The organism is Deinococcus multiflagellatus, assembly GCF_020166415.1.
Lineage (GTDB): Bacteria > Deinococcota > Deinococci > Deinococcales > Deinococcaceae > Deinococcus > Deinococcus multiflagellatus.
This window is the reverse complement of the sequence record NZ_JAIQXV010000020.1, coordinates 1-93,194: the sequence shown is the minus strand read 5'-3', so window position 1 is coordinate 93,194 and position 93,194 is coordinate 1. Positions and strand designations below refer to the sequence as shown.

The window sequence follows — 93,194 nt, the reverse complement described above, 5'->3', positions numbered from 1 at the left end:
ACAAAGGCTCGCACTTCACGTTTCGGTGGAAGCAAGCACGATTGACGGCCTTGTTCTGCAATTTTCCTCGCTTCGTCGATTTAGGCGACGACGTCGTCTTTGAAATTCGAAAAATGTCTAAAGGCAAAGAGGTTCACGGCTGGGGCAAGTGTCACACGTACGAGGAGTTCGTGAGGCTGGCCGAGGCCAAGCTAAGCGTGGAAGAAGCAATCCAGGTCAAACCCGTTCAGCGAGAGCAGCCAAGGCCACCACTCCCTCCCCAATCTGAACCTCGCCCTGCACCATCTTCTCCTGTCTCCGTGCCAGCTCCGCCCCGTTCTCCGATGCCGACTGTCACGCGTCCATCAGCACCCCCCACCTCAAAGCCTGCTGCACCTTCCATTGAGCCCTCTCCACCCAGTCGTCAGGTGGACTGGCTCATCGTTGCTGTCTGGGTGATATGGCTGCTGGTGCCTGTGCTGCTGCTGGTGCTGCTCTTTCAGAGGGGCGTGCTCCACCTCCCTTGAGTGCTGCGCGTGAGCAAGAGCAGGGCAGCGCGAAGCACGACGAGCGAGATGACGCACGCCCCTCAATCAAAGAGGGAATCCGGTATTGATGGAACCGCTGAGGACTGTGGCACCTGCACCACCACAAACTCCAGATTGCGGGCCTCCAGCTCCAGGCGAGCAGGGGCCGTGATCTCTGGCGCCGCCAGAATGCCACGCACCTCCACGGTCTGCCGCGTGCGCAGCAGCATGTCCTCCACCGACCGCACGTACCGGGCCAGCTGCGAGACCGCGTCCTGCGTGGCTTTCCCACGCTTGAGTTCCACCACGACGTACCGGCCCTGGGCATCCTGCGCATACAGGTCAATGCCCCCAGACGAGACGGGCAGCTCCCGGCTCAGGACCCGCAGGCCTGGCTCAATCAGCTCCGGCTGACGCGCGAGCAATTCCTGCAGCTGCTTCTCCGAACCTGAAAGCATGAACCCACCGCGCTCGCTGATCTCCAGCGCCTGCGCCACCTGGGGCTCCAGCCAGATCACGCGCACCAACTCCTGTGGGCTGCGCCGCGCGGCCGCCAGTACGCACCGATCATCCTCCACAAATGCAGTGATCTCGTCCGTCTTCGGCTGCCAGTTCATGGGCTTCACGCCTTTCGGGGCGTGCACCTGCACGCTGCCGTCCGGCTTGATGAGCAGCAGGTAGGCGCCGACGTCGGCCGTGCTGGCAGCGCGGCCGTGGTAGACGACTTCCGCGAGGCCGGCGACTTGCACGAGGCAATCGCGCGTGCGCAGGTGCCGATTCAGGAAAACGGTAAGGTCGGCAGGAGTGGGGGTCAGGAGTTGGTCGCGCAGCATGGTGGGGTGGGACTGCTCGGTGCGGACACACCGGGAAGCGAGAGGGCTTATTTCAGGGCGTTAATCAGCGCCGCGATGCTACCGAGGAACCCACTGGTTGCCGTGATGATCACGGCAATTTCTGTGGGTGTCAGTGGCTTACGGGGCTTCTTTTTGGTATTCTTGCGGTAGTTGGCCACGAGATTACCTCCAAGTTGGATTTCAGCGCCCGGAGTTCCCGCTCCGGGCGCTGATTTTTGCGCCTACGAACGGTCGTCCCTCTGTTCCCGGTTTGTCATGCACCGCGTCCCTAAGGACAAGGAAAGTATAGCTGTTTCAGGCTGGTGTGTCAATAGTTTAGAGGCGCTAAGTTGACCAAATAGCGGCGAAAGTCTAGAATGAAACTATGCCCAGGACTGCCGAACACCTCAAGCCTCATCAGGTCGCCACGACCGAGGAGGCCCGCGCACTCGCCGCCCGGCGCAAGGGTGGTCCACGCGGTGCCGGGCGCCGACCCCGCGTGATGGGCCAGCCCGAGGACTGGGCGCGCATCGACGCTCACATGGCAGGCAAAAGCACGCAGCAACAAAGCCGTGAGCTGATGCGCCTGCTGCTGGCCGGGCTCGATGCCGTGCAGGAACACCGCTGATGAACCGCGACGCAACCGCCGACCGTCTTCACGCCCTGGTGCAACGTGCAGGCCAGTGTTATCCCAACGCCTGGCGCGACCTGTACACCTGGCGGGCCGCCCACGAGGTCCCGGAATGGCTCTACGTGCCACTGGACGCTGGGGTGGCCGCCGTGCGCCACGGTTGGGACCAGCAGGGCAAAGCGGAAACACCCACCTCCCGCCCCCAGCTGCTGGCCGACGCTGGTGTACTGACCCTGCTGGGGGCCTGGCGCCTAGGGCGGGGCGTGTACGAATTCGCCCCCGAACTACTGGCTGCCCTCTGGGGCACGCCCCTGCGCGGCCAGATTCCCGGCGAGGTCCTGCGCCAGCTGCCCGAGTTCGCGCCCTACCTGGTTCTGCCTCCAGGTACCACGTACATGGGCCGGCCTCTGGTTGGGGTGGTGACTGCCCTTGACCGGCGCCCCGACGGCGAGGTGTCCCTGCGGCTGCTGTTGGACGTCCCGTTGCCCCCGACCTTTGCGGCCCTGGGACTGACCTTCAGCCTTGGCCTGAGTGGCACCTTGGACGAGGCCTTGGAGGGCGTCAGGGTGCGCGCCCTGAAGAATCTGGAGAGTGGAGCTGACTTCGGCGGCGCTGAGGTGGACGCGGCGCGCACCCTGATTCAGGGCGCCCTGCACGACGAGCAGGCCCTGTGGTCGGGCGTGCTGAGCCTGCTGCTATACCTGTGCAGCCGGGCGGCGGAGTACGACGGGACTGCCCGGCCCGCGCGCGCCACGGCCCAGCAGCAACGCCGGGCCCAGCACGGTACCGCGAAGGGCGTGCAGCGTTGGGTCCTCGGCCGGGCGACGGCCCAGGCCATGCGGCGGGCCCGGGACGGTGCCCAGGCGTCCAACAGCGAGGGCGCGCGGCGCGAAATGCCCACGCACTGGCGCAACCCGCGCTGGACCGTCGTCTGGACTGGCAAGGGCAAACAGACCCCAGAGGTCCGGTGGGAGCCGGGGCTCGTGGTGCGTGCTGATCGGTTGGAGGAGGAACGCCCCGCTGTGGTGATCAGGCTGACCGATCCATCTGGATCTGGGTCATAATCCCGCTAAGTATTGCAAAAGCGGCGAATAGGGTTTACGCTGAAGCCAGGTGAGGGGGACTCACACCAATCCACTGCCCCCCACCTGGAGCTGCCATGACCACCCCAGACCGCATCACCACCTTCCACCCCCCCGTCGTGACCCGCCCCAGCCGACAGGCCGACGGCCGCCCGCTCGAACTGGGCGTGCAGGAGTACCGTTACCAAGGGCAGAACGCCCACCTCGTGGGCGGACTGGCCTACTACATCCGCTTGGGCGGCGAGCTGCTGACCAGCCCGGGGTACAACACGCTGGCCAGCCTGCTGCGTCGCGGTGATCAATTCGCGTGGTGGCATAACCTGCCGGACGAATTCAGCGCCTACCTCGAACTGGACCAGACCCGGGTACCGCTTACCGCCGAGCAGCAGCGCCGCCTCGAAGCCGAGATGGCCCGCGTGGCCGACCTACCCCTGGGCCAGGCCGTAGCCGCCCTGCGTGCCCAGCAGCAGGCAGCAGACGCGCAGCGCACGGCAGAGGCCCACGCCCGACTGGCCGTGCACCGCGAGCGCCTGCAGGCCCGGGGCGTGCCCTGGCTGATGGGCAACGAACTCGGCGACTCGGACAGCGTGTACAGCCTGGGCTACGCGTACGAGATGACGCCTCAGGAACAGGCAGCAGACCAGGCGTGGCTGGGCCGCCGGGTGGACCCGTGGTACGCGGAAGCCCGGCATCCCCTGCCGCTGCTCCTGCTGCCCCACCTCGATGCGGAAGTGGCCGCGCTGGCCCCGCAGGCGGGACCGATCACCCAGGAGGCCTGGGACGCCCTGAAGGCGTTGTCGGCGAGCCGGGTGGCAGCCCGGGCGGCGCGGGAAGCGGCGGAAGAGGCGCTGGAGACCGCCCAGCGGGAGGCAGTGTTCGAGAGGGCCCGCAAGACGGGCGAGCGCCAGATGCTGTCGTCTTGGCTGGGCGAGGATGACAGCATTCCGGACAGTAGCCTCAGCGAATTTATCCTCTGGGCACTGCCTGACGGCACCACCACGACCCAGCGCCGCCCTTGCCACTAAAACCACTGCCCCCCGCCCTGGAGGGGGCGGGGGACTCACCTCTGGAGGATAGCATGCCCAATCCCAACCCCAATACCGACCCCATCAAGCCCCATCAGGTCCGCACGACTGAGGAGGCCCGCGCCCTGGCGGCCCATCGCGAAGGGCTGCCGGAAGCGTCTAAAAAGGCGACTGTAGTGCTGTTCACCCGCCAACTGGCCGCGCTGGAGAAGCAGGGTGTGAAGGTCTCACCCCTGCTGCGCACCCTGATCGATCAGTACCTGGATGGCAAGGCGGACAAGACGGCCTGGATCGAGGCTGTACAGGCGGGGATCAATGCCCGGCGTGTTCAGAAGGGCGAGCGCTGGGACGCGGCACTGACCAACCCGGAGCGCCCGGCGCGGCGCATCAAGGTGGTGCTGCGCGATGGCTCGGCGGTGTATTTCCGCAATTACCTGTACGAGGTGGGTAGCCCCAGCCCGGAGAGCCCGGATCTGATCATCAATGGGGAGAACGAGGCGGGGGCGCCTATGCGGGTGCAGGCGCCGGCCCGTGAGCTTATGACCATCGTGTTTGAGTAGCCTGGAGGCCGAAGCAAAAGCCAAAGGCGTGACCGTTCGCGAATGGGCCCTGCTCAAGTTGATGGCATAAGCAGAGGACGTCGCTGGCTCCAGACGCCCCCGCCAAAGCGGGGGTTTAGCATGCCCCCAATGGCGGTGGCCACGCTTCAGCTTGCCCCACCCGTGCACCAGGGGCTAGCTTGACGCCGAATGACCGCTGAGCGCGACACCACCATGCATGCCCCGGCGCTGCACTGGCACCACCCCAGACGCGGCCTCATAGAGGCGGGCGTGCAGGAGATTCGCTACCTCAGTCCGCGCATGGCGGAGCATATCGGCGCGTTGGCGTTCTATGTTCGCACAAATGGGAGATTGCTCACTGATCGCGGCCATGGCACATGCATCACCTTAGTGCGCCGAGGAGAACGGCTGGATACATGGGCTAATCTGCCCGCCCAGTTTGCAGGCTACCTGCAACTGGGTCACCATCGCCTTGCGGTCACCCCTGAGCAAGTGCAGGCCTTGGAGGCGGAAATGGCCCGGGTAAGTGCCCTGGAGCTTGGACAGGCCATTGCAGCCCGAGACGCCGCCCAGCATGTTGTGGACCTTGGTCTGCCGCGCCCCCCTTATGACCCACAGCGGCACCGCCCGGACACCAACAATGCCCAGCGCAGCCGTCGGTTCACCCCGGTGGCTGAGCATGTGCGTGTAGCGGCTGCGCTGGAGTGGGCCCGCTTGAATGGTTCACAGGCAGACTCTTCCCTCCAGCCTGAGACAGACGGCAACTGAGCCTCAGGCCTGCAGCCCTCTGGAACGAGCAGCCTGAGGCTTGAGGCGCCTGTACACGAGCACGAGATTGCCCGGTAAGGGGCGGCCAACCTCCGCCAGCTCCTTCAACCGGGTCTTCGTCATGCCGTACAGCACCCGGCGGTCGTCCGGGTCCAGATAGCCTTCATTCAAGCTGGCCCGCAGGGCGTCCACCGTCTCGTCCATGTGCTCGGCAGCGTACCGGCGCAGCACGGCGTGCAGCACCTGCCGCTCCATCGGCGCCAGGGGCAGCAGGGGGGTTGTCCGGACATCATCCCGGGGCCAGTCCCACCACACCTCGTCCATCAGGCGAGCAGCCCCGCAGGCCGGGGCAGGAGCACCGTCGTCCACGTTCCGTCATCGACCGATACGCCCACGTGATCCCCCACCTCCACGCCGACGGGCAGGAGCCCCAGGGGCCACACCTCGATGCTGGTGTCCGGCAGGCGCACGCTGGCCAGCCCACCAGAGATCTCCAGCACCTCGATCACCTCCAGCTCGCCGCTCATCGCATTACCCGGCAAGGGCGCCGGCGTGCGGATACACATGGGTGATCACGAGAACCTCGTCGGTCTCAAACGTGTCCAGGGTGTCCAGCAGATCGTCATAGGCATCGGCGCGCCAGATCTCCAGCGGCACCTCAAGGTCAACCTCAATGCACTGGTGCGTCTTGATCTGGTTGCCTTGATGGGTCTCGGTCCACACCACGCGCAGGGACCGTGCCTTCACGGGCCGCCCAGCCTCCTCCCACCGCCGGAACTGGTCCTGGACCTGGTGTTTGACCGTCTCAAGTGTGGACCGTGGTTGCACAGGCGCAGGCTACACTCCCCTCATGCCTCGCGTCCTGCCCAGCCGCACGGTTGCCGCCCTCCTGGCCCTAGTGCTGGCCATCGGCACCATTGGCGTAGCGCAGGACCCCTGCGCAGAGTGCCGGGTGCCGCTGTTTGAGCCCTGCCCGCCCTGCTGAACCCTCAGGCGAGGTGACGCGCTGCCATGCGTCAGGTGTGGCGGCATCGCCCGCTCGCACCTGTCATGGTGGAGTCAGGATGGGGAAACATCAGGACGCGAACGACCTCCAGGTGCAATGGCTGCTCGAGGCGCTGGCCACGCCCGAGGGACAGCAAGGGCCCGGGGAGCAGACGTTGCCCACGCCGGCGCTGGAGCCTGTACCGGATGACATGAGCCCCGCCAACGACTTCCAGACGCACTGAACGCACATGCGCCAGCAACGGCAGGACGTTGGTCCTACACTTCCAGGTATGACCCGCGTCCTCCCCCTGCGTTCCCTGATCGGCGTCCTCATGGTGGTTCTGGCCTTCGGCGCTCCGGGCGTCGCCCAGGACCCGTGCTGGAAGTGTGGCCTCATCGTCCTGCAGGGCGCCTGCCTGGGCTGCTGAGCAGTACCCTGCGGGGCGTGACGTTCCAGCCCGGCCGCCCCCTCCCCTCCGATCCGCAGACCACCTCGGAGCGCACCCTGTATCACGCCCCGAGAGGATCGGGCGCCCTGGCCACCATGACCCGCGAGGGCGGCACGTGGCAGTGGCGCCAGCTACACGGGGACGTGCCGGACGGCTACGGCACCGGCGGCTGGAACGATCTGCAGACGTGGTTGAAGAAGTGAGGATCAGAGGTCATCTGGGCGGGAAATGAGCATGCCATTCCGGGTGACTTGAGTGTGGTTGCTGACGAAGCTGGCCTCGTGGCGCTCTAACACCGTGGTCAGTTCGTAAACGTCACCCCGCCACTTGATCCTGGCGTGCACAGGCGAGCTTAAACCGACTGGAAAGGCGTCACCAGCGAAGCCTGCGCTGTTGCCATCGAGAAAGCAGCCCGCCGCCCCAGGATCAATGACGCGAGCCCCCTGCCAAACCTCCGGGTCCCCCTGGCTTTCCCGGTACAGCGGTTCGAGTTCGTCGGACTGAACCTTGAGTTCCAGAACATCAATTCTGTACGGGCTGAGATTCCGCAGGAACACCCGGTGGGCATCGGGAAAGGTGAAGTCGATTCTCAACGAATTGGCGTGCGCTTCCGCTCGGCGGGCACGTTCGTCACGGTCTTTTTCCAGTTTCACCATCGCGGTGTCAGCGTCTGCTGATCTTCGCGTCTGTTGCCAGGATAAGAATCCGGCGACGGCGGCTGCAGCCGCGATGGCGGCCCCCACCCAAGCGGCACTGTCAGCCATGGGAGATTTCCTCATCAGCGACGTCAGCCGCGACGTGGTAAGCCAGGGGGTACTTCTCCGCCCGCCACGTCTCCAGATCCCGCTGCCAGGTCAAGGGCTGGCCCGCCGTCTCCCCGGCCGCCACCCGAGCCGCGCGCGCGTCCGGATAGGGCCCGAGCTGGCGCACGACCTCGCCGGTCTCCACGTGGGTCACGGTGATCATCGTCATGGGGAGAGGGTAGCGTGCGGTGCCAGCGCGTTCGGGTCCGGCACTTCAATCTGTTGAACCCGAGGTGAAGCAGTGGTGAATCGCATGGGCGTTTGCCCTAAGGTTGAGCAATGCGCAGACCGGTGCGACCCTCTCACCTGATCGTTGTGATCCTTCTTGTCCTGGCGGCGCTCATCGCCAGCTACTGGTTGTTCCAGGCGACAGATCCCGCCACGGCATCGGCAAGGGCTGGCATGCTGCAAGGCTTAGTGGCCGCTATCCTCCTCGTGGTCACATGGCTCAGCATCGGTAAAGCGGATGAGCAAATCGCGTTGACAACCGAAATTCTTGGACTTGAATCCCGCCATAACCTTGCCGTTGATTTGGATGAATTTCAAGACAAAATCCATCTTGTCAATCTCAGCAAATTGCCTCTTTATGTAAGAGAAGTGCGCTATGAAGTGCTGGCTCTGCGTCTCAAAAGCATGAGCATTGGCGAGCGCGTGGTTTTGGGTCCAGCCGAAAAAGATGATTTTGTTCTGCAAGGAATCTACGAACCTTTCGACCCTGAAGATCCTCAAGTCCCCTATGAAGTCTCGATCGAGGAATATCAGCAGCAGCTTGATAGTCAGTGGGAGCGCCGATATATTCGAGTGACTTATCAGTATTCAGCGACGGGCGATCAAGTTCACACGAAGCTCTTTGCTGTTGTGCCTGAGGCGCTCTACTTCCGTTCTGAAGAGCCTCGAACGTGGCGTAAGGTTTTGGTACCTCTCAAAGACTACGAAACTCCTCTGGAAGGACATGACACGCCGCCCTGGCGCGACCTCCACAAGCAGTTGCAGCCTAAGGGCTGAGATACCCAGCAGGTCTTTAGGGGCGCGTTTTCCTTCGCCTGCACGGCAGAATTCCGGGTCATGCCCCATGTTAGGGCCTGGGCGCGCCCCAGGCGGCCTCCATCCCAATTGCGCAACTCTGCGCATTTGGGGTTGCACCCGCACCGGCACGGGTTCCACCATGCGGCCATGACGAAAAGCGCCAAGACCACCAAGCCCGCCACCTCTGCCACCGCGTCCGATAAGCTCGGCAAGACCCAACTGGTTGACCGGGTGGCTGACCTCACCGGCCTCACCCGGAAGCAGAGCGAGGAAGCGGTCAGTGCCACCCTCGACGTCATCACGGGCGCGCTGCAGCAGGGCCGTAGCGTGGGCCTGCCCGGCTTCGGCACCTTCAGCGTGAAGGCCACCGCCGCCCGCACCGGCGTGAAGCCGGGCACCAGCGAGAAGATCCAGATCCCCGCCGGCAAGAAGGTCAGCTACAAGATGGCCACCGACCTGAAAGGCAAGCTCTAACCCGCACCCCAGCAAAAGGCCGCGTCCTGGTGCCCAGGCGCGGCTTTCTTCATTCGCGTCAAATCTGCTCGCCGGCTGACCCGGCGTCCGGTACGCTGCTCGGCAGGAGATGCCATGACCACTGCCCCCCAGGAACGCCGCCCGCAAGCCCAGACGGCCCCTGCCTCCCCCACCCAGGCCACCCCGGCGAAGCCCGCTGCCCCTGCAGCGCCGGCCTCCCCCCTGGCCGTGCCCGCCGCCCAGGCCCTGAACACCATTCGCAGCGCCCCCAGGATCGGCCTGGGCATCCAACAGCTGGACGAGGGCCTGCGCAACCAGCTGGGCCTGAACCCCGCGATGGACCTGCAGGCGGTCGTGGTGGTCCTGACCACCAAAGTCGGCTACGGCCCCCTGGACAAGGCCTACCGCCTGGTGACCAAGCGCACCCTGATGCAGGACTTCAGGGCGCAGCTCACCGCCCTGGACGCGTCCCGCGCCGGCATGAGAATGAACGCAGCCCAGCAGGCCGGCATGATCGACGCGCTCATTGACGGGCACGACCGCAGTGCGTGGCTGGTCGGCAATCAACTGGTCGACAATCTGGCAAAAACCGACAACCTGATCCCTAACCTTCTGCAAGGCACCACGCGGCAATTGGGGAAGCCGGTCATCAGCATTCCAGGTCCGGTGGGCAAGCTTCTGAATGCGGTGCGTGGTGCTGTGCCGTTCGGCAACATGGAAGTGGACCGGTACGACGTCATCACCGATCCCAAGCTGATTGAAGCTTTGATGGACGAGTTGCGCGCGGCCAAGGCCAGCGGGCAGTTGCCGCAGGTGCTGGCGGCCTACCAGCAGCAGACGGGGCGGTCCCTCTACACCACGCTGGGCGAGATGATCCGCGACGCCAATGTGCGCCAGAAGTTGCTGGCCCTGCTGCCGCCGCCTATCAACGAGAAACAGCTGACGTATGACGCCTTTCTGGAAAACGTGGCCATCGGCATGGCGTACGAGAACGCGTCGGGGGACGCCCTGGAAGGCAAGGCGCCCGATGGCGAGGCGGATCATCAGGATCTGCGCCGGGGCGGCCAGTTTGCTGCGCTCCTGGCCTACTTCGGGTATCAGGCCCAGGACGTGGTGGTGGGCAAATGGGGCCTCGAGATGCGCATTCTCACGCCCATTCCCGGCAAGGCGAAGTACAAAGACGTCATTGTGACCTGGCGCGGTACGGAAGGCGTGGCGTTCAATCTGGACAGCAACAAGCCGGGTACGGTCGACACCAAAATCGGTGACTTCGCGCCGGGCAGCATCGGGTACTACCAGATCATGCAGAACAAAGAGGTCATCGATCACCAGCTGAACAAGGCCCGCGCCCACGGCCCGCTGTTGATGGTGGGTCACTCCCTGGGCGGCGGGCTGGCGCAGCTGGCGGCCACAATGTATGCCCCGCTCACCCGCACAGTGGTGACGTTTCAGGGTGCCAACATTGATCAAAAGGACATCGACCGGCTGCTCAAGTACAACCAGCTGAACCCGGCGCTGGCGATCACGGCCCGGCATTACCGGGCGGATGGGGACGTCGTGCCGACCTCAGGGGACGCGGCCATTCCGGGGCAGATCCACTACTTCGACCCGCAGTGGAAACCGCAGGGCTCGAACAAACCCTATGCCAGTAGCATGATGGACCACGTCGCCAACGGGCACAACATTCCCCTGCTCAACACGTACCTGCAGGGTTTGAACACGAAAAACCCGGCGCTCGGGGTGCTCAAGGCAGCGGGGATTCAGGACGAGAATACGGTCAAGACCCTCAAGGACGGCGGAACGCGCCCTGCCGAGAAGCGCATGGACGCGCGGGTGGTGTATGGCGGCAGCTACAGCACCGCGAATGATCCACGCCTGGTGACGGAGGGCGGGCGGGATAACCTCCTGCTGCTGCAGAAGGCAGCCACGCTGGTGAAGAAGACGCCACTGAGCTTCCATGACGTGCTGACCCAGGAGCTGCCCGCCAATACCTTGCTGGAGCACCTCACCACCCTGGCCAAGGGCAGCGCGTCGTATCAGGCATTCGTGACGGCCGCGCTAAAGATGATGGGCTTGCAGGACAAGACCTATGCACCGATCACCCTGAAGGTTACCGAGAAGGACCGCAACATGGCCAAGGACATGGCCATGAAGCTGCCGACCTCCGTGCAAGTTCCTGTTCAAGAACTGCAAATCCAGGTATCCCCTGAAGACTTGGTCAACCGCAAGTTCACGCGCCTCAAAGCCATTTGGACGAGCGTAAGAGGATGAAAGTGCTCCTGGCCGCTCTCATGGTGGTGGGCCTGCTCTCCGGCTGCACGCCAAGAGCAAAGGATGCAACGATGACAGAAGCACAAATCATGTCGGATATTGAGAGCGTGTTAGGGCAGTTTGACACCGTTTTGGTCGAAAATCGCTGCGCATCAGAGTATGCCCAGCTGCATCTGAACGGTGGATGCTACCTCTCGCGTGTGCCCAGCGAAGACACCGCGAAGGCCGTCGCCCAGGCCCTGGTCAAGGCCGGCTTTGAGCCGCAGCGCAGCCTGCGGTTGGACTTCGGTGCCTGGTCGACGGTGCTGAAAAAGAATCAGACCGCTCTTGCGTTCTCGGTGGAGCCGCTGACCAGGGATTCGGGTGAAAAGTACGCCGCCGATCGAAAAGCAGGGTACCAGTCAAAAGTGACCGTCTCGCTCTCCGACGCCGGGGGCAAGTAAAGTCACATCCTGCTGCGCCTGGACGTCATATAGGAGCGAGCGGCCCAACTATCAGGCCGCTCGCTCCACCGTGAACAGTTACGTCGCTCCACCTAGCCTCAGCGCCGCCCTACTCACTGGCCGACGTCCAGGCGCAGCACCACCCGCACCAGCTGGCCCTGCACGCGGGGATTTGTCCACAGCGCCTCCACCATTGCCAGGTCCTGGCCCCTGAACAGGCGGCCGTGCACCGACCAGAGACGGCGCACCTGCGCCAGCCCCCAGGTCAGCAGTGCCGCGCGCACCGCGTTGCGCTCGTGAAAGGCCTCGTTCCAGCCCAGCCGCTCCTCCAGCTGCGCGAAGCCCTCCGCCCAGGCCGCCTCGGAGATCTCCCCTGCCTCGAACTGGGCGTTCAGGGGCTCGCCCTGCCGATTCACCTCCCGGCCCAGGGCGCGCAGGCGGCACTCCGCGTCCACGAACGCGGCCTGCACGGGGGAGCGGCTCACGCCGCCACCTCCGCCTGCAGGGCGGCGAGCGCCACATACTCGGCCAGCGCGTCCCGCACCGCGCGCAGCTCCTCGGGCCAGAGCGCCGCGAGGCTGGCCACCTCCACCCCCACGGCCTTTGAAGCGAAGGCGTAGTGGTCGCGGATGCCGGCGCGGCCCATTGCGCGGTGAAGCTCGCAGGCCAGGGCCTTACCGATCGTGGGGGCAGGGGGCGTAAACACCACGTCGTCCAAGTAGCTGATCTCGTGCGCGGTGTGGGCCTCGGTCAGCGCCGTGATCACGTTCCTCGGCTCGCCGCCTTCCACAAGGGCGGTCAGGCGCCCGTCCTGCCAGGTGGCGATGGTTTCGGTGCCGGTGATGGGGGCGGGGTAAAGGTAGGTGCCGTCGGCGGGTTTGCTAATCTGGGACATGCTTCTTCTCCTTGAGCGGTGAACTGAAGCGAAGTGGGCGCGGCGAATCTTGGCGGAGGACCCGCGCCTTCCTTCCTGTCCATATAATGACATTTTTTCCTGCGCAGATGATGTGAGCCAGTTGTGCGCAAAACTCTCTCAAGGTGCGGCTCTTTGCTTTGTTAACCTTGCATTTTTTCCGCCAGTCCGGTACGGTGGCCGCATGCCTGGCCCCCACCTGCCCGCCCCCTCGGACCGCGACGCCCTCACCGCCGCGCTGGCCCCCCTCGCGCAGGCCCGGGCCACCGAGCTGGGCCTGGACCGCGCCGCCCTGGCCGGACAGGTGTACGGCACCCCCAACCGCGCCGAGGTGGCCGACGTGGGCCGCATGCTCGGGGGTCGCCTGAGCCTCTTCGGCCCGCGAGGCCTGCAGCTGCTCGCCGCCCTGGGCCTGCGCGAACTGCGCCCCACCTGGGGTCCGGTGCGGGTGGACCAGCCCACCGCCAAACCCTGGCTGACCGCCGCCACCGTCGCTCGCGCGGCCCAGACGCTGGACGCCACCCCTACCGGTCGTCTGGCCCTGGTGGCCGCCCGGCGCGTGACAGAGCTGGGCCTGACCCGTGAAGCCCTGGCCCAGGCCGTCCTCTCCCCTACCCCGGCTGGCGGGGCGCAAGGTGGTCGAATCACGCGGTACTTCAACGGGACCACGACCCTGTTCAGTGATCAGGGCCTGCAGATCCTGCACGCCTTGGGCCTGACCGGCTTCGACGTGATCTGGGGCGCTCCGTCCCGGCCCAGCCGCGCAAAACGGGACTGACCGTCTCCCCTTTTCCCGAGTTTTCCGAGACAGAATGAAATGCCAAGCCCGGCCCAGACGGCATTCCGCCATCAGGCCGGGCTAGTCTGAATCAGGGTTCAGGCCACGGGAACCCGCGCCAGATCGAGCAAATGCGCCCGGACCCCCGCTGCCAGTGCGGTGGCCAGTTGGACCGTTTCCGGCGTCGCTTCCTCCAAAGCGAGGGTGCAGGAATCTGGGTCGCGGGCAGACCCCCGCCAGCGCCCTTTGCGGACCGGCCCGATCGCGAGTACACCTCCCACCCCGCCGGACGCCACGAAGCGCAGCAGGTGCCGCATCTCCCCCAGAATGCCGGGCTCGTGGCCCATGCCCGGAAACGCCCGGTTGTAACTGCCGCGCAGGGCGGCCTCCACCTCGTCCTGCGTGACCGGCACCTCCACCAGCACCGCGTGGGTGGCCGCCCGGTGGGTCACAGCCCCGATTAGGTAGGCCACCTCCCGCCCACCCTCGTGGGTCGTGGTGGTGCCGCGCAGGGGCTCCCCAGGGGCAGCGCAGAACGAACGGTCGACAGATGCGAGGACAGGAATCAACATGGGGGCCTCCAGGGGGGCAGGAACAGGGCGAGGTGGGCAGAGAGGCGGGGCGGGCGCCGCCGGGGCCTTGTCGGCCCGCGCAGCGCCCGCGTGAGCGGTCAGGCGGCCTGCACCCCCCGTGCCCAGCGCCGGATCTGCAGGCTCTCGTCGCGCGCCGCCTCGTACACGGGCTTCATCGTGGCGGCCTCGGGCCGCCCCTTGCGCCGGGCCGCCCCCTCGCGGCTGCGGATCGCCGTCACCACGTCGAACAGGCGGTCCCAGGCGGCGTTGGCCGCTGCCACGTCGCCGGTCAGCGCGGCCACGTCGAGCTGGGCCTGGCGGAAGAAGCGTTCTTCAACCTTCGCCCTCCAAGTGTCGCGGGCCTCTGTTGCCGCCTTGTAGGCCGCCTCGTGGCGAGTCGCGTCACCCTGGCGGGCCTCCACGGTCACCCCCTGGGCGCGCAGCGCGTCGGCCACCCGTGCCCACTCCTCGGCGGTCAGGCTGTGCGGCGCCGCGACCCCGCGCACCTTGGGCCCCTCCTGCGCCACAGGGGCAGGCTCATAGTCCTGGCGGTCGCGGCCGGCGTCGTCGCCCTGGTAGCCCTCCTCGGGGACGGCGGGCGCAGGCACGTAATCGTGCCGATCCTGGCCCAGGTCCTCGGGAACATAGTCCTGGCGTTCGGCGCCGCTGGCGGGCAGGGCCTCGGTCTGCAGCTCGGCCACCGGGGGCAGGGGCAGCGTCACCTCGGGCGTGGGCAGCGGCAGGGGCGCGGGCGCGTCCGTCTCGGGCTGGGGGGCCTCGTCGGCGGCGTCCAGGATCGCGCGTACTTCGGCTTCAAGCTTCAGGATGGCGCGGCGGCGGGCGGCGTGGGCGGCGTTGCCGCCCTTGCCCTCCTCCAGGCGCTCCTCCATGATCTCCAGCAGCGTGCGGGCCTCCTTGAAATTCCCGGCCTCGGCGGCGGTTTTGGCTTCGGTGGCGGCGGTCTTGGCTTCACCCAGGGCGGTCATCAGTGCTTCGTTCATGGGCTGAGTTTTGCTTGCGTTCGGCGGCCGGTGGTGTGTCGCCTGTGTGTGGGAAAATGCTGCTGTGGGCGAAGAAAAACAGCGTTTGGGGTCTTGAAGATGTGCAGGCGTGGAGGTTGACGGCCGAGCCCGTGACCATCCCCGCCCCTCCGTCAGCAGCTCTGGCCCGCCACAGCAATGCGCCGCCCCAGGAACAGGGCGGCGCGAAACAGGGGGCAGGGCTCAGGGCAGACGGGCGTGGCCCACGAACACGCGGCAGCCCTCCTCAGGGCAGGGCACCGACAGCTCCAGCAGGCGCCAGTCCCAGCCCGCCGGGGTGGCCTCCCAGGCGCCAGCGAGGGGCAGGGCCTCCAGACCCCGCAGATCCACCTCGGTCACGCCCAGGGCCCGCAGCTCAGCCAGCAGGTCTGGCAGGGTGCCGCGCAGGGGCTGGCGGCGGGCCACGTCCAGGGCCTCCTGGGCCACGTTGGCGTTGTCCAGCGCGACCTGTCGGGCACGGACCCCGCCGCGCGTCAGGGGCAGGGGCCGGGTCTGGGCCAGCAGCGACTGGGCGGCGGCCACGTTGTCGGCCAGCTGCTGGCGGTCGGCGGCGCTGGGCGTCCCGCCCTGCTGGAGCGCCCAGCTCAGGTCCCCCAGCAGGCGGTGGGTCTGCAGATAGGCCTGACCGATCCGGCGGCGCAGGGGCCGGTCGCGGCCGGGGCGGCCGGGCTGGGGCCGGGGGTTCGAGCGGCGGATGACGTCCTGGAGGGCCTTGTCGCGTGCGTTCATGGGCTGAGTTTGGCTTGCACTGGGGGCGGGGTGGTGTGTCGGTTGTGTGTGGCGTGCGTGCGTGCCAGACGACAAAAATCGCCGCGCAGGGGCGGCGGATGTGTGCGGGAAAGCCGGGGCGAAATAGTGGCGGCACACCGGGGGCCGGGCGGCGCGGCAGGGGGCCAGGCTCAGGCCTCCCAGTACACCCCCACCACGTGCAGGCCGGAGCTGTCCGTGAACAGATCGACGCGTGAGCACAGGCCGTGACGGGCCAGCACCGAGGCGCGGCGCAGCGAGTCCGCCACATCGGCCGACACGGTCGCGGACAGCTCGCTGTCGTCGGCCAGATAGACCAGCACGGTGCGCCGGCCGTCCCACTCGGTGAGCAGGGGGAGGGTCACGAACTCGTAGCTTTCGGCGATAGTGCCTGGATCGGGAAGGTTGCGCTCGAACATGCGGTGAGTGTTGCTTGGACGCAAAAGCCGGTGGTGTGTTCCTTGTGTGTGGCTGGCACAGCCAATACCGCCCCAGCCTGGGGCGGTAGAGGGGGCCGGCTTTAGGGTAGGCGGGCGTGGCCGAACACCACGGCGCGGCCCCTTTCCGGGCAGGCGTAGCTGATCTCCAGCAGGCGCCAGTCCCCGCGCACGGGCGCAGCCGTCCACTCGCCACGGTAGGGCATCGCCCCCGGGCCCTGGCCGCGCACGTCGACGGCGCCCAGCAGGGCGAACCCCTCAAAAAGATCGAACAGCGTGCCGGTCAGCGGCGTGCGGCGGCACACGCTCAGGACCTCGTGGGCCACGTCCCAGTTGTCGCGGGCCACCGACAGGGCACGCGCGCCGGTCTTGGTGCGGGGCAGGGCGCGGGCCTGGGCCAGCAGCAGCTCGGCTTGGTCCAGATTGGCCTGGGCGGTCAGGCGAGCGCGGGCTGAGCCGCCCCCCAGCTCCAGCAGCAGGTGTGTGCCCTGGTAGGCCTGCTGCAGCTGGCGCAGGAACAGCTTGGGGCGCAGCGGCACGCGGCCGGGCTGGGGAGGAAATTCGCGCAGGACGCTGGCCAGGATTTCATCGCGTTTGGTCATGGCTGGATGGTGGCTTGGCTCGGGCGCCGCCGTGGTGTGTTCATCGTGTGTGGCAGTAGGCTCCGGCATGGGGCGCGCCGTGAAGTACAGCGCGTGGACCTTCCGGGCCCGGCGCGAGACGTGCAGGGTCAGGTCATACCGGTTCAGGTGGGCGGTCTGGAAGCGGGCCGCGAGGCGCACGTTGGTCTCCAGAGCAGGCGGAACGACCACACGTTGGGCCTGGCCCCGGACGAGGATCTCCAGGGGCGCGTCGGACGTCCAGCCACGGGGCAGGCGCAGGCCCACGGGGCACAGGGCGACGGGGGCGAGGCCCTGCAGGGTGCGGGAGGGGGTGCGGGTCAGGGCGGGCGGCAGCTCGGCGAGTGACATGGCGGTGATGGTGGGGGCTGGCGCGCGGGCCTGTGGTGTGTCTCTGGTGTGGGCTTCAGCGCTGGGAAAGTCAAGAAAAGAACCGCCCCTTCCAGGCGGTTCTTACATGTAAGAACTGAGGTCAGGTCTGGTCTGGGCGCAGGACGGCTGGCATACGCTCAAGCCATTTCTCAACCGCCTGTCGATCTGCTGGTGCGAGCTGATCCATAAAGCGGCGGCTCGACAGCACCTTGGCAGCGTGGGTCGCCATGATGCGGGACTTAGGTTGCTGTTCCGCCTTTGCGCGTTCCACCATGCTCTGCAATTCACCTCGTGATGCGCCGGCCAGAGCAGCGGTAATCAGGGCTTCCTGTTGCGACTCAGGCGCGCTCGCAATGACAGATCCAACCGTCAACGGCAGACCGGCGCGTAGCGCTTCGACGAGTGGTGCTGGCCACCGCAACACCCTGAGCTTGTTCTTGGCGAACGACAGCCAGCTTTCTCCGAGGGAAGCGAACACGCTCTCCACGGTGGCGTGGTCAGGACCTCGTTCGCTTTTGAGAAGTTGCATCAGGCGCGTTCGGGCGCTTTCAGCGTCTGTGTTCAGAGCAAGAGCGACGAGCGCCAGCTTGCCGTCGACTTCGTCAATGACGTTCAGATTCTCGCGCTGAAGATTCTCAATCAGAGCGGCCGCGCGAGCTTGCCGGTCGTCCAGGGTCCGGATCAGGACCGGCACCTCGGTCAGGCCAGCCAGCTGGGCGGCTCGCCAGCGGCGCTCGCCCGCGACGATCTCATGGCCACCATCCACCGGCCGGACCAGTAGGGGCTGCAGCACGCCCTCTGCGCGGATGCTCTCGGCCAGCGCCGCGAGGCTGGCCTCGTCAAAGGCGCGCCGGGGCTGACCAGCGCCGGGCTGCAGCTGCGCCACCGGCAGGGTCGCCGTGGGCGTGCTGGTCGTGGCGTTCTGCCGCAGCGCCCCCAGGTCTGTGCCGATCAGGCTATCGATATCCCGGGTCCGCTCAGGGCGCTTGCGCGTCATGCGACGCTCCCGGCGTAAGGGAGGCCGGTCCGCTGGGCCAGTTCGGCAGTCAGGCGCTGCACATCGCGGTGCACGGGACTGCCCGGCGCGTACACGCCCACCGGTGCGCCCTGCATGGTGGAGTCCAGCCACACCGCTTCCCGCTGGGGCACAGGCTCAGCCAGGGGGGCCAGCTTGGCGCGCAGATCCGCGAGGACCTCGCGGTCGTGCAGGCGCCGCGCGTCATAGAACGTGGGCACGTATAGGGCGACATCCAGCTTGGGCAGCACCTTCTTGTAGCTGGCCAGGGCAACCTTCAGGCCGGGCAGGGCATCCAGGCCTTTTTGCCGGGTGGGCACGGGCACGATCATCCAATCGGCCGCGAGGGCACCCATGATCGTGAGCTGCGCGAGGCTGGGGGGGCTATCGATGATCACCGCGTCGTACTGGTCCGCGACGGCGGCCAGTGCCCGGCTGAGCCGTCCCTGCGCGCCAACCGCGCCCAGCATGTGGGGCTCCGCCAGGGCCAAATTCATGTTGCTGGGAATGACGTGCAGGCCGTAACGCTGCTGGGGCGTGGGGAGGGGCTCGTCATCCACCGCAACTGGGTAGACCGTATCAGCCGGCTGCACATCGGTGAGGCCCAGCCAACCGGTGAGGCTGGCCTGGGGGTCCAGGTCAATCAGGAGGACCCGCAGGCCGGACGCGGCCAGTTCGTGGCCCACATTGAGGCTGATCGACGTCTTCCCAGCGCCGCCGGCGTGGTTGAACACGGTGAACGTTTGCACGGTTGCACGATACCGCGCAAAAACGAAAACGCCCCAGCCGGAGCCGGGGCGGAGGGGGCAGGGGCGGTTACTTCCAGTGCACGATATACGCTTGCACCGCCAGCCCGAAATCATCAATCAGCGCGTCATAGCGCTCATCCAGCCGGTGCACCGGGGGGAGTTCGTCATCATCCAGGTTCTTCGGGTCATGGACGCCCTGCAGGTGGCGCAGCGCCTCCTGCACAAGGCTGGCCACCCGGGCGGCCAGGGCGCGCTCGTCTGGCTGGCCGACCCTCGCCATCCGCTCCAGGGCCAGCAGGAGCGCCGCGCCGTCCTGCACGAGACGATCGGTGCACGCCCACTCAGCAAAGCCGCCATTGCAGACCTTCGAATGCATGCTCTGCAGCAGGAGCATGTGCCGGTCCCGCTGAGACAGCGAGTCCAGGAAGACGGGGTGCTCGGCGTGGGACAGCGGCAGCTGGTCCAGGATGGGGGAGAGCAGCGCGTCGTACTGAGCTTCAATGGTGGGTTCAAGCAGGGTGATGGTCATGGGTGCATGGTTGCTTGCGTGCGGCGCGTGCTGGTGTGCCCATTCTGTGCAGGGCAACGCCAGGGCGGCCTGCTCCAGCCGGTCCATGCCCGCGTGACGCGCCGCCCTGGACTGGGCGTGCCGGGCCACCACGCCGAGATGCCGAATGTGGCAGAGCAACCGCCGCAGGCGGGCGTGATGGTCAGGCGGTACGAAGCAGCTCAGCAACTGCCCCCGTTCCAGCATGACCACGTCATGCTGCACAAGGCGCGCGTTGACATAGTCCTGCAGGGCAAACCAGCCCTCCCTCCAGGCGCGCAGGGGCGCCTCTTCAAATGAACCCTCGTATGGGCTGTCCTGCCAGTCCTGGCCAGCCATGGCTGCCGCCACGCCCTGGGCGCGAATGGTTTCAAGACACGCATCCCGGGTCACGCCTCACCCTCCTGTTCATCATCAAAGGGACGGGCCTGCAGGCCGACCTGACTGGCCCCACGCTGCACGGCCTGCGACATGCCTTCAAAAATGTCGTTCAGCAGATCCGTGTTGCTGTTGTCGACCAGCTCCTGAATGTCCAGACCCCGGCCAGCCAGCTCATCCCACACGGCAGTCACGATGTTGCTCACAACTCGAGCATCCAGCGGCGCGGGGACATCAGGGTAGGCCTGCTCCTCCTTTGGCGCAGCTGAGTGTTGGCTCGCTTTGAAGGCGGCGATGTCCTCGGCCTTAATCACGAGTGTCCGCCTCCCGCGTCGACCGCGCGGATGCCGTCAGCCAGGGTATTCACCGGACACAAATGCGCTTCAGGACAAGTGGAGTCTGGAACCTCAAGGTACGGCAACTCTGGCGCGTCTGGGGCGGGCTGCCAGCCTGGCCAGACGCCGAGTGTCGCAAGGGCCACCTGCCCATGCCCGGTGAGGTGGTGCGCGGCGCCGTCAGCGCGGATCTCGCCGCGCAAGATCAACTCGCGCAGGGCTTGCTCGGTTTGGTCAAACGGCACGGGGCCCGCCATCAGCAGCAGCTTGGCGAGGGGAGCGCCCTGACCCTCAGGGTGATTCAGCAGCCACAGCAGCTGATGGCCCAGGGTGCCAGTGCCGATGGGAGGAAGCGTTTGGGGGGTCATGCCTGACCCCACCGGGCTGCAAGTGATTCGCGGTCTCGTGTCACTGTGAATCCCCCAGAAAGAGCTCGTGCAGACCCGCCTCTGCGCAGGCCTCCCGGAACTGCGCGATGGCCTGTTCTACCGCGCGGTTGATGGTTAGGGCATACCGGGCGCCCACCCGTCGTGCGAGGCCGCCTGCGGCCAGCCGGTCCAGCGCTTCATCTGCGGCGTGCCACTCCAGCGCTGGCCCGGTCCTGGCCATGCGCGCGCAAACGCCCTGCACGCTGGACGGCTCGTCCCGAAGGGCCAGGATCAGGCGCAATTCGTTCAGTTGCATGGCACGGCATCCCAGGCACGCAGGTACGCAATCAACGCGGCGACACCCGGGTACCGGTTGAAGTGCTCGCCTCGGCGTTGTCCGGGCACAGCCAACTGCACTCGCCAGCGCCGCTCCAGGTACAACACCTCACCACTGACGATGCACCGCACAGGCTGCGGCTCCGTGAGGTACATGCGGAACGACCCGCCCCGTGCGTACACCCGCTCCGTGATGACCGTCAGCAGTTTCCCGCAGCAATGCTCCGAAAAGCCGCACCCCATGCGGGGCGCGATATCCACATAGTCGTCACCGGCACTAACCTCCCACCCGGGCTCCGTGCAATCCGCACTAAGCAGGATCTCGGTCCGCTTGACCTCCTCGCCGTCTCGGACATTGGCCAGAAGCTCCAAGAAGTGGTCGACGTGCTCCTCGGCGAGCTTGATGAGGTTGGTATTCACACTGGCGCCTCGGTGGGCTGAGGCGCCAGATAGGATGCCACCTCTTCGACCATGCTGGCATCCAGCGCCAGCAGCGCCTTCTCCGCCTCCCAGTGGGCCGCCGTGTGTTCCCGGTGGCCACGGATCATGGAAGCCACGAGCCGCAGGATGCGGCCCGCCTCCAGCCGGAGCGCCTCCTCTGTGCAGGGCAGACAGAACGCGGTCTCGCCGTCCTCGGTCCAGGTGGCGTGGTCGTGGCACACGGTGACGTCACAGACGCTGCAGGTGTTGAGTTCCGTGGGGCGCGCCTCATTGCACGCGGCGCAGTTCGGTGTGGATTCAGTGGTCATTGGGCCTCCAGGGCACGGATGAGCGCAAGGGCAAAGGCGTAGACGGGCAGGGAGGGGAGACCAGCGGCATACAGATCGTTCAGCGATACCGTCCACTGCAGGCGGTCCCAGTCACCGACCAGCGCCCGAGCGGCCCCACACTCCCAGTACCGGTCGCGGGCCTCACACTCCTGGCGCAACGCGCCCTCCAGCAGCCCGATCCGATCAGGGGACAGGGTGGACGCCTCGCCACTTCCCAGCGCGTACCAGTTCTTTGTCTGTCCCACTGGTCCGGTACGCCAGAACACACACACGGAAAACCCGTCCGGGCCTCGCTGTACCCGATCAGGCACGAGTTCGGACAGTCGGTCCAGGGCGGCCGGTAGGGATCTGTACGTCACCGTTGTATTTGTCGGATTCGTCATGCCGGCACGCTGCCTTTCGGGATAAAGCCCCTTGCATCAAGGAATTTCACGCTGAGGGTGGTCATCGGTACGGCACGGACTCCCTTCATCACGGCCTCCGCCTTCTGAGCAGCGGCCATGCCGTCGTAGGCCTTGATCAACAGCGCCAGGCCCATGACCACCTCAAAGGACTGACCGTTCCCCTTGCCAGTGGCCAGGTAATCGCAGCAGATCTGTGCGCAGGCCACCCGCTCCTGCGTGGCTGGGCAAGGGCCGGCCAGTTGCGCCAGGGGCGAGAGGAGTGGTTGATAAATGCGGGCCAGCGCCTGCAGGGTGGCCAGCTCCTCCGGCGTGAGTGCTTCCCAGAAACCGGGCAGACCGATCACGGGCCCTGTCATACCGCCACGCCCTTGGCGCGCAGCTGCGCCTCAACCTCTGGCACCGTGTCTGGGCCGAGTTTCATGAAGCCCTGGCGCCCCGTAAACGTGATGGGGTGGTCGAACCGCACCCCGTCGCGCACCACGAGCGCCTGGGCCCCGTCCTCGTACCAGTCGCTGTGGTGCCACTCCACAAAGTCAGAAACGGTCACCACGCCGATCAGGGCCCCCAGGGCACACTCGTGGCGGGGGTAGGACCGGCCCGTTTTCATACGGATAAAACGGAAGCCGCGCATGTCGTAATTGCTTTTGCTGGCGTGGATGACCAGGCGCTGGCCCGGCAGGCGCCGCGCGATGGCCTGCAGCGCGGGCGCGTTGTGCCAGTGGCGGTTCTCCAGCGGCTTCAGCCCGTCGACCAGCGCAGACGCCCAGGGCTCCCAGACGCTGATTGCCCACCACTCGGCCTGCGGCTTCACGCCGCCACCGCTTGGCGCAGCTGCGCGACCTGGGCCGCTGGCGTGGGATACGCCGCCCGCCACGCCTGCACCGCAACGTCGGGAATGCCGGCCTCCAGATGCAGGGTCTGATGGCTCACCGTGCCCGCGCCGTGGCCCTGGGCCAGCAGGTAGGCGCGCAGGCTGTGCGCCTCCAGGTGCGAGGCCAAGGTCACACGTTGCGGGGCTGGTGCCGGTGTGACCAGCACTGCCTGATCCCGCGCCTCCAGTTCCTGGTTGAGATGACCGACCAGGGCCTGTGCATTCTTCAGGTCGGCCTGCAGGCGGCGGCGTTCCTCGTTCCAGGCCCGCTCCCGGGCCACCGTGGCGTCGCGCTCGCGGCTCAGCGTGGCCCGCAGTTTCGCCTCCTCGGTGGCCGCCTGCGCCCCCCGCTGGTCCAGCAGGGCCTGCAGCTGGTCCGCGCGGCGCCGCTCTGCCGTGGCGTCGGCCTGGGCCCGCTCGGCGGCGCCGGACATGAGTTCACGCTCCTCGGCCAGCGTTTCTTCCATCAGGCCTTCGAGCCGCGTGGCCTCGGCCGCCACCTGCTCGTTGACCATCTGCAGCAGCATGGACATGGCGCGGTCCTCGGCGTCAATAATGCGGGAGCGGAGCAGGTGCACCTCTTTCTCCACGCGCTGGCGCGTGAGGTGCAGGCTGTCGCCCGCCTGGTGCAGGATGCCCACTTGCACCAGCAACTCGCAGTACAGGTCGATCCCCAGGAGCACCAGCACCCCGCCGGCCCGTTCGTACATGTCAGGCCGCAGCTCGCGCAGCAGTTCGCTCGCCAGCTGCGCCAGCACCCCCTTATCCCGCATGGAGAAGGTATCGAATTTCCGCTGCAGCGCGGCGTGCTTGTCGGCGTCCGGGGTCGGTGCACGCGGGGGTGGGGGAGGGACCGTCTGGGCCAGCACCTGGGACGCGGGCCGGCGCAGGAGAGTGCCGCCAGGGCGAGAGGCCAGAAACTCATTCAGGGTGTTCGATACGAAGGGGAGGGCACTGGATGTCATGGGGTCTCCTCAACAGGGGGCATAGGGGTGAGGCGGCCGTCCTCCAGGCGCCTCACGAGCTTCAGGGCCAGGCAGTGCGCGATGGTGACGTCACTGCGGGCCAGGGACAGGCCGAAACCGCGCAGGCGGCCTGCAAGCAGGGCGTCACTCATGGGGCGGCCGTGGACGTCGAGCAGGTACAGCAGCCGGTCGCGTTCTTCGGGTGCGGCGTCAGGGATGGTTAGCCCGTAGCCGCGTTCTCTGCGTTGCACCTTCCCTTCGCGCAGAAGGTCTTTCAGGGGGGATCTGACCAAATCAGGAGCGACGCCTAGGGCGATGCTGATCTCCGCAGGCTGCCAGCAGCGAGCCGGCTCAGCCTCTAACAGTGCGAGGATGCTGGCGCGGCGGCTCATGGCGGGCCGCCGAACAGATCGGGCATCTCGGCGGAGGCCCCGTCGCTGGGCGCCCACTCGCGCACCACGCCCGCGCCTTTCCCTGAGACGGCCACTGCGACCCGCTCTCCAGCAGGCAGGGTGAGGTGGTGCGTGACCCGGGCCAGCCCCAGCAGGGGCATGGTGCCTTCGGTGCCGACCGGAGGGAGGGGCGCGGTCACGAAGGCGCCCCTTCAGGCTGGGCCGGGCCGCGCAGGCCTTCGGTCTCTTCCCAGACCACGGTCACCGCGTGATCAAACGCTGCTGCCCGCGCCTCGTTGCCCAATCGGCGGGCCTGCTCGGCCAAGTGGTGCAGGCGCTGCTGGGCAATCAACATGCGCGTCAGGGCGACGAACTTCACGGCGGCCGCCGGGGACAGGGGCGGGGTGGGCGGCATCTGCGGTTCGCCCAGGACGTCCAGTGCCGCGCGGTGCCGTGCCGCCACGTTCCAGAGGCCTGAGATGACCCGTTCGGCGTCCATGCCGGGGCCGCTGAGCACCGCCTCGAACACTGGGTTGGCCACGCCGTCGCCGATCGGCCCCTGCGCATGGAACACCACCACAATGGTGTCCCCCCGCTGCTCCAGTGTTTCGAACCGCGTGAGGATGGGTGCCAGGGTGGCCTGCCATTCTTCCAATGGCTTGTGGAACCCGGCTGTCACAGCAGCCTCCGGACATATTCCAGCAACTCCTGTGCCTGCAGGCCCTGAAAGTGCTGGGCGATGCGTTCCTGCACCACGGCGCTCACGGCGCGGTTGCCAGAGCACAGCACCTCCTCGTCAAACCGCACGATGTCCAGGCCCTGCACGATGCCCCCCCAGTACTCATCCACCGGCACGCCAAACACCTGCTCAAACTGCCGGTCCAGGTGCGCCACCCGCGCGCACGACATCAGCCGGCCCTCTTGCGCAGCGCGTCTCGCAGGTGCTGCTGGCTCATGTGTACGTACACCTGCGTGGTTTTGATGTCCTTGTGCCCCAGCAGCTGTGCGGTTACGTACAGGTCGCCCGTGGCCCGGTACAGTTCCGTGCCTGCGGTGTGCCGCAACGCGTGCAGGCCCCGCCACTCCACCTGCATCAGCGTGCAGACCTCCTGCATCCGTTCGCGCAGCTTGTGGTAGGAGCGCCACAGCAGGGCCTCCCCGGCCGGCTTCACTGGCAGGGCCCGCAGCGCCGTGGCCAGCTCGTCGGTCAGGGGGACGATCCGGCTCTTGTTGCCTTTGCCATGCCGCACCACCAGCTGGGCCTGCACGAAATCGACGTCCTGGTATTCGAGCGCGCACATCTCTGCCGCGCGCAGGCCCGCGTGGGCCCCCAGCAGCACCACGGCGCGCACGCGGGGGTCTGGCACGTCCAGCAGCCGGCGCACGTCCGCTTCCGGGTAGGGGTGGCGAATCGCCGCGTCTTCCAGGTACGGCACGCGGGCGGTGTCCCAGGGGCAGGGGATTTCCAGCCCACACCACCGGGCCGCGCGGTACAGATGCTTGACCGCGACGACCCGTACGCGGACGGTGGCACTACGCTGCCCCTCGGCTTCGAGCGCGCGCATGAACAGGGCACCGAACTCATCGCCGGGTTGCACGAGGCTGAGGCCCTGGCGCTCGCTGACCTGCACGAGGATTTTCATGCTGCTGCGGTAACTGCGTTCGGTCTGCGGACTGATGCGGGTGCCCTTGGCGCCCTTGAGTTTCAGATAGGCGATCAGGAGGTCCTGCAGGGCCGCCACGTCGCGGTCGCGCAGGGCGCGCAGACAGGCCCGGCGGCGGGCTTCCGGGGTCAGCGTGCCCCAGGTGCGCACTTCGGCCAGGGCGTCCTGGCGGTAGAGCACGATGGCCGTCGTGCTGGCTGCCCGGTCAGAGGGGGTCATTGCCGGTCTTCTCCGTATCGAGGTCCTTGAACTTTGTGAGCAGGGCCCGGCCCTCATCGGACAGGACGTCCTGGGGCACGGCCCTCAACACCCGGAGCAGATCCTTGACGTCCCCTAGCAGGACGCGCGACTGGTCGAACAGGTACACCTGGTCGCGCCAGTACTGGGCCTGTGTGTGAAACGGCGGGCCTCCTGCGCCGGGCACCTCCAGCGTGATTCTCAAGGCTGAACTGGCGGCTCCGAAGCTGATGTTCTGAAGGTTCAGACCGACTGGCTCAGGGTCATGAATGCTGCGGGGTGGGAGACTCGGCGCCGACAGGGTGCGCAACTCGGGCAGCGCGCCACGGCGGGCGTCCTGCGCCGCGCCCGCCAGGGCCGTGAGGATGCCTTGCGCCGCGTGACGGTTCTTGCTGCTGCTCTTTTCCAGCTGGCTGGACGCGACAAGGGCGTCAGCCGCCAGGAGTTCCAGCGTGGTGTCGTCCAGCAGCGAGGGGCGGGGTTGATCGGTCATGGGTTCACGTCCTTGGCCCACACGAGGCCTTGCAGGGAGAGGGGCGGGACGGCGTTCAGGATCTGGAGTGCTTCACCGGGCAGCCAGGCCGCGTTCTTGCCCCGGGCCACGGTGTCGGCGTGCTCCTGCAGGCGCGACCGGGCGCGGTGCAGGGCGGTCTGGGTCGCCCAGTACCGGTCGGTCCAGTCGCGGCCTGGGCCGTCCAGCAGGGGAATGAGTTGCTCGGCGTGGGCACGCAGGGCGGTGGGGGTGACGGCCCCACCCACCTCCAGGCCCTGGGCCAGCACGATCAGGTTCTGCAACTGCTCGCGCAGGGTGAGGTGCGCGTCGATCAGGGCGCGGCCTTCGGGCAGCGCCGCCAGCGCGTCCCAGGGGTGAGGGGTGGCGGTCATGCGGCGGCCACCCCAGCCAGGGCAGCAATCCAGCGCCGCTCATACTCGTTCGCCCTGTCCCAGCCGCGTTTCCACTGGCGCATGCGGTTCTGATCGTCGCGACGGCACAGCTCCATTCGGGCGGTCCATCCAGCTTGAAACAGGGCGGCCGCCTTTGGCGTGGCGACGTGGGCGATGACCTCCCCGCCCGGCAGGGCCAGCGCGAGGCGTTCAGGCTGACCAGGGATGGGGGCGGGCCAGCGAAGCAGGTCAGGCATCCGTGACCCTCGGGCGGGACAGGTCCGTGATGAGGGGGCGGGCCTGGAACAGCACGGAGAGCGTCGTCACCACCCCCATGCCCACCCCCTGCACCTCGTCGGTGGATGGGGACCGGGACACTGGGCCGCTGACCGCCACCAACTGAAATCGGTTAGTGAATGCCACCCGCAGGCGCACCGGCACGTCGGTGTTCAGCCCGAAGGACAGGGCGAAGGCTTGACTGACTGCGGTGTTGGCCAAGGGTTTAAACGTCGAGGACTCGAACAGGGGGCGCAGCCGCTCGGGCAGCTCGACGTCGAACATCACCTCGCAGGTCTTCTCAACCGCTGGGGGAGGAGTGGGGACGCCTGCCATCACGCCCCCCTCAGCGAGCGGGGGAGGAACCCAGCGGCCGCGAGGCGGGGCGCTTCCTCCAGCAGGATGCTGCGCAGGTATCCGGGTGTGGTGTCGTCCCGGGTGCCCAGATCCGCGTCGTCCCAGATCTCCGCCACCGCCTCGTCGTTGCAGGCCTGCAGGTAGTCCGCGTCCAGCTGCCACGCCGGCAACCCCCCACGGCCCGTGGTGCGCACGTAATCGCGGCCGGAGAAGATCTCGCTCTCCGTGACCATCTCCATGCAGGCCGCGTGCAGCAGGGCCTGGTGCAGCTCGTCTGAGAGGCTGGCCAGCGCGGGCAGCAGTTGAGGCAGCACCATGGCTTCCTTGATCTCCGCGCTGACGGCGAGCACGTCGCCGCCCCGGAGCGTCAACAGGCCGTCCAGCTGGCGCACCACTTCCACAAACGCCAGGCGCAGCCCGTCACTGGTCGCCCGGATGTAGCCCTGCTCCAGCACGCTCAGGATCATCAGCCGCTCGGCCAGCACCCGGGACGCGGCCATCTCAGCCAGGACCCGTGCTTCGAAGATCTCCGCAGCTTCGTCGTCATCCGGGTATTCCGGCTCAGCGTCGACAGGGGCCGCAGGTATGGGCGTGGCCACGCGCTCGCCCGCTGGTGCAGGGGCCTGCCCGGCGACCGGCGCTGGTATGGACGAAGGGGCAGCGGCCACCGGCGTCTCGTGCACGGGCACGGGCTGCGGCGCGTCCAGCCGGAGGGCAATGTCTTTCTTGCTGTACTCGGCGCGCCGCAGGTTCGTGAAGCGGGTCAGTTCTCCCGTGCGGTTGTTGATCCAGTAAAACACCCCCGTGGCCCCCGCCACGCCCCGGTCGTAATTCCAGGTCAGCTGCTCGGCACGGGCATCGACATCGGCAAACGCGGCGCCGTCCCGCACGTCCTGTTCCGCCAGGGCCGTCGCGTGCTTGAGCTGGCAGCGCAGCGCCTCGTCAAAGTCCATGAAGTAGGCCGGGAAATCGCCGAACAGGTCCGCGTCCCGCACCTTGCCCGCATACCAGTCCAGCGGGAACTTTGCGTGCTTCACCAGGAACAGATGCCCCAGCGCCGCCTTCTTCACGTCGGCCACGCCGACCTGCCCGTGCTTCAGGTGGCTCTTGTACACGCTCTCCTGCACGGCGGGCGAGGCCAGGGCCAACACCTCAGCTGCAGCGATGGGCAGCCGGCGATCGTCGAACATCTGGCGGGCCGGCCCGGTGAGGTGCCGGGAAATGTCGATCATCCGCTGCACCGTGCGCGGGGTCTTCCCGAACAGCTGGGCGATCTGCTCCACGGTGTAGCCCTGATCTTCCAGGGCGGCGTACCCGTTGGCGGTCTCCAGCGGCGACATGTCGTTGCGTTCGACGTTCTCCGTCATGGCCTGGGCGACCAGCTCACGGTCAGACAGCTCGTCCACCCGCGCGGCCACAAGGTAACTGGGCGGCACGCTCAGCGTCTCGCGGGCCTCGCCCTCCCCCACCTCCAGGCCCTTGACCAGCAGGCCAATGGCCCGCCAGCGCCGCTCACCCGCCGCGATCTCGAAAAAGCCCGGACGGGTGGGGTGCGGGCGCAGCTGAATGTTCTGGCGCAGGCCGTTGCGGTAGATGCTGATCGCCAGCTCCCTGAGGCGGTCCAGGTCGAAGTGCTTGCGGGGGTTGAGGGTGCTGTTGACGATCTGGTTCCAGGGCAGCTCCTGCAGGCCCGTGCGCAGCGGCGCAATCTCCGGGACGGGGAACCGGGCGGGCGCTTCGGCCGGTGCTTCACTGGTGGCCTGGACCGGGTCAGGCGCCGCCTGCGGGCCGTCCACAGGTAACTTCTTCGCTCGGCCACGGCAGGTGCGGCAGGCGTCCGCCAGCAGCGCCTCGTCAGTGCGGTCGTCGTTGATCACGGGCTGCGCTGGGTCATCTGGCAGCCCACACAGCAGCTCACCGTCCTGGCGCCAGTGGACCTTGCCGCCGCCGAACTTCCGCATCCAGCCGTTCAGCAGCGTGGGCGCTGGGGCTGCTTCTGGCGCGGCGGTGACCACGAAGCGCAGCATGTTGCCGACGTGCCCGCCGCCCACTTTCCCGTCGTCATGGCGCACCCTGGCCGCGTGGGGCTTGTCCTCCTCGGTGTAAAAGCCCGTGATTTCAACCGGCGCGTCCTTGGGGGAGCCCGAGAACCAGACCCGGTCGCCGACGGCGAGGTGGGGCGCGACGGTCAGGACCTCGCGGGGCAGATCAAACCGCTTGCCGTCCAGATCCCGGGCCACGTTGTATTTCTGGTCTGCGCCGCGCCCATGCGGCTTTCCGCTGGGGACGGTGCCTTCGCCGGTGGTGCCGTCCGGGAACTGGGCCCGCACGCGGTAGGTCTGTGCTACTTCGGCAGCAAAGGCCTCGGCGTCCTGACGTTCGCGCGCCTTGTCGCACTTCGCGCAGCGCCGCCCCTTGAAGTCGGTCGGGTCGCTGCCCACGACGGGGGCGCCGCCCTTCGGGATGTACCGGCCGCACAGGGTGGACTGGCCATCGCCCCAGTGGGCGAGATGGCTGCCATTGGGGAACATCCAGCCGGTCGCTGGGCTACTGGCCTGAGGGGCCGCCAGGGCCGCGTCCAGGGCCTCTTCCGGCACGGGGAAGGGCATGTCCTCTTCCACCGGCAGCCCGGTGCTTGGCAGGGGCTCTGCGGCCACCGCGACGGGTGGTGTTTCGGCAGGCCCCTCCGGCGCGACCTGGGCGCCAGGGGCCTGTCCCCGAGCACGGATCGCGGCCCGGCATTTGGCGCAGGCCTGCCCGAACCAGCTGGCATCCCCCATGCTCGTTCCCAAGAGCGGGGTGTCCGAGTGGGTGCCTGGGCGGCACAGCAGCGTGCCGCCCTCCCGCCAGTGCGGCCGGCCGCCACCTGGGGTGGTCCGCACCCACCCGTCTGCCGGCACCGGCTTTGGCTCGGCGGGTGCCGGCGCCTCAGCGGCCTGCCGGGCCTCCTCCGCCCGCCGCTCGGCGGCACGGGCCACCGCTTCCGGCTTGACCTGCACGAGCTGCGGCTCCCCCACCTCCGCCGGCAGCGCGAGATCCTTGCACATCTCCGGCAGGGCCGCGCGGCGCACCACCAGCACGCCCGGCAAGGGGGTGTGTGCGGTCTCCCCGGGTGCGTCGACGCGCTCGCAGGAGAACACGTCCAGCTCTTGGGCAGTGACGCGCCAGAGCCCAGGCCGCAGCGCGAGCAGCACCTCGTCGCCCAGGGCGAGGGGGGCCCGGGGTGGCAGTGCAGTGGGCGTGCAGTATTCGACCGGCACTTTGATATGCCCGGTGCCGTGCAGCAGCACCGTCGCCACGTCGCCCGCCAGCGTGCCGATGGCGCCCCAGACGGTCTGTTCTTCATGGGAGACCAGCACGTAATGCCGCTCGGCCAGCTGCGGCACTAGTCCAGCCGGCAGGGTGGCTGGGGGCAGCGTGGCCACCGTGGGGGGTGAGGCCAGAGCCGGGATCTGGGACGTGGCAGCCTTCCGGCGCGCGGGCTTGGCAGGGGTGGGTACGGGCATGGCAACCTCCAGCGGTTGGGTCGGGGGCACGGGTGGCTCGGTGGGCGTAGCGTCCAGCAGCGCGCTGGTGGACACGGTCCGGCAGACGAAGCTGCCGTGGCGGGTGCGGGGCGCGATCCACAGCTCGACCAGATCCGGGCGGAACGTCAGGTCTGGCCAGTGGCGGCCGTATTCCTGTTCGACCGGCAACAGGCCAACCACGACTGCGTCATGCACGCCGGGCGCCTCAAAGGTCTGCTTGTTGGTCGTGTGGACCTGGACCTTCTGGCCCAGCGTCCAGGTGCGGCCCTGGGCATCCGTGATGCTGGGAATGGAGCGGCCCGCCAGGGGCACGGCCAGGCTCAGCGCGCCGCCGTGGCCCACGCCGCCTGCGTTGTAGTTCCGGCCGTACACGTAGGGCTCGCCGTCGCGCCGGTAGGCAATCCGGATCTGCTTGACCCGTTCCAGGTCGGTCTCGACAGACGTGACCTCCGTCAGGCCCACGCTGTGCGGGTAGTGCATCACGACCAGGTCGCCACGCTGGGGCAGGCTCGGCAGTTCAGCGGTCACTGCGCTCACCCGCCCAGTACTCGTAGCGGCGCCCCTGGCCCCTCACGCCCGTCGTGGACCGCGACTGAATCAGGCCCATCTGGCAGAGGTAGTAGGCATACCCGCTGCACCGCTTGAGCACGAGGCCCGTCTCGTCGGCCAGCTCCTGAGTGGTCATGGGGACGCCCGGCAGTTCGTGCAGGGCCGCGAGTACCCGGTACATGTCGCTGCCCTGGCGCACGGTCTTCATGCCCTTCACCGGCGTCACCGCCGCTACCACCGGGGGCAGGGAAGAGGCGCCCGTCACCGCTGCCCCCGGCCAGTGCGCAGGGCGTCGAGCACCCGGGCGCGCGCGTCCGGACTCAGGGCGCGGAAGGCGTGGTAGCGCGCCCAGGCGGGGGTGCCGGCCTCGAAGGTCCGGCACCAGTTCGCGCCCCCCATGACCGCGACGTCCCACAGGCCCTGGCGGGTCACAGTCAGCAGGACCACCGGGCGAAAGGCAGCCTCGGTGAGCTGCAGGGGCGGGCAGCGCCCGAAGCGCTCCCGGCACAGGCGCAGCCACTGCAGCAGCCTCACGCCCCCACTGCCCGGAAAGTGGTGGCGGGGCGCCCACCCTGGCTGTCCGTGTGGCCGCAGCGCTGGATCAGCCCCCGGCGCAGCAGCGACTGCAGCAGACTCCAGATCACGGTGCGGGACAGGCTCATCTGCCGGCACAGTCCGGGCAGGGTGACGCTCTCACGGCGGGCCAGGGCATGGATGGCGTCAAGTCGGGCCTCGCGCAGCCCATCGTCGGCCTGGCGTGGGTACTGGTTGGGGCGCGTCACGGTGCACCTTCCCCCGCCCGTGCCGGGCGCGTCCGGCCCCGAGTCCCTTCCTCCTCGGTGAAGCGCGCCCGGAACTCGGCCAGCGGGTAGACCAGGCTGTCCCGGGGCCGGGGGCCCTCGCCGATAAAGACGACCAGCACCACGGGCTCACCGCCGCTGGCGAGGTGCGACACCATGTCGACGGCCGCGAGCCCATACCGCTCGTGAATCCAGAACGAGCCGATCTCGGGCGTGGCTGGGTCGTTCTGGTAGCCCATCAGGGCGCCGTTCAGCACCGGCACGATGGCCGCCGCCGGACTGATCTGGCTGAGCCGGGCCAGGGCCGCACCCTGGTCACCGCCCGCGAGCGGCACCGGAAAGGTCAGGGTGTAGTCCAGCGAGAGATGGACCCTCGCGGTGTGGGCGTCCACGTTCGTGCGCAGGTGGACGTCACAGGTCGAGTCCAGCGCCGTCACGCCCAGACCTCCCCACAGGTGCAGCTGGCCAGCGCCTGGGCACAGACTGGGCACTGGTCCGCCCCGTGGCCGCCCAGGTCCTCGTCATCCGGGCTCGGCGCCGCCTGATCATGGCCCTCGCCGTACCAGCGCAAGACCGCCAGCGCCCGCTGCGCCATGCCGAGGGTGGTGCCGTTCGGCGCGGTGCCCTCCGGCAGCGGCACACCGGCCAGCGCCTCTTTCAGGCTGGGGCCGAACCAGCTGGCGCGGCTGTGGCTGTACGAGCCCAGCACCGGCCCCATCAGGTCGTGCTGCAACTCGGGCTGCCAGTGCGTAAAGGGCAGCAGCGGCAGATCGTTGGCCCGGGCACTGCGGTTCAGCGCCGCCTGCACAAACGAGGCGGGCCAGCACACTACGTCGAACCCAGGGGCCAGCAGCTGGCCCAGCCGTTCGTGCACGAGACTGAAGGGCACGCCCTGGGCGAGATGATCAGCGGTGAGGCCGTGGTACGCCTGGGCGCCGTGCTCAATGCGCACGTCCGCGCGCACCACTTCGTCCAGCAGGACAGTCCCGTCCCGGTCCAGCACCACGGCCGCGATGACCTGGGCGTGTTCGTAATGCTGGGTGCTGATCGCCAGCACGCGCAGGGTCGGCGAGGCCGCCAGCCGGGCCAGGGTCGCCCGGCTGGCCTGGGCCTGTGAGGCGGGCACGCAGCTGCTGCACAGGTCGGGCCCCGCCCAGCTGCAGCCCTCCTCGCAGCCCCAGGCGTCGGTGCACAGGCAGATACGGCAGTGCCGGGCCCCGCTCAGCCGCACGTACTCGGCGCGCAGGGTGTGCTCGTCGGCGCAGGGGCAGAGCACCTCGGGAAAGTTGGGCAGGGGCGTGATCAGGCCGGCCGCCTGCCAGGCCTGGAACAGGCTGGTCTGCTGCTCAGGGCTGAGGCTCTCAGCGTCGGCGAACGTCTGCGCCTGGGTCAGCCCCAGGTTCTGCATGAGGACCAGGAAGGCGTCGGCAGCGTCGCGGTTCGGGAGGGTCAGGGTCATGGGACAACTCCAGTGGGGGAGAGGGGGCTCAGAGCAGCTCGTTCAGGTGTGCGTCGTGGGCGTGATCGCGGGCACTTTCGTAGGCGGCCATGACACAGGCGGTTTCGGTGCCTTCGGCATGCGTGCCGTCGTGGCCACCCGGGTGCAGGAGGCGCAGCGCGAGGTGGGGCTCGGCGCCCAGCCAGCGCAGGGTGTAGCCCCGGCGTTCCAGGTCCTTGATCTTTTTGTTAGGCCGCTCGTTGTGGGCCAGCCACGGGGGCGACTTCGCTGCGCGGGCCTTGCGCACCTTGGCTTGACAGCGGGTGCAGGACAGGGCCTGCTCGCCAGTGGTGACGGTGGAGGTGCGGGGTGGCAGGGGCAGGCGGGTGCCGCAGATGGTGCGGGCCGCGCCTGCCTCGCGCAGGTGGACCGTGCCGCTGGGCACGGTGACGTACTCGGCAGGCCACGGGAGGCCGTGGCGCTCGCCCAGGCGCTGGGCCGCATCCCGGGCCACCCCGGCGGTCAGGGCTTCAATCTGGCTCACGCCTCGGCCTCCGAGTCCGCGACATCCCAGAACGAGCCCCGGGCGTAGAGCGACAGCGGGGTGGGCAGACTGGGGGTTGGGGCGAACTGGTGACGGGTCCGGCGCACCTTGACCCTGCGCCTCGGGCGCAGGCCGGCCTCGGCCCGAAGGGCGGCGCTGTAGTCGTTCCAGCGGTCGTATCCGGCCTGCAAGCTCAGCTCGTGCAGGCAGTCGGAGTACAGGACGGGGTGCCCGCCCTGGGCGTTCAGGGTTTCCATCATGGCTTTGGCACGGGCCTTTACGGCCTGCATGGCGGGGGGATCATGACGGTTCACGCCAGGGCCTCGCGCTTTGGGATGCGGGTGAGCTGCGAGACCGGGCACTCGTAGGCGTCACTCTGGCCCAGCACGAACACCCGGAAGTCGGGGCCTTCTGCCTCGGCGTAGTCGTCCACGATCACGCCCAGCGCCCGGTCCAGCCGCTCGCCGGTGGTGTCGCACTCACCCGTCACCCGCACGCAGTCCCCGAGCTGCAGGTCACCGCCCACCCGTGTGAGTTGCTCGCGGGTCCAGCCGTGGCGGACGCGCTGCACGGAACCTTCCAGCACCACGCTGTACAGGTCGCCTTGCGGGCGCGCCTCTCGTTTGGTCACCACGCCGCGCTGGCCCCCCGCCGTGGTGATCTCGTCGCCCAGATCCAGCAGGGGCCGGCTCACGGCTGGACTCCGCCGATGTTCACGATCAGGGCAGGCTCGCGCAGGGTCTGGTCCACCAGCTCGGAGATGGCGATCAGGTGGCCCTGGGGCCGCCAGGACGTGAAGGGCATCTGGGGGTGCCAGTTCAGGCCCTCGTGGTGGGCCAGCAGCGCCCCTGGGCTGTCCAGCACCGCCACGTCGCGGCGCAACTGGTCCGGCGACCAGAGCCCCAGGGCCATGCCCAGGCGCATCGGCAGGATGTGCCGGTGCGTGGCTTCGCCGTACCGCATGGCCCCGGCGCAGTACCGCGCGCGGCGGTCGTCGGTGCGGATGCCGCGCGCGGACGTGGTTTTGTGACACATGAAGGGCACGCCATGCGCCTGCTCGTCAATGATGTGCTGCACCCGGGCGCGGCCCAGGAACCCGGGCCGGTCCTTGCGGAACGGGCACTCGGGGCAGGGCCGCGCCAGCCCAAAGACCGCCCGCACGTCGGCGTTGCTGCGCAGGGGCTCGAAGCGGCTCACGCCTGTCCTTTCCCTCGGCACTGCCGGCAGGACAGCTCGGGAATGCCCTCGCGCACACAGCTGCAAAGGGGGCGCAGCACGTAGCGGGTCCCGCACGCCGTCAGCACGCCTACGGGGCTGAGCACGCCACCTGCCCGCGCATCCTTCCGAACGTGCCGGCACCGCCGCCCTGCCGTCCGCGCGATGGCCAGGATCAGGTCCTGGGCCTGCCTGGAGCTCAGGGCCTGTGTCACGCGGGCACCGTCCGCGCCGCCTGCTGGGCCCGGCGCCGCGTCACCCGGGCCAGGGTGGGGCCGTGGCTGGCGCGCTGCGCCCCCCACACCATGAGCAGTACGCTCAGGCCCAGCAGGAGCCACAGGCTCAGTGGCGCCGCCGCAAGGGTTTTGTACTGATCAAAGCTGCCGCTGACCATGAACACCAAGACCAGACCAGCAAACGCACGGCCAGTGCCCGCATCCTTGCGGGTGATGGGGGCCGTGCAGCGCGCGCAGAACCCAGGCTGCGCAACAGTTGCGGTCTGGCAGCCGTCGCAGGGAAAGCCGGCGGGCAGGTCGCGGGTGCGCCGGTCGGCTTCGACCAGACCCAGCTGGCGGAAGGCCTGCTGCTCGGCAAGGCTGCCGCGCTGCGTGTCGTACAGCGCCGCCCAGGTCTGAAAAGCCACCTGACGGCGGGTAAGGGGACGAGGGGTGGACATGGTGACCTCCTTGGGGGCGCCACAGCGCGGGCAATCGGTATGGGTAAGAGGTACTGGCGCGTGGCAGCGGGGCTGGCGGCACCAGGTGCTGGGCACCCAGCCGCCGGCCAGCGGCGCGGGGAGAGGGCGGGTCACGCCTTACCCCCGCCCCGATACACGGCCAGGCCCAGCCCCTCGGTGAACTTGCGGGTGCTCTCAGCGGGCGCCGGCACGGTGCCCAGATCGGTGTGCAGCTCGGTCGCCACGCGCCGGCTCATGTTGGTGATGACCCGGCCTTCACCGGTGGCGCGGTTCCAGGTCGTGTCGATGTGGATGCGCTCGTCTTGCAGTTCGAGCACGGTCTCACGCGGGTCGGTGCTGATCAGGGCCAGCCGGCCGGTGAGCAGCAGGGTCAGGAAGCGCAGCCAGGTCACGGCCGCGCCTCCAGCTGGCAGTTGGGGCAGCGGTCCCCCGTGACCAACTCCTGGCAGTTGGCGCACTGGCCACTGGGCACGGCCAGGAAGGTCACGCGGCTGCAGCGGCCATCCAGCGCGTCGGCACGGCGCAGCAGGGCCCGGGCCCCCTCGCGCAGCGCCTCAGCCTCGAAGTCGGGCACGAGATCGGACAGGGTGGCGGGCACGAAGGTGCCGGCGCGCTGTGTCCGGGCGGTCACTGCCCACGCTCCAGCGCCTGTTCGGCCGGCGTGCCGAAGGTGTCGCAATGCATGCACTGGTCAAAAGGGTCCAGCGCTCTCCCACAGTGGCGGCAGCCCTCGGCCACATAGGGCATGGTGTCGCCGTCCTCGGGATCACTGCTGGCGGCCAGCAGACTCTTCAGGCAAGAAGCGCAGTAGTCGTCACCCTTCACGGCGGGGGCGGTTTCGCAGTCCTGGCACAGGCCGCGCTCACGCAGCTGGCGCTGGTGTTCGGCCTGCTGGGCACCTTCGCAGCTGAAGCACAACTCGTCGGGGCTGGCCACCACGGCGGCGCCACAGCCGCCTGCGCAGAGAAAGTCGCCGCTCATGCTGCTGCCGCCCGCACGGTTCCGAAGTCGGGGCCGAACGCTTCGACGGCGGCCTGGAGGTCGCGCTCAAACTCGGCGCGGCGTTTCTTATAGCTCTTGGCTACGGCGGCGGGCTTGCGGGTGAGGCGCTTGGCCTGCAGGGCCCCATCTGCGTTAGCGGTGACTTCAACGCCCATATTGCGCAGGGCGATAACCACACGGCTTCCCAAACGCAGTTGGTCCTGGTTGCTGGTGCCGCTGGCTGGACGACCGTCAATCCAGGCAAGCGCGTCTGCGAACGCTGCGAACTTGGCGGCGCACTTGGGGCCCACGGCGCCGATCAGGGGCACGTCGAAACCTTCCTCAGTGCTCAGGGGGAGGCTGCAGCAGGCGCAGGCCAGAGCGTAAACTTTGGGGAAGCGCGGGGAAGCGCGGTTTGGCTTAACGCTGGGGTTGTGTATCATCGCGGTGGCTCCTTTGCCCCTGTTTGCTCTGTTGATTTGCTCGCCAGCGATCTAGAGCAGCAGGGGCGGGCCCTTTTTGGGGCTTTACAGATGTGCAGGTGTGGCGAGCGCCACAGGCGCTCGCCACTGGAACTCGAGCGTGCGGCGGTGCACGTTCACCTTGGTGGACTTGCGACACTCCACAACGCCCTCAGCGCTGAGGGCGACTGCGGCACGCGCGCACTGGCGCTTGTTCAGGCGTCGGCCCAGGCGGATGGAAATGTCTTCAGCGGTGAAGGCTCGCTGGGGCGCGGATTCGAGAACTTTGCGGACTTGAGCGACGTGCAGGGCGGGCTTCATAGGTCACCTCCTCTGATGGGGAGTTGGGCATGCCTCCCTCTTGTGCCTAATGTACCCCTGGGGTACATTAGTCGTCAAATCGTTTCGCAGGAGAACATTAGGAACGGGAACCCCATCGGGGGGGAGGGGTAAATACCGTGGGAAACAGTGCCGAGCTGTGCGAAACTGCTAATTCGTTAATGCTGAAGCGTCTTGCTCTTGACAGGCCATTCAGTGCCCTGGAATGGGAGGAGTCCTTGGCGACTTACTCCTGGCAGCAGGTTGTAGCGCGGGTCTCCGAGACTGATCCCAACGTCACATCCCTTCGCCTGCTCGCCACCCTGGCGTCCCGAGACGACGAGGAAATCGTGCCTGTCCTGCAACGCCTTGACCGAAATGAGGGGCTGGCTCGCGGTGCTCGCCTTCTGGCACTCAACGACCTAAAGCGGTACGCGGACGTGGTAGCAGAGGCCCATGACACGCACCCCAGGGGTACATCAGATGTGGACCTGTTTGACGCCGCGACCGCCTCGTTCGCCGCTGGCTTGGCGTACAGCGTCACGGGCCGGATGGACCTCTCGCAGATGCACCTGCATGCCGCGCTTCTACTTGCCAAAGGTCTCGGCCTGAAAAGCCGCCAGCAGATCTACGCTCTGGAATACGAAAGCATTCGCGCACGTCGCGGCGAGGGCAACCTTACCGCCATTCAGGCAGCAATGGACCTGCACCCCATGGGGGTCCAGCGGCAAATCCACGCGCACCGAATCATGGCCGACGTGGCGCTGATGTCTGGCGACTACCACCTTGCCCTCAACCTGACTGGCCCAGATGATGTCCGTGGCCTGGTCGCCACAGCACTGCTGGGTGGCGAAGTGGTGCTGCCCGAGAAACTCGTGCGTCTCAACAGTCCCTACGCTCAGCTGGCCGTAGCGCTTGCCGATCCGACAGCTCCGGTGCCCGGGGCACTCGACGTCGACCCGTTCGCCAGTTATGCGCGCCTGCTAAAGGTGATGCGGATGATGTCAGAGCCGGGTGGCGAGGACCAAGCAGGCCTGATCCTGCATAGCCTGGATGCCAAGGGAGCGGATCAGAAAATCCTACAGGCGGCGCTGATCTTGAGTGCGTATGCGCAGGGGGCCCGGGTCATGAGCGACAGCGCGACTGTGGCTACGCTGCTGCGTGAGGGCCTGCAGGGCCTGACGCATCGGCGACCACTGGCACACTACTTGCGCCAGCAGATGCCAGAATTGCTGATGATCCTCGCGCACCTTCCGGGCGCCCCTGTGGAATGGACAGAGCTGGTGACCACGGTGCCCCTGTTCGTCGGCAACGCGGTGCGCTTTGAGGGTCGCGTGTATGGCCTGCCCGGCGAGATCGGGAGCGGCATCCTGGCCCGCGAGATCCAGGGCCGGCGCCCCGTCACGGTACATTCCATGAAAACCTGGCGGTACACCAAGGCGTGGGAAGCATTGCCCATCGCTGGATACCAGCCTGTCTCCTTAGTCCGGCTAGCGCGCGCTGTGCACTGGCTGTCCCGACATGAAGGGGGGATGGCGAATCAGACGTGGAAGACGGCGCTTGAATCGTTGGTCGGAATGGCGCGCGGCACAGAGGTCACCGACGTCTTAATGAGCCTAGTTGACCAGGGGGAGAAGTAGAAAAGCAGGCGCGGAGTGAATAGGCTGAAGGCGTGCAAAAGACAAATATCCTGACCGCCTTAAGTCTTTCCATACTCTTGAGCGTGGCTTCGGCGACCACAAGTTCTGGCACATTGGCGACCGCGCCTACGACGAATACCCGCACCACCAGTCCAGCACCCACCACGCCTCCGCCGGCGCCTGGGGGCACACTCCCTGGCGGCGGCGTATCAACGGCTGACAGTGATGGCGTTGGACCCTGCGGCGGTTGCTAAAATCTGTCTAGACAGATTGGTGGCAGCGATGTGGCAGTGATGTGGTTACAACGTGGCCCGAAAGTGGCAGCAGCAATGACAATTCCGGGCAGCAGAACACTCGGTCATCACGTACTTTCACAGTGTGAGCAGCTTGCGTCTCCGCTCTCCAATCCCTTTTCGTCATCTTGGAGCATTCAAGGCCGCTGTCCCCGACGCTGAAGTACGCTTCGAAGAACACCGGTATTGGCATGCTTACCTGCCTACGCAGGCGCGGCTTATGGCCGCGATCGAGGTCCTCGCCCACTTGAAATACGGACCCCCGCAAACCCACCATGCACCTGCGCTGACGGGTGAACCGCAGACGGCGGCAGAGCGTACAGCTCGCCGTCCACCGTCACAATCTGTAGACTCTCTGTATCGTTGTGGTCGGTCAGGACTTCTAAACCCTTTCCTGCAGGCAGAAACATATGGCCCAGTAATGGCGCTGTAGTCAGCGGAACGGCACCGAGCTCGGCGTCGACTTGACGCGTAACGGTGCCGTCCGGTGATTCGAACGCGCGCCATCTGTGGCGCAGGTTCACAGGGATATTTAGCATCTCCCAGGCCATCTCAAGGGGCAGGGAAAACGCGGCCAGCAAGCCACTGATCGTGTGAGGATCGGCGTCCAGAATGGAGTATTCCTTCTGGCCGCCTTTCGTCATGTCGTATCCACGGATCAGGCGCCGCAAGTGAGACCGGGAGATCCCAGATTCCCGTGCCACCTTGACCATTCCCCCGTTTTCCTCAACGAGCCAGGCAAGCATTTCCCGGCGCTGAGCCTCGTTGGTTACGTTTGGGGGTCGGTTTACTTTCGCCACGCTGCACCTCTGGTTCCCGAGCACCTGCTGGTGCCGCTGGGCCACTCTTAACGTCACATTAGTAACGCAGGGGGACATTATCAACCGTATTAGCCCGGATGTGGTGTTGATGTGGCAATCGCGCTTGCTTGTAACGTACCCCTGGGGTACTATCCACCCGTGCAAAGAAGCCCAGGGGTACTAAAGCCGACGATGGAGAACACCGCGCACTTGCGGGTCGAGCGGCGGATCAACCCTGGCAAGCTCATCGCTGCACGGCTGGGCAAAGGCATTCAGACCCAGCGTGAAATGGCGAGCCTGATCGGCATGACCCGAACGAACTACAGCACTTGGGAGAAGTCACCCCCTGAGCGGTATCCGTTCCGGCATGTCAACGCGCTTCTGACCGTGCTGAACAAAACCTGGGAGGACATCAGCGACCCGATTACCTGAACCCTGAACCCCCACGCCCCGTGCATCTGAACGGTCAGATGCGCTTTTTCCATGCCGTTTTTCCCGGCCATACCCCGGACGGCCGCACACGACCAGGGTCCACTGCCCACCACCGGGCGTGACGCATGACAACGAACGGCCAGTCCCACATCAAGGTGGTGTGCTGGCCATCCTAAAAGCGGGCCAGTGCATGGCCCGTGATCGGCTGCGCGCCGGGGTTGCCCCTCGAACGACTCGACAGGGATGTCGGGAAAGGCGGGTGCAAGCGCCCCCCGAACGGTTGATCCGCTTGACCCTGAGCGGAGAGTACAGGGCTGGGTGCTGTGCCCAGCGGGAGCAAGGACCCCGCCAAAAACCGCCGCGTTGAGCAGGCCTCCATAAAGCGCGTGACAGCGGAGGAACGGGAGCGAATCATCCGTCGGCGCACGTTGGCGACCTGCCAACCTCTGCCTGAACCAAGACATCGTGAGGACCCCGCCGTGGCCAAGAGCAGCAAACACGGCGGTTGAGCTGGACGGAATCCAGTGCACCGACTCCCCAGGTGCCATCAGGGGAGTGGCGGCAGGTCAGCATGCGCCGCCCAAACACGAGGCTGACGAGGTCCATCACGCCACCAAGAGCAGCAAGGCGTCCGAACATCACATTCCAGCTCCTGCCCCGCGCAGGGGCACTTCATGGAGGGCCTCCGATCGGGGAGCGCCTGGCCAGTTCAATCCTGGCGCCCTCCCAGACCTCAGCTGGCCACGCGCCTCCTGAGCGACCGCGCGCGTGGCCGTCACGCGCGCAGCAACATGCTTTCCCCACTGGGACGCCAGTGGGCAGTGGAGGGTGACGGTGGGCGGCCTGCCCCGCTCCGCCCGACCACGCGGACGCCCAGCGCCAGGGTGATCACGTCCGGACCAAATCAGGGGAGTGGCGCTCCCCGGCTCCAGTACTTCCGGGGCGGCCTTGCAGGTTCAAGGCCCCCCGGCCCGCCAGGCCCCTGGGGAGAGTGGGGCCGGTGCACCGACCGCGTCGGCGCGACAGACGGCAGGGGACGGAAGGCCTGCGCCCCTGCCTCGCCATCCCAGGCAGCTTCGGCAGCCAGACACAGGCCAGGCGCAATGCCTGGTGTACACGCACCACCTGGTGCGGGCGTTGTGACAGCGCTGCCCCAATCGCCGATAAGCCCCTCAGCGGGCCACGGCACACCGGGCCATCACCCGAGCCAGAGCGGGCCTCTGGCACCCCACCCACCGGGGACCGCGTGGGCCTCATCTCCAGGTCACCCCTGGCTTCAGGGGCGTGTGCCGACGAACACGCCCCACTCGGGCGCCGCCTGCGGGGGCACGCCCAGACCGCTCCACTACGGCCGAGGCCGGACGACGTGTCCGGCCCCGGCCATCGCCCTGCCGTGAATCCAGCACCGGAGGTCTTCATGCCGCCCTGAACACGAATGCACCTCCCTTTCTGAAACCGTGGGCGCCCCAGCGTCCACGTCACCTCGGCCCCGGACATGAGGCAGGTTCAACTCCTGCCGCCGAGTTCAAAACCAGGAGCACCATGCCCAGAAATAAGTCGTTTCAATTCACGGCCCAGGATGCCGCTCGCCTGTACGCCGAACAGTACCCCTCACGCACCCACGACCAGGAGGTGCAGCACACCCTGGGCCAGCTGCTCGAGCACCACGTCCGTCCTGCCGCCCGGCGCGACACCTCCATCACCCTGCGCGTCGACCCGCCCCTCGTGGCCGGGCTGGTCAGCGCGTTCCACGACCTGGGCTATGACGTCACCTCCACGGTGCAGGCCGGCACACCGACTGGCGCCCTGAAGGTGTCCTGGCCCCGGCAGCCCTTCGTGCCACCGACCCACGCGCCCACCATGCCGCCCCCACCCCCAGCACCGCCCCGGGAGGTGGAGGTCCAGCCCAGCCCCACCCAGCTGCTCAGCCGTCTGTTCGGCTGGATCTGGCGCTAACCCCTTCCCGTTCTCTCGTCCTGCAGGAGCCGCCATGTTCAGCCCCCTTGAATTGAAAACCGCTCTGACCCGTGAGGACCTCAAGCGCGTGCACTACCACCCGCCAGATCGGGGCCGCTCCTACGACCAAGGATTGACCCTCCTGCGCGCCGCCACCCGGCAGGTGCAGGTGTTCGTGGTGCGGCTGCATCAAGGGGTGCCGGTGCGGGTGCTGCGGGCGATTGACCCGGTCGAACTCCAGCACCCGAAGCTGCTGCCCGGGCAGACCGCGTACGCGCTCGCATTCCGACATGACGGGCAGGACACCCTCCTCGTGGTGTCCCCCGGCACGCTGGCCGTCCCCGAGCCCGGCACCCTGCGCGACCTCCTCGTGGACGCTGGCATGCTGCCCGCTCCACCCATTGACCGGGCGGCCTTGGTGGCTACCCCTCGGGTCCAGCCACCGCCCGCCCCTGCGGCACAGCCCCAGTCCCAGCGCAAGGTCAGGCCAAAGAACGCGCCGCAGCGTCCCCTCCCGGACGGCCGTGCCGGCAAGCAGGTCGGCAACCGGGGCAAGAAAAGCAAGAAGAAACGCCGCTGAGTTACCAGTCGGCGTTCGCTTTCTTCTTGCCTGCGCGGGCGTAATTCACGTACACCTCGGTGGTGCTGATGCCCCGGTGGCGCAGCAGATCGCGCACCTCTATCAGGTCCTGCGTCGCCACATACATGCGGGTGCCCGCCGAGTGCCGCAGGCCGTGCACCTCCCGCCCCCCGTACTGCACGCCTGCGGCCGCGCACAGGCGCTTGACCGCCTTCTCCACGCCCCGGCGCGTGCGAATGGCCAGTACGAACTCCTTGGCGTGAGGCGTGGCGACCAGCCAGGTGCGCAGGGCGGCAGTGGCCGTCCGTGACAGCGGCACGTCCTGCCGCTTGCCCCCCTTGCCCTCCACGGTGACGTACGGCTCCCGCGCGTCCAAATGTACGTCCCCGCGCCGCAGGGTCAGCATCTCGTTGTTCCGCAGGCCGCAGTGGGCCCCCAGCAGGATGATCACGGCCTCCTGCATCCCGCAGACCGCGAGCAGCGCGGCGAGGTCCTCGTCGCTGTAGGGCTTGCGCTTCTCCCACCGGGGCACCGGGTCGGTGGGGGTTTTCACGTCCGTGAAGGGCGAGGCCTGCGTGGCGCCTGACCAGCGCAGGGCGGCGAACAGGTTGCGCGCGGCCGCGAGGCGCACCCGCACGCTGGCGGGGGCCAGCTTCTGTGCCTCCAGGTGGCGGGCGTACCGGAAGCCGTCACTCGCAGCTGGCCGCAGCAGGCTGACGCTGGCCGGCACGGCCCAGTCCAGGAACACGCCCAGGCCCGTGCGGTAGGCGATCAGGGTGTGGTCGCTCACGCGGGCGCCCCGGCCACCTTGGTTGACTAGGTATGCCTCCAGGATCGCCCACAGGGCGTCACGGTCCACGTCGCGGGCGGCGCGCACGGCCTCGCGCTTCAGGGCGTCCGGTTCCAGGCGGGCGATCCGATCGGCACGGGCCTGCAGGTCCAGGTTGTGGGCCATCAGCGCCAGTGTCATGCCCGAGAGCATACCCCTGAACGCGTGCAGCACGCATCCGCCACATCAAGCACCTCAAGGAGAGGACATGACGTACCCCTGGCTCCGCCACTGGTTGGCCCGACGACGCGCGGCCCGGCCCCTGCACCGCATTCCCGCCCGGCACCGCGTGCTGCATGCCCTGCGCGCCGGATACACCTACGTCAGCCAGATCAGTCGCGCTTATGCCGTGGGCATCAGTTTCGTGTGGGCCTGCCTGGACGATCTAGAAGATCGGGGCCTGGCTCGCAGTTGGCTCGAACAGCTGCTGCCAGATGCAGACCACCCCGCACGGCGTGGGTACCATCTGACCCTGGCTGGCACCGTGGAGGCACAGGAGGTGCTGGGCGATGGCGAGCAGGTGGACGTGGCGCTGGCCACCCTTGAAGCATTCGAGCGGGGCCAGACATGACGGTCATCGCGGCGGTGGTGCATGAGGGCACGGTGCATATGGGAGCGGACAGCATGGTCATCGGGGACCGGCCGGTCATGCAGGCGCACCCGAAGGTGTTGCGGCTCGGGCCCCTGCTGATTGGGGTGAGCGGGGCCATGCGGATACTGGATCTGCTGGAGTTCGGGCTGGACCTGCCAGAGCCAGGCCGAACAGAACGTCCGGACCGGTACGTGCGGTGGACGGTCGGTCGTGCCGTCCGTCAGCTCGTGCAGGAGGGCACACACGTGGACACCCGGCATGGGCGGGAGGACGCGGCCTTCGAAGCCCTGATCGGGTTTGAGGGCGCGCTGTACCTGCTGGGTTCTGACTTCGCGGTGACCCGGGTGGCCACGCCCTATGAAGCGATTGGGAGCGGACAGCGGGCGGCCCTGGGCGCGCTGTATGCCACAGACACCCTGGCGCCGGTGGCACGCCTGGAGGTGGCGCTCGCGGCCGCCGTGCAGTTTGACGAAAACTGCCGGCCCCCCTTCGGGTTCTGGGAACTGCCGCTGAGGGACGACCCGTGACCACCGCGACCCTCAATCCGTACCTCGAGGAGTTCCTGAAGTTTCAGGAGCTGCAGCGTGAACCCGGCATCCAGCGCGCGCCGCCGCCCCTTGATCACCTCCACGCACGGTGTGAGGCGTCGCCCAGCGCCCGCTCGGCCCTGACCCGGTACAAGGCCTTCATGTCGGGCAATACGCCTTTCCTCGCGGCCACCTTGGCGCGGGAAGTGCTGGTGCGGCTGTACAGCTGGGCGGTCCCGGACGACGCAGCGCTGATCACGATCGCGGCCCAGGGGCCGGTGGTGGAGATCGGGGCGGGCAACGGGTACTGGGCGAGTCTCCTGCGCCAGCGGGGCGTGACGGTGCACGCGTATGACCGTGCGCCCTGGGTAAACCTGCACACGGAGGTCCTGGTGGGGGAGGCGCGCCGGGCGGCTGATCACCCCGAGGCAACGTTGCTGTTGTGCTGGCCTCCATACGTGCTGCCGATGGCCGCGCAGGCGCTGGCGGCCTACCAGGGCGACACGGTGGTGTACATCGGCGAAGGCCAGGGCGGGTGCACGGCGGATGATGCCTTCCACGCGCAGCTGGCGGCACAGTGGCGGTTGGTGGTGGAGCAGGAGATTCCGCGCTGGGACGGCTGGCATGATCACTTGTGGGTGTACCAGCGTCAGTGATCTGGCGCGCTGCCTAGACAGGCTGCTGGTGGCTGATCACCCCCAGGACAGGCAGTGTGTGACACATGCAACGCATCATCCTGATCGCCGCTGCCGCCCTGATTCTCGCCGCCCTGATCATCGCGGTTCTTTCTCGGCCCACGCCCCGCGAGCCGGTCAATGTCACCACCTGCCGCACCTTCGTTGAGCGGCTGGGCTGGCGTGATCTGAAGGTTCAGGGCTCGGCCTTCGACAGCAAGGTGCAGGTGCTCTTGATCGGTACCCCGCCGGCCGGGGGGCTGCCGGATCTCCAGTGCCGTTTCAGTGATGGCCAGCTGAGGCTGGTTCGGGAGGTGGGGGGTCGGCAGTTGTACCCCTGAGCGGGGGCAGGTGCTGGTTGGGGGGAGGCGTTTGGGTCTTCTCCCCTTTCCATGGCGGCCTGACAAATAACACCAATTATGCGAACTCACCTGACTACAGAGGATTAACCAGACCGCCAAAGGCAATCGGCTGTGAATCCCTTCACTTATTCATTCCCTCAAAGGAGCACCATGACCACCCCCACCACCCCAGAGGCCAGCGCCCCTGCAAACGCCACGGCACCGGTCACCTCCACGGTCCTCGCCTACATCGAGGACCGCCTGAACACCCAGGCCCCCACCCACGACTACGGCGCCGGCTACTGCGCGGCCCTGCGAGACGTGCAGGAGAAACTCCAAGCTGCGCTCGCGCAGCACCAGCCCCTGGAGGCGCACGAGAAAGCCGTGCTCTGGGACGGCCTGATGGGCGCCGGTCGCCTCCGCGTCATGGGCTGGGCAGGCCCTGACGACGCGCCCACCCACATCGGCCTGGAACTGTGGGTGCGGTATCCCGGCTATGACTTCACGGAAAGCAACGCCCAGGCGCAGGCCTTGATTGCCGGCTTCGCCCGCGCGGCCGCCCACCCCCGCTAACCCACCCGCCTCTGCCCTGGCCCCAGCGCCAGGCGCCCTCACGAGGTCACCATGCTGCAGCCCACCCCCGGGCCCGCCTGCCCCCCGCAGGCGGGCCTGCCCCCATTCCAGGCCACCCTTGCCGGCAGTCTGAACATCGTCATCAACCTCGCCCAGACCAAAGGCAGCGACGCCAGCCGCTTCCAAGCCCTGCTGCCCCAGGTGGCCCAGTTCCCGCAGCTGGACCCGGAGCGGCACCTCAGCGCTGCCCAACGCGAAACCGCCCGCCAGGCCCTGCTCAGCACCATGACGCTGGTCGAGGGAGGCCTGGTCGAGGACCCCCACGGCGTCCTGACCCTGGACGCCTTGGACGCCGGCCTTGACCGGCTGACCGGCGCGGCGGCCGCAGGACTGCGCGCATGACCGAGTGGACCTTTTCCCCTTTGCAGTTCGTCCTGGTCCTGCTGGCCACCGCCCTGGGCAGCGGCTTGATCGGTGGCGCCGCCGTCGCCACCTACGTCGCCTGGCGCGCGGAGCAGGACGCCAGAGAGGCCGTGCGCCAGATCCGCACGCGGGAGGCCTGGGAGACACATGGCACCTGAGCTGCTGGATCTGGCGGCCGCCCTTGCCGCCGCTGCTGAAGCCCAGGACATCGGGGTCCTGGTGCTGCTCGCCACCCCCACCGAGGAAGGTGAGGACGTGCACGCCCACGTGCACGCGCCCGCTGATCTGGGCCACGACACGCTGCGCGAACTGGCGTGCGAGGTCCTGCAGGCGCGCACATGACCCTCGCGGCCCTCACGGATCTGCAGGTGGTGACACTGCTGTGCCAGACCTACCCAGAGCAGTTCATGCTGCTGGGCCTCAGTCACCTCTGGCCCGGCCCGCCCAGCGCGCCGCAGGTCAAGCATGCCCTGGCCCACGGCAGCAACCTGATCGTCTGCTCCCCGGCCGGCCACTGGCGCAGCGCTGAACTGGACTGGCAGGCGGACCACCTCGTCCCCACCCCGGATGAGTTCGGCCAGGGCCTCGGCGCCGTGCAGCGCCTGTTGGACGGTCAGGACCCCGTGCTGCTGATGGGCTGGACCCCCGCCGAGCCTCCAGACAACGCGTTCTGGGCCGTACTCGAGTTTCACCATCAGGAGGTCGTGCACCTGAGCCGCGCCCGCAGCCGCTGCCTGAGTGTTGCAGTCCTGCGCGCGGCCGCCGCAGCCACCCAGGCAGGCCACCTGCGCCGGCGGGACGCATGAGCACCCCTGCCCCTACCCCGGCCCGCACCCCGCTGCTGTGCCAGCGCTTCGTGGGCGTGTTCCTGCTGCAGGGGACCACAGCTCTTCCCGTGCGGTCCCTGCTCGTCAACTGGGGCGCTGGGTTCCAGAAAACGGGCATTTCCTGGCTGGCCGAGGACGAACTCACCGCCAGCCTGGAGGAGGGCGGGCAGGGCTACCGCGCCGTCCAGCACATCGCCAGCCAGCTGAGACTGCGCCTGACCGTGACCAGCGCTAGCACTGGCCTCGTCAGTGCCAGTCTGGAACAGGTCAAGGACGGGCTCCTTCTGCTGGAGCACGGGCGGCACGCGAACGCCAGTGTCGCCGCGCTGCGTGCCCTGGGCGCGGCCACGCACGCCTGGGGGCTCCGGGCCCCGCCATGAGCGGCCCCGAACCGCCCGGCGCCAACCGGCTGGCCAAAAGCCTCGCGGCGCTGCTGCGCAAGAGCCGATCATCTGGGGATCCGGAGTCAATGGTGCTGCATAACGGCCTGCACGTGCAGGTCGAGACGGTGCACGAGGACGTGCTCCGCCTGTGGCGCAAGGCGGGCCATCCCAGCCCGGACGAGGCCGCCACGGTGGCCACCGCCGTGGGCTGGGCCGTCTATGACGCGGACTGGGAGAGCACAGAGGGCACCCGGTACCTGGTGGTGCGCCAGCGCCCGGAGGTCGAGGACGATCACCCGGACGACGTACCGCCCTGGGAGGACCGCCCACCCGTCGTCCTGTCTGGCGTGCTGTTCGCCGTGCCGGAGCCGCACCCATACCCGGAGGTGGCCCAGCGCCTGCGCCGCTCGTACACCCCACCGCGTGGGCGGTTCATGTGCCACCGGGACGAGCTGAGCGCGGCGGAACAGAGCGAGTTTGCATGGTTCGTGCTGGACCGTCTGCCTAAGGCCGAGAAACGGCATGAGCACGCCCTGACCCATTACGCGCAGCGGGTGCTGGGCTTGCGGCAGCTGCTGCACTGGCGGGGCCTCACCCGTGAGCAGGCCCGGACAGTCATGCGCGCTTGTGCGGCGCAGTACCCGCTGGCCCGGCCAGAAAGGCCGTAGAGGACGGTCTGCCGCAACTGTTTGTACAGCACGATTCCCAAAACAGCGTGATACTCTGCGACTACCCCGGTAAGGCACCGATAGACACTGCCTGAAAGGCGATCGCCCAGTGCTGGAAACACTGAGCGATCACAGTACGCAGAGTTTTTGACAGGGCTCTGAACCATCTGGCTTCCACTGGAAGTCAGCGGCTTACCCGTAGTTTAGACGGTCTACGGGGTGCTGGTCAACGTGGCCAGCAACAGCGCGAGCTGAAGCCCATCGCCACCTGAGGAGGTGGAACCGTCCGAGGACACCCACATCGTGAGCGCCAGAAAAACGGTCGGCTTCGAGCTGCCGAACTATACGCAGAGTCCGAACGTGCTGTTCGACGACCTGCTGCCAGTCATGAGCAATGCCGAACTTCGGGTGACCTTGGTACTGATCCGGCTCACCTTCGGCTGGCACCGTGAACGATCGGACAAGATGAGCAACAAGGAAATCGCCAAGCTGGCCGGCATCAGTCCCAACAGTGCAAAGACCGGGATCAGCGAAGGCATGCGGCGCGGCACCATCAAGCGTTACAAAGCCAAGGATGAACTCAATCGGGAGGTGTTCCGATACGGGTTGCGCCTGGCGACCGGCATCAGCACCGAGGAGTTCGTGCGCGAACGAAAAACACCAGTTTCTCTCGCGCCAGACGACGTGCAACCGGGTTCACGTAGCCAAATTTTGGCCACGTCAAAATTTGCCCGCATGACCCGGCCGTATAGCCAAATTTTGGCCATATGCCCCGTGACTTCATATGGCCAAATTTTGGCCACGTCTTATAAGGAACAAAGAAACATCCTTGTTAAAAGAAAAAAAGAAGAGGGAAACGCTGCTGGCGAGCGGACTTCCAGACCACCGCAACACGTCTCTCTTCCCGTGGAGGATGAGCAGGGCAAAGACACCTCTGGCGTGGAAGGCGAACCCCGGCCCCCCACGGCCCTCACAGCCCCGTCAGGCGAAGCGGCAGGTGGGGACATGGGAAGTCCAGCCGAGGACCTTGAAAAGGTTCCGGCGGCGGGCGGCGCGGCTGACCCGGTGGTCAGTTGGGACCCGGCTGAGACGGACAGCCTGATCGACGATTACATGAACGGCCGCTGGCTCCAGCCCTGGACACCCCGGGGCAGCGCCCAACAGAACCGGCCCATGGTGCAGGAGGTCACCAAAGACGGCTTCCGGCGCACCTGGGTGGCGGAATACCTCAGCCCCGATCAGGTGGAAGCCATCGCGGACGAGGTACGGGCCTACCGCGACGGTCTCATGGCCAAAGCGCCTGACCCAAGCGTGCGCGTGTACACCTTCCAGCACTACCTGAATCAGACCCTGCAGGAGCGCGTGACCGCCATCCGCCTGCTGCGGCGCCAGGTGGAAGATGCGCAGCCTCAGGGGGCTGTGGCGGCCCCGCCAGTGGCGGATCTCGCTCCACCTGAGCCGGACCTCGAGGGCCCGCCGCCTGTGCCCTTCAACCCGCATGCGACCGGCGCGCAGTGGTACCGCCGCACTGACGGCGCACCTGTCACGATCGCCGAGGTCCGGATGGTCAGGGTCGGCAAGGGTGAGCGGCAACGGTTTGTCATGAGCGATGACCCGAAACAGTTGCTGGACGTCCTGCAAATCACCACCCGGTACAGCCTCACCCCGTTGGAAAGCACAGGGAGCTGACATGCCCACGCCCATGCCCCACATGGCCCTGGTGACCGTGACCGGCTGGCCACGCCCCACCGACACTGGCATTCAGGTCGGCCACCTGCAGATCCATACCCGCTGGCGCCCAGGTCCTGAGCCCGGCCGCGTGACTGTGCGCGCCTACCCGCAGACCCGCCCAGACGGCAGCCTGCACCGCCTGTACGCCTTCCCCAGCAACATCCACCGGGCTCGAATGCCGAACGGCACAGGTCTCACCGTGGTCGGCCAGCTGCTGCGCATCGATCGCAACGAGGGCCTGATCCGTGTGAAGGTTTGCCCGGGGATGGCAGACACCGAACCGTTCGTGGTGACGATGCAGGCCAGCAGCGAGGTCCTGGCATTCGACCCGGGCACGTTCAGCGTGCGGGTGACGGGGCGCGTCTTAAACCTGCGCTGGGGCGTGCTGCTCGCGGATCAGGTGGCCCCGGTGTACGCGCCGGTGCCCGAGCGTTGGCACCGTCATCGGGTGGCCAGGCCCCCGCAGGTTCGGGCGCTCCTACAAACCGCTGCAGACTGACGCTGACGCGGTTTCTCGCCCGAGTAAAATCCCTCACTCGCCGTCTCCGGGCGTTCAGCCAGGATGCGGTCCATGCGCCCTTTATTGATTTCTACCCCACCCACCGCCCCCACTGACCAGACCACCGCACTGGTCTCCCTGGTCTTCCCAGATGCCCTGGCCCCAATCGGCCATGTGGTGCGCTTGCAGAGGCGCGACTACCAGATCAAGGACCTGCGCCTCCTCGCGGACGGCCAGGTCGAACATCAGCTGCGCCCCTGCTGAAGGGGCCACGCCGCGCCCCAGAGGGCGCGTTCCCTCCCCCGTTCTGGCCCTCCCGGCCGGCGCGGGGCTTTTCGTTGGAGGTGCCCCATGACCGCCCCCGATGACCTGACCCTGGATCTGCGCGCGCTGCAGGCCGAGGCCGACGAGGAACTCAACCGCTACGGCCCCGAGGCCCCCGGCGCCCAGCAGCGCCTGCAGGCCCTGACCCGCCTGGCCCCGCCCAGACCGCTGGACATGGACACCGTGCTGCGCGCCTTCGGGGCGGACCTGTGACGATCGCCCGCGAGAATGCCCTGCCCTACCGCCGCCGCATCCCCGGGCCCGACCCGGCCCAGCCCTTCACCGTGCTGCAGGGCGTGGCCGTGGTCATCGGCCTGCACGACAGCGTGACCCTGCCGGCCGGCGCGACGTGGCCCGGCACGTGGCGGCTCAGCCCGGAGGTGCAGTCCCAGCTGCAGCCCTGGGAAACGCGGCTGCTCGGCAACACGGTGGTCACGCCCTGGACGCCCACGCCGCGCGAGGTGGAATTCGCCGCCGCCCTGGTGGTGGCGCAGCTGCTGCGCGGACGGTCGCCCTTACCGGAGCGGCAGGCCCTGCTGCGCCACTGCCTGCCCGCGACCGGGCAGGCAGAACCGGGGCACAACCTCGACACCCTGGGTGCCGCCCTGGCGGTGAGCCGCAGCACCCTGCGCGGCCTCTCGCCCTGACCAGCCCCCGCCCCGTTCGCCTGGCGCGGTCCCCTTCACAGCTGGAAGGGGGCCGCGCCCCTGCTTCTGGAGGTGATCCCCATGCTGCCCGAGTACTCAACCTGCCCGCCGCATCTGGCCAGCCGCACCACGCTGAAGAAACTGGGGCTCTCCCCCACCGAGGGCCCGGTGGCCACCCTGCGCTACCGCACCCCGGCGGGGTGGGCGAGCTGCAACCTCTACAGCCGCCAGGCGACGCGTTCCCAGAAGGACGCCAACGCCGCGAAAAAGCGCCGTCTGGCCAACCTGGGCGGGCAGTTCTCGATGTTCCCGGCGAGGGACGAGTGAGGTTCGCCCGCGAGGTCCGGGCGCCGGCCGGGGCGGCGTGTCAGGCCTGCCTGAGCTGGGGGCAGCATCTGCCCCCCAGCGCCCTGCGCGCCGAGGTTCCTGGTGCCAGCACCTTCCGCAATTGCCGGCGACCCCGCCACGTGGCGTACAGCGGCGAGGTCACCGCCTATGGCCGCACCCTCTACACCCACCCGGACGGCCGCTGCGCCGATTTCACCCCAAAAGGAGACCCCGTAACTTGACCCGCCCCCCGCTCGTGATCAACCCGTTTGCCCTGTCCCCTGAACATCACCTGCTGCGGCGGCTCAACGACCGCGAGCCCACCACGCTTCTGGACGCCGTGGCGCGCGTCGTCCAGCTCTATCCCCAGTTCACCGTGCTGGGCTGCGCCGCGCCCGGTCAGGACCCGCAGCCCAGCGCAGCCGCCATGCGGGCCTGGGACGCCATCGCCCGCGAGCCCTGGACCCGGGCGGTGCGGCAGGGCCACCGGCACGGCCTGGTGTTGACCGGGCAGGGCGAACTGCGCCTGCAGGACCTGTGGCACCGCGAGGTGATCACCCCCTACCTGCGCCGGGTGGAGCACGACCTGGGCGAGGGCGCCGCCCGGCAGGCCGCCGCCGAACTGGCCCGTGAACGCTAACCCCTTTTCTCCCTGGAGGTTGAGATGACCCTGATCCGCATTCTGGTGGTGGCCCTGATCGGCACCGTGGTGGCCGCGCTCGTGCGCTCCTTTCTTCCAGAGTCCGTTCGGCCGTGGGGTGGGCCGCTGGTGGCGTTGCTGGTCAGCCTGGGCCTGTCCCTGCTCTGGCACCGGCGCGCCCAGCGGCGCCAGGCGGTGCAGGCCATGTCCGACCGCGTCGCGCAGCGCCTGCGCGAGATTCAGGCGGACCTGCACGTGGCCCGGACCCGCCCCGGGGCGCAGGGCACAGTCATCGTCGCGGCCCTGCAGGCCGAGCGCGTTGCGGTCCAACGACAGGCGGATCAGGTCCTGCTGGGCCAGGTGCGCCCGCAGGCGGTGCCAGGGCCGCGCCCCACCATCGCCTGGCTGCCCGAGCCGGTGCACCACACCCCGGCCAGCGCCGGCGGTCAGGCGAGCCGCGCGACGCCCCGTGGTGGGGCCGCACCCCGGACATCCCGCCCAGCCCATACCTCTGAAACCAGCACCAGCACGGAGCCCTTCTTCCTGCCGGCGGCGTCGCTGGACTCCGTACCGGAGTCTGTGCCTGCCCCCGTTGAGGACCGGCCCAGCACGTCCACCCCGGACACGCCCAGTTCGGGGGGAAGTGATTCGGGTGGTTCGGGCAGCAGTGACAGTGGCAGCGCCAGCAGCGACGGGGGCGGCTGGTGACGGCAGTGCGGTGGTTCACGCTGGCGCTGTATCTGTTCACCGTGGTGCGCAGCACGGGCACCGTGGCGGGCAGCCTGGGCTGGGCACTGGCGTTGGGCTGGCTGCTGCTGTGCGTGCTGCTGGCTCGGCCTGTGGTGGTCCTGCTGGGCCGGTACCCGACCCCCCTGAGCCTGCCGCGCCGGCCGGGTCTGGGGCGCCTCTCCCTCCTGATCGTGTGTAGCTTTCCCGTGCCTGTGGTGCCGGCGGCCGCCCTGCTGATCTTTACCACCTCGGCCCTCACGGTCCTGGTGTTCAGCGACGACATCGACCGGTGGCGGAAAAAGCTCAGCCGCCGGGTGCAGCGCTGGCGCCAGGGCTTCCGCTGGACGCGGCCGGTCATGGGGGGCGCGTGACCGGGCCGCTGCGGGCCGACATCGCGCTGCTGGCCGATGGCAACCCGGCCCGCCCAAGTGACCGGCACCGTGCCGGCAAAGCCGCGCAGCGCCTCCTGGCAGCCTGCACGAACGTGGAGCGCGCCCAGGTCCTCGCCTTTGTGCACGGCCATCAGTCGCGGCTGGGCCTGCAGCAGCCCACCTGGCTCTACCAGATGGCGGGTCTGCTGATGGCGCGCAGCACGGGCACGGTGCCGGAACGGGCCGCATACGTCCTGGGCACGCTGCGCGCCCGGTTGATCGTGGCCCTGGGCCTGCGCGCGCGAGGGGCGCGGTAATGGCGCGCTGGGTGCTCATGGACGGCGAGTCCATGCGCCGCCGCTTCTACGTCGAGGCCCCGACCCGCGACGCCGCCGCTGAGCTGTGGGCGAAAAACCACGCCCGCTTCCGCCACTATCCGACCCGGGTGACGCCGGCCGGGGGGCACTGGTACGACGTGACCCACACCATTGATGGCCAAGCGTGTCCTATGCCCCGGTTTCTGCGCGTGGTGCGGGCCCCGGACCAGTCCCGGCGGGGGTTGGACGAGGCCTCGGCCCAGGGGGCCGTCGCCGCGCACTTCGGTCCTGGCTGGGCGCTGACGGAAATGGCGCTGTACGCCGACCCCCGGCACTACCGGGAGCAGGGCCGCGCCGATCTGGTGCTGCTCCCGGACAGCGGGCCCAGCGTGGGCGTGGAAATCAAAACGGACCGCGATAGTTTGTACCGTTGCAAGCGGCAGGTGCCGCTCTACGACGTGCTGGTCGCGCGCCGGTACCTCGCCACCACGCCGCGTCACATCGAGAAGGCCCTGACCTTTCTGCCGGAGGCCTGGGGCGTGCTCGTGCTCTGCCCCGACACGCACGCCGTGCTGGAGGAGTGCCGCGCGCCCGAGCCAGGACCGGATTGGGTCACCACGGCATACCTGATGCGCGAACTCTGGAGCCAGGAATTGATCCCGGCGCTGCTCGCCACGGGGATGCGCGCCACGCCAGCACGGCGTATGAGCAATGGCCAGCGCGCCCACGCCCTGCTGCAGCACCACGGGGACGCGGCGGCGCGCGCCCTGACCCTGGACCTGCTCTCGCGCCGCACCGGCACGCGCGTGACCGCCACGCGCCTGGAGAACTCATGCCAGACGTAATTTACAAATATCCGCTTAGCCTGCTGGAACCCACCGAACTGGACTTGCCGGACGGCGAGGTCACGCATGTGGGCGCACAGAACGGGCAGATCTGCTTGTGGATACGCCATGCCCAGGCGGCCCCTGCCACGCGCCGCTGCACCTTCATGGTGGTCGGTACGGGGCAGCCCTTCCCCACCACTATGACGTCCCTGGGGACGGTGCAGATGCCGCCGTACGTCTGGCATGTCGGCCTGCTGCGTGAGCAACCCCTATGAACGCGCCTGCCACGAATGACGTTCCCAGCGCGTTCCGCGTTCGTCAGACCATGAACAGTCAACTCCAGCCAGAGGCGCAGGACCAGCTGAGCAGGCTGGCCAGGGACATTGACGCGGCGGCGGCTGTGCACGAGTACAGCCTTGAGGTCTCCCAGATGGCGCCTGGTGTGGTGCGGGTGCTGCTGGCACGCGGGTTTGAGGTGCGTCACCATCAGCGCCCGAGTGGTGAGACCTGGACAGTGGGCTGGCGGTACCCGGGCCGGATCACCCTGTGGCAGCGGCTGCGTGCGGCCCTCGCTGCTTACCGGGACCCCGCTGCGGTCGGCATTCCGCAGGTCGTCACGCGGGAATCGCCCCCATTCGCCCCCCCGAGCGCCTGTGGCACGCCGCTGGTGATCACGCCACCCGAGACAGGCCCGAGGAAGAAATAGGCCGTGTACCGCTTTCCGCCGATGACCCGGGAGCTGGTACCACCGCCTCCCCGCTCCTTGCACAGGCGGGCGCTGCACCGCGCGGCCCTGCAGGCCCGCCTGACCCCCAGCCGGACCTGGTTGTTGCTGGAGCTGTGGAGGCGCCTGCCCTGGTCGGACGTTCGCGGGTGGGTCCTGGACCGCCGTGGGCGTCTCGGGTACTGGCGCCTCGTGTACAGCTCCCTGCGCGTGCAGTGGACCCCCACCGGGCTCTCCTGGACTGAACTCGCTGCCCTGCCCCCTGCGCCCCTGCCCTTCACCCTGCGAGGTTTCCATGAAAAAGCACTTCCACCTGCCCCTGCTTGCCGCCCTCCCCGCCCTTCTCGCCGCCTGTGGACCAGATGAGGTCGACACGGATGGGTACGGCCGCAGGGCTTTCAAAACCGAAACGGAATGCCGGGTGGCGTACAAGCGCGAACGCTCTCGCGGCCTGACCAACCCTTGCTCGGGAGAGCGCGTCGGCAGCAGCAGCCGCGTGATCTATTTCGGGCCGTACACCAGCACGTCCAGCAGCGGCACCCGGTACCTGGACTACACCAGCGCCGGCAAGGTGTCACAGAACGGCCTGAGCGTCTCCCCCACCGGGCGGGTCAATACGTACACCGCGCCCACTGTGTCGCGTGGCGGCTTCACCACCAGTGCCCGGGCCAGCGGCTCTGTCGGCAGCTGATGGGCCGGGTGGCGCCCCGACCGCCCCTGCCCCCCTACCGAGCGCTCACGCAGTCCGCACTACCCGAGCCGTTCTGCACCCTGCGCTGGGGTGCCACCCGGCTGGTGCTGCTGCTCGGGCCCTGGGCGGTCAAGTTGCCCAGCCCCGCCACGTGGCGCAGCTTCCTGCAGGGCCTCCTGGCGAACGATCAGGAGGCCCGCTTCGCGTTCGCGGATCTGGACTGGCCCCTGTGCCCCGTGCTCTGGGCCCTGCCCGGCGGCGCCGTCCTGGTGCAGCGCCGCGCCCGCCCCCTGACCGAGGCCGAATTCGCCGCGCTGCCCCGCGAGGCCTGGACGGACCTGCAGGACCTGGTCGAGTGGAAGCGTGACTCGTTCGGTGTCGTGGACGGGCAGATCGTCGCGGTGGACTATGGCTGAGCGGCGCCGCTACCGCTGGCTGACCGAAGGCGAGACCTACCTGTTTCAGATGGACGCGCGCAAGACCGGCGTGCCTGAGTGCCGGGGCCAGCGCGTCACCCTGCTGACCCTGTCCGCCCCACGCGCGGCCTTTCCCGGCTCGCGCAACGTCCTGATCCGCTTTCCGGACGGGCTGATCATGATCACTGTCCCGGGCGTGCTGCGCCCCCTGCCCAAGGAGCCCCCCATGCACACCACCGCCCCCGAGGTCCGCCCATGAGTGGCCGCGACCGCCGTCAGGCCCGTCGGGCCATCGAGCAGCACCAGCACCGCCCCGCCCTGGCCAGCCCACCCCCACCCGCCGCCGGGGTCCTGGGGGAGCCGATCGGCGCCGCCGCGCCCCTGCTGCGCCAGGACGCGCCAGGGCCCGCCGCCTCTCGCCCAACCCCGCCACCCCAGGCAGTGGCCGTGCCCGCGCCCCGAGTGGTGGCTGAGCCGGGGCCGCCCCCGACCACCGCCGAGCATGTGGGCAGCGCCCCCACCCCCGTGCCTTCCCTGGAGGCGCTACTGCAGCAGCGCTACCCCAGCCCTCCCGCGCCGGATCTGCCCCCGCCCCATGAGCAGGCCCAGGATCTGCGCGACCTCCTGGCGCCGCCCAGCCCGGCCGCCGCCGAGCAGCTACGCGCCCTGGGCATCACCGTGCCCACACCCCTGCCCGCGCACCTGCCGCTGCACCAGAGATTGCTGTTCGAACTGATCAAGGTGCACCTCCAGATGGGCCAGGATTACTACCCGCTGGACCGGCTGCACAGCGACCTGCCACAACTCAAAGAACTGGTGGGTGAGGTGCTGGCCTTTGAGCGCCCGCAGGGCGGTGCAGCGTGACCCTTCCTGCTTTGCCTGAAGCCACGCGGCACAGCCTGCGCACGGATTTGCGCCGCGTGGTGCAGCAACACCTCACCGCCTCTCGTGCCGTGGAGGTTCTGGGCGACCCGGAGGCCTGGACGTTCCATGCCACTGGCGAGCGGACCTGCACCACGCTGAATTGGCGCACCCCCGAGGGGTGGCATGTTGAAGTCCTAGTGTCGTTCAAACAGGAAGGCCAGGCCTGGTCTGGCCCCTGGGGCAGTGCCGCCACCTTCCGCCAGGACGGGCACCAGCTGGACCAGGAGAACACCAACGACCTCGCCCTCGTGCTGGAGAACTGCGCCCACCAGGTGCACGGCACCCGCGAGCGCAGGGAGGGCGAGGACTGGCGGGTCTGGTACGGCGAGGCAGACGATGAGTGAGGGCCCGCGCGCCCGCGTACCTGTGCCCAAAGTGCTCCCCTGCCCGGTCAAGGGGTGTTGCGGGCCGCGTGAGGTCCCAGTGGACGCCTCGCGCGCCGCGCAGGTTCTGGTGTGCCCGTGCGAGCAGCGCAGCCCACTGACCCTGACCCGCTCCGCACGGGGTCAGTGGGGCCTGGCGGAACTCCGGCCCCTGCCCGAGCACCGCGAGGCGCACAACCTGATCGCGCGCGCCCTTATGACCGGCCAGGTGTACCGGGACCGCACCGCCAGACGGCCCGTCGACCGCGCCCCGGACGCGCCCAGCGCCCAGATGGTTGAGGCGTATCAAGCCAGTTACAGCGTCGCGGTGCAGGCCTGCACCGCCCTCAGTCAGGGGCTGGTGGCGGACAGTCGCCGCCTCGCCGAGCGCGCCCTGGCCCTGCACGCTGCCTACCAGGCGCACGCCCGCACCGTGGCCCGGCGCCGCACGGCAGACGTGAAAACTGGCCGCTGGCACAACGGTGAGTGCTTCTGGGTGGAACTGGCGGTGCCGGACCCTGCGCAGCCAGATGCAGGCCCGGTGCGCCGCCGCTTCACCTTCCCCTTCCTCGCGGTCTGGGGCACGGCCCTCACGCTCCCGGAAGGGCGGGAACGCCGTGGCGATGAAGCGGAAATCCAGCAGGGCAGCCATACCCTGGCCCTGCTCAACGGGCCGGACATTGAGCGGGCCAGTGGCCTGCCCGTGGGGCCGGACGGCTGGCGGCAATTGCTGGATCTGCTTACGCGCTTCGAGTCCGGCAAGCCGGGGCAGGCGCCCGATCCACTGGAACTGGTCTGGTACAGCGAGAGTGGCAAGCTCACCCTGCGTCGCCACATCCGGCAGCGGTACCCGCGTGCCGTGCTGGCGCTGGAAGCGCTCCGGCGCGTGCTGACCCCTGTACAGCCCGCCTCGCGCGACCAGGACCTGGCCTTCGAATTGGACGACGAACCGGAATGGGTGGCCGATGCTCTCTCCCCGCCTGACCTGGACGATGAGATCTTGGAGTGAGGCCCGTTGACAGCCCGCGTACAATCGCCTATTTTTTTCTTACTGTGCACAACCTGTTTTAAATGCTACCGGCGCTGAAAAAGCGCCGTTTTGTTGTGCGCCCCAACACACCACTCATGCCCCGGCCTTCCCCGGGGCGTTTCTTTTGGAGGCCTCTTCTGACCCCACGCCTGCTCAATGATCAGGTCGAACTGGTGGAACTCGACCAGCTGCGCCCCCACCCGGAGAACCCAAACCGCGGCCGCCCTGAGGACATCGCCCATTCCATTCGTCAGAGCGGCTGGTGGGGCACCGTGACCGCGCAGCGCGGCACGAACCGCATCCTGGTTGGCGAGCACCGCTGGAAAGGCGCGCAGCTCGCTGGCCTGACGCACGTGCCCGTGTTCTGGGTCGACGTGGACGACGATCAGGCCCGCGTGATCCTGCTGGCGGACAACCGCTACGCGGAACTGGCCACGCGCGACCCGGAGGCCCTGCGCCAGCTGCTGGAGCACCTCGCCGGCGCCGGGCGCCTGGACGGCACTGGGTACACCGCCGTCGACCTGCAGGCCTTAATTGCCGAACTGGACGGCGAGGTGAAGCGCGAACTCCTCACCGACGAGGACGACGTGCCCACCCTGCAGGCGCGCACCATCGCCCAGCCCGGCGACCTGTGGACGATCGGGGAGCACCGCGTGGGCTGCGGGGACAGCACCGACCCCGCCCAGCTGCGGCGCGTGCTGGGCGACCGGCAGGCGGACCTGATCTGGACCGACCCGCCCTACAACGTGAACTACGAGGGCAAAACCAAGGACCGCCTGAAAATCGAGAACGACGCCATGACGCCCGAGCAGTTCCGCTCGTTCATGAATGCGTCGATGGCCTCCATGATTCAGGCGGTCAAGCCGGGCGGATGCATCTACGTGGCCTACGCCGAGCTGGAGTGCGAGACCTTCCACGCCTCGTTCCGCGCCGCCGGGTTCAAATACAGCCAGACCGTGGTGTGGGTGAAAAACGCGGCGGTGATGGGCCGACAGGACTACAACTGGCGGCACGAGCCCATGCTGTACGGCTGGCGGCCCGGCGCGGGGCACTACTTCGCCCAGGACTTCACGAACACCACGGTGATCGATGACAGTGTGGACCTGGCCAGCCTGAGCAAAGCCCAGCTCCTGGAGCTGCTGCAAGCCATTCGTGATGGCAGCACCGTGATCTACGAGCAGAAGCCGAACCGGAACGACCTGCACCCCACCATGAAGCCGGTCCGGCTCGTGCGGCGTCTCATGCTGAACTCCAGCCGACCCGGTGAACTCGTCCTGGACCCGTTCGGGGGCTCAGGCACCACCCTGATCGCCGCGCACCAGGGCGGCCGGGTCGCGGCCTTGAATGAGTTGGACCCGCAGTACGTCGACCAGATCATCCGCCGCGCGCAGGAGGCGACGGGGATGGTCGCCACGCGCCAGGACGGCGCAACATTCCACGAGGTTGCCCGGGAGGTGGCCGCATGAACGCACCCAAAGTCATCAGCCACGCGCTGGCCGAGCACCCCCTGAGCCACCTCGTCACCCTTGCGTGGGACCGCAACCCGCGCCGGCACGATCTGGAGGCCATCGCGGCCTCTCTCGGAAAATACGGATACAACGACCCCATCCTGATTGACGTCACGTCCGACCGGATCGCGTCGGGCCACGGCGTGCTGGCCTCGCTGCTGATCCTGCAGGCGGACGGGGGCCCAGCGCCGGCCAACGTGACGGTGCGCGGTGAAGAGTGGTACGTCACCTGCGTGCACGTCAAGCTGGCCCCGGGCGCGGTGGAGGGCTACGCCCTGGCCGAGACCCGGACCCGCGAACTCGGCGCCTGGGACGACGCCCTGCTGCTGGACGTGCTCTCCGAGCTGAGCGCCATCGACCCCACCCTGTACGGTACGGGTTTCACGCCCCAGGACCTCGAAGCCCTGACCGCGAAGGTGGGGGGCGAGCTGCCCGCCTCGTTCCACGAGGTGCCGGACCCCGTGCTGCCCCCACCCGGGGCCGTGCCCCCGCAGGCCTCCACTGGCCCCGCGCCCGCCGCTGCGGCCAGCGTCGCCAGTTCACCCGGCCAGCACGTTCCCGCGCCCCTGCCCGAAGCGCCGGCCGGCACGCGCCTGATCATCTGCCCGCACTGCCAGGGACAGATCCAGGCATGACGCGCCCCAGCTTCCTTCACGTGCCAGCCTACCCGGGGCTGCTCGAGCAGGCCTGGCAGGCCGCGCTGGCCCCCCGGGCGCCGGACGCCCCGACGGTCATCAGCACGTTTGCTGGACGTGGAGGGAGCAGCACCGGCTACCACATGGCCGGGTACCGCGAGTTGCTCGCCGTGGAGTGGGACGCGCACGCCGCCGACACCCTGCGCCTGAACTACCCGCACCTGGATGTGTACCACGGCGACATCGCGCAGCTGAGCGTGGCCGAGGTGTTGCGCCGCACCGGCCTGGCGCCGGGCGAACTCGACCTGTTCGACGGCTCGCCGCCCTGCCAGGGCTTTTCCACGATGGGCCAGCGTCAGCTGGACGACCCCCGTAACCAGCTGTTCCGCCAGTTCGTGCGGCTGGTGGACGGCCTGGCGCCCCGGACCTTCGTGATGGAAAACGTGCGGGGCATGGTGGCCGGGCCGATGCGGCAGATCTACGGTGAGGCGCTCGCCGCCCTGCGCGCGGCGGGGCCCGGGTACCGCACCGTGAGTGGCATCCTTGTGGCCTCGCAGCTCGGCGTGCCCCAGGCTCGCGGCCGCCTGATCGTCATCGGCGTGCGGGAGGACCTGGGCCTGCAGCCCACCCTGCCGCGCCCGCAGACGCGGCCGGTCACGGTGCGCGACGCCCTGTACGGCCTCTCCAACACACCACAAGGCATGAAGCTGCAGGACCACTGGATTCCCGTCTGGGCGCGCATCAAGCCGGGGCAGTCGTTCAAGGCGATTCACCCGAAGGGGCACCTGTTCAGCCACATGAAGATCTCGCCGGACCGGCCCAGTCCGACGATCCTCAAGACCGTGGGCGTGACGTGCGACGGCCGCGCGAACGCCGGGCTGTACCACTGGCGCTGGCCGCGCCTGATGACCATCCCCGAACTCAAGCGCCTGGGGAGCTTCCCCGACGCCTACCAGTTCGCCCGTGCCGGCGATGAGGTGGACGACTTCATTGCCGCCTGGAACGGTATCGGCAACAGCGTGCCGCCCCTCATGACCCGCGCAATCGCGCAGCACATCCGAGGCACCATCCTCCGGAGGTAGTGGCGTGGGCCGAAAAGTGCTCCCTGGACGCTTTACAGATCTGGCGGCGTTCGTGCTGCAGTGCGAGGCCCTGATCCGGCGCGAGGGGCCGGGCGCCACCGTGGTGATTCACTGGTCTGGCCCTGCGCCCCGCTCCGGCCGCCGCGAGATCGCCCCGGGCGGCCTTTACGCGCGGCACCTCGGCCCCACCCCGGACCAGCCCGGCTGGCGGGCCTATGAGGTGGGCGCCCAGGCCTTCGTGGCGGCGGCGGCGCAGCACCGCCTCGTGGAGTGGCGGCCCCGCCCTAAAGCCCCGCCCTGATCCCCCTTCCCCAGCGGCCCGCCTCCCCCGAGCGCGGGCCGCGCCCCTGTTCCCCTGAGAGGTGACCCCTATGGCCCTACGCGGGCGGAAAACCAAACTCACCCCCGCCCTGCAGGAGAAATTCATCCGCGCGGTGCGCGCCGGCAACTGCGTCGAGACCTGCTGCGACTACGTCGGGATCAACCCCGACACCTACTACGAGTGGCAGAAGCGCGGCCAGCAGGGGGGCGCCGCCAACGAGATCTACCGCGAGTTCCGCGCGGCGGTCCTGGACGCCCAGGCCAGCGCCGAGATCGAAAGCGTGGCCCGCATTCGCCTGTCCGGCCAGAAGGGCAACTGGCGGGCGGATGCCTGGTACCTGGAACGGCGCCACCCCGACCGCTGGGGCCGCCAGCGCGTGGAGGTCACGGGCAAAGACGGTGCACCGTTGCACCCACCCGCCCCCACCCACCTGCCCCCCGACGCGCCCTACGAGGACGTCATGGCGGCCTACGACCGCCTCATCAAGGAGGAACCATGATCCGAGCTCTGTTTCAGCTCCTGCGCCAGCGCCTCTCCCCACCGCTCCCCCAGACCCCTGCAGCTCCTCTGGTGCCGCCAGCGGTCCCCTCTGGCCACCACGATGACCAGCCCTCTGCGGCTGAGCGCATCCTCAAGACTTTTGGGGAACAGATCGTGGTGCTGTGCCCCCGGCGCGATGACGCGCTCTCCGCCCTGGACGCGGCAGGCATCAGCCCGGTTGGCATTGTCATCGTGACCTCGCCAGAGGACCTGCGTGGCCTGAGGCACACCTTGGTGATTCACCGGGTGGGTCGGCCTTTTGCCCGGGATGGAGAGGCCCGGTTGCAGGCCATCTTGGCGACTTCTGGCGTGAAGTACCGCCTGTACTTCGGTCTCTAACCTCACTCCACGTCACCCCAGGAGGTGAATCATGCCCCGTGCGGCCAAGTCCCCTGCTTCGTCCAAGCGGGGTAGCACCAAACCTGCAGATAAGAAGGTCCAGGCGTCCGCCAAGGCAAAGCAACCTCAGGTGGAAGCGGCGCCCCCGCCCGCGCCGCCTGAGCTGACCCCTGCCGCCCAGGACTTCATGGCGAAGTACGAGCGCTGCTCCCCCCAGGAGCGCCGGTTCGTCATGGCGAAACTGGACTTCAAAAACAACACGGAAGCGGCGAAAGACGCCGGCTACAGCGAGCGCACCGCCAAGGAGCAGGGAAGCCGCCTGTTAACCCGTGTTCACGTCAGCGAGGCAATCCGGGCGGGCTGGATTGCGCGCGGATACACGCGCGAGAGCCTCCAGGCCGCCATTCACGAGATGCTGGAATTCGACCCGGGCGAGGTCACCTCCTACGTGAACGAGAAGGTGACGGACTGGGAGGAGGTGCTGGCCAGCACCGTCCTGGCCGACGTCCGGGCGGAACTGGAAGCGGCAGAGGACATGCTGCGCGCCTTACCTCCGGTGCCGAAGAAAAAGCGGGGGCAGCCGGACGAGCCCGACCCCTATGAGGTGGAGCGCGCCACCCTAGAGCGCGAGGTGGCCCAGTTGCGCCGGCGGGAAACGACGCTGGCCATTCAGGTGCGCAAGAACCCGGACGTCACGGTGCTGGAACCGCGTACCCGCCTGAAGCCCACGCCCTACATCGACCTGGACAAGGTGCAGCGGGCGGGGAAGCACAAGTTCATCAGTGCGGTGAAGACCACGGCGCACGGCCGGAACGTGGAGCTGATCAGCCTGCTGGACGTGGTCAAACTGGCCGGCAGTTCGCTGGGCCTGTTCAGTGAGCACCACATTCACACCGGGCCGGATGGCGGGCCGATCCAGAATCAGACCACGTTCAACGCGGACAAGGCCACGGGTGAGCAGATCGCGCAGGAGTACGCGAAGTTGCTGGAGCAGGTGAAGTGACCGCGCCCGGCCCGAACCTCAGCGCCCTGGCCCAGCGCAAAGTCCTGATTGAAGAGGCCGTGATGGCCTTCAGCGAGCGGGTGAAACGCCGCTTCGAAACGGAAGGGCGGCGCCGGTTGCGCCTCCTGCAGAAATGCATTGAGGACGCCGAGGCCCGGGTCGTGGCCTTGGCCGCTGCCCGGATTGACCCGGTCACGTTCCTGAACGACTGGGTGTGGCTGTACGAGCCGCGCAACCCGGGCCGGGGCCTGCCCGCCATGCTGCCCCTGACCCTGCGCCCCCGGCAGGTGGATTTCATCCGGTTCCTGCAGGACCTGCGCCGGCGCCGCAGGAACGGCCTCGTGGAGAAAAGCCGCGACGAGGGCATGACCTGGATCGTGATCGGCTACTACATCCATTGCTGGCTGTTCGAAGCGGGCTTCAGTGGCGGCCTGGGCAGCCGCAAGCTGGACCTGGTGGACAAGAGCGGGGACCTCGACACCCTGTTCGAGAAGGCCCGCTTCATCGTCCGGCGCCTGCCCGCGTTCCTCAGACCCCAGGGCTTCTCGGAGAAGCTGCACAGCAAGGAAGCCCTGCTGCTGAATCCGGCCAACGGGGCCAGCATCAAGGGCGAGGGCGGGGACAACATCGGGCGCGGGGGGCGCTCCTCGATCTACTTCGTGGACGAGCACTCCAAAGTGCCCCGCGCCGACAGCGTGCACGCCGCGCTCTCCGCGAACACCGACGTGATCGTGTATGGGGGCACGCCCCACGGGCGAAACAACCTGTTCGCCCGCATCGCCCACAACCTGATTCCCGGCGACCCGTGGGAGAAATTCACCTTCAACTGGCGCGACAACCCGGACAAGAACTACGCGCTGGACGTGCCCGCCGCGAACAGCCAGGGCACCGAAGTCATCTACCCCTGGTACCTGTTCGAGAAATCCAAAAGCGTCGATCAGGCGCTGTTCGAACAGGAAGTCGACATCAGCTACGACGCTGAGACGAAAAACCAGATCATTCTCGGCGCATGGGTGCAGGCGGCGCGGGCGCTCAAGCTGGAGGGCACCCTGCCCCTCACAGCAGGCCTGGACGTGGGCGACACCGGACCAGACGCCACCACGTACGCCAGCCGCGCAGGCCCGGCCGTCACCCGCATGCAGGCGCTCAACTCGGAGGAAGCGCCGCAGGAAACGCACGAACTCGCCACCCGCGACGGCGTGGATCTGCTGCAATACGACCGCAACGGCGTGGGTGCCGCGATCGCCGCGACGGTCGCCCGCCGCACCGACCGGACCTACCAGGTGCGGGGGGTCTTCAACGGCGGCAAGCCCAGCCGCACGGTCTACGATGACTCCCAGACGCCCGCAAATCTTCGTTTCGCCAATTTCGCCACCGAATGCTGGTGGCGCCTTCGCCTGCGCTTCCAACGCACCTGGGAGCGGATGGAGCAGGGCGCCCCGCACCTGGACGAGGACTGCATCAGCCTCGCGCACCTGCCCGCCGGCGAGGACCTGAACACCCTGATGTCGCAACTGTCCCAGGCGACCTACAGCCGCGTGGGCACCAGCGACAAGCTCACCGTGAACAAGAAAGGCGGGGACGCACGGAAAGGCGAGGGGGGCAAGTCGCCCAACCACGCCGAAGCCCTGATCTATGCCTTCGCGCCGCCCCCCACCGAGCCGGAAGCCCCCCAGAACTGGGTGGCTGCGGCAGCCGCCACCATTCCAGATCCCCAAGGAGGTGATGACTACGAACTTGATTCTTGGTCCTGACGGACACCCCGTAAGCAGCCAGACGGAAAGCACCGCGCAGGCCGCGCCCCTCGTGCCGGGCGGCCACATGAATCTGCCCGGCCTGGGCGTGGTGGCTGGGGTCACGCCCGGCCACACCGGGGGCTGGACCTACGCTGACCCGGCCATGGCCAACGGCCCGTACGGCGGCAACCGGCACCACGCCCGCCAGCTGTGCCGCGCCCTGTACTTCATGCCCAATCCCCTGTTTCGCGGCGCCATCCAGCTGGTCACGGCCTTCCTCTCCGGGGACCACTTCACCTACGCCCCACACGAGGACAAGGATGTGAACCGGGCGCTGGACCAGTTCTGGCAGGCGAACAGCCTGGGCGAACTCTTCACCTTCCGCTTCCTTACCGAGCTGTACCTGGACGGTGAGAACGCCACGGTGTTCCCCACCGGGGACGATGACCCGGGCCCGAACATGCCCGCCCGCATCGCCTTCCTGGATGTAAACGAGGTGCTGCTGGACTGGGACACGAGGCGCGGCGCGGTGGCCAGTGACATGGCCACACGTGTGCGCGTCAGCGACGGCCCCGGCCGCTTCCGCACCTGGGAAGCCGGCGAGTTCAGCTGGACGGCCTTCGACGCGATGTACAACGACGCGCGGGGCTGGCCCATCGCCCTGGGCGCCGCGCACGCCGCCGTGGCGTACGTGGCAATGGCGAACAACCGCCTGAACCTGCACGAGGTGCAGCAGCGCATCATCGCCGTGTACACCGCCGCGATGAATCCAGCGGGCACGGACCCGCAGGGCCGGCCGGACGGCGGGATGAGCCAGTGGAACGCCAAGCGGCGCGCGTTTGCTGCCATTCCGGAGCGGGGTGGGGTGTTCCCCCTCGTCACCAGCCCCGGCTGGCAGGATGCCGAAGGCCGGCGGTACGACGGCTTCACCGAGAAGCTGGAATTCCCGCACCCGGCCCGGGGCGCGACGGAGGCGGCGCACGACCAGCGCACGTTCCTGCGCATGGTGGGCCTCGCCCTGGGCGGCCTGCCCGAGCATTGGCTGGGCGAAGGCAACAACGCCAACCGGGCCACTGCCAGTGAGATGAACACCCCCGCCATCCGCCTGGGCCAGCAGCGCCAGGGCCTGGGCCGCGCCTGGCTGGACCGCGTCTTCCGTATGGAGCTCAAGCGGCGCTACGGCCCGGACAAGCTGTACACCACGTACCGCTACGAGGGGCAGGGCGCCGGGCGGCGGAGAAAGCGCCTGCGGGTGCCCGCCGATCTGATCGAGATCAACTGGAGCTTCCCCAACATCTCCCAGGAAAGCCTGGAGGTGCTGCTTAAGCGTGCCCAGGCTGCCTCGAAAGAGAACTGGGCCAGCCCCGAAACACTCTCCGCCAGCGTGGGCTTCGACCCGGCTGTCGAGGAAAGCCAGCTCGCCGCGCGGGGCCTGCCGTTCGGCAAGAGCGCGGCCACCACAAACACGCCGCCCGCCAACGCCAAGGCGGGCAAAGGAGGTGATGACGATGCCAAAGACCCCGCACCCGACCCCGCCGACGATCCTGCGTGAACCCGCGCCGCTCCCGGACGGCACACCCGACGTGCACGAGAGTGGCCCGCGCCCGAAACGCAAGCCCAGACGCGAACAGAACGACCACACGCCCCCGGAGGTGCTGCGTGAAGGATGAACCGTTGAGTTTCCCGGACACTGCTGAGGCGATCGTGCAGACCTGCATCAACACGCGGCGCCTGTACGACCCGGCTGTGCCGGTCGAGGACCTAGAGCTGCTGGGGGAATTGACCCCGGACGACGTACGCAAGGCCCGCGAAACGCGGCTGCACCTGCAACACGACGTGGACCTCACCCCCTACCGGGGTGCCGCGTCGGCCGAGCAGCTGCAAACCCTGCATGAGCGCATCACGGCGACCGGCGTGCAGCCGCAGTGGCGAAGTCCCCTGCAGCTGCGGCTCACCCTCTTCACCGCCCCCGAGTCCCCACAGGAGGTCTGACATGAACCCCAGCAACCGTTCGCCCTGCACTGAAGCGGCCACCCTGCACCTGATGGAAGCGGCCGGCCAGGCGCCCACCACCGCCCGCCGCAGTCTCCGCCCGCCGAAGTCCGTGGTGACGCTCGAGCGGGTGCAGGCGCGGGGTGTAGCGGAAGGCCAGAAGGCCGAGAACGTCAGCCTGCACGAGGACGTGCCCCTGCGCGTCAAGGCCCGCCTGACCGAAGAAGTGCGCGACGGCGTGATGGTCACGTTGGTTAAGGCAGACGTCGCGATCTGCGACATCATCAACCGCAACGGCCGGTACTACCCCCGGTCCTGCTACGAGGCGGCCAACGCCGCAGCGGGGCCGGACATGGAGGACGGTGGCCTGTGGGCGCTGATGGACCACCCGGAGTGGTGGGAGCCGGTGCGCGGCAGCATGCAGAAGATCGCCACGAAATGGACGGGCCTGACCATTGAGGAAGGCCGGGAAATCGAGTGGCCAGTCGGCAGTGGCACCACCCGGAAGGTGGACATGGTCGTGGCGGAAGGCGAGATCGTCGACACGGCTGTGGGCAGCGACATCAAAGGGCTGCTGAAAAGTGGCATTCGCGTCGGCATCAGCACGAACGGGTACGGCTCCGCCGTCTGGAAGAAAGCGTCGGAGCTGGACCCGAACTACTACGACCCGGACGCGCTCATTCCGGTGGTGCAGGACGACTACCGGTACAACTCCATCGACTACGTTTCCGACCCGAGCAACATCGGTGGCCGCGCACGCACCGAAGCGTCAGAAGCGTTTGACCCCGACGACCTGGACGTGCCGGCGCCCATTCGCCCACAGGAGGGCAAGATGCACGCAATTCTGAAAGCGCTGTGCGAGAAGCACGGCAAGACCCTGGAGCAGGTTAAGAAAGAGCACGCGCCGGAGTACTACATGGCGCTGGAGCAGATCGCCGATCAGGCGGCGGCGGCCAGCGGCACGCCCACCACCCCGGCCCAGCCCGCCACCCCGGGCAACGCCGGGCCCAACGCCCCCCCGGCGCCGCAGCCCGCGCCCCAGCCTGCTCCGCAGCCCACCCCGCAGAACACGCAGGAAAACGCGGCGGGGCGCGGCAACAGCACGCTGGAAAACACCCTGCTGGTCCAGCAGGGCCAGATCGCGGCCCTGGAGCGCCAGCTGCGTGACAGTGAGCGTGACCGCATGGTGGAAACGGCCCTGCTGCGCGCCAACCTGCCCACCGTGGGCACCTTCGGCGAAGGGGAAGGGGCCGTGGACATGGACGCCACCTTCCGCGCCGATCTGATGCGCGGCGCCCGGGCGGCCACCGACACGGCGACCGCGCACGCCTTCATTGAAGGGCAGATCGCCCAGCGCCGCCACCTCACGCAGCACCTCGCCACGCCTGCTTCCGCACCCACGCCCGGGCCTTGGGACTACCTGAGCCGCGAAAGTCGCGGGGGCGTGCAGGTGCCCGCTGGTGACACCAGTGCGCCCCGCACGGTGCCGGTACCGGCTGACAACAGCTTCATGGACCTGGCCAGCGACTTCGATCTGCACTAAGCCGTGGCGACTGCCACAGGCACCAACCCTCTCCCCCACAGGAGTTCAGCATGAGCACATTCCCCACCACGACGCCGTTTGTTCCACCCTTCAAAAGCGACGACGGGATCGGCATTGCCCTGGCTGTCCAGGTGCCCGCCAACGCCCGCCAGGGCCACCCCATCGCCCTGGGCAACGCCGGGTTCTTCGGCATTCCCCGCACGCCCCGCGCCACGGCCGAGACCATTGCGTCGGGCCAGGCGGCGGCAGGCCTGCGCGCCGGCGAAGCCACCACCTACTTCCCTGGCGTGGGCATGGCCATCAGGGTCGGCACCCTGCCGAATGACATCGCCCTCTGGAGCAAGGTGTATCAGGCCCCGGACGGCACCTACACCGGCACAGAGGGCGGGAACCTGTTCGTGGGGTGGCGTTTCCCCCGCGACATGGTCGGCGTCCGGTACAACAGCTAACCCCCATTCGGAACGGGACGGCGGCCTCCTCAGGGGCCGCCGTCTTGCGTTGCCCGCCCTCTCCCCTGCCCCAGGAGGCACCATGTCCCGATTTGAAACCCTGCGCCATAAGATGCTGGACGCCGTTCGCACCGGCCAGGCCCGGCGCTTCTACGAAAGCACCGGTGTGACCCCCAGCACCGGGAACCTGACCCAGCAGGCGAACCACCTGACCGCCACGGTGCTCGCCATGAGCTGCATCCGCAAGTTCTACGAGGGCTACTTCGGCACCCTGCTGGGCGAGAAAATCGCCGAGGGCCGCAAGCTGCGGACCAGCGATGACAAGGCCTACGCCGCCGCCATGCGCACGTACGAGAGCCTGATTCCCGATCTGCGCGGCATCCGGGCGGAAATGCGGGTGGTCGAGGCCATGACCAGCAGCGACCTCGCGTACGGCATCGCGGCCGCGCGCGACGCGGTGCGGCGCGAGAACCTGCCACCCTTCCAGACCGACCTGTTCGACATCGTGCGCCGCCGCACCGTGGAGGACTTCAACCCGGTGCGGGCACGCGGCGGCGTGAACCTGCTCAACCGCTTCCTGACCCTCGTGGCGGAAGGCGCGAACGTGGAGTACACCGGCTGGGTCGGGCAGGGTGAGTTCTACAGCGTGGCGAAGTACGAGCTGGCCCTGGCCCTGACCTGGGAAGCCCTGCAGAAGGACAAGCTGGGCGAATTTCAGGACGCCATGTACGAGCTGGGCCAGGCCGCCGCGCGCACCCGCGCGTGGGCGGTGGTGGACGCCATCCGGCGGATGGCCAACCGCCTCCCGTTGCCCAACGGCGGCCTGGGGCCGAACATCAGCAACATCAACGCGGTGCGCAGTTACCTGGCCAACCAGCTTGACGCGCAGGGCCGCCCCGTGGCGCGCGCCCTGACGGACCTGTTCGTGCCAATTGGGCACGTGGGCACCGCTGACACCGCGATGGCCAGCCAGCAGCTGGCCTATGTCGGTTACGCTGCCGGCAACCCCCAGCAGCTGCCCACCGCCAACCCGGTCTACCGGGCGGCCACGGTGCACGGCGAGGAAATTCTGACGCTGATGGGCGTGGACGACTACCCCGGCCACAACATCAACGACTGGATTGCGGTGGCGCGCGGCACCACCCCCGTGGAAGTCGCGGTGCTGCGCGGCTTTGAGGGTGGGCCCCGCACCCTGACCCGCATCGCGGAAACCGTCGAATTCGACAGTGGGTCGTTCAGCCAGATGATCTTTGAAGTGAAGGTTCTGGACGCCCTGGGCGCGGCGGTGTCGGACAAGACCGGCATCCTGATCGCCAGCGGCAACAGCAACCTCCAGCAGTAACTCGCACCGTCCAATCGCCCCCTTCCCCGCCCTGGTCTGACGTGATCAGGGCGGCGTCCTTTGAGGTATCCCATGACCAATAAAAGCTCGGCCCTGCCCAAGCAGCTTGTGACCACCGCTCTGCTGTGGGTGGAGTCCCGTCAAACGTTCCTCCAGCCGGGGCAGGCCTACGACGTGGACCCTGACAACGAAGCGCAGGTGAAAGAAGCGCGCGAGTACCTGAACAAGGGATTCCTCGCCGAGCCTGAGGAGATCGAGCGCCGCCGCAACCCGGAGGCCGCCGCCGCCCGCGCTGAAGCGCAGAAAGCCGCGCAGGAACTCGCTGGCCTGCGCGCGGAACTGGAGCAGGCCAGGCGGGACGCCCGCGAAACAGTGGACCTGCGCGCCAGCCTCAAAGAGCGGGATAGCCGGATTGCGACGCTGCAGGGGGACCTGCAGGCCGCAAACAGCACGGCGGCGCAGCACCAGCGCACCGCGTCCGATCTCCAGCAGCAGGTCGAAAATCTGCAGGCGGGCGCTGGCTCGGGCGACGAGAAGCTGCAGGCGGAACTGACCGGGGTGGCCACGGCCCTGCAGGGCGAGTACTCGGACGAGGAACGCGCCGCCGCCACGCCCCCCAAGCCAGCCGCCGTGATTGCCCGCGTGCTGCAGGACCGCGACGCCCTGAAAAAGCGCGTGGAAACTTTCGAGACCCTGTACGGCACGGCGCAGGGGACGGATCTACCCGGTAACTTCCTGAGGCGTGGCCCCCTGTCGAAGATGGGCCTGACCACCTACGAGAGCCTGCGCGGCCGCCCGGCCAAGCAGCTCACCGCAATTGAGGGCATCACGGACGAGGAGGCGGCGAAGATCGTGGCCCTGGTTGAGGCGCACTTCAAGTCGGCCGAGGGCTGAGCCGTGACCGCCCCGGAATTGACCGGGTCGGACATGGTGCGCCGCCTGCACGGGGAGCAGCACCTGACCGCTGCAGACTTCAATCTGGAGCCCACGGCCTACCAGAATCTGGTGGATCTCTGGGTGGAGCTGGCCAGCGAGCGAGAGGGGGTCAGTCTTCAGCAGCGGCGGGCGCACGTGCGGGTGCTGGCCCTGAAGGCCGTGATCCAGATCCTGATCGGCGAGGATGACAAGTTCCGCGCGGAGGGGAGCATCACGACCGAGAAAAACGTGATGGCGCGCGTGAATCTGCTCCAGGGCTGGTTGAAGGATGCGGAGACGGAAGCTGGTCTGGTCGCGCCCGTCACGCCGGTCGCCCAGGTGGGCCAGGCGAACCCGGAGCCTGAGTTCGCGGAGTGGGGGCTGCGGTGACCCGGCGCGCAGACCCCCGGCTGGACCGGAAGCGCGCGCAGGCAGCGAAGGCCATTCGCCGGAACGCGTCGCTGATGTTCCGGCACGAGGGCACGTTCGAACACACGCAGGGCAGCCGCACCACCCTGTACCCCTGCACGTTTAGCGTGAAAGATCCGGTGGAAGGCAGCCGTGATGAAGTGGCCGCTGCCCAGGCGTTCGCCACAGCGGAGGACGTGCCTTTCCGCGACATCCGCATCCTCACGGTCGACCCGACCGTCACGCGGCCACCGAAAGGCTCATTCCTGCAGGAGCGGTGGGACGGGGGCCGCCTGGAAGTGCGCAGCTGGGGCCAGCGCGATGACTTCACCGACATGGGCCGGGCCCTGTGCATCATCCGGAGGTGAAGCGTGCTGGACCAGATCACAGCCTGCCTGCGCGCCGCCCTGCCCGAAGGCGTTCCCCTTCTCCAGCCCCGTCAGGTGCTGGAACCGGCCGACTGGCAGGAAACCGACAGCGACGGCCGCCCGCTGGACGAGGGTCGCAGCGGCCTGCAGGTGTATTTCGAGCAGCGCTCACCCCTTGGCTATGTGCAGCTGTACCACCCTCAGGGCACGTTCCACACCGGCGCCCTGGACCTGGGCCAGCTGCAGATCGACGTCATGGCCCCCACCCTGGCCCTGGCCAACCCCATTGCCGATCAGGTGCGCCGCGCGCTCGCCAGCACGCCGGTGCAGCCCACTCCCTTCGCGTTCACTGCCCGCCAGACGTTTGAAGAGCAGGACCACGCGCGCCTCGTCCTCACCTTTGAGACGCGCGCCATAGGAGTCTGAAATGTACGACCTCGCCAAAACGCAGAACCCGAAAGTGCTGGACGCCAAGTCCATTGACCTCGTCGGCGGGTACCGCCTGTACGTGCCGGACAAGGACAGCCCCTTCTATGACGGGACCACCAAGTTCCCGATTCACCTGGGCCACGTGCGCAACCCCGCTGAGACCTACACGCCCACCACGAAGAACATCGAGTCTGCTGTGTACGGCGCCACGCAGACCGTCCTGAGCGTCACCACGAAAACCGAGGAGACCGGCACCTTCGAAACGGTCAGCGCCAAGGACCTCGCCATCCGCGGTCTGTGGGCGGGCAGCGCCGTGTACAAGGATGCGACGGACGATGCCAGCGCTGCTGAACCATTTGCCGCCAATACGGCCTACGTTCTGGGCGACCTGGTGGTGCCGACCGTGGCGAACGGGCACTACTACGAGGTCACCACGGCCGGCACCACCAGCAGCACAGAGCCCACCGGCTGGAAAACGGACGGCAGCACGAACACCAGCGGCGGCGTGACCTTTACCGATCGCGGCCTGATCGCCAACGCGCAGGGTGGCCTGATCATCATCCCGCGCAACCACGCCAGCTTCACAGGCATGCTCATTGACGTGACCACCAGCGCGATCGCGGGCCGCACGAGCGAGATCTTCGTGGCCCCCAACATCAGCCTGCGTGGTGACGGCTTCGCCGCCGGGCGTGACGGCGCCAACGAGACGAGCCTGCGTTTCGCCTACACCATCCTCGGTGCTGGGGCTTACACCATCCCGGCCACGGTGGGTGACTTCGAAGTGGAGCGCATCAGCAGCGGCTTCGACATCCTGAACGTGCCCGCCAGTGGCGTCACCGGCGTGATCGACAAGATCATCGCCGGGTACTACGCCTGAGCCATCCCATAAACGAGCCGGGGCCCCGCGCCCTGGCCTGGACCCTTTTTCTGCACTGCCCGGGAGAATCCCATGAGCTACTACAGTCGCCCGCACACCCTGGCCAGCGGCGTCACCATCACGTTGGAGCCCTGGCCGTACAAGGCGTTCGCCGCTGGTTACGCTGACCTGCGCACCCTCCTGAAAGCGTTCCGGGAACGCGCCAGCGACAGTCCAGATCAGGAGGAACACCTGCAACCCCTGCTGGACCGCGTGCTGCTGGCCGCCATACCCAGTGACGAGGACCGCACCCAGGTGCACGGCCCGGATCTGCCGGACCTGCTGCAGGCGATCTTCGACCTCAACCGCGTTGAGGACGTGGCAGCAAAACCCCTCGGGCTGTACCAGCGTCTCCTGCAGGCCGAGCTCAGCACCCTGGAGACGCACCCGACCCCACCCGAAAGCACCTAGAGGACCTCGCGGACCTCATTGTGGGCATGGGGGCCGGGGCCCTGGATCTTCCCCCTGCAGCGTTCGAGGACGTGAGGGCTGCCTTGATCCGGAAGGACGCGGCGCGGCGGTACCACGCGATGGTGGAGAACGAGCACCTCGGCGTGAAGGTCACATGGGTGGGGAAAGGCGACCCACCCCCGCAGGTCTACGACTACGACACGACCGAGCGGGACGCGTACCTGACGCACCTGCGGGAACTGGCTGGTATTCCCGGCCCCACCCCCAACACGCAGGACGCGCAGCTGGCCCGTGATCGGGCGGCCTGGGCGGCCCTGCGCGCCCAGCGGAGGCAACGGCGATGAAGGTGAAAGTGAAACGCGGCAGTGCTGGGCTCTACCAGAAGCGCGCGGATCTGCTCCGGCGCAACCTGCCCGCCCTGGCCCAGCAGGGCGCCCGCACGGCCGAGCTGCATGCCAAACGCGGGGCCATGCTGAACGTGTATGACACGGTACGGGGGGAGTACCGCCGCACCCGGCAGCTGCTCAAAGGCATCTACGCCGATGGGCATGCAAACGGCAGCACCATCGGCATTCAGGTGGGGGACCGGGCGAATCACGCCAGCTTCGTGGAGTACGGCACCGGCCCCCACGCGCTCACGCCGGCGCAGCTGGCCGGGTACCTGGAGGCCCTGCCGCCCGGTGGATTGCTCCGGTTCGGGCGCAGCGGCCGCGCGTACCTGCTCCCCGGGCCCTTCATCGGCCCCGCGCTGTTTGCCGCCCGGTACCGGACCCATCAGCGCATCCGGCAGCTGCTGCAGGAGTTGTGGGCTTGAGCACCACACATCAGGCAACCCAGCCCCCGGGGCGAGGTGTACCTTGAATCATGAAATCTGCCTTGTTCCTGGGCCTGCTGGCGGTCGCTAGCATGGCCCACGCCGCCACTTACACCCTCAAGGTCAAGGCGACCGCCAAGAGCGCCTACCAGGTGCAGGCCGACATCACGACCAACCTGCCGGACGGCGCTTCCCTGTCCGTGAACCTGGGGCTGGCCAACCAGAAGCCCAGTGACGCCTTCATCGGCACAGACTTCCAGACCGTGCTGGTCAAGGGTGGCCGCGCGTCCATCCTGATTGACGGCACAAAGCGGGTCATGCCGGTGGGCAGCAAGCTGCCGGCAGGCACGTACGACGTCGAGGTGTCGTTCTACCCGAACTGGGAGGCGAACCGCGCCGTGGCCTCACGCCTGGGCCTCCAGGCGCCCCTGGAGGCCGTTACACAGGTCAGGCTGGGGGCCTCCGGGCAGTCGGTCAGCGCCGCGCAGAACAAGATTGAGTTGCAGCGCTGGGTGCGGTTGAACGTCAACTCCGGCGACCGGTGGGACAGCGCCTACTACGTGGCAAAACTCGGGCCGTACACGCCGCTGCAACTGGAAAGCGGCAACCCGAGGGTGCTGAAAATGCTGTACTTCCCGAAAATCGACATGACCTTCATGGTCAACGTCGTCAAGAACGAGATCGTGGTCTGGCGATCAGGAAAAGCCAACCGCTAACACCTCACCCCGTCATTCCAGTGCCCGCGATAGAGCGGGCACTTTTCTTTGGAGGAACACCCCGTGGCTGAAGTGCGCGACACGATGTTGCTGGATGCGTCCCAGCCCATCCGAGTCATCGAGGAGATGGAGCAACGGTTCGCGCGACTCTTCCGCGAGCGTGAAGCCCCCATCAAATTCAACCTGCCGCCCCTCCCCAAGCCCACACCAGACCCGGGCACCCGTCCTGAGCGCCGTGCTCAGGAGAGCCAATTGGACCGCCTGAGCAACCGCCTGCGCGTGGTGCAGCAGGAACTCAAGCGCCTGGGCGATAACGCCACCGACGACCAGCTGCGCGTGCTCGAAACACGCCTCGCCCGCCTCACCGCCCAGGCCGAACTCATGGCCCCTGGGCTGGACAAGGGCAGCCGGGCGGCCGCGCGCCTCAGCAACGTCATGACGGGCCTGGTCACCACCAGCGCGAGCGTCCAGACGGCCATGAGCTCGCTCGGCCAGCCCAAGGGTCTCCAGACCGCTGACAGCCAGATGAAGGCGTACGCGCAGACGCTGGGCACCGTGAACAACCTGTGGCGTCTGCAGGTCCTGACCGACGAACAGGCCGCCAAGAGTGCCGCCAAACTCCGTGACGAGCTGCTGAAACTCGCGGCAGCTGGCGGGACCAGTGGCGACGCGGCGCTCAAGGCTGTCCAGCTGGCCACGCAGGCGCAGCGGGTCATCGACGGGGCGATGGGCGAAGCCACCAAGGGGGGCTTCGCCTACAACGCGGGCATCGCCATCCTGGACGGCATCTCCCGCATTCGTGGTCCCCTGGGCGTGCTCGCGGCTGGGTTGGGCGGTGCCATCAACACCGGGCTGTTCACCGGCATGGGCGCCGGCAAGCCCAAGGTGGGCAGAGGCGCCCAGGACCTGGGGGACGAGGTCATCTCTGCCCTGAAAACCCGTCTGCAGATCCGCAGTCCCAGCCGCATCACCCAGATGTTCGGGTTGAACGCGGCCGAGGGCCTCGCTCTGGGCATGAAGTCCGGCCAGGCGCAGGTGGCCAAAGCGGCTGCCGAGCTGGGAAATACGGCCAAAGCGAACGTGAACGCCGCCCTGCAGGGCCTGGCGGGCCCCAAGCTGGCCCAGACGATTGGGGGCAGCGCAGGCGCTTTCAACGGGCTGTCCAGGTCTGCCCTGAACGGTGCCGGTGCCATCAGCCGGGTGGCCATCAGCGCCGAGGCCCTCGCGTTCGTGGCGGGCACCGCTGCGGCCGCGATCACGGTGCTGGCCACCGCCTTCACCGCTGTGGTCAACAGCGGCGCCGCGTTCGAAGAGCAGCTGGTCAACATCAAGGCCCTCACGCAGCCCACCGCGGAGGAAATGGTCAAGCTGAAAGACGCCGCCATGAACCTTGGGCTGGATCTGGGCGTGGGGCCGAAAGACGCGGCGCTGGCCATGTTGGAGCTCAACAAGGCCGGCCTGAGTGCCCAGCAGGTCATCGGTGGGGGGCTCACGGGTGCCCTGAACCTCGCCGGTGCCGCTGGCATCACGGCAGGGGAAGGGGCCAACATGGCGGTCTCCGCCATGACCGCATTCGGTCTCGTGGCAGATGATTTGCCCCGCGTGGCGGACGTGTTTGCCAACTTCGCCAACAAGACGACCCTAACCGCCTCTGACCTGAGTCAGTTCTTCGCCTCGCTCGGCCCCGCCGCAAAGGACGCCGGGCTGAACATCGAGCAGGTCGCCGGGTACGCCGCCACGCTGGCCCAGGCAGGCTTCAAGCAGATGGCCGATGCGGGCACGTCCTTCAAAACATTCCTCACCAGCCTGCAGGCCCCCAGCGATACTGCGAAGAAATCCCTGAAGCAACTGGAGGTCAGTTTCTACGATGCGGCTGGCGCCACCCGGCCCCTGGGCGAAGTGCTCGAAGAGACCCGGCAGAAGCTCGCTAAGCTGTCCGACGAGCGCCGCAACGGCCTGATCACCGACATCTTTGGGTCGGACGCGAGTCGCGCTGCCCGCGCCTTCTTCGGTTTCACGAACGAGGCCATTGAGGAGAACATCAAGGCGATGGGCCTGCAGGGTGAGGCCGCCCGGGTCGCCCGTGAGCGCATGGAAAGCTACGCCGGTCAGGTGAAGGTGCTGCGCGCCGAGTGGGAAGCGTTCACCGCCATGATCGGCCTGATCTTCCTGCCCGCCCTGACCAGCATCATTAAGGGCATCCGGAACGTGGTGGAGAGCGTGCGCCTGTTCCTGAACGACGGCGAGCGCCTCCGGCAGCTCATGCAGAACACGGCCATCGTGGTGACCGGGGTCGGTCTGGCCTTTGTGTACCTGCGACAGGAAATGATCAAGACCGCCGTGATTGGGGCCTGGACCGCCCTGCCCGGCATCTTCGCGGCGTCCAGGCTGGCCATCGTCGGGGCGGCCACCGCCATCAAAACGACCTTCATTCCGGCGATCGTTGCGGCCGCCAAAGCCACCGCCGCTTTCCTGGCCGCTAACCCGTGGCTGCTGGTCATCGCGGGCACCACCGCAGCCGCTGTGGCGCTGAACAACCATTACAGCGAGATGCGCCGCACCTACGACGAGATCGACGCCTCGAATCAGGCCAGTCACGAGTCGACCATGAAGCGGGTGCGTGAACTCAACAAAGAAGGGGGTGAGCTGAACAATGTCAAGGCGAAGTACCTGCTGGCCGTGCAAAGCCTGGCCGACGCCGAGATGGGGCAGGTGCAGGCCACCACAATCTTCGACAAAGAGTTCTGGACTGGAGAACGCAAAACCTCGCGGGACGAGGAGGACATCGCGCGCAGGCGCAAAGCGGTGCAGGATTACCACGCGGAACTGACCCGCCTGAACACCGAGGCCGCGCGCCGTCCCCCCGTGAAGCCCATCAACATCGACCCGAAGGAAGTCGAGAAACAGAAGAAAGCGTTGAAGGATCTGCGCGAGGAACTCGCCGGTCGCCAGCTGGAGCTGCGGGTCAAGGGCATGACCGAACTGGGCGGCCAGATCGAGCAGCTGGGCAACCAGTTCGATGCCCTGGCGATCAAGCTCAAAACGGCCTTCAACTTCGACCTGAACAATTCGGACCTGCAAAAAGGCCTGGCGGAGATCCGCGCGCAGCAGGCCCGTGAGCAGACCGCCCTGGTTAAGGATGCCCTGGACAAGCAGAAAGAGGTGCGCCTGGGCCACGAGCGCGACGTGCGGGCGGCAGAGGCTGCCCTCTCCGACGACGCCCTGGCCCGGCGCCGCAGCGAACTCAATGCGCAGATTGAGGACCTGCGGACCACCTACGCCCCCCAGATCGCCGAGCTGCTGCGCAACGCCCAGAACAAGAACCTGTCCAGCGGCGATCGCCGGCAGTTCCAGGACGAGGCGGGTCAGCTGCAGGTCCTGCAAAACCGCCAGATCCTAGCCCTGGAACGTCAGCGTGATAAAGAGCTGGAGCAGATCGCCCAGGAGCGCCTCGACAAGGTGCGTGCCGCGCAGCAGGAGACCCTCAGCAGCCAGGTGCGCATCAGCGACGCGGTGATCCGGGTGCTGGAGGGGCAGCGGGACCGGGAGCTGGCCATGGCCGGGGACGTCCCCCAGGCCCGGCTGGCGATCGAGCAGCGCTACGCCCCCCAGTTCCTCCGGTTGCGCCAGCAGCAACTGGCCCTGGAAGCGGAGGCGCAGCGCAGCGCCCTGCGCACCACGTACCTGCAACAGATGCGGGACGCGGCCAGCGCGGGCGACCAGCGGGCGGCCCTGGAACGCGAGGCCCGGACCCAACTCATCAATGGGTTGCGTCTCCTCGAATTGGACGGCCAGACCAAACTGGCCGATGAGCAACTCAAGCTGGAGGAACGCGTGCAGCAGGAACGCACCGCGATCTACCAGGAAGGCTTAGACCGGCGCATGGAGGGCGCCCGGGACGCCACGGCCGCTGAGCTGCGCCAGCTGGAACGGGTGCTCCAGGCCGAGCGGGCCCGCGCCCAGGCTGCCGGTGACGGGGGCAAGGTCGCGGCCATCGACAAGGCTCTGAGCTCCATCAACGAGATTCAGGCCGACAACGTGCGCGAATTCCGCGAGGAACTGGGGGAGGCGGAGCGCACCGCTGCCGAGCTGCAAAAGCGCCTGGCCGACATCGACCAGACCCCCCTCGGCAAGGCCCGCAGCGGCGCCGCCGCGCCCTTCAACGACATCATCCGCGACACCGACCAGCAGCTGCGGACGCTGCGCGACCAGCTGGCCAAGACCGACCTGTCCCCCGCCCTGCGCGAGCGATACCTGCGCAGTGAAGCGGAGCTGACCCGCATCCGCACGACTGCGGCCCAGCAGCGCGGGCTGGCCATTCTGGCGGCGGAACAGGCCTTCGAACGCGAGCGGCAGGACAAGGACCAGGCGGCGGCCCTCAAGCTCGCCCGCACCCGGTACGAGGCCACGGGTGACGCCGGCGCCTACCAGCGGCGCCTGGCCCAGGACGCGGCCTACTGGGAGGCCCGCCTGGCGCTGGCCCGCCAGAAGGGCAGCGAGGAGCTGAAGGTTCAGGCTGAACAGGGCCTGGCCAGCAACGCCGAGGCGCGAAAAGGCGTGCTGGACGATCTCAAACGCCGTGAAGAGGAGGCACAGAATCGGGCCGATGACGCCCGCAAGAAAGACGAGGATGCGCGTGAAAAGGCCCAGAAACAGCGCGAGGACGCCCGAAAGGCCGAGGACGAGCTGCTCGCCGCGCAGGACCGTGTGGTGGCCTCGCAGGTGGCCTACGGCGCGGCCGTGGCCCGCACCAGCGCCGAGGTGCTCGCCGCGAAACAGGCTGGCCTCGTGGCCACCCAGCAGGAACTGGATCAGATCGATGGGCAGATCGCCCAGGCCAGGGCGCGGGGGCTCACCGAGGCCCAGACGCTGGACCTGATCGCGGAACGGACCCAGAAACTCACCAGCCTGTACGAGCAGCAACGGGCCATCCGCCAGTTCGTCATGGGCCTGGACCAGCAGGCCTTCGAATATGGCGAGGCGATGCTCGCCCTGGACGCCGCCCGCACCCGCACCGGCCAGGACAGCCTGCGCGATCAGGCCACCGCCCTGGGGGTCACCCAGCGGCAGATCGCGCAACTGGAACGGCAGCTGGCCCTGGCCGACGCGAACCTGCTCACCGAACAGGAGCGCCTCGACCTGCAGACCAAGCGGGTCAACCTGCTCACCCAGGAAACCGAGCAGGTACAGGCCCTCAACGACGCCCGCCGGGCTGCCGCCGAGCAGGCCACCCGGGCGATTGTCCCTGACCTGACCGAGGCCCGCAAGGCCGCGCTGGGGGCGGCCACGGTGGAGGTGCAGCGGCTGCAAAGTGTGGCCGAGGCGCAGCAGGCGATGGTGGACCAACTGCGCGACTCTCTGGAAACGTTGGAACTGGCCGGGGTGTCCACCTTCGAAACCCGGCGCGGCCTGATCATGCAGGAGGGACTGCTGGCCGACACCCAGCTGAAGCTGAATCTGGCGCGCAAGGCGGCGGCCGACCTGAACCGCGCGCTGGTGCAGGCCGAAGAGGACCTCGACACTCAGCTGGCCCAGGGCACCGAGGGCACCCGCGCCCTGGCGGGCGCCAGCGCCGCCCTGACCCGCAGCCGCCAGGGCCTGGCACAGGCCCAGCGCGAGTACAACGCCGCCCAGAAGGGCGAGAACAAGGAACGTGCCAAAACAGCCACGGAGGGGCTGATCAAGGCCATCAGCGACGAACGGGCCGCCGTGCGGGCCCTGCAGGGCGAGTACGAAAAGCTGGTGGGGCAGATGGACGGCGTGCAGGGGGCCACGGAGCGCCTGCGGCGGGCGGTCAGCGGCAGCGAGGCCCGCGAGCGGGTCAACGTCAATACGGAGATTGACCGCTTCTACGCGCTCCAGCAGCGCCGTGACAGCCTCCTGCGGGCCACCCAGAACGCCGTGCGGGACGGTGATCCGGCGGCGATTCAGAAAACCTCGGCGGCCCTGGCCGAACAGGAAGAACGTCTGCGCAAGCAGCAGGCGCTGCTGCGGCAAAGCGGGGTGTCGGTTGGCGTCAGCAACACCAAAGCCGTGTCCGACCTGCTGGAGCAGCTGGACCGGCTGGGCGTAGTGTACGACCGCGAGGCAGCCGCTGCTCAGGACCGGGTGACGCTGCTCGACCGGGAAGAGGAACTGCACCGCGCCCAGCTGGAGGCCGACCACCTGCGCCTGGAACGCGAGGGGGAGCTGCTGTCCGAGCGGGCCCGCCTCGCCGATCAGGAGCTGGCCACGGCACGTGAGTACGTGGCGTCGGCCCAGGAGCTGGCGGCGGTGGCGGCGGCCCTGCGCGCGTCCATCAATGCGGCGGGCAGCTATCTCGTGACCACCGTCATCAGCCGCCCGGCCCCGCCCCCGCCCGCGCAGGTCAGCGCGCAGGCCGCGCAGGCGGCGGCCACGGCGGCGGCGGGCGGGCCGCCGCCCCCCCCGCCCCCACCCGTCAACCAGACCACTTCAGGAGGTGGCAACAAGACCGTGATCATCAATAACCACTGGGGATTCACCACCACGTTCGAGGCGGGCGAGGACCGCGCCCAGGACCTACGCCGCTTCGTGAATGAGGTGGTCGACCAGCGCGTGACCAGTGCCATGCGCGACAAGGCCTGGAATGGAGACGACTGCTGATGGTCTGGCAGGACCGCTACCTGACGGTCGGGCCCGTCGCCTTCGGGCCGGCGGCGCCCGATCCCGAAACCGGCTACGTGAAGGCGAAGACGGAGCGCAACCTCAACATTCTCGCCCTGGCCAGCGGCCTGAGCCTGGCGCAGCTGCCGCCCGATATCCAGGCCACGCGCATCACGATTGCCGGGGGCACCAATATCGCGGTCACCAATAACCAGGCCGACATCCTGCGCAACCTGCTGCCCGGCGATCTGGTGACCATCTCGGAAAATTACACGCTCAGCACCGGGCGGGTCTGGATTGACGCCGTGGTGATCAGCCCCTTCGACACCACGCTCCACGCGGTGCAGGCCGGCCCGGACGGCGTGCCGATGGAGCAGTACTGGACGTACAGCGGCTTCGAGGCCGTCATTCTCGGGAGGCCCACGTGAAACAGCTTGAACTCCAGCAACTCGACGGCACCCTGGCCCCCGCCACCGACTTTGGCAGCGTGCCGCCCGGCACCACCACCGCCAGCCGCCAGCTGCGCCTCGTGAACACCGGTGATGAGCCGGTGCCGGGGCTGCGCCTGCGCGTGCTCCAGGACGGCGCGGTGCCGGGCGAATACCTGGTCAGCGCCAATGGCGTGGCGCTGACCGCCCAATGGACGTCCCCGCTGGGCGACGAGCTGCTCGCTCCAGGGGACAGCGTCCTGATTGTGGAGGCCTGGACCACCCCTGCCGGTACCACGCAGACCGGGGCGGACCACGGGCGCCTGATCATCTCGTACCAGAGGTAACGCATGTTCAACGTCCTGACCCGGCGCACGCGGCCGCGCGTCACCCTGATCCATGAGGCCACGGCCACCAGCCTGCAGGAGGTGCAGTTCGTCCATCTCGCCCGGGGTGGCTGGCTGGGCGATGAAGAGTTCACCCATTTCGCCGCCACACAGCCCTGGGTGGAAGTGGAACTGGTGCACCACACCCTGGCCTTCGTGACCCACCGTTCCCAGCCGGGCCAGCCTGCCCCTGTGCCCAAACCGCCTGTGGACGTCATTCAGGGCGTGCGGCCCCTCGTGGTCACGGCCGAGAGTCCGCTCGGCCCGCTGATCAGCGCCGATTACAGCGACGACGGCAGCGGACCCACCGCCACCCTCGTGCTGCCCGGCGAGGTCATCCCCGCTGCTGGGGCGCCGGTTCGGGTCACCCTGACCAGTCAAGGGCACAGCGGAAAGGCCGGGGCCATCAGTGGGCCGCCGGGCGCCCCCAAACCCCGGGCCAGACAGAACTACGAGTTCGTGACCGCCCGCACTGAGATTCAGCTGGCGCTGGATGACCAGTACGAGGTGAGCGACGCCCGTGGGGCGGTGCAGACCACCCTGCGGGCGTACACCCCAGCCGCCACGTCGCTGGGCACGGTGCGCCTGCCGGAACTCGTGCCCTTCATGCTCACCCCCACGCCCCGTCCTACGCGCGACACGCCCTGCGCGGCCCGGCTGCAGCTGCAGACCGCGCCGGTGGGCAGCATCGTGCGTCAGGCCGTGGCGGCGGCGGGTCTGAGTCTCACCGTGGTGGGGGGTGATCCACTGGCGGGTGAGCACTGGACCGAATTCGAGATGCCGTATTCGACCAAAGGCAAGTCGCCGCAGCAGGTGCTGGATGACACATATCTCGCCGTCGGCTACCGGCCGGTCATCCGACGTGAAGGCAGTGTCACCCGATTGCTGTTGCTGCCCCCAGGCATCACTGAGGGCGACGTGCAGGTGAGCGGTGATCAGGTGATCAGTGGTGGCACCCGGCGTCGGGAAAGCGGTCACTTTCCCGCTTCGGTCACCGTCACAGGCGCAGATCTCCTGGTGCCCCTGCCCGAGCTGGCCACCCTGATTGAGTTGGCCCCCGACCCGGAGGCCTTCGAACAGGCCATTCAACCGAACAAGGCTTGGTCGAAGATTGACCCCATTCCGGATGGGAAGGGCGAAGTCATCACGGGGTATCACCGGGTGAACGGCCAGCTGGTGGGCGTGTACCGCGCGACCGTTCAATCGTTCAGCGTGCAGGAACAGGTGGATGGCAAAACCGTGGACGTGGACTTCAGCAACGTGCTCACCAGCTTGGAGGAAACGGAAACGACCTACCACCCGACTTGCACGGATATGCTGCTGCGCCAGTTCACGCGGAAGCGGTCCTGGAGCTACACCGTGGCCACCCGGACCAGGACGGAAATCATCGGCCGGTACGGATATCTCGGGGCGGCCGCCGTGGGCGACCTGCTGGGGGATGAGATCGAGGTTCTGGAGCAGCACTGGAGCCCGGAAGGATGGTTGAGGGCCAAACTCCAGCGGTCCACGAAGCTCACCAGTGTCAAGCAAAGTGAGCCGGAAGGCGAGCTCAAGGACCGTGGGCCGGTGAAACCACACGAATACCTGGAGCGGGTGCGCATCGAGAACTACCTGCCGGACGGATTGAGCTGGGTCATGCTCTGGCAGGAGACTGGCAATATTCCCGTCGTGCTGTATGACGAGGACAGTCTGGAGCCGGTGCGCGTCACCCTGCGTGGCGGCACGATCACCAGTGGCATGGAAAAGATGGACGCCGCGCCGCCCAGCGTGCGCTGTCCCGATCCGTGCGCGGTGCGCAAGCGGGCGTTGCCCAACAGCGTGCGGGTGACCAGCCCGCAGGGCAAACAGGGGACCGAGGTCACCCGCACGGTGAGCTGGACGCGGGACCGGGCGAAGCTGGAGGAGTACGCCCGCATGGTCATGCAGAGTCTGGCCCCCCGCATGGCGGTCAGCCGGAGCAAGGTGCAGGCCCTGCCCATCGGTCCCGGTATGAAGCTGACGCCGAAAGGCGATGGCGGTCTGCAAGGGGACGTGCAGAGCTACGGCTGGAAGGTCCAGGGTGGGGGCCAGTCCGCCGACGTGACCACGCACCTGCCCGTGCCGTACACGGTCGAGGTTCAGGAGGGCACCACCCTGCCCGACGTCCACCGCGACATTGTGCTGTTCCGGCAGATCGGCGGCGTGACGGTCGACCATTTCACGGGCCGCTTCAACGGCCAGCAGCCTATCTTCGAGCCCCGCTTTGTGCGGGTGTCCGGCGCGCAGCCCCCCGCCCCACTGGACGAGATCGAGTGGATTGATGACCCGCGCTACGGCGCCACGGCGACCGGCAATTACGGGCAGGAACTCGCCTGATCAGGGAGGTGAACAGTGCAGAAGAAAGACAAAGCGGTGCTCGCGCTGTTCAGGGGCGAGTGTTGCTGCTGCTGTAAAGACGGCCAGCATGACCCGGGCAAGGGTGCCCCCGTGCGCCCGCAGGTACATGGGCGGCCCCGGCCCGCACGGGCCCCTCAGACGCCGGAGGACGCCCCCTTCGTCCCGCCAGCGCCCCCCAGCTTTGATAGCCCCCAGCGCCCCGCCCCCGGTCACCTGCCGGGGGTGGATGCGTTCGGGGCGTTTGTCGGCACGGGTTCTCTGACCGACCGCCCGGTCCTGACCCTGGACGACGGCACCCTGCGCACGCTCCGACCCTGCGTGGTCAACCACATCGAGCGCTGGGCCGAGTTTCTGCCCGACCCGGTGGTCGAAGACCAGCCCCCCGACCTCAAGCCGTTGGGCATCCGCTCGGATTACGCCTGGGCGGACAAGAACGACCCGCGCGTGACCGTGGTGGACCGCGAGACGCTGAGCGGCGGCCTGCTCACGGCGCGGCATGACCTCACGCGGGTGTATTTCGACGGGCGCGAGGAGGTCACCCCGATCACGCTGAGCAGGCCTTTCGTTATCTACAAGGCGCGGGTGCGCGTGCCCGGGGTGGACTACCCCGAGCCCACACCCGACATTCCGGCGCACACCATCACCGAGTACCGGCTGCGCGAGGCCTGGTTCCGGGTGGGCGAGGACCAGGACGCCCCGGACGGCCCCACGGCCCTGTGGCGCCGGCGCCTGCAGGTCTATGCCGTGGACCCCCTGGCCCCGCTGGGGGGGACTGGTTTCGTGCTGCAGGAGCTGTTCCTGCCTGACCGCACCCGCAAGGAATGGGAGCAGCTGGAAACCCCCCCGAATCCCCAGGACCCCAACCACCCAGATACGCCCTGGCGCACCATCCAGGTCAGCGACGTGCTGGTGGACGCCCCCAGCGCCCCGCCTATCCCCTATCCCAGCCGCCAGGGCCCGCGCTTCGTCGCCCCTGGCGTGACGGTGTGGGGCAGCCCGAACCGGCCCTATACCGACAACCACGCCCTGCTCGAAGACGGCGCCCGCCTGGAGGCCCACGGGCACACGTTCGAGACCGGCTCCTGGGCGGCCCTGTGTGGGCCGGTGAACGCCCAGGGCGTGCCCGAGGTGTGGGTGCTGCACCACGCGGCCTTCGGCCGTTCGGTGGCCCTGATCACGCCGGCTGGTGTAACCCGCCTCCCGCTGCTGGACTTCGAGCTGGACGTGCTGCGGACCTCGCCCGATACCTTCCGCGAATTCCATCCCAGTGGGACCCTGACCCACACGTGGCCGCCCCACTGGGCCCTGTGCGACTGCGGCGCCGGGCTGGCCCCCCTATTCGCCCAGGGGGAGGTGCGCGGGCTGGCCGTGGGGGACGCGGACGGCGGGCTGCGCGCCGTGGTCCGGTATGACCCCTGGCGCGACACCCGGGCGGGTGAGCCGCCCGAAGGCAGCACCGAACCCGCGTTCTGGTGGTGGAAAAAGCGGCCTAAGCGGCGCCCCACGAAGCCGCCCGTGGACCCGCCCGTGCCGTCGCTCCCTCTGACCCTGGCCGACGTGTTTGCCGGGGGTGGCCCGCCCGATCCCGGGGGCGGCTCGTGAGCCCCCTGATGGGCGAGGCGCTGCGCCGGGGCCAGGCCCCGTGGCTGCGGCCCGTGACGGTCGAACAGTTCCGGGAAGGGATCTGGCGTCCCAGCGCCAGTGCCCTAAAAGCGCTGGACAAACGCATTTCGTACCCGCCGACCCGCTGGCCCGAGGAGCTGGATGACCGGACCAGTGCCAGTGGCCGCTTGCGCCTGACCTTCACTGACTCGTTTCCCGGGGGTGGCGAGGGCGTGCTCGTGCTGCGCGTGCGGGTGCGGCGCGACGTGCCGGTGTGTGCCGTGCACGGGCCGGTGACCCTGCTCGGGCACAACGCCGGCCGACCGCTGGCCCGGGGCTGGCACCCCGCCCTGCTGCCCGTGGGCCCCCTCAGCACGCCCCTCGTCACCGAACTGCGCCTCGACGTGCCCGTGAGCCGCGCCCTGCTGGGCCGGGGCGGCTTCTCTCCTGGAGGTTTCCCTTGACCCTACCGACAAACCCGCCGCCCGATCCGGCGCAGTGGAACTTCACCGACTTCTTCAACCGGGGCACACCAGGGCCCGACTACACCGTCGTTCTGGTGGAGGGCGCGCCGCCCCTGGTGTACACCGATCAGGGCCAGCTGGTCCTGGGCCCCATGCCCTCCACCAACGGAAAGACCGGCCAAGACCCCGTGGACAGCATTCAGGCGGCCCTCAACCCCGCCCGCTGGAGCGGCGGCGGCCTGCAGCTGCAATACGACCTGACGGTGGGCGTGACCCCCGCAGTCCCCGTCGCCTACGGCGTGGACTGCGGGTTTGAGCTGACTGGCGATGGCGCTGCCGTGCGCTGGGACGGCACCCTGCTGACCTGCACGGTGGGGGCCACCACCCGCACGGCGCAGCTGCCGCCGTTGCAGGAGAACACCCTGCAGCGGGTGCGGCTGACCATTGACCCGGTCGCGGGCGTGCTGCAGCTGACCCGCAACCAGATGGGCCTGAGTCTGCCCCTGCCCGCCGGGTACGTGGCCGGCATGGTGAACGCGCAGCTCACGCTGTTTCTAGCCAATGGGCAAGGGGCACTGGACAACAAACAGATCTCCGCGCGGTTTGACAACCTAGCCATCCGCAACGGGGACGGCACCGCCGACCTGAGCACGGGCCAGACGAGCAGCGGCGGCGTGCGGCTGGGCGGCGAATGGCGCTTCGTGGCCGGCGTGCCCGACAACGGCGTAGGGTCAGACGGCGACGTCTGGGCCGACACCAGCGGCACGGGCAACATCTACCAGAAGCAAGCGGGCGCCTACGTCAACGTGCTGCAGCTGCTGGCAAAACCCGGGGAGGATGGCGAAGACGGAAAGGATGGGGTGGATGGCACCGACGGCCGCGACGGGGTGGACGGGCGCGACGGGATTCTGTACGGCGCCGTGCCGGTGACGTTCACCCTCGCCGACGCCACCCCCGAGGAAGGCGTGCTGTTTCCCGTCACCGATGAGCCGGGCGGCCTCGCGGGCATTCGCCTGGAGGGGGTGACCGGTATCCCCGCCGACGTGGCGTTCCAGCCGGATGGCGCCCTGGACTTTCTCCCCGTCACCTTCCCAATGGTGCTGCCCCCAGGCATCCTCCGCCTGCACCGCAGCGACGACAGCGGGGCGGCCACGCTGCTGCGCGCCCTGGTGCCAGCGGTGGGCGGCTCGCTGGAGGGCGGCGGCAGCCCCGGGCCCTACACCACCGAAACCGACGCTGACGGCTACCTCACGATCACGAACGCGAGCGGCACGACCGACGCGCAGGGCTACCTGACCCTGCCGGACGGCACCGCCACCCCCGACCCCGACGGCTATCCGGTCGTCGAAAGGAGCAACTGATGGCTGCAGGACCACTGGTGACCAAAGCACAACACGAGGCCGCGCTGGACCGGATTGAGACCCTGGAGCAGGGCGGTGGTGGAGGTGGCGGCGTGGGCAGCCTTGCCGGCAGCCCCACCGACATGCCGGTGACGGTCAGCGGCAATGGGGCCTCGGCCGGCGGGATTGGCGCCGAGGCCCAGGGCGACGGGGCTTTCGCGCACGGCCGTCTGGCAGGCGCCTACGGGGCCCATTCGGCCGCCCTGGGCGATAGCAGTCAGGCCTATGCGGAGAACAGCGTGGCGCTGGCCGGGGGCACCACGGACGGCGTGGGCAGCATGGCCGTGGGGGGCCACAGCGTGTTTGCCGGGAGCCACGCCCAGGGCGTGGCCGTGGAGGGCGGGAGAGGGGCTTCGCAGGTGGAGCGCGTGGTGCTGGCCGGGCAGGCGCTGGGCCAGGGCACCACTTTTGAGCTGATTCCGGGCACCGACCAGCTGCCGCCGGACATGCAGCCCAACCCCAACCGCTGGTTCTATGCCGAGGGGGTGCTGACCTGCACCGATTCAGGCGGGGCCTATCACGTCCAGCACGTGCGGTTTGCCTACGCGCATGACGCCCTGATCGGCATGGCGGACCTGGACGGGTTTACGAACGGCTTCAAGACCGTGTTTCAGGTGGGGACGAGGACGTGGACGGCGGCGGTGGACCTGGTGCCGGCCATCGTGAGCCACCGCCTGCGGGTGCAGGTCACCACGCCGCCCGACGCCTCGGCCCAGACCCGCGCCCTGCTGGTCCTGAACCTGTACGCCCGCCGCCGGACCTGATCACGCTCCGTTCAGTGGCCCCCCACGCGCCCGGCCGTGGGGGGCTTCGCATTCCGCCGGGCAGGGAGTCGCATGCAGGAGAAAGACTTTTTTGGAGTGCTGGGCGCGATGCTGCTGATGGCCAGCGATGGCAACGGTGGCGTGGTGCGGGTAACCCTGGCCGATTTGGTGGGCGGCGGCGGCAGTGCCCCAGGCCCCACGCCGACCCTGGACACCGAGGCGCTGCGCGCGACCACCGTGCAGGTGCCGGACAACGACCTGCCCACCGCCCTGCCCCCCAGCTTCATTGACGGCGTGGAGGGCCAGGGCATGTCCGCCGTGGTCTACGTCCAGGGCGGTGCCATCCGGACGACGTGCGTGGAGGGCTATCAGCCTGTGCAGGGGCAGCCGTTCGGCGCCCTGTGGCCCGAGGGCAGCATCATTGCGCTCGACACCCGGGCCCAGCTCGAATCGTTTCGCGCCCTGCCCGCCGATGAGGGCGGGCCAGCGGTCAGCCTGTACGTCGAGGTGAGCGGCGTGCGCACCGCGCCGCCCTTCGGGGGGAGCAGCTGATGCGCGCCATCTTTCGGCCGCCGCCCACCCCGGCCGCCGCTGGGGCAGTGCGCCTGAGCGCGCAACCCCCGCAGGTGTACCGGCTGTTCACCGTGGCCGGCAGCAGCGTGGGGAGCAGCCTGGCGGGCGGCAACCACGTCTCGGAGTACAAGGCCCTGCAGCCGCTCACGTTCGATGCCCTTGAATCCGAGAGCAATTTCGAGGTGGGGCACACGGTGGAGGTGCTGGACGCCAACAATGCCCTGCTGGCCACCGGCACCTGGGCCCTGGCCCCGAACGCGCAGCAGCCCAACCGGCGTGTCGCGCAGCTGAACCAGACCGTGCAGTTGCCCACCAACGCGATCTTTAAGGCCCGCATCACGCAGGGCCTGGTGTGGGTGGACGTGAACCGCACGGTGGGCTTCGAGCGGGCCGGGATTCGCTTCCTGTCGAACCCCAATATGTACCTGCCCGCCTTCAACTTCTTCAGCGGCACGTATCTGCCCAAAGGGGTGGCGGGCCCGCTGGACCCCGAGGACCTGCCCGGCGCGGCCACGCTGGGGCCCGGCCGGGTGTACACCGGGACGGATGACGGCCCAGGCTTCGTGGACCTGCGCGAGGTCGGGCCGCGCCTGTTA

General features: G+C 68.2%; 134 protein-coding genes and 1 pseudogene. 82 read left to right on the top strand and 53 right to left on the bottom strand.

Going from position 1 to position 93,194, the window contains the following annotated elements:
• Nucleotides 1–506, top strand: a pseudogene (locus K7W41_RS19170) (hypothetical protein); the annotation flags it as partial.
• 62 nt (nucleotides 507–568) lie between these two features.
• Here K7W41_RS19170 and nucS read toward each other — a convergent pair.
• Together nucS and K7W41_RS23600 are read right to left on the bottom strand one after the other, a co-directional pair.
• Complete coding sequence (nucS, locus tag K7W41_RS19165; RefSeq protein WP_224611867.1) at nucleotides 569–1,339, bottom strand: endonuclease NucS; 771 nt, start codon at nucleotides 1,337–1,339, stop codon at nucleotides 569–571.
• Between the two features lie 47 nt (nucleotides 1,340–1,386).
• On the bottom strand, nucleotides 1,387–1,518 hold the full coding sequence (locus tag K7W41_RS23600) for a hypothetical protein (RefSeq protein ID WP_263489972.1): 132 nt from the start codon (nucleotides 1,516–1,518) through the stop codon (nucleotides 1,387–1,389).
• A 206-nt stretch (nucleotides 1,519–1,724) separates the two neighbouring features.
• Here K7W41_RS23600 and K7W41_RS19160 point away from each other — a divergent pair, with 206 nt between their 5' ends.
• From K7W41_RS19160 to K7W41_RS19140, 5 genes are all read left to right on the top strand, one after another.
• Nucleotides 1,725–1,967, top strand: a complete 243-nt coding sequence (locus K7W41_RS19160; RefSeq protein ID WP_224611866.1) for a hypothetical protein — start codon at nucleotides 1,725–1,727, stop codon at nucleotides 1,965–1,967.
• Nucleotides 1,967–3,034 carry a hypothetical protein gene (locus K7W41_RS19155; protein ID WP_224611865.1) on the top strand — a complete coding sequence of 356 codons (1,068 nt, stop codon included), beginning with the start codon at nucleotides 1,967–1,969 and terminating at the stop codon, nucleotides 3,032–3,034. Before K7W41_RS19160 ends, K7W41_RS19155 begins: the two co-directional genes overlap by 1 nt.
• Before the next feature lie 95 nt (nucleotides 3,035–3,129).
• Complete coding sequence (locus K7W41_RS19150; protein WP_224611864.1) at nucleotides 3,130–4,077, top strand: hypothetical protein; 948 nt, start codon at nucleotides 3,130–3,132, stop codon at nucleotides 4,075–4,077.
• 53 nt (nucleotides 4,078–4,130) lie between these two features.
• Nucleotides 4,131–4,637 carry a hypothetical protein gene (locus K7W41_RS19145; RefSeq protein ID WP_224611863.1) on the top strand — a complete coding sequence of 169 codons (507 nt, stop codon included), beginning with the start codon at nucleotides 4,131–4,133 and terminating at the stop codon, nucleotides 4,635–4,637.
• A 189-nt stretch (nucleotides 4,638–4,826) separates the two neighbouring features.
• On the top strand, nucleotides 4,827–5,405 hold the full coding sequence (locus K7W41_RS19140; protein ID WP_224611862.1) for a hypothetical protein: 579 nt from the start codon (nucleotides 4,827–4,829) through the stop codon (nucleotides 5,403–5,405).
• Nucleotides 5,406–5,408: 3 nt separating this feature from the next.
• Here the strand turns inward: K7W41_RS19140 and K7W41_RS19135 are convergent, their stop codons facing one another.
• From K7W41_RS19135 to K7W41_RS19125, 3 genes are read right to left on the bottom strand one after another with little or no spacing between them, the layout of a single operon-like run.
• Nucleotides 5,409–5,774, bottom strand: coding sequence for a hypothetical protein (locus K7W41_RS19135; RefSeq protein WP_224611861.1), 366 nt, complete (start codon nucleotides 5,772–5,774; stop codon nucleotides 5,409–5,411).
• Complete coding sequence (locus K7W41_RS19130; RefSeq protein WP_224611860.1) at nucleotides 5,729–5,947, bottom strand: hypothetical protein; 219 nt, start codon at nucleotides 5,945–5,947, stop codon at nucleotides 5,729–5,731. Before K7W41_RS19130 ends, K7W41_RS19135 begins: the two co-directional genes overlap by 46 nt.
• Nucleotides 5,937–6,152 (bottom strand): hypothetical protein, encoded by a 216-nt coding sequence (locus tag K7W41_RS19125; protein ID WP_224611859.1) that lies wholly within the window; start codon nucleotides 6,150–6,152, stop codon nucleotides 5,937–5,939. The genes K7W41_RS19130 and K7W41_RS19125 overlap by 11 nt, the downstream gene beginning before the upstream one ends.
• Before the next feature lie 103 nt (nucleotides 6,153–6,255).
• Here K7W41_RS19125 and K7W41_RS23595 point away from each other — a divergent pair, with 103 nt between their 5' ends.
• From K7W41_RS23595 to K7W41_RS19110, 4 genes are all read left to right on the top strand, one after another.
• Nucleotides 6,256–6,390 (top strand): hypothetical protein, encoded by a 135-nt coding sequence (locus K7W41_RS23595; protein ID WP_263489971.1) that lies wholly within the window; start codon nucleotides 6,256–6,258, stop codon nucleotides 6,388–6,390.
• A 79-nt stretch (nucleotides 6,391–6,469) separates the two neighbouring features.
• Nucleotides 6,470–6,634 (top strand): hypothetical protein, encoded by a 165-nt coding sequence (locus K7W41_RS19120; protein ID WP_224611858.1) that lies wholly within the window; start codon nucleotides 6,470–6,472, stop codon nucleotides 6,632–6,634.
• Between the two features lie 48 nt (nucleotides 6,635–6,682).
• Entirely contained in the window at nucleotides 6,683–6,820 is a 138-nt protein-coding gene (locus K7W41_RS19115; protein WP_224611857.1) for a hypothetical protein, read from the top strand.
• A 17-nt stretch (nucleotides 6,821–6,837) separates the two neighbouring features.
• The gene (locus tag K7W41_RS19110; RefSeq protein ID WP_224611856.1) at nucleotides 6,838–7,044 is read left to right on the top strand and encodes a hypothetical protein; all 207 of its coding nucleotides are present in this window, start codon (nucleotides 6,838–6,840) and stop codon (nucleotides 7,042–7,044) included.
• A 3-nt stretch (nucleotides 7,045–7,047) separates the two neighbouring features.
• On the opposite strand, the gene K7W41_RS19105 is transcribed toward K7W41_RS19110, so the two are convergent.
• Both K7W41_RS19105 and K7W41_RS19100 read right to left on the bottom strand, forming a co-directional pair.
• Nucleotides 7,048–7,605 carry a hypothetical protein gene (locus tag K7W41_RS19105; protein ID WP_224611855.1) on the bottom strand — a complete coding sequence of 186 codons (558 nt, stop codon included), beginning with the start codon at nucleotides 7,603–7,605 and terminating at the stop codon, nucleotides 7,048–7,050.
• On the bottom strand, nucleotides 7,598–7,813 hold the full coding sequence (locus K7W41_RS19100) for a hypothetical protein (protein ID WP_224611854.1): 216 nt from the start codon (nucleotides 7,811–7,813) through the stop codon (nucleotides 7,598–7,600). Before K7W41_RS19100 ends, K7W41_RS19105 begins: the two co-directional genes overlap by 8 nt.
• Before the next feature lie 146 nt (nucleotides 7,814–7,959).
• Between K7W41_RS19100 and K7W41_RS19095 the strand changes: the two genes are divergently transcribed.
• From K7W41_RS19095 to K7W41_RS19080, 4 genes are all read left to right on the top strand, one after another.
• A complete protein-coding gene (locus K7W41_RS19095; RefSeq protein ID WP_224611853.1) occupies nucleotides 7,960–8,649 on the top strand; it encodes a hypothetical protein in 690 nt (229 codons plus the stop codon).
• A 168-nt stretch (nucleotides 8,650–8,817) separates the two neighbouring features.
• Entirely contained in the window at nucleotides 8,818–9,144 is a 327-nt protein-coding gene (locus K7W41_RS19090) for an HU family DNA-binding protein (protein WP_224611852.1), read from the top strand.
• 228 nt (nucleotides 9,145–9,372) lie between these two features.
• On the top strand, nucleotides 9,373–11,415 hold the full coding sequence (locus K7W41_RS19085; RefSeq protein ID WP_224611851.1) for an alpha/beta hydrolase family protein: 2,043 nt from the start codon (nucleotides 9,373–9,375) through the stop codon (nucleotides 11,413–11,415).
• Nucleotides 11,412–11,858, top strand: a complete 447-nt coding sequence (locus tag K7W41_RS19080) for a putative periplasmic lipoprotein (protein WP_224611850.1) — start codon at nucleotides 11,412–11,414, stop codon at nucleotides 11,856–11,858. Before K7W41_RS19085 ends, K7W41_RS19080 begins: the two co-directional genes overlap by 4 nt.
• A 113-nt stretch (nucleotides 11,859–11,971) precedes the next feature.
• On the opposite strand, the gene K7W41_RS19075 is transcribed toward K7W41_RS19080, so the two are convergent.
• Both K7W41_RS19075 and K7W41_RS19070 read right to left on the bottom strand, forming a co-directional pair.
• A complete protein-coding gene (locus K7W41_RS19075) occupies nucleotides 11,972–12,343 on the bottom strand; it encodes a hypothetical protein (protein ID WP_224611849.1) in 372 nt (123 codons plus the stop codon).
• Complete coding sequence (locus K7W41_RS19070) at nucleotides 12,340–12,753, bottom strand: hypothetical protein (protein WP_224611848.1); 414 nt, start codon at nucleotides 12,751–12,753, stop codon at nucleotides 12,340–12,342. Before K7W41_RS19070 ends, K7W41_RS19075 begins: the two co-directional genes overlap by 4 nt.
• A gap of 202 nt (nucleotides 12,754–12,955) precedes the next feature.
• Here K7W41_RS19070 and K7W41_RS19065 point away from each other — a divergent pair, with 202 nt between their 5' ends.
• Nucleotides 12,956–13,549 carry a hypothetical protein gene (locus K7W41_RS19065; RefSeq protein ID WP_224611847.1) on the top strand — a complete coding sequence of 198 codons (594 nt, stop codon included), beginning with the start codon at nucleotides 12,956–12,958 and terminating at the stop codon, nucleotides 13,547–13,549.
• A 98-nt stretch (nucleotides 13,550–13,647) separates the two neighbouring features.
• Here K7W41_RS19065 and K7W41_RS19060 read toward each other — a convergent pair whose 3' ends face one another.
• From K7W41_RS19060 to K7W41_RS18855, 42 genes are all read right to left on the bottom strand, one after another.
• Nucleotides 13,648–14,121: a hypothetical protein gene (locus K7W41_RS19060; RefSeq protein ID WP_224611846.1), complete on the bottom strand. Its 474-nt coding sequence runs from the start codon at nucleotides 14,119–14,121 to the stop codon at nucleotides 13,648–13,650.
• A 98-nt stretch (nucleotides 14,122–14,219) separates the two neighbouring features.
• On the bottom strand, nucleotides 14,220–15,122 hold the full coding sequence (locus K7W41_RS19055; protein ID WP_224611845.1) for a hypothetical protein: 903 nt from the start codon (nucleotides 15,120–15,122) through the stop codon (nucleotides 14,220–14,222).
• Nucleotides 15,123–15,344: 222 nt separating this feature from the next.
• The gene (locus K7W41_RS19050; protein WP_224611844.1) at nucleotides 15,345–15,890 is read right to left on the bottom strand and encodes a hypothetical protein; all 546 of its coding nucleotides are present in this window, start codon (nucleotides 15,888–15,890) and stop codon (nucleotides 15,345–15,347) included.
• 170 nt (nucleotides 15,891–16,060) lie between these two features.
• Nucleotides 16,061–16,327, bottom strand: a complete 267-nt coding sequence (locus K7W41_RS19045; RefSeq protein WP_224611843.1) for a hypothetical protein — start codon at nucleotides 16,325–16,327, stop codon at nucleotides 16,061–16,063.
• A 101-nt stretch (nucleotides 16,328–16,428) separates the two neighbouring features.
• A complete protein-coding gene (locus K7W41_RS19040) occupies nucleotides 16,429–17,316 on the bottom strand; it encodes a hypothetical protein (RefSeq protein ID WP_224611842.1) in 888 nt (295 codons plus the stop codon).
• A 121-nt stretch (nucleotides 17,317–17,437) separates the two neighbouring features.
• Nucleotides 17,438–18,334 (bottom strand): ParB/RepB/Spo0J family partition protein, encoded by an 897-nt coding sequence (locus K7W41_RS19035; protein ID WP_224611841.1) that lies wholly within the window; start codon nucleotides 18,332–18,334, stop codon nucleotides 17,438–17,440.
• Entirely contained in the window at nucleotides 18,331–19,101 is a 771-nt protein-coding gene (locus K7W41_RS19030) for a ParA family protein (RefSeq protein WP_224611840.1), read from the bottom strand. Before K7W41_RS19030 ends, K7W41_RS19035 begins: the two co-directional genes overlap by 4 nt.
• A 67-nt stretch (nucleotides 19,102–19,168) precedes the next feature.
• Nucleotides 19,169–20,041 (bottom strand): DMP19 family protein, encoded by an 873-nt coding sequence (locus K7W41_RS19025; protein WP_224611839.1) that lies wholly within the window; start codon nucleotides 20,039–20,041, stop codon nucleotides 19,169–19,171.
• Nucleotides 20,038–20,340: a hypothetical protein gene (locus K7W41_RS19020; protein WP_224611838.1), complete on the bottom strand. Its 303-nt coding sequence runs from the start codon at nucleotides 20,338–20,340 to the stop codon at nucleotides 20,038–20,040. Before K7W41_RS19020 ends, K7W41_RS19025 begins: the two co-directional genes overlap by 4 nt.
• Nucleotides 20,337–20,729: a hypothetical protein gene (locus tag K7W41_RS19015; protein WP_224611837.1), complete on the bottom strand. Its 393-nt coding sequence runs from the start codon at nucleotides 20,727–20,729 to the stop codon at nucleotides 20,337–20,339. The genes K7W41_RS19020 and K7W41_RS19015 overlap by 4 nt, the downstream gene beginning before the upstream one ends.
• Nucleotides 20,730–20,769: 40 nt before the next feature.
• On the bottom strand, nucleotides 20,770–21,045 hold the full coding sequence (locus tag K7W41_RS19010; protein WP_224611836.1) for a hypothetical protein: 276 nt from the start codon (nucleotides 21,043–21,045) through the stop codon (nucleotides 20,770–20,772).
• Complete coding sequence (locus K7W41_RS19005) at nucleotides 21,036–21,485, bottom strand: hypothetical protein (RefSeq protein ID WP_224611835.1); 450 nt, start codon at nucleotides 21,483–21,485, stop codon at nucleotides 21,036–21,038. Before K7W41_RS19005 ends, K7W41_RS19010 begins: the two co-directional genes overlap by 10 nt.
• Entirely contained in the window at nucleotides 21,482–21,814 is a 333-nt protein-coding gene (locus tag K7W41_RS19000; RefSeq protein ID WP_224611834.1) for a hypothetical protein, read from the bottom strand. Before K7W41_RS19000 ends, K7W41_RS19005 begins: the two co-directional genes overlap by 4 nt.
• Nucleotides 21,811–22,080, bottom strand: a complete 270-nt coding sequence (locus K7W41_RS18995; protein WP_224611833.1) for a hypothetical protein — start codon at nucleotides 22,078–22,080, stop codon at nucleotides 21,811–21,813. Before K7W41_RS18995 ends, K7W41_RS19000 begins: the two co-directional genes overlap by 4 nt.
• 134 nt (nucleotides 22,081–22,214) lie before the next feature.
• Entirely contained in the window at nucleotides 22,215–22,583 is a 369-nt protein-coding gene (locus tag K7W41_RS18990) for a hypothetical protein (protein ID WP_224611832.1), read from the bottom strand.
• A gap of 8 nt (nucleotides 22,584–22,591) precedes the next feature.
• A complete protein-coding gene (locus K7W41_RS18985) occupies nucleotides 22,592–23,050 on the bottom strand; it encodes an ASCH domain-containing protein (RefSeq protein WP_224611831.1) in 459 nt (152 codons plus the stop codon).
• The gene (locus K7W41_RS18980) at nucleotides 23,047–24,075 is read right to left on the bottom strand and encodes a hypothetical protein (RefSeq protein WP_224611830.1); all 1,029 of its coding nucleotides are present in this window, start codon (nucleotides 24,073–24,075) and stop codon (nucleotides 23,047–23,049) included. Before K7W41_RS18980 ends, K7W41_RS18985 begins: the two co-directional genes overlap by 4 nt.
• A complete protein-coding gene (locus K7W41_RS18975) occupies nucleotides 24,072–24,467 on the bottom strand; it encodes a hypothetical protein (RefSeq protein ID WP_224611829.1) in 396 nt (131 codons plus the stop codon). The genes K7W41_RS18980 and K7W41_RS18975 overlap by 4 nt, the downstream gene beginning before the upstream one ends.
• Nucleotides 24,464–24,667, bottom strand: a complete 204-nt coding sequence (locus tag K7W41_RS18970) for a hypothetical protein (RefSeq protein ID WP_224611828.1) — start codon at nucleotides 24,665–24,667, stop codon at nucleotides 24,464–24,466. The genes K7W41_RS18975 and K7W41_RS18970 overlap by 4 nt, the downstream gene beginning before the upstream one ends.
• On the bottom strand, nucleotides 24,664–25,146 hold the full coding sequence (locus tag K7W41_RS18965) for a hypothetical protein (protein WP_224611827.1): 483 nt from the start codon (nucleotides 25,144–25,146) through the stop codon (nucleotides 24,664–24,666). Before K7W41_RS18965 ends, K7W41_RS18970 begins: the two co-directional genes overlap by 4 nt.
• Nucleotides 25,143–25,376, bottom strand: a complete 234-nt coding sequence (locus K7W41_RS18960; protein ID WP_224611826.1) for a hypothetical protein — start codon at nucleotides 25,374–25,376, stop codon at nucleotides 25,143–25,145. The genes K7W41_RS18965 and K7W41_RS18960 overlap by 4 nt, the downstream gene beginning before the upstream one ends.
• Nucleotides 25,376–26,350 carry a tyrosine-type recombinase/integrase gene (locus K7W41_RS18955; protein WP_224611825.1) on the bottom strand — a complete coding sequence of 325 codons (975 nt, stop codon included), beginning with the start codon at nucleotides 26,348–26,350 and terminating at the stop codon, nucleotides 25,376–25,378. The genes K7W41_RS18960 and K7W41_RS18955 overlap by 1 nt, the downstream gene beginning before the upstream one ends.
• Complete coding sequence (locus tag K7W41_RS18950; protein ID WP_224611824.1) at nucleotides 26,337–26,861, bottom strand: hypothetical protein; 525 nt, start codon at nucleotides 26,859–26,861, stop codon at nucleotides 26,337–26,339. Before K7W41_RS18950 ends, K7W41_RS18955 begins: the two co-directional genes overlap by 14 nt.
• Nucleotides 26,858–27,253: a hypothetical protein gene (locus tag K7W41_RS18945; RefSeq protein ID WP_224611823.1), complete on the bottom strand. Its 396-nt coding sequence runs from the start codon at nucleotides 27,251–27,253 to the stop codon at nucleotides 26,858–26,860. Before K7W41_RS18945 ends, K7W41_RS18950 begins: the two co-directional genes overlap by 4 nt.
• Nucleotides 27,250–27,510 (bottom strand): hypothetical protein, encoded by a 261-nt coding sequence (locus tag K7W41_RS18940; protein ID WP_224611822.1) that lies wholly within the window; start codon nucleotides 27,508–27,510, stop codon nucleotides 27,250–27,252. The genes K7W41_RS18945 and K7W41_RS18940 overlap by 4 nt, the downstream gene beginning before the upstream one ends.
• Nucleotides 27,503–27,865 carry a hypothetical protein gene (locus tag K7W41_RS18935; RefSeq protein ID WP_224611821.1) on the bottom strand — a complete coding sequence of 121 codons (363 nt, stop codon included), beginning with the start codon at nucleotides 27,863–27,865 and terminating at the stop codon, nucleotides 27,503–27,505. Before K7W41_RS18935 ends, K7W41_RS18940 begins: the two co-directional genes overlap by 8 nt.
• Nucleotides 27,865–31,941: a ParB/RepB/Spo0J family partition protein gene (locus tag K7W41_RS23745; RefSeq protein WP_224611820.1), complete on the bottom strand. Its 4,077-nt coding sequence runs from the start codon at nucleotides 31,939–31,941 to the stop codon at nucleotides 27,865–27,867. Before K7W41_RS23745 ends, K7W41_RS18935 begins: the two co-directional genes overlap by 1 nt.
• Entirely contained in the window at nucleotides 31,931–32,227 is a 297-nt protein-coding gene (locus tag K7W41_RS18925; protein WP_224611819.1) for a hypothetical protein, read from the bottom strand. The genes K7W41_RS23745 and K7W41_RS18925 overlap by 11 nt, the downstream gene beginning before the upstream one ends.
• On the bottom strand, nucleotides 32,224–32,496 hold the full coding sequence (locus tag K7W41_RS18920; RefSeq protein WP_224611818.1) for a hypothetical protein: 273 nt from the start codon (nucleotides 32,494–32,496) through the stop codon (nucleotides 32,224–32,226). Before K7W41_RS18920 ends, K7W41_RS18925 begins: the two co-directional genes overlap by 4 nt.
• Nucleotides 32,493–32,744, bottom strand: coding sequence for a MarR family transcriptional regulator (locus K7W41_RS18915; protein WP_224611817.1), 252 nt, complete (start codon nucleotides 32,742–32,744; stop codon nucleotides 32,493–32,495). The genes K7W41_RS18920 and K7W41_RS18915 overlap by 4 nt, the downstream gene beginning before the upstream one ends.
• A complete protein-coding gene (locus K7W41_RS18910; protein WP_224611816.1) occupies nucleotides 32,741–33,199 on the bottom strand; it encodes a hypothetical protein in 459 nt (152 codons plus the stop codon). Before K7W41_RS18910 ends, K7W41_RS18915 begins: the two co-directional genes overlap by 4 nt.
• A complete protein-coding gene (locus K7W41_RS18905; RefSeq protein WP_224611815.1) occupies nucleotides 33,196–34,221 on the bottom strand; it encodes a 3'-5' exonuclease family protein in 1,026 nt (341 codons plus the stop codon). The genes K7W41_RS18910 and K7W41_RS18905 overlap by 4 nt, the downstream gene beginning before the upstream one ends.
• A 28-nt stretch (nucleotides 34,222–34,249) precedes the next feature.
• Nucleotides 34,250–34,744, bottom strand: a complete 495-nt coding sequence (locus K7W41_RS18900; protein ID WP_224611814.1) for a hypothetical protein — start codon at nucleotides 34,742–34,744, stop codon at nucleotides 34,250–34,252.
• Nucleotides 34,741–35,034 carry a hypothetical protein gene (locus tag K7W41_RS18895; protein WP_224611813.1) on the bottom strand — a complete coding sequence of 98 codons (294 nt, stop codon included), beginning with the start codon at nucleotides 35,032–35,034 and terminating at the stop codon, nucleotides 34,741–34,743. Before K7W41_RS18895 ends, K7W41_RS18900 begins: the two co-directional genes overlap by 4 nt.
• A 20-nt stretch (nucleotides 35,035–35,054) precedes the next feature.
• Nucleotides 35,055–35,438, bottom strand: a complete 384-nt coding sequence (locus K7W41_RS18890; protein ID WP_224611812.1) for a hypothetical protein — start codon at nucleotides 35,436–35,438, stop codon at nucleotides 35,055–35,057.
• Nucleotides 35,435–35,941 (bottom strand): hypothetical protein, encoded by a 507-nt coding sequence (locus K7W41_RS18885; RefSeq protein ID WP_224611811.1) that lies wholly within the window; start codon nucleotides 35,939–35,941, stop codon nucleotides 35,435–35,437. The genes K7W41_RS18890 and K7W41_RS18885 overlap by 4 nt, the downstream gene beginning before the upstream one ends.
• A 229-nt stretch (nucleotides 35,942–36,170) precedes the next feature.
• Nucleotides 36,171–36,635 (bottom strand): hypothetical protein, encoded by a 465-nt coding sequence (locus K7W41_RS18880; protein ID WP_224611810.1) that lies wholly within the window; start codon nucleotides 36,633–36,635, stop codon nucleotides 36,171–36,173.
• Nucleotides 36,636–36,766: 131 nt separating this feature from the next.
• Entirely contained in the window at nucleotides 36,767–37,048 is a 282-nt protein-coding gene (locus K7W41_RS18875) for a hypothetical protein (RefSeq protein WP_224611809.1), read from the bottom strand.
• Nucleotides 37,045–37,287, bottom strand: a complete 243-nt coding sequence (locus K7W41_RS18870; RefSeq protein ID WP_224611808.1) for a hypothetical protein — start codon at nucleotides 37,285–37,287, stop codon at nucleotides 37,045–37,047. Before K7W41_RS18870 ends, K7W41_RS18875 begins: the two co-directional genes overlap by 4 nt.
• On the bottom strand, nucleotides 37,284–37,637 hold the full coding sequence (locus K7W41_RS18865) for a hypothetical protein (protein ID WP_224611807.1): 354 nt from the start codon (nucleotides 37,635–37,637) through the stop codon (nucleotides 37,284–37,286). The genes K7W41_RS18870 and K7W41_RS18865 overlap by 4 nt, the downstream gene beginning before the upstream one ends.
• The gene (locus K7W41_RS18860) at nucleotides 37,634–37,966 is read right to left on the bottom strand and encodes a hypothetical protein (protein ID WP_224611806.1); all 333 of its coding nucleotides are present in this window, start codon (nucleotides 37,964–37,966) and stop codon (nucleotides 37,634–37,636) included. Before K7W41_RS18860 ends, K7W41_RS18865 begins: the two co-directional genes overlap by 4 nt.
• Before the next feature lie 198 nt (nucleotides 37,967–38,164).
• On the bottom strand, nucleotides 38,165–38,419 hold the full coding sequence (locus K7W41_RS18855; RefSeq protein WP_224611805.1) for a hypothetical protein: 255 nt from the start codon (nucleotides 38,417–38,419) through the stop codon (nucleotides 38,165–38,167).
• Nucleotides 38,420–38,598: 179 nt separating this feature from the next.
• Between K7W41_RS18855 and K7W41_RS18850 the strand changes: the two genes are divergently transcribed.
• Nucleotides 38,599–40,056, top strand: coding sequence for a hypothetical protein (locus K7W41_RS18850; RefSeq protein WP_224611804.1), 1,458 nt, complete (start codon nucleotides 38,599–38,601; stop codon nucleotides 40,054–40,056).
• Between the two features lie 511 nt (nucleotides 40,057–40,567).
• Here K7W41_RS18850 and K7W41_RS18845 read toward each other — a convergent pair.
• Nucleotides 40,568–40,993 (bottom strand): hypothetical protein, encoded by a 426-nt coding sequence (locus tag K7W41_RS18845; RefSeq protein ID WP_224611803.1) that lies wholly within the window; start codon nucleotides 40,991–40,993, stop codon nucleotides 40,568–40,570.
• Nucleotides 40,994–41,341: 348 nt separating this feature from the next.
• Here K7W41_RS18845 and K7W41_RS18840 point away from each other — a divergent pair, with 348 nt between their 5' ends.
• The 3 genes from K7W41_RS18840 (at nucleotide 41,342) to K7W41_RS18830 (ending at nucleotide 44,117) form a co-directional block, all read left to right on the top strand.
• A complete protein-coding gene (locus K7W41_RS18840) occupies nucleotides 41,342–41,581 on the top strand; it encodes a helix-turn-helix domain-containing protein (RefSeq protein ID WP_224611802.1) in 240 nt (79 codons plus the stop codon).
• 1,542 nt (nucleotides 41,582–43,123) lie between these two features.
• On the top strand, nucleotides 43,124–43,537 hold the full coding sequence (locus K7W41_RS18835; protein WP_224611801.1) for a hypothetical protein: 414 nt from the start codon (nucleotides 43,124–43,126) through the stop codon (nucleotides 43,535–43,537).
• Nucleotides 43,538–43,571: 34 nt separating this feature from the next.
• A complete protein-coding gene (locus K7W41_RS18830; protein ID WP_224611800.1) occupies nucleotides 43,572–44,117 on the top strand; it encodes a hypothetical protein in 546 nt (181 codons plus the stop codon).
• A 1-nt stretch (nucleotide 44,118) separates the two neighbouring features.
• On the opposite strand, the gene K7W41_RS18825 is transcribed toward K7W41_RS18830, so the two are convergent.
• Nucleotides 44,119–45,087, bottom strand: coding sequence for a tyrosine-type recombinase/integrase (locus tag K7W41_RS18825; protein WP_224611799.1), 969 nt, complete (start codon nucleotides 45,085–45,087; stop codon nucleotides 44,119–44,121).
• A 67-nt stretch (nucleotides 45,088–45,154) separates the two neighbouring features.
• Here K7W41_RS18825 and K7W41_RS18820 point away from each other — a divergent pair, with 67 nt between their 5' ends.
• The 63 genes from K7W41_RS18820 to K7W41_RS18510 all read left to right on the top strand — a co-directional run.
• Nucleotides 45,155–45,517 carry a hypothetical protein gene (locus K7W41_RS18820; RefSeq protein WP_224611798.1) on the top strand — a complete coding sequence of 121 codons (363 nt, stop codon included), beginning with the start codon at nucleotides 45,155–45,157 and terminating at the stop codon, nucleotides 45,515–45,517.
• A complete protein-coding gene (locus K7W41_RS18815; protein ID WP_224611797.1) occupies nucleotides 45,514–46,065 on the top strand; it encodes a hypothetical protein in 552 nt (183 codons plus the stop codon). The genes K7W41_RS18820 and K7W41_RS18815 overlap by 4 nt, the downstream gene beginning before the upstream one ends.
• On the top strand, nucleotides 46,062–46,721 hold the full coding sequence (locus K7W41_RS18810; RefSeq protein ID WP_224611796.1) for a class I SAM-dependent methyltransferase: 660 nt from the start codon (nucleotides 46,062–46,064) through the stop codon (nucleotides 46,719–46,721). Before K7W41_RS18815 ends, K7W41_RS18810 begins: the two co-directional genes overlap by 4 nt.
• A gap of 65 nt (nucleotides 46,722–46,786) precedes the next feature.
• The gene (locus tag K7W41_RS18805) at nucleotides 46,787–47,080 is read left to right on the top strand and encodes a hypothetical protein (protein ID WP_224611795.1); all 294 of its coding nucleotides are present in this window, start codon (nucleotides 46,787–46,789) and stop codon (nucleotides 47,078–47,080) included.
• A 171-nt stretch (nucleotides 47,081–47,251) separates the two neighbouring features.
• Nucleotides 47,252–47,653, top strand: coding sequence for a hypothetical protein (locus tag K7W41_RS18800; protein WP_224611794.1), 402 nt, complete (start codon nucleotides 47,252–47,254; stop codon nucleotides 47,651–47,653).
• A 51-nt stretch (nucleotides 47,654–47,704) separates the two neighbouring features.
• Nucleotides 47,705–48,055 (top strand): hypothetical protein, encoded by a 351-nt coding sequence (locus tag K7W41_RS18795; RefSeq protein WP_224611793.1) that lies wholly within the window; start codon nucleotides 47,705–47,707, stop codon nucleotides 48,053–48,055.
• Complete coding sequence (locus tag K7W41_RS18790) at nucleotides 48,052–48,234, top strand: hypothetical protein (RefSeq protein WP_224611792.1); 183 nt, start codon at nucleotides 48,052–48,054, stop codon at nucleotides 48,232–48,234. Before K7W41_RS18795 ends, K7W41_RS18790 begins: the two co-directional genes overlap by 4 nt.
• A complete protein-coding gene (locus K7W41_RS18785; RefSeq protein ID WP_224611791.1) occupies nucleotides 48,224–48,418 on the top strand; it encodes a hypothetical protein in 195 nt (64 codons plus the stop codon). The genes K7W41_RS18790 and K7W41_RS18785 overlap by 11 nt, the downstream gene beginning before the upstream one ends.
• Nucleotides 48,415–48,882: a hypothetical protein gene (locus tag K7W41_RS18780; RefSeq protein WP_224611790.1), complete on the top strand. Its 468-nt coding sequence runs from the start codon at nucleotides 48,415–48,417 to the stop codon at nucleotides 48,880–48,882. Before K7W41_RS18785 ends, K7W41_RS18780 begins: the two co-directional genes overlap by 4 nt.
• Nucleotides 48,879–49,283, top strand: coding sequence for a hypothetical protein (locus K7W41_RS18775; protein WP_224611789.1), 405 nt, complete (start codon nucleotides 48,879–48,881; stop codon nucleotides 49,281–49,283). The genes K7W41_RS18780 and K7W41_RS18775 overlap by 4 nt, the downstream gene beginning before the upstream one ends.
• The gene (locus K7W41_RS18770; RefSeq protein ID WP_224611788.1) at nucleotides 49,280–49,954 is read left to right on the top strand and encodes a hypothetical protein; all 675 of its coding nucleotides are present in this window, start codon (nucleotides 49,280–49,282) and stop codon (nucleotides 49,952–49,954) included. Before K7W41_RS18775 ends, K7W41_RS18770 begins: the two co-directional genes overlap by 4 nt.
• A gap of 276 nt (nucleotides 49,955–50,230) precedes the next feature.
• Nucleotides 50,231–51,643 (top strand): replication protein, encoded by a 1,413-nt coding sequence (locus tag K7W41_RS18765; protein ID WP_224611787.1) that lies wholly within the window; start codon nucleotides 50,231–50,233, stop codon nucleotides 51,641–51,643.
• Between the two features lies 1 nt (nucleotide 51,644).
• On the top strand, nucleotides 51,645–52,184 hold the full coding sequence (locus tag K7W41_RS18760; protein WP_224611786.1) for a hypothetical protein: 540 nt from the start codon (nucleotides 51,645–51,647) through the stop codon (nucleotides 52,182–52,184).
• Nucleotides 52,185–52,256: 72 nt separating this feature from the next.
• Entirely contained in the window at nucleotides 52,257–52,448 is a 192-nt protein-coding gene (locus K7W41_RS18755; RefSeq protein ID WP_224611785.1) for a hypothetical protein, read from the top strand.
• A gap of 87 nt (nucleotides 52,449–52,535) precedes the next feature.
• Complete coding sequence (locus K7W41_RS18750) at nucleotides 52,536–52,721, top strand: hypothetical protein (RefSeq protein WP_224611784.1); 186 nt, start codon at nucleotides 52,536–52,538, stop codon at nucleotides 52,719–52,721.
• Nucleotides 52,718–53,155, top strand: coding sequence for a hypothetical protein (locus K7W41_RS18745; protein ID WP_224611783.1), 438 nt, complete (start codon nucleotides 52,718–52,720; stop codon nucleotides 53,153–53,155). Before K7W41_RS18750 ends, K7W41_RS18745 begins: the two co-directional genes overlap by 4 nt.
• Nucleotides 53,156–53,236: 81 nt before the next feature.
• A complete protein-coding gene (locus K7W41_RS18740) occupies nucleotides 53,237–53,482 on the top strand; it encodes a hypothetical protein (RefSeq protein WP_224611782.1) in 246 nt (81 codons plus the stop codon).
• Nucleotides 53,479–53,724 (top strand): hypothetical protein, encoded by a 246-nt coding sequence (locus K7W41_RS18735; protein WP_224611781.1) that lies wholly within the window; start codon nucleotides 53,479–53,481, stop codon nucleotides 53,722–53,724. The genes K7W41_RS18740 and K7W41_RS18735 overlap by 4 nt, the downstream gene beginning before the upstream one ends.
• Complete coding sequence (locus K7W41_RS18730) at nucleotides 53,721–54,122, top strand: hypothetical protein (RefSeq protein WP_224611780.1); 402 nt, start codon at nucleotides 53,721–53,723, stop codon at nucleotides 54,120–54,122. The genes K7W41_RS18735 and K7W41_RS18730 overlap by 4 nt, the downstream gene beginning before the upstream one ends.
• Nucleotides 54,123–54,146: 24 nt before the next feature.
• Nucleotides 54,147–54,830: a hypothetical protein gene (locus K7W41_RS18725; RefSeq protein WP_224611779.1), complete on the top strand. Its 684-nt coding sequence runs from the start codon at nucleotides 54,147–54,149 to the stop codon at nucleotides 54,828–54,830.
• Nucleotides 54,827–55,222, top strand: coding sequence for a hypothetical protein (locus K7W41_RS18720; RefSeq protein ID WP_224611778.1), 396 nt, complete (start codon nucleotides 54,827–54,829; stop codon nucleotides 55,220–55,222). The genes K7W41_RS18725 and K7W41_RS18720 overlap by 4 nt, the downstream gene beginning before the upstream one ends.
• Nucleotides 55,219–55,539, top strand: coding sequence for a hypothetical protein (locus K7W41_RS18715; protein ID WP_224611777.1), 321 nt, complete (start codon nucleotides 55,219–55,221; stop codon nucleotides 55,537–55,539). Before K7W41_RS18720 ends, K7W41_RS18715 begins: the two co-directional genes overlap by 4 nt.
• Nucleotides 55,539–56,384 (top strand): sce7726 family protein, encoded by an 846-nt coding sequence (locus K7W41_RS18710; protein ID WP_224611776.1) that lies wholly within the window; start codon nucleotides 55,539–55,541, stop codon nucleotides 56,382–56,384. Before K7W41_RS18715 ends, K7W41_RS18710 begins: the two co-directional genes overlap by 1 nt.
• Entirely contained in the window at nucleotides 56,372–56,641 is a 270-nt protein-coding gene (locus K7W41_RS18705) for a DUF7352 domain-containing protein (protein ID WP_224611775.1), read from the top strand. The genes K7W41_RS18710 and K7W41_RS18705 overlap by 13 nt, the downstream gene beginning before the upstream one ends.
• On the top strand, nucleotides 56,638–57,072 hold the full coding sequence (locus tag K7W41_RS18700; RefSeq protein ID WP_224611774.1) for a hypothetical protein: 435 nt from the start codon (nucleotides 56,638–56,640) through the stop codon (nucleotides 57,070–57,072). The genes K7W41_RS18705 and K7W41_RS18700 overlap by 4 nt, the downstream gene beginning before the upstream one ends.
• Before the next feature lie 313 nt (nucleotides 57,073–57,385).
• On the top strand, nucleotides 57,386–57,781 hold the full coding sequence (locus tag K7W41_RS18695; protein WP_224611773.1) for a hypothetical protein: 396 nt from the start codon (nucleotides 57,386–57,388) through the stop codon (nucleotides 57,779–57,781).
• A gap of 8 nt (nucleotides 57,782–57,789) precedes the next feature.
• Nucleotides 57,790–58,197 (top strand): hypothetical protein, encoded by a 408-nt coding sequence (locus K7W41_RS18690; RefSeq protein ID WP_224611772.1) that lies wholly within the window; start codon nucleotides 57,790–57,792, stop codon nucleotides 58,195–58,197.
• Nucleotides 58,190–58,456: a hypothetical protein gene (locus tag K7W41_RS18685; protein WP_224611771.1), complete on the top strand. Its 267-nt coding sequence runs from the start codon at nucleotides 58,190–58,192 to the stop codon at nucleotides 58,454–58,456. Before K7W41_RS18690 ends, K7W41_RS18685 begins: the two co-directional genes overlap by 8 nt.
• Nucleotides 58,453–59,061, top strand: coding sequence for a hypothetical protein (locus K7W41_RS18680; RefSeq protein WP_224611770.1), 609 nt, complete (start codon nucleotides 58,453–58,455; stop codon nucleotides 59,059–59,061). The genes K7W41_RS18685 and K7W41_RS18680 overlap by 4 nt, the downstream gene beginning before the upstream one ends.
• On the top strand, nucleotides 59,058–59,465 hold the full coding sequence (locus K7W41_RS18675; RefSeq protein ID WP_224611769.1) for a hypothetical protein: 408 nt from the start codon (nucleotides 59,058–59,060) through the stop codon (nucleotides 59,463–59,465). The genes K7W41_RS18680 and K7W41_RS18675 overlap by 4 nt, the downstream gene beginning before the upstream one ends.
• A 79-nt stretch (nucleotides 59,466–59,544) precedes the next feature.
• Nucleotides 59,545–60,492: a hypothetical protein gene (locus K7W41_RS18670; protein WP_224611768.1), complete on the top strand. Its 948-nt coding sequence runs from the start codon at nucleotides 59,545–59,547 to the stop codon at nucleotides 60,490–60,492.
• 116 nt (nucleotides 60,493–60,608) lie between these two features.
• On the top strand, nucleotides 60,609–61,979 hold the full coding sequence (locus K7W41_RS18665) for a DNA methyltransferase (RefSeq protein WP_224611767.1): 1,371 nt from the start codon (nucleotides 60,609–60,611) through the stop codon (nucleotides 61,977–61,979).
• Complete coding sequence (locus tag K7W41_RS18660) at nucleotides 61,976–62,656, top strand: ParB N-terminal domain-containing protein (RefSeq protein ID WP_224611766.1); 681 nt, start codon at nucleotides 61,976–61,978, stop codon at nucleotides 62,654–62,656. Before K7W41_RS18665 ends, K7W41_RS18660 begins: the two co-directional genes overlap by 4 nt.
• On the top strand, nucleotides 62,653–63,738 hold the full coding sequence (locus tag K7W41_RS18655) for a DNA cytosine methyltransferase (RefSeq protein WP_224611765.1): 1,086 nt from the start codon (nucleotides 62,653–62,655) through the stop codon (nucleotides 63,736–63,738). The genes K7W41_RS18660 and K7W41_RS18655 overlap by 4 nt, the downstream gene beginning before the upstream one ends.
• A 4-nt stretch (nucleotides 63,739–63,742) precedes the next feature.
• Nucleotides 63,743–64,039: a hypothetical protein gene (locus K7W41_RS18650; protein WP_224611764.1), complete on the top strand. Its 297-nt coding sequence runs from the start codon at nucleotides 63,743–63,745 to the stop codon at nucleotides 64,037–64,039.
• 70 nt (nucleotides 64,040–64,109) lie between these two features.
• A complete protein-coding gene (locus K7W41_RS18645) occupies nucleotides 64,110–64,559 on the top strand; it encodes a hypothetical protein (protein ID WP_224611763.1) in 450 nt (149 codons plus the stop codon).
• Nucleotides 64,556–64,939 (top strand): hypothetical protein, encoded by a 384-nt coding sequence (locus K7W41_RS18640; RefSeq protein WP_224611762.1) that lies wholly within the window; start codon nucleotides 64,556–64,558, stop codon nucleotides 64,937–64,939. Before K7W41_RS18645 ends, K7W41_RS18640 begins: the two co-directional genes overlap by 4 nt.
• 31 nt (nucleotides 64,940–64,970) lie before the next feature.
• Nucleotides 64,971–65,942 carry a terminase small subunit gene (locus tag K7W41_RS18635; protein WP_224611761.1) on the top strand — a complete coding sequence of 324 codons (972 nt, stop codon included), beginning with the start codon at nucleotides 64,971–64,973 and terminating at the stop codon, nucleotides 65,940–65,942.
• The gene (locus K7W41_RS18630) at nucleotides 65,939–67,696 is read left to right on the top strand and encodes a hypothetical protein (protein ID WP_224611760.1); all 1,758 of its coding nucleotides are present in this window, start codon (nucleotides 65,939–65,941) and stop codon (nucleotides 67,694–67,696) included. The genes K7W41_RS18635 and K7W41_RS18630 overlap by 4 nt, the downstream gene beginning before the upstream one ends.
• Complete coding sequence (locus K7W41_RS18625) at nucleotides 67,668–69,230, top strand: hypothetical protein (RefSeq protein ID WP_224611759.1); 1,563 nt, start codon at nucleotides 67,668–67,670, stop codon at nucleotides 69,228–69,230. The genes K7W41_RS18630 and K7W41_RS18625 overlap by 29 nt, the downstream gene beginning before the upstream one ends.
• Before the next feature lie 107 nt (nucleotides 69,231–69,337).
• Nucleotides 69,338–69,670, top strand: a complete 333-nt coding sequence (locus K7W41_RS18620) for a hypothetical protein (RefSeq protein ID WP_224611758.1) — start codon at nucleotides 69,338–69,340, stop codon at nucleotides 69,668–69,670.
• A gap of 1 nt (nucleotide 69,671) precedes the next feature.
• On the top strand, nucleotides 69,672–71,213 hold the full coding sequence (locus K7W41_RS18615) for a hypothetical protein (protein ID WP_224611757.1): 1,542 nt from the start codon (nucleotides 69,672–69,674) through the stop codon (nucleotides 71,211–71,213).
• Between the two features lie 50 nt (nucleotides 71,214–71,263).
• Nucleotides 71,264–71,662, top strand: a complete 399-nt coding sequence (locus tag K7W41_RS18610) for a hypothetical protein (RefSeq protein ID WP_224611756.1) — start codon at nucleotides 71,264–71,266, stop codon at nucleotides 71,660–71,662.
• A gap of 82 nt (nucleotides 71,663–71,744) precedes the next feature.
• On the top strand, nucleotides 71,745–73,004 hold the full coding sequence (locus K7W41_RS18605) for a phage major capsid protein (protein ID WP_224611755.1): 1,260 nt from the start codon (nucleotides 71,745–71,747) through the stop codon (nucleotides 73,002–73,004).
• A gap of 72 nt (nucleotides 73,005–73,076) precedes the next feature.
• A complete protein-coding gene (locus tag K7W41_RS18600) occupies nucleotides 73,077–73,898 on the top strand; it encodes a hypothetical protein (protein WP_224611754.1) in 822 nt (273 codons plus the stop codon).
• A 3-nt stretch (nucleotides 73,899–73,901) separates the two neighbouring features.
• Complete coding sequence (locus tag K7W41_RS18595; RefSeq protein WP_224611753.1) at nucleotides 73,902–74,309, top strand: hypothetical protein; 408 nt, start codon at nucleotides 73,902–73,904, stop codon at nucleotides 74,307–74,309.
• Nucleotides 74,306–74,695: a hypothetical protein gene (locus tag K7W41_RS18590; protein ID WP_224611752.1), complete on the top strand. Its 390-nt coding sequence runs from the start codon at nucleotides 74,306–74,308 to the stop codon at nucleotides 74,693–74,695. Before K7W41_RS18595 ends, K7W41_RS18590 begins: the two co-directional genes overlap by 4 nt.
• 3 nt (nucleotides 74,696–74,698) lie before the next feature.
• Nucleotides 74,699–75,121 carry a hypothetical protein gene (locus K7W41_RS18585; RefSeq protein ID WP_224611751.1) on the top strand — a complete coding sequence of 141 codons (423 nt, stop codon included), beginning with the start codon at nucleotides 74,699–74,701 and terminating at the stop codon, nucleotides 75,119–75,121.
• 1 nt (nucleotide 75,122) lies between these two features.
• Nucleotides 75,123–76,001 (top strand): hypothetical protein, encoded by an 879-nt coding sequence (locus K7W41_RS18580; protein WP_224611750.1) that lies wholly within the window; start codon nucleotides 75,123–75,125, stop codon nucleotides 75,999–76,001.
• A gap of 72 nt (nucleotides 76,002–76,073) precedes the next feature.
• The gene (locus K7W41_RS18575; protein ID WP_224611749.1) at nucleotides 76,074–76,451 is read left to right on the top strand and encodes a hypothetical protein; all 378 of its coding nucleotides are present in this window, start codon (nucleotides 76,074–76,076) and stop codon (nucleotides 76,449–76,451) included.
• Between the two features lie 83 nt (nucleotides 76,452–76,534).
• Nucleotides 76,535–76,795: a hypothetical protein gene (locus K7W41_RS18570; RefSeq protein ID WP_224611748.1), complete on the top strand. Its 261-nt coding sequence runs from the start codon at nucleotides 76,535–76,537 to the stop codon at nucleotides 76,793–76,795.
• Nucleotides 76,792–77,265: a hypothetical protein gene (locus tag K7W41_RS18565; protein ID WP_224611747.1), complete on the top strand. Its 474-nt coding sequence runs from the start codon at nucleotides 76,792–76,794 to the stop codon at nucleotides 77,263–77,265. The genes K7W41_RS18570 and K7W41_RS18565 overlap by 4 nt, the downstream gene beginning before the upstream one ends.
• 50 nt (nucleotides 77,266–77,315) lie before the next feature.
• Nucleotides 77,316–77,981: a hypothetical protein gene (locus tag K7W41_RS18560; RefSeq protein ID WP_224611746.1), complete on the top strand. Its 666-nt coding sequence runs from the start codon at nucleotides 77,316–77,318 to the stop codon at nucleotides 77,979–77,981.
• 63 nt (nucleotides 77,982–78,044) lie between these two features.
• Nucleotides 78,045–84,605, top strand: coding sequence for a phage tail tape measure protein (locus K7W41_RS23585; RefSeq protein WP_318010924.1), 6,561 nt, complete (start codon nucleotides 78,045–78,047; stop codon nucleotides 84,603–84,605).
• Nucleotides 84,605–85,033 carry a hypothetical protein gene (locus K7W41_RS18550; protein WP_224611745.1) on the top strand — a complete coding sequence of 143 codons (429 nt, stop codon included), beginning with the start codon at nucleotides 84,605–84,607 and terminating at the stop codon, nucleotides 85,031–85,033. Before K7W41_RS23585 ends, K7W41_RS18550 begins: the two co-directional genes overlap by 1 nt.
• The gene (locus K7W41_RS18545; protein WP_224611744.1) at nucleotides 85,030–85,380 is read left to right on the top strand and encodes a hypothetical protein; all 351 of its coding nucleotides are present in this window, start codon (nucleotides 85,030–85,032) and stop codon (nucleotides 85,378–85,380) included. The genes K7W41_RS18550 and K7W41_RS18545 overlap by 4 nt, the downstream gene beginning before the upstream one ends.
• A 3-nt stretch (nucleotides 85,381–85,383) precedes the next feature.
• A complete protein-coding gene (locus K7W41_RS18540; RefSeq protein WP_224611743.1) occupies nucleotides 85,384–87,774 on the top strand; it encodes a hypothetical protein in 2,391 nt (796 codons plus the stop codon).
• Between the two features lie 15 nt (nucleotides 87,775–87,789).
• Nucleotides 87,790–89,397 (top strand): hypothetical protein, encoded by a 1,608-nt coding sequence (locus K7W41_RS18535; RefSeq protein ID WP_224611742.1) that lies wholly within the window; start codon nucleotides 87,790–87,792, stop codon nucleotides 89,395–89,397.
• The gene (locus tag K7W41_RS18530; RefSeq protein WP_224611741.1) at nucleotides 89,394–89,861 is read left to right on the top strand and encodes a hypothetical protein; all 468 of its coding nucleotides are present in this window, start codon (nucleotides 89,394–89,396) and stop codon (nucleotides 89,859–89,861) included. The genes K7W41_RS18535 and K7W41_RS18530 overlap by 4 nt, the downstream gene beginning before the upstream one ends.
• Nucleotides 89,858–91,222: a hypothetical protein gene (locus K7W41_RS18525; RefSeq protein WP_224611740.1), complete on the top strand. Its 1,365-nt coding sequence runs from the start codon at nucleotides 89,858–89,860 to the stop codon at nucleotides 91,220–91,222. The genes K7W41_RS18530 and K7W41_RS18525 overlap by 4 nt, the downstream gene beginning before the upstream one ends.
• Nucleotides 91,222–92,025: a hypothetical protein gene (locus tag K7W41_RS18520; protein ID WP_224611739.1), complete on the top strand. Its 804-nt coding sequence runs from the start codon at nucleotides 91,222–91,224 to the stop codon at nucleotides 92,023–92,025. The genes K7W41_RS18525 and K7W41_RS18520 overlap by 1 nt, the downstream gene beginning before the upstream one ends.
• Nucleotides 92,026–92,097: 72 nt before the next feature.
• On the top strand, nucleotides 92,098–92,577 hold the full coding sequence (locus K7W41_RS18515; protein WP_224611738.1) for a hypothetical protein: 480 nt from the start codon (nucleotides 92,098–92,100) through the stop codon (nucleotides 92,575–92,577).
• Nucleotides 92,577–93,194: hypothetical protein (locus K7W41_RS18510; protein ID WP_224611737.1), on the top strand; the 618-nt coding region annotated here is incomplete at its 3' end. The genes K7W41_RS18515 and K7W41_RS18510, both read left to right, overlap by 1 nt.

Coding starts and splice junctions, on each gene's coding strand:
- K7W41_RS18825 (WP_224611799.1), bottom strand. CDS start 45,087: ATGACACTGGCGCTGATGGCCCACAACCTGGACCTGCAGGCCCGTGCC.
- K7W41_RS23595 (WP_263489971.1), top strand. CDS start 6,256: ATGCCTCGCGTCCTGCCCAGCCGCACGGTTGCCGCCCTCCTGGCCCTA.
- K7W41_RS18695 (WP_224611773.1), top strand. CDS start 57,386: ATGAAAAAGCACTTCCACCTGCCCCTGCTTGCCGCCCTCCCCGCCCTT.
- K7W41_RS18780 (WP_224611790.1), top strand. CDS start 48,415: ATGACCCTCGCGGCCCTCACGGATCTGCAGGTGGTGACACTGCTGTGC.
- K7W41_RS19010 (WP_224611836.1), bottom strand. CDS start 21,045: ATGCAACTGAACGAATTGCGCCTGATCCTGGCCCTTCGGGACGAGCCG.
- K7W41_RS18775 (WP_224611789.1), top strand. CDS start 48,879: ATGAGCACCCCTGCCCCTACCCCGGCCCGCACCCCGCTGCTGTGCCAG.
- K7W41_RS18905 (WP_224611815.1), bottom strand. CDS start 34,221: ATGACCCTGACCCTCCCGAACCGCGACGCTGCCGACGCCTTCCTGGTC.
- K7W41_RS19120 (WP_224611858.1), top strand. CDS start 6,470: ATGGGGAAACATCAGGACGCGAACGACCTCCAGGTGCAATGGCTGCTC.
- K7W41_RS18515 (WP_224611738.1), top strand. CDS start 92,098: ATGCAGGAGAAAGACTTTTTTGGAGTGCTGGGCGCGATGCTGCTGATG.
- K7W41_RS19090 (WP_224611852.1), top strand. CDS start 8,818: ATGACGAAAAGCGCCAAGACCACCAAGCCCGCCACCTCTGCCACCGCG.
- K7W41_RS18575 (WP_224611749.1), top strand. CDS start 76,074: ATGAGCTACTACAGTCGCCCGCACACCCTGGCCAGCGGCGTCACCATC.
- K7W41_RS18615 (WP_224611757.1), top strand. CDS start 69,672: ATGAACCCCAGCAACCGTTCGCCCTGCACTGAAGCGGCCACCCTGCAC.
- K7W41_RS18685 (WP_224611771.1), top strand. CDS start 58,190: ATGGCTGAGCGGCGCCGCTACCGCTGGCTGACCGAAGGCGAGACCTAC.
- K7W41_RS18805 (WP_224611795.1), top strand. CDS start 46,787: ATGCAACGCATCATCCTGATCGCCGCTGCCGCCCTGATTCTCGCCGCC.
- K7W41_RS19080 (WP_224611850.1), top strand. CDS start 11,412: ATGAAAGTGCTCCTGGCCGCTCTCATGGTGGTGGGCCTGCTCTCCGGC.
- K7W41_RS18950 (WP_224611824.1), bottom strand. CDS start 26,861: ATGACCGATCAACCCCGCCCCTCGCTGCTGGACGACACCACGCTGGAA.
- K7W41_RS18785 (WP_224611791.1), top strand. CDS start 48,224: ATGGCACCTGAGCTGCTGGATCTGGCGGCCGCCCTTGCCGCCGCTGCT.
- K7W41_RS19040 (WP_224611842.1), bottom strand. CDS start 17,316: ATGTCACTCGCCGAGCTGCCGCCCGCCCTGACCCGCACCCCCTCCCGC.
- K7W41_RS19100 (WP_224611854.1), bottom strand. CDS start 7,813: ATGACGATGATCACCGTGACCCACGTGGAGACCGGCGAGGTCGTGCGC.
- K7W41_RS18830 (WP_224611800.1), top strand. CDS start 43,572: ATGTTCAGCCCCCTTGAATTGAAAACCGCTCTGACCCGTGAGGACCTC.
- K7W41_RS18840 (WP_224611802.1), top strand. CDS start 41,342: ATGGAGAACACCGCGCACTTGCGGGTCGAGCGGCGGATCAACCCTGGC.
- K7W41_RS19150 (WP_224611864.1), top strand. CDS start 3,130: ATGACCACCCCAGACCGCATCACCACCTTCCACCCCCCCGTCGTGACC.
- K7W41_RS19160 (WP_224611866.1), top strand. CDS start 1,725: ATGCCCAGGACTGCCGAACACCTCAAGCCTCATCAGGTCGCCACGACC.
- K7W41_RS19060 (WP_224611846.1), bottom strand. CDS start 14,121: ATGTTGATTCCTGTCCTCGCATCTGTCGACCGTTCGTTCTGCGCTGCC.
- K7W41_RS18520 (WP_224611739.1), top strand. CDS start 91,222: ATGGCTGCAGGACCACTGGTGACCAAAGCACAACACGAGGCCGCGCTG.
- K7W41_RS18655 (WP_224611765.1), top strand. CDS start 62,653: ATGACGCGCCCCAGCTTCCTTCACGTGCCAGCCTACCCGGGGCTGCTC.
- K7W41_RS18935 (WP_224611821.1), bottom strand. CDS start 27,865: ATGGCAGGCGTCCCCACTCCTCCCCCAGCGGTTGAGAAGACCTGCGAG.
- K7W41_RS19115 (WP_224611857.1), top strand. CDS start 6,683: ATGACCCGCGTCCTCCCCCTGCGTTCCCTGATCGGCGTCCTCATGGTG.
- K7W41_RS18565 (WP_224611747.1), top strand. CDS start 76,792: ATGAAGGTGAAAGTGAAACGCGGCAGTGCTGGGCTCTACCAGAAGCGC.
- K7W41_RS19045 (WP_224611843.1), bottom strand. CDS start 16,327: ATGTTCGAGCGCAACCTTCCCGATCCAGGCACTATCGCCGAAAGCTAC.
- K7W41_RS19155 (WP_224611865.1), top strand. CDS start 1,967: ATGAACCGCGACGCAACCGCCGACCGTCTTCACGCCCTGGTGCAACGT.
- K7W41_RS19070 (WP_224611848.1), bottom strand. CDS start 12,753: ATGTCCCAGATTAGCAAACCCGCCGACGGCACCTACCTTTACCCCGCC.
- nucS (WP_224611867.1), bottom strand. CDS start 1,339: ATGCTGCGCGACCAACTCCTGACCCCCACTCCTGCCGACCTTACCGTT.
- K7W41_RS18605 (WP_224611755.1), top strand. CDS start 71,745: ATGTCCCGATTTGAAACCCTGCGCCATAAGATGCTGGACGCCGTTCGC.
- K7W41_RS18770 (WP_224611788.1), top strand. CDS start 49,280: ATGAGCGGCCCCGAACCGCCCGGCGCCAACCGGCTGGCCAAAAGCCTC.
- K7W41_RS19065 (WP_224611847.1), top strand. CDS start 12,956: ATGCCTGGCCCCCACCTGCCCGCCCCCTCGGACCGCGACGCCCTCACC.
- K7W41_RS18660 (WP_224611766.1), top strand. CDS start 61,976: ATGAACGCACCCAAAGTCATCAGCCACGCGCTGGCCGAGCACCCCCTG.
- K7W41_RS19055 (WP_224611845.1), bottom strand. CDS start 15,122: ATGAACGAAGCACTGATGACCGCCCTGGGTGAAGCCAAGACCGCCGCC.
- K7W41_RS19140 (WP_224611862.1), top strand. CDS start 4,827: ATGACCGCTGAGCGCGACACCACCATGCATGCCCCGGCGCTGCACTGG.
- K7W41_RS18600 (WP_224611754.1), top strand. CDS start 73,077: ATGACCAATAAAAGCTCGGCCCTGCCCAAGCAGCTTGTGACCACCGCT.
- K7W41_RS18755 (WP_224611785.1), top strand. CDS start 52,257: ATGCGCCCTTTATTGATTTCTACCCCACCCACCGCCCCCACTGACCAG.
- K7W41_RS19105 (WP_224611855.1), bottom strand. CDS start 7,605: ATGGCTGACAGTGCCGCTTGGGTGGGGGCCGCCATCGCGGCTGCAGCC.
- K7W41_RS18710 (WP_224611776.1), top strand. CDS start 55,539: ATGGCGCGCTGGGTGCTCATGGACGGCGAGTCCATGCGCCGCCGCTTC.
- K7W41_RS19035 (WP_224611841.1), bottom strand. CDS start 18,334: ATGACGCGCAAGCGCCCTGAGCGGACCCGGGATATCGATAGCCTGATC.
- K7W41_RS18560 (WP_224611746.1), top strand. CDS start 77,316: ATGAAATCTGCCTTGTTCCTGGGCCTGCTGGCGGTCGCTAGCATGGCC.
- K7W41_RS18705 (WP_224611775.1), top strand. CDS start 56,372: ATGCCAGACGTAATTTACAAATATCCGCTTAGCCTGCTGGAACCCACC.
- K7W41_RS18540 (WP_224611743.1), top strand. CDS start 85,384: ATGTTCAACGTCCTGACCCGGCGCACGCGGCCGCGCGTCACCCTGATC.
- K7W41_RS19050 (WP_224611844.1), bottom strand. CDS start 15,890: ATGAACGCACGCGACAAGGCCCTCCAGGACGTCATCCGCCGCTCGAAC.
- K7W41_RS18750 (WP_224611784.1), top strand. CDS start 52,536: ATGACCGCCCCCGATGACCTGACCCTGGATCTGCGCGCGCTGCAGGCC.
- K7W41_RS18880 (WP_224611810.1), bottom strand. CDS start 36,635: ATGTCCACCCCTCGTCCCCTTACCCGCCGTCAGGTGGCTTTTCAGACC.
- K7W41_RS18580 (WP_224611750.1), top strand. CDS start 75,123: ATGTACGACCTCGCCAAAACGCAGAACCCGAAAGTGCTGGACGCCAAG.
- K7W41_RS18625 (WP_224611759.1), top strand. CDS start 67,668: ATGACTACGAACTTGATTCTTGGTCCTGACGGACACCCCGTAAGCAGC.
- K7W41_RS18635 (WP_224611761.1), top strand. CDS start 64,971: ATGCCCCGTGCGGCCAAGTCCCCTGCTTCGTCCAAGCGGGGTAGCACC.
- K7W41_RS18855 (WP_224611805.1), bottom strand. CDS start 38,419: ATGAAGCCCGCCCTGCACGTCGCTCAAGTCCGCAAAGTTCTCGAATCC.
- K7W41_RS18835 (WP_224611801.1), top strand. CDS start 43,124: ATGCCCAGAAATAAGTCGTTTCAATTCACGGCCCAGGATGCCGCTCGC.
- K7W41_RS18760 (WP_224611786.1), top strand. CDS start 51,645: ATGCCCACGCCCATGCCCCACATGGCCCTGGTGACCGTGACCGGCTGG.
- K7W41_RS18975 (WP_224611829.1), bottom strand. CDS start 24,467: ATGAGCCGCCGCGCCAGCATCCTCGCACTGTTAGAGGCTGAGCCGGCT.
- K7W41_RS18790 (WP_224611792.1), top strand. CDS start 48,052: ATGACCGAGTGGACCTTTTCCCCTTTGCAGTTCGTCCTGGTCCTGCTG.
- K7W41_RS18850 (WP_224611804.1), top strand. CDS start 38,599: ATGCTGAAGCGTCTTGCTCTTGACAGGCCATTCAGTGCCCTGGAATGG.
- K7W41_RS18800 (WP_224611794.1), top strand. CDS start 47,252: ATGACCACCCCCACCACCCCAGAGGCCAGCGCCCCTGCAAACGCCACG.
- K7W41_RS18865 (WP_224611807.1), bottom strand. CDS start 37,637: ATGAGCGGCGACTTTCTCTGCGCAGGCGGCTGTGGCGCCGCCGTGGTG.
- K7W41_RS18550 (WP_224611745.1), top strand. CDS start 84,605: ATGGTCTGGCAGGACCGCTACCTGACGGTCGGGCCCGTCGCCTTCGGG.
- K7W41_RS18960 (WP_224611826.1), bottom strand. CDS start 25,376: ATGTCGTGCGCGCGGGTGGCGCACCTGGACCGGCAGTTTGAGCAGGTG.
- K7W41_RS18610 (WP_224611756.1), top strand. CDS start 71,264: ATGAGCACATTCCCCACCACGACGCCGTTTGTTCCACCCTTCAAAAGC.
- K7W41_RS18725 (WP_224611779.1), top strand. CDS start 54,147: ATGACCCTGATCCGCATTCTGGTGGTGGCCCTGATCGGCACCGTGGTG.
- K7W41_RS18980 (WP_224611830.1), bottom strand. CDS start 24,075: ATGACATCCAGTGCCCTCCCCTTCGTATCGAACACCCTGAATGAGTTT.
- K7W41_RS18955 (WP_224611825.1), bottom strand. CDS start 26,350: ATGACCCCCTCTGACCGGGCAGCCAGCACGACGGCCATCGTGCTCTAC.
- K7W41_RS18645 (WP_224611763.1), top strand. CDS start 64,110: ATGGCCCTACGCGGGCGGAAAACCAAACTCACCCCCGCCCTGCAGGAG.
- K7W41_RS18640 (WP_224611762.1), top strand. CDS start 64,556: ATGATCCGAGCTCTGTTTCAGCTCCTGCGCCAGCGCCTCTCCCCACCG.
- K7W41_RS18680 (WP_224611770.1), top strand. CDS start 58,453: ATGAGTGGCCGCGACCGCCGTCAGGCCCGTCGGGCCATCGAGCAGCAC.
- K7W41_RS18845 (WP_224611803.1), bottom strand. CDS start 40,993: ATGACGAAAGGCGGCCAGAAGGAATACTCCATTCTGGACGCCGATCCT.
- K7W41_RS18740 (WP_224611782.1), top strand. CDS start 53,237: ATGCTGCCCGAGTACTCAACCTGCCCGCCGCATCTGGCCAGCCGCACC.
- K7W41_RS18665 (WP_224611767.1), top strand. CDS start 60,609: ATGCCCCGGCCTTCCCCGGGGCGTTTCTTTTGGAGGCCTCTTCTGACC.
- K7W41_RS18820 (WP_224611798.1), top strand. CDS start 45,155: ATGACGTACCCCTGGCTCCGCCACTGGTTGGCCCGACGACGCGCGGCC.
- K7W41_RS19015 (WP_224611837.1), bottom strand. CDS start 20,729: ATGACCCCCCAAACGCTTCCTCCCATCGGCACTGGCACCCTGGGCCAT.
- K7W41_RS19000 (WP_224611834.1), bottom strand. CDS start 21,814: ATGACCACTGAATCCACACCGAACTGCGCCGCGTGCAATGAGGCGCGC.
- K7W41_RS18815 (WP_224611797.1), top strand. CDS start 45,514: ATGACGGTCATCGCGGCGGTGGTGCATGAGGGCACGGTGCATATGGGA.
- K7W41_RS18940 (WP_224611822.1), bottom strand. CDS start 27,510: ATGCCTGACCTGCTTCGCTGGCCCGCCCCCATCCCTGGTCAGCCTGAA.
- K7W41_RS18895 (WP_224611813.1), bottom strand. CDS start 35,034: ATGCAGGCCGTAAAGGCCCGTGCCAAAGCCATGATGGAAACCCTGAAC.
- K7W41_RS18795 (WP_224611793.1), top strand. CDS start 47,705: ATGCTGCAGCCCACCCCCGGGCCCGCCTGCCCCCCGCAGGCGGGCCTG.
- K7W41_RS18945 (WP_224611823.1), bottom strand. CDS start 27,253: ATGACCGCCACCCCTCACCCCTGGGACGCGCTGGCGGCGCTGCCCGAA.
- K7W41_RS19145 (WP_224611863.1), top strand. CDS start 4,131: ATGCCCAATCCCAACCCCAATACCGACCCCATCAAGCCCCATCAGGTC.
- K7W41_RS18700 (WP_224611774.1), top strand. CDS start 56,638: ATGAACGCGCCTGCCACGAATGACGTTCCCAGCGCGTTCCGCGTTCGT.